108 protein-coding genes, 1 tRNA gene and 2 pseudogenes (1 of these 111 running past the window's edge) are annotated in these 115,343 nt (G+C 48.7%); 83 read left to right on the forward strand and 28 right to left on the reverse strand.

The window, feature by feature from the left end:
- Positions 1–145 precede the first annotated feature (145 nt).
- Both QW71_RS07745 and gyrA read right to left on the reverse strand, forming a co-directional pair.
- Positions 146–1,246: an HD-GYP domain-containing protein gene (locus QW71_RS07745; protein ID WP_039295721.1), complete on the reverse strand. Its 1,101-nt coding sequence runs from the start codon at positions 1,244–1,246 to the stop codon at positions 146–148.
- Positions 1,247–1,395: 149 nt separating this feature from the next.
- Positions 1,396–3,930, reverse strand: a complete 2,535-nt coding sequence (gene gyrA / locus QW71_RS07750) for a DNA gyrase subunit A (RefSeq protein ID WP_039295724.1) — start codon at positions 3,928–3,930, stop codon at positions 1,396–1,398.
- A 343-nt stretch (positions 3,931–4,273) separates the two neighbouring features.
- Between gyrA and QW71_RS07755 the strand changes: the two genes are divergently transcribed.
- The gene (locus QW71_RS07755; RefSeq protein ID WP_039295727.1) at positions 4,274–5,161 is read left to right on the forward strand and encodes a YheC/YheD family protein; all 888 of its coding nucleotides are present in this window, start codon (positions 4,274–4,276) and stop codon (positions 5,159–5,161) included.
- An 86-nt stretch (positions 5,162–5,247) separates the two neighbouring features.
- Here QW71_RS07755 and gyrB read toward each other — a convergent pair whose 3' ends face one another.
- The 6 genes from gyrB to dnaA form a co-directional block, all read right to left on the reverse strand.
- On the reverse strand, positions 5,248–7,158 hold the full coding sequence (gene gyrB, locus QW71_RS07760; RefSeq protein WP_039295729.1) for a DNA topoisomerase (ATP-hydrolyzing) subunit B: 1,911 nt from the start codon (positions 7,156–7,158) through the stop codon (positions 5,248–5,250).
- A gap of 46 nt (positions 7,159–7,204) precedes the next feature.
- Entirely contained in the window at positions 7,205–7,453 is a 249-nt protein-coding gene (remB, locus tag QW71_RS07765; RefSeq protein ID WP_039295738.1) for an extracellular matrix regulator RemB, read from the reverse strand.
- A 16-nt stretch (positions 7,454–7,469) separates the two neighbouring features.
- Entirely contained in the window at positions 7,470–8,588 is a 1,119-nt protein-coding gene (recF, locus tag QW71_RS07770; RefSeq protein WP_039295741.1) for a DNA replication/repair protein RecF, read from the reverse strand.
- 23 nt (positions 8,589–8,611) lie between these two features.
- Complete coding sequence (gene yaaA, locus QW71_RS07775) at positions 8,612–8,839, reverse strand: S4 domain-containing protein YaaA (protein WP_039295744.1); 228 nt, start codon at positions 8,837–8,839, stop codon at positions 8,612–8,614.
- A gap of 46 nt (positions 8,840–8,885) precedes the next feature.
- Positions 8,886–10,028, reverse strand: a complete 1,143-nt coding sequence (gene dnaN / locus QW71_RS07780) for a DNA polymerase III subunit beta (RefSeq protein WP_039295747.1) — start codon at positions 10,026–10,028, stop codon at positions 8,886–8,888.
- 196 nt (positions 10,029–10,224) lie between these two features.
- Positions 10,225–11,571: a chromosomal replication initiator protein DnaA gene (gene dnaA / locus QW71_RS07785; RefSeq protein ID WP_039295750.1), complete on the reverse strand. Its 1,347-nt coding sequence runs from the start codon at positions 11,569–11,571 to the stop codon at positions 10,225–10,227.
- Between the two features lie 484 nt (positions 11,572–12,055).
- Between dnaA and QW71_RS40390 the strand changes: the two genes are divergently transcribed.
- From QW71_RS40390 to QW71_RS07850, 13 genes are all read left to right on the forward strand, one after another.
- Positions 12,056–12,211, forward strand: a complete 156-nt coding sequence (locus QW71_RS40390) for a hypothetical protein (RefSeq protein ID WP_160311785.1) — start codon at positions 12,056–12,058, stop codon at positions 12,209–12,211.
- A gap of 98 nt (positions 12,212–12,309) precedes the next feature.
- Positions 12,310–12,444 carry a 50S ribosomal protein L34 gene (gene rpmH / locus QW71_RS07795; RefSeq protein ID WP_039295761.1) on the forward strand — a complete coding sequence of 45 codons (135 nt, stop codon included), beginning with the start codon at positions 12,310–12,312 and terminating at the stop codon, positions 12,442–12,444.
- Between the two features lie 502 nt (positions 12,445–12,946).
- Positions 12,947–13,297: a ribonuclease P protein component gene (gene rnpA, locus QW71_RS07800; protein WP_039295763.1), complete on the forward strand. Its 351-nt coding sequence runs from the start codon at positions 12,947–12,949 to the stop codon at positions 13,295–13,297.
- A gap of 86 nt (positions 13,298–13,383) precedes the next feature.
- Positions 13,384–14,328 (forward strand): YidC/Oxa1 family membrane protein insertase, encoded by a 945-nt coding sequence (locus tag QW71_RS07805; protein ID WP_047013682.1) that lies wholly within the window; start codon positions 13,384–13,386, stop codon positions 14,326–14,328.
- Positions 14,325–15,059 (forward strand): RNA-binding cell elongation regulator Jag/EloR, encoded by a 735-nt coding sequence (gene jag / locus QW71_RS07810; RefSeq protein ID WP_039295766.1) that lies wholly within the window; start codon positions 14,325–14,327, stop codon positions 15,057–15,059. Before QW71_RS07805 ends, jag begins: the two co-directional genes overlap by 4 nt.
- 195 nt (positions 15,060–15,254) lie before the next feature.
- Positions 15,255–16,631, forward strand: coding sequence for a tRNA uridine-5-carboxymethylaminomethyl(34) synthesis GTPase MnmE (gene mnmE, locus QW71_RS07815; RefSeq protein WP_039295770.1), 1,377 nt, complete (start codon positions 15,255–15,257; stop codon positions 16,629–16,631).
- Between the two features lie 15 nt (positions 16,632–16,646).
- Positions 16,647–18,533, forward strand: a complete 1,887-nt coding sequence (mnmG, locus tag QW71_RS07820) for a tRNA uridine-5-carboxymethylaminomethyl(34) synthesis enzyme MnmG (RefSeq protein ID WP_039295773.1) — start codon at positions 16,647–16,649, stop codon at positions 18,531–18,533.
- 3 nt (positions 18,534–18,536) lie between these two features.
- Positions 18,537–19,259 carry a 16S rRNA (guanine(527)-N(7))-methyltransferase RsmG gene (rsmG, locus tag QW71_RS07825; RefSeq protein ID WP_039295777.1) on the forward strand — a complete coding sequence of 241 codons (723 nt, stop codon included), beginning with the start codon at positions 18,537–18,539 and terminating at the stop codon, positions 19,257–19,259.
- Between the two features lie 507 nt (positions 19,260–19,766).
- Positions 19,767–20,582: a nucleoid occlusion protein gene (gene noc / locus QW71_RS07830; RefSeq protein WP_039295780.1), complete on the forward strand. Its 816-nt coding sequence runs from the start codon at positions 19,767–19,769 to the stop codon at positions 20,580–20,582.
- A gap of 210 nt (positions 20,583–20,792) precedes the next feature.
- Positions 20,793–21,554 (forward strand): ParA family protein, encoded by a 762-nt coding sequence (locus tag QW71_RS07835; RefSeq protein WP_039295784.1) that lies wholly within the window; start codon positions 20,793–20,795, stop codon positions 21,552–21,554.
- A complete protein-coding gene (locus QW71_RS07840; RefSeq protein ID WP_039295787.1) occupies positions 21,547–22,389 on the forward strand; it encodes a ParB/RepB/Spo0J family partition protein in 843 nt (280 codons plus the stop codon). Before QW71_RS07835 ends, QW71_RS07840 begins: the two co-directional genes overlap by 8 nt.
- A 94-nt stretch (positions 22,390–22,483) precedes the next feature.
- The gene (locus QW71_RS07845; protein ID WP_039295790.1) at positions 22,484–23,647 is read left to right on the forward strand and encodes an aminotransferase class V-fold PLP-dependent enzyme; all 1,164 of its coding nucleotides are present in this window, start codon (positions 22,484–22,486) and stop codon (positions 23,645–23,647) included.
- Positions 23,648–23,765: 118 nt separating this feature from the next.
- The gene (locus QW71_RS07850; protein WP_039295792.1) at positions 23,766–24,266 is read left to right on the forward strand and encodes a DUF4446 family protein; all 501 of its coding nucleotides are present in this window, start codon (positions 23,766–23,768) and stop codon (positions 24,264–24,266) included.
- Here the strand turns inward: QW71_RS07850 and yyaC are convergent.
- Complete coding sequence (yyaC, locus tag QW71_RS07855; RefSeq protein WP_039295795.1) at positions 24,238–24,846, reverse strand: spore protease YyaC; 609 nt, start codon at positions 24,844–24,846, stop codon at positions 24,238–24,240. The two genes, QW71_RS07850 and yyaC, sit on opposite strands and share 29 nt — an antisense overlap.
- Before the next feature lie 105 nt (positions 24,847–24,951).
- Here yyaC and QW71_RS07860 point away from each other — a divergent pair, with 105 nt between their 5' ends.
- From QW71_RS07860 to QW71_RS07875, 4 genes are all read left to right on the forward strand, one after another.
- The gene (locus QW71_RS07860; protein WP_039295796.1) at positions 24,952–25,227 is read left to right on the forward strand and encodes a DUF3343 domain-containing protein; all 276 of its coding nucleotides are present in this window, start codon (positions 24,952–24,954) and stop codon (positions 25,225–25,227) included.
- The gene (locus QW71_RS07865; RefSeq protein WP_047013683.1) at positions 25,220–26,260 is read left to right on the forward strand and encodes a mechanosensitive ion channel family protein; all 1,041 of its coding nucleotides are present in this window, start codon (positions 25,220–25,222) and stop codon (positions 26,258–26,260) included. Before QW71_RS07860 ends, QW71_RS07865 begins: the two co-directional genes overlap by 8 nt.
- Positions 26,260–26,472 carry a DUF951 domain-containing protein gene (locus tag QW71_RS07870; RefSeq protein WP_039295799.1) on the forward strand — a complete coding sequence of 71 codons (213 nt, stop codon included), beginning with the start codon at positions 26,260–26,262 and terminating at the stop codon, positions 26,470–26,472. The genes QW71_RS07865 and QW71_RS07870 overlap by 1 nt, the downstream gene beginning before the upstream one ends.
- Before the next feature lie 69 nt (positions 26,473–26,541).
- Positions 26,542–26,632 (forward strand) — tRNA-Ser (locus QW71_RS07875).
- Positions 26,633–26,978: 346 nt separating this feature from the next.
- Here the strand turns inward: QW71_RS07875 and QW71_RS07885 are convergent.
- Positions 26,979–27,176, reverse strand: a complete 198-nt coding sequence (locus tag QW71_RS07885; RefSeq protein ID WP_039295806.1) for a YjzC family protein — start codon at positions 27,174–27,176, stop codon at positions 26,979–26,981.
- 291 nt (positions 27,177–27,467) lie between these two features.
- On the opposite strand from QW71_RS07885, the gene rpsF reads away from it, so the two are divergent.
- The 21 genes and pseudogenes from rpsF (at position 27,468) to QW71_RS07990 (ending at position 51,181) form a co-directional block, all read left to right on the forward strand.
- The gene (rpsF, locus tag QW71_RS07890) at positions 27,468–27,752 is read left to right on the forward strand and encodes a 30S ribosomal protein S6 (protein ID WP_038598251.1); all 285 of its coding nucleotides are present in this window, start codon (positions 27,468–27,470) and stop codon (positions 27,750–27,752) included.
- 48 nt (positions 27,753–27,800) lie between these two features.
- Entirely contained in the window at positions 27,801–28,310 is a 510-nt protein-coding gene (ssb, locus tag QW71_RS07895) for a single-stranded DNA-binding protein (RefSeq protein ID WP_039295814.1), read from the forward strand.
- Positions 28,311–28,331: 21 nt separating this feature from the next.
- The gene (gene rpsR / locus QW71_RS07900; RefSeq protein WP_036699837.1) at positions 28,332–28,604 is read left to right on the forward strand and encodes a 30S ribosomal protein S18; all 273 of its coding nucleotides are present in this window, start codon (positions 28,332–28,334) and stop codon (positions 28,602–28,604) included.
- A 348-nt stretch (positions 28,605–28,952) separates the two neighbouring features.
- Positions 28,953–29,327 carry a glyoxalase/bleomycin resistance/extradiol dioxygenase family protein gene (locus tag QW71_RS07905; RefSeq protein WP_039295822.1) on the forward strand — a complete coding sequence of 125 codons (375 nt, stop codon included), beginning with the start codon at positions 28,953–28,955 and terminating at the stop codon, positions 29,325–29,327.
- Positions 29,328–29,801: 474 nt separating this feature from the next.
- Entirely contained in the window at positions 29,802–31,775 is a 1,974-nt protein-coding gene (locus QW71_RS07910; protein WP_039295824.1) for a DNA mismatch repair protein MutS, read from the forward strand.
- 229 nt (positions 31,776–32,004) lie between these two features.
- Positions 32,005–33,726: an oligopeptide ABC transporter substrate-binding protein gene (gene opp4A / locus QW71_RS07915; protein WP_039295826.1), complete on the forward strand. Its 1,722-nt coding sequence runs from the start codon at positions 32,005–32,007 to the stop codon at positions 33,724–33,726.
- A gap of 394 nt (positions 33,727–34,120) precedes the next feature.
- A complete protein-coding gene (locus QW71_RS07920) occupies positions 34,121–35,164 on the forward strand; it encodes an LCP family protein (RefSeq protein WP_039295829.1) in 1,044 nt (347 codons plus the stop codon).
- Between the two features lie 188 nt (positions 35,165–35,352).
- Complete coding sequence (locus QW71_RS07925; protein ID WP_039295831.1) at positions 35,353–35,778, forward strand: CBS domain-containing protein; 426 nt, start codon at positions 35,353–35,355, stop codon at positions 35,776–35,778.
- A 248-nt stretch (positions 35,779–36,026) separates the two neighbouring features.
- Complete coding sequence (locus QW71_RS07930; protein ID WP_171717780.1) at positions 36,027–36,329, forward strand: MazG-like family protein; 303 nt, start codon at positions 36,027–36,029, stop codon at positions 36,327–36,329.
- A gap of 6 nt (positions 36,330–36,335) precedes the next feature.
- On the forward strand, positions 36,336–37,253 hold the full coding sequence (locus QW71_RS07935) for a DUF2232 domain-containing protein (RefSeq protein ID WP_039295837.1): 918 nt from the start codon (positions 36,336–36,338) through the stop codon (positions 37,251–37,253).
- An 11-nt stretch (positions 37,254–37,264) separates the two neighbouring features.
- Positions 37,265–39,272: pseudogene (locus tag QW71_RS36975) on the forward strand (DHH family phosphoesterase).
- The gene (gene rplI, locus QW71_RS07945; protein ID WP_039295840.1) at positions 39,269–39,715 is read left to right on the forward strand and encodes a 50S ribosomal protein L9; all 447 of its coding nucleotides are present in this window, start codon (positions 39,269–39,271) and stop codon (positions 39,713–39,715) included. The pseudogene QW71_RS36975 and the gene rplI overlap by 4 nt, the downstream one beginning before the upstream one ends.
- A gap of 1 nt (position 39,716) precedes the next feature.
- Positions 39,717–41,078 carry a replicative DNA helicase gene (dnaB, locus tag QW71_RS07950; RefSeq protein ID WP_039295843.1) on the forward strand — a complete coding sequence of 454 codons (1,362 nt, stop codon included), beginning with the start codon at positions 39,717–39,719 and terminating at the stop codon, positions 41,076–41,078.
- A gap of 332 nt (positions 41,079–41,410) precedes the next feature.
- Positions 41,411–42,697, forward strand: coding sequence for an adenylosuccinate synthase (locus QW71_RS07955; protein ID WP_039295846.1), 1,287 nt, complete (start codon positions 41,411–41,413; stop codon positions 42,695–42,697).
- Between the two features lie 201 nt (positions 42,698–42,898).
- On the forward strand, positions 42,899–43,561 hold the full coding sequence (locus QW71_RS07960; protein ID WP_039295849.1) for a hypothetical protein: 663 nt from the start codon (positions 42,899–42,901) through the stop codon (positions 43,559–43,561).
- Between the two features lie 296 nt (positions 43,562–43,857).
- Positions 43,858–45,402, forward strand: coding sequence for a M23 family metallopeptidase (locus QW71_RS07965; RefSeq protein ID WP_039295852.1), 1,545 nt, complete (start codon positions 43,858–43,860; stop codon positions 45,400–45,402).
- A gap of 149 nt (positions 45,403–45,551) precedes the next feature.
- The gene (gene yycF / locus QW71_RS07970) at positions 45,552–46,283 is read left to right on the forward strand and encodes a response regulator YycF (RefSeq protein WP_039295853.1); all 732 of its coding nucleotides are present in this window, start codon (positions 45,552–45,554) and stop codon (positions 46,281–46,283) included.
- Positions 46,284–46,357: 74 nt separating this feature from the next.
- Positions 46,358–48,115: a cell wall metabolism sensor histidine kinase WalK gene (gene walK, locus QW71_RS07975; protein ID WP_373604762.1), complete on the forward strand. Its 1,758-nt coding sequence runs from the start codon at positions 46,358–46,360 to the stop codon at positions 48,113–48,115.
- Positions 48,112–49,404 carry a YycH family regulatory protein gene (locus tag QW71_RS07980; RefSeq protein WP_039295859.1) on the forward strand — a complete coding sequence of 431 codons (1,293 nt, stop codon included), beginning with the start codon at positions 48,112–48,114 and terminating at the stop codon, positions 49,402–49,404. The genes walK and QW71_RS07980 overlap by 4 nt, the downstream gene beginning before the upstream one ends.
- Before the next feature lie 213 nt (positions 49,405–49,617).
- Entirely contained in the window at positions 49,618–50,358 is a 741-nt protein-coding gene (gene yycI / locus QW71_RS07985) for a two-component system regulatory protein YycI (protein WP_039295862.1), read from the forward strand.
- Between the two features lie 16 nt (positions 50,359–50,374).
- On the forward strand, positions 50,375–51,181 hold the full coding sequence (locus tag QW71_RS07990) for an MBL fold metallo-hydrolase (RefSeq protein WP_039295865.1): 807 nt from the start codon (positions 50,375–50,377) through the stop codon (positions 51,179–51,181).
- Here QW71_RS07990 and QW71_RS07995 read toward each other — a convergent pair.
- Positions 51,150–51,356, reverse strand: a complete 207-nt coding sequence (locus QW71_RS07995) for a hypothetical protein (protein ID WP_039295868.1) — start codon at positions 51,354–51,356, stop codon at positions 51,150–51,152. The two genes, QW71_RS07990 and QW71_RS07995, sit on opposite strands and share 32 nt — an antisense overlap.
- Before the next feature lie 384 nt (positions 51,357–51,740).
- Between QW71_RS07995 and QW71_RS08000 the strand changes: the two genes are divergently transcribed.
- From QW71_RS08000 to cydC, 7 genes are all read left to right on the forward strand, one after another.
- Complete coding sequence (locus QW71_RS08000; protein WP_039295871.1) at positions 51,741–52,988, forward strand: S1C family serine protease; 1,248 nt, start codon at positions 51,741–51,743, stop codon at positions 52,986–52,988.
- Positions 52,989–53,382: 394 nt separating this feature from the next.
- Complete coding sequence (locus tag QW71_RS08005) at positions 53,383–53,583, forward strand: cold-shock protein (protein ID WP_019914582.1); 201 nt, start codon at positions 53,383–53,385, stop codon at positions 53,581–53,583.
- 92 nt (positions 53,584–53,675) lie between these two features.
- Positions 53,676–53,906: a cold-shock protein gene (locus QW71_RS08010; RefSeq protein WP_039295880.1), complete on the forward strand. Its 231-nt coding sequence runs from the start codon at positions 53,676–53,678 to the stop codon at positions 53,904–53,906.
- 223 nt (positions 53,907–54,129) lie between these two features.
- Positions 54,130–55,518 (forward strand): cytochrome ubiquinol oxidase subunit I, encoded by a 1,389-nt coding sequence (locus QW71_RS08015; RefSeq protein WP_039295883.1) that lies wholly within the window; start codon positions 54,130–54,132, stop codon positions 55,516–55,518.
- A gap of 3 nt (positions 55,519–55,521) precedes the next feature.
- Positions 55,522–56,535 carry a cytochrome d ubiquinol oxidase subunit II gene (gene cydB, locus QW71_RS08020; protein WP_039295886.1) on the forward strand — a complete coding sequence of 338 codons (1,014 nt, stop codon included), beginning with the start codon at positions 55,522–55,524 and terminating at the stop codon, positions 56,533–56,535.
- Entirely contained in the window at positions 56,535–58,298 is a 1,764-nt protein-coding gene (cydD, locus tag QW71_RS08025) for a thiol reductant ABC exporter subunit CydD (RefSeq protein WP_039295889.1), read from the forward strand. The genes cydB and cydD overlap by 1 nt, the downstream gene beginning before the upstream one ends.
- A complete protein-coding gene (gene cydC, locus QW71_RS08030) occupies positions 58,295–60,094 on the forward strand; it encodes a thiol reductant ABC exporter subunit CydC (RefSeq protein WP_039295891.1) in 1,800 nt (599 codons plus the stop codon). Before cydD ends, cydC begins: the two co-directional genes overlap by 4 nt.
- Before the next feature lie 361 nt (positions 60,095–60,455).
- Here cydC and QW71_RS08035 read toward each other — a convergent pair whose 3' ends face one another.
- The gene (locus QW71_RS08035; RefSeq protein WP_039295894.1) at positions 60,456–61,793 is read right to left on the reverse strand and encodes a DUF2252 domain-containing protein; all 1,338 of its coding nucleotides are present in this window, start codon (positions 61,791–61,793) and stop codon (positions 60,456–60,458) included.
- Between the two features lie 187 nt (positions 61,794–61,980).
- Here QW71_RS08035 and QW71_RS08040 point away from each other — a divergent pair, with 187 nt between their 5' ends.
- Positions 61,981–63,765, forward strand: coding sequence for a M3 family oligoendopeptidase (locus tag QW71_RS08040; protein ID WP_039295897.1), 1,785 nt, complete (start codon positions 61,981–61,983; stop codon positions 63,763–63,765).
- Between the two features lie 103 nt (positions 63,766–63,868).
- Positions 63,869–64,036: a CxxH/CxxC protein gene (locus QW71_RS38480; RefSeq protein WP_063776434.1), complete on the forward strand. Its 168-nt coding sequence runs from the start codon at positions 63,869–63,871 to the stop codon at positions 64,034–64,036.
- A 155-nt stretch (positions 64,037–64,191) separates the two neighbouring features.
- Here QW71_RS38480 and QW71_RS08045 read toward each other — a convergent pair whose 3' ends face one another.
- Positions 64,192–65,604 (reverse strand): MFS transporter, encoded by a 1,413-nt coding sequence (locus QW71_RS08045; RefSeq protein WP_039295900.1) that lies wholly within the window; start codon positions 65,602–65,604, stop codon positions 64,192–64,194.
- Positions 65,605–65,822: 218 nt separating this feature from the next.
- Here QW71_RS08045 and QW71_RS08050 point away from each other — a divergent pair, with 218 nt between their 5' ends.
- From QW71_RS08050 to QW71_RS08060, 3 genes are all read left to right on the forward strand, one after another.
- Positions 65,823–66,182, forward strand: coding sequence for a helix-turn-helix transcriptional regulator (locus QW71_RS08050; protein ID WP_039295903.1), 360 nt, complete (start codon positions 65,823–65,825; stop codon positions 66,180–66,182).
- 227 nt (positions 66,183–66,409) lie between these two features.
- Positions 66,410–66,889, forward strand: coding sequence for a 23S rRNA (pseudouridine(1915)-N(3))-methyltransferase RlmH (rlmH, locus tag QW71_RS08055; RefSeq protein WP_039295905.1), 480 nt, complete (start codon positions 66,410–66,412; stop codon positions 66,887–66,889).
- 428 nt (positions 66,890–67,317) lie between these two features.
- Positions 67,318–69,249, forward strand: coding sequence for an AraC family transcriptional regulator (locus tag QW71_RS08060; protein ID WP_039295909.1), 1,932 nt, complete (start codon positions 67,318–67,320; stop codon positions 69,247–69,249).
- 319 nt (positions 69,250–69,568) lie between these two features.
- Here the strand turns inward: QW71_RS08060 and QW71_RS08065 are convergent, their stop codons facing one another.
- Positions 69,569–70,612 (reverse strand): zinc-binding alcohol dehydrogenase family protein, encoded by a 1,044-nt coding sequence (locus QW71_RS08065; RefSeq protein WP_039295912.1) that lies wholly within the window; start codon positions 70,610–70,612, stop codon positions 69,569–69,571.
- A 125-nt stretch (positions 70,613–70,737) separates the two neighbouring features.
- Here QW71_RS08065 and QW71_RS08070 point away from each other — a divergent pair, with 125 nt between their 5' ends.
- From QW71_RS08070 to QW71_RS08085, 4 genes are all read left to right on the forward strand, one after another.
- A complete protein-coding gene (locus QW71_RS08070) occupies positions 70,738–71,115 on the forward strand; it encodes a helix-turn-helix domain-containing protein (RefSeq protein ID WP_039295914.1) in 378 nt (125 codons plus the stop codon).
- Between the two features lie 241 nt (positions 71,116–71,356).
- Positions 71,357–71,803: a hypothetical protein gene (locus QW71_RS08075; RefSeq protein ID WP_039295918.1), complete on the forward strand. Its 447-nt coding sequence runs from the start codon at positions 71,357–71,359 to the stop codon at positions 71,801–71,803.
- Position 71,804: 1 nt separating this feature from the next.
- Positions 71,805–72,041: a helix-turn-helix transcriptional regulator gene (locus QW71_RS08080; protein ID WP_039295921.1), complete on the forward strand. Its 237-nt coding sequence runs from the start codon at positions 71,805–71,807 to the stop codon at positions 72,039–72,041.
- Positions 72,042–72,055: 14 nt separating this feature from the next.
- A complete protein-coding gene (locus QW71_RS08085; protein ID WP_039295924.1) occupies positions 72,056–72,976 on the forward strand; it encodes an NAD(P)-dependent alcohol dehydrogenase in 921 nt (306 codons plus the stop codon).
- Here QW71_RS08085 and QW71_RS08090 read toward each other — a convergent pair.
- The 4 genes from QW71_RS08090 to QW71_RS08105 form a co-directional block, all read right to left on the reverse strand.
- Positions 72,960–74,456 (reverse strand): glycoside hydrolase family 32 protein, encoded by a 1,497-nt coding sequence (locus QW71_RS08090; RefSeq protein WP_083442472.1) that lies wholly within the window; start codon positions 74,454–74,456, stop codon positions 72,960–72,962. The two genes, QW71_RS08085 and QW71_RS08090, sit on opposite strands and share 17 nt — an antisense overlap.
- Positions 74,457–74,600: 144 nt before the next feature.
- Positions 74,601–76,058, reverse strand: a complete 1,458-nt coding sequence (locus QW71_RS08095; RefSeq protein ID WP_039295927.1) for a glycoside hydrolase family 68 protein — start codon at positions 76,056–76,058, stop codon at positions 74,601–74,603.
- Positions 76,059–76,343: 285 nt separating this feature from the next.
- Entirely contained in the window at positions 76,344–77,195 is an 852-nt protein-coding gene (locus QW71_RS08100) for a PRD domain-containing protein (RefSeq protein WP_039295930.1), read from the reverse strand.
- Position 77,196: 1 nt separating this feature from the next.
- Complete coding sequence (locus tag QW71_RS08105; RefSeq protein WP_052769928.1) at positions 77,197–78,801, reverse strand: PTS transporter subunit EIIC; 1,605 nt, start codon at positions 78,799–78,801, stop codon at positions 77,197–77,199.
- A gap of 495 nt (positions 78,802–79,296) precedes the next feature.
- On the opposite strand from QW71_RS08105, the gene QW71_RS08110 reads away from it, so the two are divergent.
- The 6 genes from QW71_RS08110 to QW71_RS08140 all read left to right on the forward strand — a co-directional run bounded on the left by QW71_RS08110 (position 79,297) and on the right by QW71_RS08140 (position 85,836).
- The gene (locus tag QW71_RS08110) at positions 79,297–80,337 is read left to right on the forward strand and encodes a sugar phosphate nucleotidyltransferase (RefSeq protein ID WP_039295933.1); all 1,041 of its coding nucleotides are present in this window, start codon (positions 79,297–79,299) and stop codon (positions 80,335–80,337) included.
- A gap of 121 nt (positions 80,338–80,458) precedes the next feature.
- The gene (locus tag QW71_RS08115; RefSeq protein ID WP_039295935.1) at positions 80,459–81,655 is read left to right on the forward strand and encodes a glycosyltransferase family 8 protein; all 1,197 of its coding nucleotides are present in this window, start codon (positions 80,459–80,461) and stop codon (positions 81,653–81,655) included.
- A gap of 125 nt (positions 81,656–81,780) precedes the next feature.
- Entirely contained in the window at positions 81,781–82,605 is an 825-nt protein-coding gene (locus QW71_RS08120; RefSeq protein ID WP_039295938.1) for a MerR family transcriptional regulator, read from the forward strand.
- An 88-nt stretch (positions 82,606–82,693) separates the two neighbouring features.
- Positions 82,694–83,458, forward strand: a complete 765-nt coding sequence (locus QW71_RS08125) for an SDR family oxidoreductase (protein ID WP_039296213.1) — start codon at positions 82,694–82,696, stop codon at positions 83,456–83,458.
- A 751-nt stretch (positions 83,459–84,209) separates the two neighbouring features.
- Complete coding sequence (locus QW71_RS36980; protein WP_200905899.1) at positions 84,210–85,100, forward strand: SDR family NAD(P)-dependent oxidoreductase; 891 nt, start codon at positions 84,210–84,212, stop codon at positions 85,098–85,100.
- Between the two features lie 82 nt (positions 85,101–85,182).
- On the forward strand, positions 85,183–85,836 hold the full coding sequence (locus tag QW71_RS08140) for an NADPH-dependent F420 reductase (protein ID WP_039295944.1): 654 nt from the start codon (positions 85,183–85,185) through the stop codon (positions 85,834–85,836).
- A 308-nt stretch (positions 85,837–86,144) separates the two neighbouring features.
- Here the strand turns inward: QW71_RS08140 and QW71_RS08145 are convergent, their stop codons facing one another.
- Positions 86,145–86,756, reverse strand: coding sequence for a TetR/AcrR family transcriptional regulator (locus QW71_RS08145; RefSeq protein ID WP_039295947.1), 612 nt, complete (start codon positions 86,754–86,756; stop codon positions 86,145–86,147).
- A 141-nt stretch (positions 86,757–86,897) separates the two neighbouring features.
- On the opposite strand from QW71_RS08145, the gene QW71_RS08150 reads away from it, so the two are divergent.
- Positions 86,898–87,767 carry an SDR family NAD(P)-dependent oxidoreductase gene (locus QW71_RS08150; RefSeq protein WP_235441417.1) on the forward strand — a complete coding sequence of 290 codons (870 nt, stop codon included), beginning with the start codon at positions 86,898–86,900 and terminating at the stop codon, positions 87,765–87,767.
- Positions 87,768–87,810: 43 nt separating this feature from the next.
- Here QW71_RS08150 and QW71_RS41235 read toward each other — a convergent pair.
- Positions 87,811–87,977: pseudogene (locus tag QW71_RS41235) on the reverse strand (MFS transporter); the annotation flags it as partial.
- A gap of 103 nt (positions 87,978–88,080) precedes the next feature.
- Between QW71_RS41235 and QW71_RS40395 the strand changes: the two are divergent.
- From QW71_RS40395 to QW71_RS08160, 3 genes are all read left to right on the forward strand, one after another.
- The gene (locus tag QW71_RS40395) at positions 88,081–88,257 is read left to right on the forward strand and encodes a hypothetical protein (protein WP_160311786.1); all 177 of its coding nucleotides are present in this window, start codon (positions 88,081–88,083) and stop codon (positions 88,255–88,257) included.
- A gap of 725 nt (positions 88,258–88,982) precedes the next feature.
- Entirely contained in the window at positions 88,983–89,279 is a 297-nt protein-coding gene (locus QW71_RS08155) for a hypothetical protein (protein ID WP_039295952.1), read from the forward strand.
- Between the two features lie 20 nt (positions 89,280–89,299).
- Positions 89,300–89,635, forward strand: a complete 336-nt coding sequence (locus QW71_RS08160) for a hypothetical protein (protein ID WP_039295955.1) — start codon at positions 89,300–89,302, stop codon at positions 89,633–89,635.
- Between the two features lie 17 nt (positions 89,636–89,652).
- Here the strand turns inward: QW71_RS08160 and QW71_RS08165 are convergent, their stop codons facing one another.
- Positions 89,653–90,039 (reverse strand): HEPN domain-containing protein, encoded by a 387-nt coding sequence (locus tag QW71_RS08165; protein ID WP_047013685.1) that lies wholly within the window; start codon positions 90,037–90,039, stop codon positions 89,653–89,655.
- 142 nt (positions 90,040–90,181) lie between these two features.
- Between QW71_RS08165 and QW71_RS08170 the strand changes: the two genes are divergently transcribed.
- The 12 genes from QW71_RS08170 (at position 90,182) to QW71_RS08220 (ending at position 102,575) form a co-directional block, all read left to right on the forward strand.
- On the forward strand, positions 90,182–90,517 hold the full coding sequence (locus QW71_RS08170; protein WP_039295957.1) for a helix-turn-helix domain-containing protein: 336 nt from the start codon (positions 90,182–90,184) through the stop codon (positions 90,515–90,517).
- Positions 90,518–90,716: 199 nt separating this feature from the next.
- Complete coding sequence (locus tag QW71_RS08175) at positions 90,717–93,293, forward strand: U32 family peptidase (RefSeq protein ID WP_235441418.1); 2,577 nt, start codon at positions 90,717–90,719, stop codon at positions 93,291–93,293.
- Positions 93,294–93,343: 50 nt separating this feature from the next.
- Complete coding sequence (locus QW71_RS08180; RefSeq protein ID WP_039296219.1) at positions 93,344–94,027, forward strand: response regulator transcription factor; 684 nt, start codon at positions 93,344–93,346, stop codon at positions 94,025–94,027.
- Positions 94,028–95,029: a sensor histidine kinase KdpD gene (locus QW71_RS08185; protein WP_039295959.1), complete on the forward strand. Its 1,002-nt coding sequence runs from the start codon at positions 94,028–94,030 to the stop codon at positions 95,027–95,029. It begins immediately after the preceding gene.
- Between the two features lie 101 nt (positions 95,030–95,130).
- Positions 95,131–96,069, forward strand: a complete 939-nt coding sequence (locus tag QW71_RS08190; RefSeq protein ID WP_039295962.1) for a VanZ family protein — start codon at positions 95,131–95,133, stop codon at positions 96,067–96,069.
- A 24-nt stretch (positions 96,070–96,093) separates the two neighbouring features.
- Entirely contained in the window at positions 96,094–96,777 is a 684-nt protein-coding gene (locus QW71_RS08195; RefSeq protein WP_039295964.1) for an ABC transporter ATP-binding protein, read from the forward strand.
- Positions 96,774–99,365 carry an FtsX-like permease family protein gene (locus QW71_RS08200; protein WP_039295967.1) on the forward strand — a complete coding sequence of 864 codons (2,592 nt, stop codon included), beginning with the start codon at positions 96,774–96,776 and terminating at the stop codon, positions 99,363–99,365. Before QW71_RS08195 ends, QW71_RS08200 begins: the two co-directional genes overlap by 4 nt.
- A 51-nt stretch (positions 99,366–99,416) precedes the next feature.
- Positions 99,417–99,644, forward strand: a complete 228-nt coding sequence (locus QW71_RS41240) for a YafY family protein (RefSeq protein ID WP_235441419.1) — start codon at positions 99,417–99,419, stop codon at positions 99,642–99,644.
- A gap of 23 nt (positions 99,645–99,667) precedes the next feature.
- Entirely contained in the window at positions 99,668–100,213 is a 546-nt protein-coding gene (locus QW71_RS36985) for a YafY family protein (protein WP_235441420.1), read from the forward strand.
- A 136-nt stretch (positions 100,214–100,349) separates the two neighbouring features.
- The gene (locus QW71_RS08210; RefSeq protein WP_039296222.1) at positions 100,350–101,201 is read left to right on the forward strand and encodes a DUF2785 domain-containing protein; all 852 of its coding nucleotides are present in this window, start codon (positions 100,350–100,352) and stop codon (positions 101,199–101,201) included.
- Positions 101,202–101,240: 39 nt separating this feature from the next.
- Positions 101,241–101,909 (forward strand): Type 1 glutamine amidotransferase-like domain-containing protein, encoded by a 669-nt coding sequence (locus QW71_RS08215; RefSeq protein ID WP_039295970.1) that lies wholly within the window; start codon positions 101,241–101,243, stop codon positions 101,907–101,909.
- 21 nt (positions 101,910–101,930) lie between these two features.
- Positions 101,931–102,575, forward strand: a complete 645-nt coding sequence (locus tag QW71_RS08220; protein ID WP_039295973.1) for a DNA alkylation repair protein — start codon at positions 101,931–101,933, stop codon at positions 102,573–102,575.
- 531 nt (positions 102,576–103,106) lie between these two features.
- On the opposite strand, the gene QW71_RS08225 is transcribed toward QW71_RS08220, so the two are convergent.
- Positions 103,107–103,538 (reverse strand): MarR family winged helix-turn-helix transcriptional regulator, encoded by a 432-nt coding sequence (locus tag QW71_RS08225; protein ID WP_039295976.1) that lies wholly within the window; start codon positions 103,536–103,538, stop codon positions 103,107–103,109.
- Positions 103,539–103,722: 184 nt separating this feature from the next.
- Here QW71_RS08225 and QW71_RS08230 point away from each other — a divergent pair, with 184 nt between their 5' ends.
- Together QW71_RS08230 and QW71_RS08235 are read left to right on the forward strand one after the other, a co-directional pair.
- Positions 103,723–105,003, forward strand: coding sequence for an amidohydrolase family protein (locus QW71_RS08230; RefSeq protein ID WP_039295978.1), 1,281 nt, complete (start codon positions 103,723–103,725; stop codon positions 105,001–105,003).
- Between the two features lie 4 nt (positions 105,004–105,007).
- Positions 105,008–106,456 (forward strand): MDR family MFS transporter, encoded by a 1,449-nt coding sequence (locus QW71_RS08235; RefSeq protein ID WP_039295981.1) that lies wholly within the window; start codon positions 105,008–105,010, stop codon positions 106,454–106,456.
- Positions 106,457–106,679: 223 nt separating this feature from the next.
- On the opposite strand, the gene QW71_RS08240 is transcribed toward QW71_RS08235, so the two are convergent.
- Together QW71_RS08240 and QW71_RS08245 are read right to left on the reverse strand one after the other, a co-directional pair.
- Complete coding sequence (locus QW71_RS08240) at positions 106,680–107,417, reverse strand: SDR family oxidoreductase (RefSeq protein ID WP_039295984.1); 738 nt, start codon at positions 107,415–107,417, stop codon at positions 106,680–106,682.
- A 55-nt stretch (positions 107,418–107,472) separates the two neighbouring features.
- Positions 107,473–107,727: an Atu4866 domain-containing protein gene (locus QW71_RS08245; protein ID WP_039295987.1), complete on the reverse strand. Its 255-nt coding sequence runs from the start codon at positions 107,725–107,727 to the stop codon at positions 107,473–107,475.
- A 218-nt stretch (positions 107,728–107,945) separates the two neighbouring features.
- Here QW71_RS08245 and QW71_RS08250 point away from each other — a divergent pair, with 218 nt between their 5' ends.
- Together QW71_RS08250 and QW71_RS08255 are read left to right on the forward strand one after the other, a co-directional pair.
- Entirely contained in the window at positions 107,946–108,848 is a 903-nt protein-coding gene (locus QW71_RS08250) for an AraC family transcriptional regulator (protein ID WP_152679714.1), read from the forward strand.
- A gap of 69 nt (positions 108,849–108,917) precedes the next feature.
- On the forward strand, positions 108,918–109,370 hold the full coding sequence (locus QW71_RS08255; RefSeq protein ID WP_039295994.1) for a VOC family protein: 453 nt from the start codon (positions 108,918–108,920) through the stop codon (positions 109,368–109,370).
- Positions 109,371–109,477: 107 nt separating this feature from the next.
- Here QW71_RS08255 and QW71_RS08260 read toward each other — a convergent pair whose 3' ends face one another.
- Together QW71_RS08260 and QW71_RS36990 are read right to left on the reverse strand one after the other, a co-directional pair.
- Entirely contained in the window at positions 109,478–111,187 is a 1,710-nt protein-coding gene (locus tag QW71_RS08260; RefSeq protein WP_052769929.1) for an AarF/ABC1/UbiB kinase family protein, read from the reverse strand.
- Complete coding sequence (locus tag QW71_RS36990; protein WP_047013686.1) at positions 111,184–111,534, reverse strand: AbrB/MazE/SpoVT family DNA-binding domain-containing protein; 351 nt, start codon at positions 111,532–111,534, stop codon at positions 111,184–111,186. The genes QW71_RS08260 and QW71_RS36990 overlap by 4 nt, the downstream gene beginning before the upstream one ends.
- Positions 111,535–111,825: 291 nt before the next feature.
- Here QW71_RS36990 and QW71_RS08270 point away from each other — a divergent pair, with 291 nt between their 5' ends.
- The gene (locus tag QW71_RS08270) at positions 111,826–113,001 is read left to right on the forward strand and encodes a discoidin domain-containing protein (protein ID WP_039296020.1); all 1,176 of its coding nucleotides are present in this window, start codon (positions 111,826–111,828) and stop codon (positions 112,999–113,001) included.
- 170 nt (positions 113,002–113,171) lie between these two features.
- Here QW71_RS08270 and QW71_RS08275 read toward each other — a convergent pair whose 3' ends face one another.
- Positions 113,172–113,948 (reverse strand): isocitrate lyase/phosphoenolpyruvate mutase family protein, encoded by a 777-nt coding sequence (locus tag QW71_RS08275; protein WP_039296022.1) that lies wholly within the window; start codon positions 113,946–113,948, stop codon positions 113,172–113,174.
- Positions 113,932–115,002, reverse strand: coding sequence for a bifunctional transcriptional activator/DNA repair enzyme AdaA (locus tag QW71_RS08280; protein WP_200905900.1), 1,071 nt, complete (start codon positions 115,000–115,002; stop codon positions 113,932–113,934). The genes QW71_RS08275 and QW71_RS08280 overlap by 17 nt, the downstream gene beginning before the upstream one ends.
- A 211-nt stretch (positions 115,003–115,213) precedes the next feature.
- On the opposite strand from QW71_RS08280, the gene QW71_RS08285 reads away from it, so the two are divergent.
- A protein-coding gene (locus QW71_RS08285; protein ID WP_063776435.1) for a hypothetical protein crosses the window boundary here: on the forward strand, positions 115,214–115,343 show its beginning. 1,016 nt of this gene lie beyond the right edge of the window; the window shows 130 of its 1,146 coding nt (coding positions 1–130); its start codon is at positions 115,214–115,216; its stop codon lies beyond the right edge, outside the window.

The raw sequence follows: 115,343 nt of genomic DNA on the forward strand, positions 1-115,343 counted from the left end.
CGCGGCCAGAAATAGAATATATCATGAATAGAGATTCATTGCAAGCATTATTTTATAATCAATTATAAAAGCTATGCCCCTAATAACCGCCCGGACTCGGCCAGCCACAAATGACATAGCTTCTGTTAATCATACCCGCTTACCCTTAAGCAATAATCTCCTGAATATGCAGCTCCCGTTCATTGACCAGATTCACAATCTTGCCCTCTACCTGCACCATTGGTCTTGTGGGATTAGTGCGATCCGTGAAGATGATTTCTCCGTGACGCCCGTCGCTGAGCCGTATCCGTGTGCCATTATACAGATCCGTTGTTTTTTGAATGAAGGTTTGTACAATAACCGGGTCGAGCTTCCCGAAACTCTCCTTCTGAATCTGCTCCAGTACCAGATAAGGTGACTGAGCCTTTCTGTAGGCTTTTTCAAGCGTCATGGCATGGAAGATATCGGCTACTGCAACAATCTTGGCATAGAAGTGAATCTGGGTGCCTTCCAGCTTAAGCGGATAACCGGAACCGTCGATCTTCTCATGATGCTGCAGGGCGGCTAGTCTGACGCCTTCGTTGATTGCTGTAACATTACGAAGCAGCTGGTAGCCATAAGTGGTGTGCCTGCGTACTTCTTCTATCTCCGCGCCCGTCAGGGGAGTCGGTTTGTGCAGCAAAGTCTCATCTACCTTAATGTTACCTATATCATGAAGCAAGCCGGCAAAGGCAGCTTGCATCCAATCCTTTTGCGGATATCCGCACCACTGGGCAATCTTATATGAAGTTAAGGCTGATAATACAGCGTTATGATAATTATAATCCTGGTCAAACAGAACACGCGGTGCAAACTTCAGGACATGATAATCCTTCAAATGGCTGATCAGCAGCTCCAATTGGCTCCGTAATTCAAAAATCGGAAGTACTGCTGCGGTTGCTGCACGATAGCTCTGCTTGATAAGCACCAGCATTTTCTCATATTCATCATGAAGCGGAGAATTACTTTTGGCTAGTACGGACTCATTGATCAGCGCACCTGTTTTGGCGGTCTGCTGCTTCGCTGGCGGTTTGGAGACTTCTGGGGCTTTGTCCTCTCCCTGAACTCCCTCAATTTCAACTTGTCCTATCAAAAAAGCTTGGAGAATCTCAATATCCCGCGGAAGTATGATCTTGCCTTTACCGAATAGCACTCCTCCCAAAGGAGTAATTACATCCTTAATAATCTTTGATCCCGCCTTGATCTCTCCAACGGATATGTTTGGCATAAATTCAGCCCCTTTATTTCTCTGACACCTGTAGTTCTCTAATTATAGTATGGAACCCGGCAAGCGGCTAGATAGAGGATTCCCATTATAAAATTAAAAAAAAGCATGAGCTTCTATGAATCAGAAACTCATGCTTTCTTTGCAAAGGATTATTCGAGATTATCCTCTTCATTACCGGTACCCGCTTCAGGCTCGCTGACTTCGCCTTCCACTACTGTACCTTGAATTTCTTCGCCGTCCTCTTGCTCGGACAGGTCATCTTCCTCTTTATCCGCTCTGCAGAGTGTAGCCACTGCATCATCCTCACGGATGTTAATCAGCTTAACGCCCTGTGCGTAACGGCCCATCGTAGAAATTCCATCCATGCTGGTCCGGATCAGGGTACCACTGGTCGTGATAATCATCAGGTCCTCATCAGTCTTAACAACCTTCAGCCCGACTACCGGACCGTTCTTATCGGTAAGGTTAATGGTCTTGATGCCTTTACCTCCGCGCGTCTGGGAACGATAGTCGCCGGCAGGCGTCCGTTTACCATAACCCTTGGTTGTTACGATCAGCACTTCAAGATCCTTATCTACGCAGTCCATACCAATGACATGGTCATTGTCATCCAGCGTGATCCCTTTAACCCCTGTAGCACTGCGTCCCATGGAACGAACATCGCTCTCCGAGAAAGTAATCGACATTCCGCGTGCCGTACCGATAATCAGATTCTGCTCTCCATCTGTCAGCTTCACTTCGATCAGTGAATCTTCCTCACGAAGATTGATCGCTATCAGACCACCCTTGCGGATGTTGTTGTAGTCTTCCAGAGGCGTCTTCTTCACAATTCCCTCGCGGGTAGCGAAGAACAGATATTTGTCGCTGTCCGCTTCCTCCACCTGGATTACCGCACTAATCTTCTCGCCCTGCTCAATTTGAATCAGGTTGATGATCGGCGTTCCCCGGGCGGTACGTCCGAGCTCCGGAATCTCATAAGCCTTAATCCGGTACACTTTACCCTTGTCGGTGAAGAACATCAGGTAATTGTGGGAGTTACTCACGAAGAGATGCTCCACAAAGTCCTGGTCCTTGGTGTCCATCCCGATCACCCCGCGGCCGCCGCGCTTCTGGCTGCGGTAAGTGCTGACCGGAAGACGTTTGATGTAACCGGTATGTGTAATCGTGATTACAACCTCTTCACGCGGAATCAGATCCTCATCGAGAATACTCTCTTCCCCAACCGTAATTTCCGTACGGCGGTCATCAGAGTACTTATCACGAATCTCCTGCAGCTCATTGCTGATAATCTCCAGTACGAGATGCTCGTTAGCCAGAATCTCCTTGTATTCGGTGATTTTGGCGAGCAATTCGTTATATTCATTCTCGATCTTCTCACGTTCCAGACCGGTCAGGCGCTGCATCCGCATATCGAGGATCGCTTGAGCCTGCTCCAGGCTTAGACTGAAGGTCTCCATCAAGCCTTCACGGGCAATATCTGTTGTCCGTGAAGCACGGATAAGAGCAATAACCTCATCCAGATGATCGAGGGCAACACGCAGCCCTTCCAGAATATGCGCCCGGGCTTCCGCCTTCTTCAGGTCAAACACGGTCCGGCGGCGGATAACTTCGATTTGATGCTGCAAATAATGATACAGCACATCACGCAGGTTCAGAATCTTCGGTTCATTATTGACAATAGCCAGCATGTTGATCCCGAAGGTAGACTGCATGGAGGTATGTTTGTAGAGGTTGTTGAGCACGACGCTAGGATTCACATCACGTCTCATTTCAACGACTACACGCATTCCGTTACGGTCAGATTCATCACGCAGATCCGTAATGCCTTCGATACGTTTCTCACGCACCAATTCAGCAATCTTCTCAACCAGTCTGGCTTTGTTGACCTGGTAAGGAAGCTCGTGCACAATAATCCGCGCTTTACCGTTATTCTCTTCAATCGTCGCTTTGGCACGCATAGTAACCGATCCGCGTCCTGTGCGGTAAGCCTGACGGATGCCTTCGCGGCCCAAAATATAACCGGCCGTCGGGAAATCCGGGCCCTGAATATATTCCATAAGCTCCATAGGCGTAATCTCAGGATTCTTGATCATTGCCTGTACACCATCAATGACCTCGCCCAGATTGTGCGGAGGAATATTGGTAGCCATACCGACCGCAATCCCCGAAACCCCGTTCACAAGCAGGTTAGGGTAACGCGCCGGCAATACTACAGGCTCATTCTCTTCACCGTCATAGTTGGGAGCGAAATCAACTGTTTCTTTGTTCAGATCGCGGAGCATTTCTCCCGCAATTTTGGACAGCCTCGCTTCGGTATAACGCATCGCAGCTGCCATATCTCCGTCGATAGAGCCGAAGTTTCCGTGGCCGTCTACGAGCATATAGCGCATGGAGAAATCCTGTGCCATACGTACCATTGTTTCATAAACCGCCGAGTCACCGTGAGGGTGATACTTACCGATAACCTCACCGACGATTCTCGCTGATTTCTTGTGAGGTTTATCCGAGGACATTCCAAGTTCCGACATCGCAAACAAAATGCGTCGGTGAACAGGCTTAAGTCCGTCCCGCACATCCGGCAAAGCCCGGCTTACAATGATGCTCATTGCGTAATCCATAAAGGATTCGCGCATTTCCACGCCAATGTCCCGATCCCTGATTTGCGGGTTATTTTGTTCAGCCATGAGTTGGTGGACCTCCTTCAGTTAAAAACCGCTACCCTTTATTATATTACTTTCACAAAAGCAGCACAATTAAACATGATAGCCTTTTATCTTCTATATTGATTTTCTTTTAGTACGGATAAGGATATACGCCCTTTCCGCTGGTGTCTTCAGTACATAGACTGTAAAGACAAGAAGAATGGCTCTATGACCCTGATTTCGTCCAAAAAAGCATAACCCCATATCCTTATATTATAACATTGTTTAGTTAGATTGTCCTGAAAATTCGCCACAGATGAACAAACGGATATACGTTCATCTGTGGCGAAACCGGCAACCGCACAACTACCCAAGGAGGCAGAAAATGAGGATTCAGCGCGTGTCCAGCAAGTGGGCAAAAACGAAAGTCATTCTTCAGAACCGCCTGCTCTCGGTCTTCATTCCGGAAACACGTAAATACGCCCTGGAAGATTTGAAAGAGCTGCTGGGTCTGTACGGAACGGTATATATCAAACCGGACCGCGGCACCTACGGCAGCGGAGTCATGAGAGCTGAACAGCGGGTAGTTCATTTAAGCCCAAGCGAGCAGCAGCCGGATTTCAGCCAACCGGAAACAGAACCTTTAACATGTGAAGCAGAAGCACCAGCAGAACCCAAGCTGATGTATATTCTGAGATACGCCAAGGATGCGGAAATCTTCAATACACCGGAAGAGCTTCATGCTGCCCTATTGCCACGGATTAAGGGGCGTTCTTATCTCGTTCAGCAAGGCATTGATTTGCTTCAGCATCAGGACCGGCCGTTTGACCTGCGGGTACTGACCCAGAAGAATCTTCAGGGGTCCTGGGAGACTACAGGCATGCTCGGGCGGGTGGCTGCGCCGCAAAAGGTGGTCACCAACTATCACAACGGAGGCAGCATTTTTTCGGTAGATGCCCTGTTCAAAGAACATATGACGCCTGAAGAAATGACGGCAACCATCCAGCAGCTGAAATCACTGGGAGTCAGAATCGGGTCCCAGCTGGAAACTGCCTATCCGGGCCTCAAAGAAATCGGACTGGATGTGGCGATGGATCAGCATCATGATCTATGGCTGCTTGAAGTTAATACGTTGCCTTCGATCATCGTCTTCAAAATGTTTCCGAACAAAGCCATTTACCGCCGAATCCACCGCTATGCTGTTGCCTATGGACGTTTGAAGCGCACCCGCCCGTCGCCAACCTACCGCCGCAGACGAACACTCAAGCATTAAAGTTACGCCAAAAACTCTCTGCCTGCATTAAAAAACCTCCGGTCCTCCTGTAAGGGAGGACCGGAGGTTCGTTATACAGCTTGCATTTAAATATCGAGATTTTTGACGGATTGAGCATGCTCCTGAATGAATTCACGGCGCGGCTCTACGTTATCACCCATCAGTGTATCGAAAATGCTGTCAGCCAGCATCGCATCCTCAATCGTTACCTGCAGCATCGTGCGGCTCTCAGGATCCATTGTAGTATCCCATAGCTGTGCGGCATTCATCTCACCCAGACCTTTGTAGCGCTGAACGTTTACTTTGACGTTCTCACCAAAGCCGGCAATGATCTCATCGCGTTCCTTCTCGGTCTGCGCATAGCGGATGACTTTGTTGCGTTCAATCTTGAACAGCGGCGGCTGGGCAATATAGATATATCCGGCATCGACCAGCTTCCGCATGTAGCGGTAGAAGAAGGTCAACAGCAAGGTTCTGATGTGGGCACCGTCGACATCCGCATCAGTCATAATTACAACCTTGTGGTAACGTGCCTTGGACAGATCAAAATCATCGCTGATGCTAGTTCCGAGAGCGGTAATAATCGCCCGGATTTCTGCATTGGACAAGATCCGGTCGAGCCGGGCTTTTTCTACGTTCAGAATCTTACCGCGCAGCGGCAGGATCGCCTGGAAATGACGGTCACGGCCTTGCTTGGCCGATCCGCCCGCAGAGTCACCTTCGACGATGTACAGCTCACTGATTGACGCATCCTTGGAGGAGCAGTCAGCCAGCTTGCCCGGGAGGGCACTGACTTCAAGGGCACTCTTACGGCGGGTCAGCTCACGGGCCTTGCGGGCCGCTTCACGGGCACGGGAAGCCTGCAGCGACTTCTCCAGCACCTTGCGGGAGACAGCCGGGTTCTCTTCCAGGAATTCCTGCAGCTTCTCACCGAACAGAGATTCGACGATCCCGCGGACCTCACTGTTCCCCAGCTTGGTCTTAGTCTGGCCTTCGAACTGCGGCTCAGGAATTTTGACGGAAATAATCGCCGTCAGGCCTTCACGGACATCGTCTCCGGTCAGGTTCTGGCTGCTATCCTTGATCACGCCTGCCTTGCGGGCATAGTCATTGATAATCCGCGTTAAGGCACTCTTGAAGCCGGATTCATGCGTTCCGCCCTCATGGGTATTGATATTGTTAGCGAAGGAATAGATGTTCTCTGTATAAGAATCGTTATATTGGAGAGCCACTTCAACGGCGATCATATCCCGTGAGCCTTCCACGTAGATCGGGTCCTCATGCATGGCTTCTTTTTTCTCGTTAAGATATTTCACATACTCTACAATACCACCATCATACTTAAATGTATTACTGACTCCGGTCCGTTCATCCAGCAAAGAAAGCTCAATGCCCTTGTTCAGGAAGGCAAGCTCGCGGACCCGGGTAAGCAGAGTTGCATATTCAAAAGTAGTAGTCTCGGTAAAAATCTCGGGATCCGGATGGAAGGTTGTTGTTGTCCCTGTCTCCTCGGTATCGCCGATTACCTTGATATCATATTGCGGCGCACCGCGTCTGTATTCCTGCTGGTAGACATGTCCGTCACGTTTGACCGTTACAACTACCTTCTCGGACAGTGCGTTAACTACCGAGATCCCCACACCGTGAAGACCGCCGGAAACCTTGTAACCCCCGCCGCCAAATTTACCGCCTGCATGCAGGACAGTCATAACGACTTCAAGCGTGGATTTCTTCAGCTTTACGTTCTCGCCGACAGGTATCCCCCGGCCGTTATCAATAACAGTCACACTGTTATCTTCATGAATTTTCACTTGAATCCGGTCGCAAAAACCTGCCAGCGCCTCATCGATACTATTATCGACAACCTCCCAGACCAAATGATGCAGACCTTTGGCGCTAGTGGAGCCAATGTACATGCCGGGACGTTTCCGAACCGCTTCCAGCCCTTCCAGTACCTGAATCTGGCTCTCATCATATGTCGGTTGATTCATTGACATGCCTTCACCTACTTCTTTCAGATTATCTCCTGTAACTACCGAAACATTATATTTCTAACAAGATTTTGGCTCTTTTTTTGAGAGTGGAGGAGGAGATAGGGGAGTAGTAGACAGTATTCTTGGTGACGACAATAGACTTCGCTTCCTCTTCACCAATGCGCTCCAGCTTCTTATCCTGCTGGGAATGAGTCATAAATTGCTTCGACACCTTGGAGGACTTCTCAATCGATATATCAAATATAGCAATTAACTCTGAGGATCGAATAATTTTCTCTCCGCCCAAATGAATATACATGGTCTTCCTCCGCTCTTTATAGCTCCACTGTGCCGCCGTGCACATGATACAGGCTTGCGCCTTTTAATTTATCGGCATTCAGTCCCTCCACACCGGTGGCGGTAATGAAGGTCTGTACCTTGCTTTGAAATGTTTCGATAAGCTGGGTCTGACGATAAGGATCAAGTTCGGACAAAACATCATCAAGAAGCAGCACAGGATACTCTCCGATCTCCTCATGGATCAGTTCAATTTCCGCCAGCTTGAGCGATAAAGCTGCCGTACGTTGCTGTCCCTGGGAACCGTAGACCTGAGCTTCTCTTCCGTTGATAAAAAAGGACAGGTCATCCCTATGGGGACCCGTCAGCGTCATGCCGCGCCTGATTTCCTGATCTCTTGTTTGTGATAACTTTAACATAAATTTGTCCAATAAGACAGCTTCATCTTCCTCTTCGCGCTCACCGAAAGAGGGGACATAGAGCAGTTTGAGCTCTTCTCCGCCGTTTGTAATGCCGCGATGGATGCTTTCTGCCCATATCTGCAGCTTCTTTATGAATTGTTTCCTTTTTTTGACGATTTTAACACCATGCTCTATAAGTTGCGCATCCCATATCTCCAGAAGCTCCTTGCCGGCAGCTTCTTTTCCCCATAGCTGCTTCAGCAGATTCCCTCTTTGGAGCAGCACCTTCTGGTATTGCTGCAGATGAAACAGGTAGCTGGGCTGGACCTGGCCAATCTCCATGTCAAGGAACCGGCGCCTGATGCCCGGGGTGCCTTTGACAATCTCGAGATCCTCCGGAGCAAACATCACCACATTCAGTGAACCTACGAATTCACTAAGCCGGCGCTGCTCCAGTCCGTTAATTCTGGCTTTTTTGCCTTGGGGTGACAGGGTAAGCTCCAGCTTAAGATCACCGTATTTGCGCTCCACTTCGGCCACAATCTGTGCGGAACCTGCAGGAGCATCGAAGGATATGAGTTCCTTGTCCTTGGAGGTACGGTGGCTTTTGGTCATCGCCAGGACGAACAAAGCCTCCATGAGATTTGTTTTGCCTTGGGCGTTCTGACCGAGAATGAGGTTCACATCACCCAGGCTCTCCAGACGCAGCAGCCCATAGTTGCGGTAATACTGCAGACCGATATTTTTGACAAACAAGACCCTGTGCCTCCTTGGGTGTACTACTCTTTGACTCCGCCGCCTTCAACCTCGAATACGCCGTTATCCTGTACCTCTATCTTATCACCCGGGTAGAGCTTTCTGCCACGCCGTTCTTCTTTCTCCCCGTTCACTTGTACGTGCCCTTCCTGCAGCAGCGCTTTGGCCATACCACCTGTGGATACACAATCCGCCAGCTTCAAAAACTGGTCCAGCTTGATATATCCACTGTGGATAACTATTTTTTTCATCTTTTTTGTCCTTTCCACCACTTATCCACAGGCCATGGACAGGGCATTAATTGGTTGTGCGGTAAGGCAGAATGACGTACAGGCTGCGGCTCTCGTCGAGCGGTCTGAGAATAATCGGACTCATCATGCCGGTGAAGGCAATCACGAGCTGCTCACTCTCCACAACCTTCAGCACATCGAGCATATATTTGGAGTTGAAGGAGATCCGCAAAGGCTCACCTTTGAAATCAATTACTTCAAGTTCTTCCCGGACCTTACCCAGCTCTGATGAGCTGGAAGAAATCTCTACGTCGCCATTCTCAAGAGTCTGCATCCGGACGATGTTCGTTTTTTCTTCACGGGATAGCAAATAAGCGCGGTCAATCGATTCGCTGAGTTTTTTTGTATCAAGAGTTAGTTCTGTTTTGTAGGTGGTTGGAATAATTCTAGAAGTATCCGGATAAATTCCGTCCAGGATCCGCGAATAGAACAGCACTTTGTCGATTTTGAAGAGGACCTGGTTATCCGCAACGACAATATCCACCAGCATATTCTGATCGGGAATAATTTTGCTGAGCTCGTTCAGCGTTTTGCCGGCAATAACAATATTCGCAAACTGAACATTCTCTGTACCTTCCAGATGTGCTGCTCTTGTTGCCAGACGGTGGCGGTCGGTAGCCGTGAACTTGAACTCGTTATCGGCAAGATTCCAGAGAATACCCGTCAGAATTGGTGTTGTCTCTTGGGTAGAGATGGAGAACGCGGTTTGTTTAATCATATTCTTCAGCAAATCGCCTGGCATTGAGATGGTTTCATTCTCCTCAATGCTTGGCAGAACAGGGAATTCTTCAGGGTCCAGGCCAACAATCTGAATCTCCGTAGATCCGGAAGAGATATAGGTTTGAAAGCCCTCTTTGACTTCCATGTGAATTTCTTTGGAGGGAAGCTTCTTGATGATCTCGACAAAGAACTTGGCTGGAAGCACTACGCTGCCGGGCTGTTCCACTTTTACGATCGTATGGCTGTCATTCTCGGCAGGGATGAAGGATTGGATCGAGATATCCGTGTCGCTTGCCGTCAATGTTACTCCCTGGTGGCTAACCTCAAGCTTTATTCCGGTCAAAATAGGGATGGTTGTTCTGCTCGAGATCGCCTTGGAGACATGGCCTATAGATTCGTTGAGTTCATTTTTGAGAATGCTGATTTTCATGATTTCACTCCTAGCTGAAAAATTGGGAAATGGGTGTACGTTTGACCTCTTTGAAACCTGCTCTTAGAAGATGAATTATTATAGTTATTTAATAGTATTAGTAGTAGGGGCTCCGTTTATGTGGATAAGTCGCTAAACAGCATAAAATTAAGCCTACCCACATGTGTATAGATTGTGTATAGGCTCTTTGTTCCTCTTAGGAAGGATTTTTAATTTTCTCCGCAAGATTATTTACCACTTTATAGAGCTCCTGGTCCACCTTTAATTGCTGCGTAATCTTCTCATGGGCATGGATAACTGTCGTATGATCGCGCCCTCCGAAGGCTTCACCGATCTTGGGAAGCGAATAATCCGTTAATTCACGGGAGAGATACATGGCAATCTGCCTTGGAAAAGCAACAGCCTTCGTGCGTTTCCGCGCTTTGAAATCCTCCATGCGCAAATTGTAGTATTCGCCGACTTTTTGCTGAATATCATTCATGGTGATCATCTTCGGCCGGCTGGAGGGAATGATATCCTTCAGCGCTTCAGCTGCCAGATGCGTAGTCACATCCTGATTAGTCAGTGATGAATAGGCTACAACGCGGATCAGTGCACCTTCCAGCTCGCGGATATTCGTGTCGATCTGATTAGCGATGTACATCATCGCTTCGTTCGGGATATCCAGGTTCTCCGCCTTGGCCTTCTTACGGAGAATCGCAATCCGTGTCTCCAGATCCGGAGGCTGAATATCGGTGATAAGTCCCCATTCAAACCGGGATCGCAGCCGTTCTTCCAGCGTGGGAATCTCCTTGGGAGGCCGGTCGCTTGAGATGATAATTTGCTTGCGTTCTTCATGAAGAGCATTGAACGTATGGAAAAATTCCTCCTGCGTTGACTCTTTGCCGGCCAGGAATTGAATATCGTCAATCAGCAAAATGTCAACACTGCGGTATTTGTTACGGAAGCTTTCGCCGCGGTTGTCACGGATGGAGTTGATGAATTCATTCGTAAACTTCTCGGACGAGATGTAGATAACCTTATTGTTGGGGTTATGCTCCAGCACATAGTGCCCGATGGCATGCATCAAGTGAGTCTTCCCGAGACCCACGCCTCCGTACAAAAACAAAGGATTGTAAGCTTTGGCGGGCGCTTCGGCTACAGCCAGTGAGGCTGCATGCGCAAAACGGTTGCCCGAACCGATCACGAACGTATCAAAAGTGTATTTGGGATTGAGCAAATGCGTCTGTGCTTCTTCGCGTGAAACTGCGGGAGTGGTCGCCATTTGTTGAACTATTGGCTCAGAGGGTTTGTTCTCTTCAATTACAAATTTGACGTCAACCTGTTGTCCGGTGACCTCATAAACCGTTGCTCCTACCAGTTTGGTGTAGCGACTTTCCAGCCATTCTACGGCAAAAGTTGTAGGCGCCGAGATAATAAGAGCCTGGTGGCTAAACGTTAAGGCCTTGGTAGCCTTAAACCAGGTGTCAAAGCTCGGCTTGCTTAGTTTGGTTTGAATAATCGATAAAATTTGCTGCCATAATTCGGAAGTATGGCTGTCCACAGACTGTCACTCCTTTAAATCTTCCAAATGTGGCATCAGCCATGAAGTGGAAATGTCGAAGAAAATGGGTTGTTGCTGAATCTTATCCCCAATATGCAATATCAAGAGACAAAAAAATATGGATAAATTTGATTTGTTCACAACTTTATCCACAGCTTGTTGATAATATAGAGAACAAACAAATCTATTCACATTCAAAAGTAATACCATCATAGCAAAACCCCCCTTGTTTTTCAATGAGCCACGCTATTTTATCCACAAATTCAATCACTTGTGTATAATTTTTAGGAACACCACTACATATTGTTGATAAATTGTTTACCGTTCGACAGTTTCCGTCATGGCTTCGATATTTTTATACACAGGTTGTGCTCAGTTGTGAGCAGTCGACTATTTTTTTTGATCACAGGTGGATAACTATAATGTCCTGTGGATTACTTTTTCGAATAAAAGAACTGTGGATAAGACGCAGAAGCGAAACTTCATGGGGATTAAGCAGGCTGGGGATAGCGGCGGAGCTGCTGAAGAGACCTGTGGAGAAATAAAAAAGAGGGAGGAAGGGGACAAGGTTGACTTTTGCCTTGATTATGTGTTTAAATATATAAAGGTGTTTTCTGTGAGGATATGTCTCCAAATTTAATTGATAATACTTGTAGATACTGTCCCTACTCTAAGGACGGCTTAGTCCGTTTCTGCTTATATGACAGTAATTAAGTTCCTGTAAGGGAGGTGCAATACATGAGACCGACGTTCAGACCGAATGTGAGCAAACGCAAAAAGGTGCATGGTTTCCGCAAAAGAATGAGCACGAAAAACGGCCGCAAAGTGCTGGCAGCCCGCCGCTTGAAAGGCAGAAAAGTTTTGAGTGCGTAAGTTAGGCCACTTAGGGACCACTGCGGTGGTCCTTTTTTACAAGATGAGAATTCAATGCGGTCCCCATAAAGTATTTGAGTAATCATCGAAGCAAAGCCCCACTTTGTGGGGTTATTTTACATGGGGTCCCCGCAAAAGTTACGGATCAGGCTTCACTACAGAGCCGCACTTTGCGGGGCTTTTTTTTGATATATAAGGAAGGAAGAGGATGCCGAGCATTTTTTCCTTCTATATATAGCGCAGAATTGGATGCATCTCCTCAGAGCGGGAGGACCACAGTTATTCTGCAGCTGCAACAATAAAAGTTTGGCTCTGCAGAGGATGATAGCGCTACTGCGGGGCTTTTTTTGAAAGATAAAAATGTATACGCTTTGCATCATGAAGGAGCCTCATCCTTCCGCTGAAACGGATGCCGTTTATGGCATCACCTGAATGACTATACTAATTAGAAGATGAAATTCCGGAGCTTACGCGAAATCCGGTATTTGAATAGGAGAGTCCCGTGCACAAAAGTCTACGATTACGAAACCGTGCCGACTTCAGCCGCGTATACCGCCATGGGAAGTCATTTGCGAATCATCAATATGTGGTGTACTGGTTTCCCAGAAAAGAGGTGGAGCGTTTCCGCGTAGGTATATCTGTCAGCAAGAAGGTTGGAAACGCCGTGGTACGCAACCGGATGAGGCGGCTGGTAAAGGAAATTGTCCGCCACCATGAGCCGGAAATTATCGGAGGTCTGGACATCGTGTTCATCGTAAGAAAAGGAGCGCTTTCCAAGGATTACGGCGAGCTCGAGAAAAGCGTGCTGCATGTGCTTCGCAAAGCCAAGCTGCTCAAGGCTTTGCGCAATTAAGCAGGCCAGCAGGGGCTTGTTTATTTGTATCCATAATTATGTTATGATTTACGGTGCAATGGAATGTTTATGAGAGGGGTTTTGAAGTGTCTCTAATGAAGACTAAGCGAGGAAAAATGTTTCTTCTCCTCGGGTTAATGGTTCTAATGATCGCTGTTCTGTCGGGATGCTCTCCGTCTGCGGCAACAGTGACGCACACTACGGAGGATTTGAAAAATGGAGGCTTCTGGCAAAGTAATGTCGTTTATTATTTCGCCATTGCACTGGATACTTTCGCGAAGTGGTTTAATGGCCAGTACGGATTAGCCGTACTTGTAATGGTTATCATTGTGCGTACGTTAATTTTGCCGCTTACCATGAAACAGGTTAAGAGTTCACGTGCGATGCAGGCCATCCAACCGGAACTTGAGAAGATTAAGAAAAAATATAAAGATGAGCCCGAAAAGGTACAGCAGGAAACGATGCGCCTGTTCCAGGAGAACAAGGTAAATCCGATGGCAGGCTGTCTGCCGCTGATCGTGCAGATGCCGATCTTCATCGCCCTGTACAACTCGATCTATTACAACCCGGATCTTAGATTGCATGACTTCCTGTGGCTGCAGCTCGGCAAGCCCGATCATCTGTTCATTCTGCCGCTTCTTGCCGCTGCTACAACATTCATTCAGACCCGTATGATGACCAAAATGAACCCGGTACAACAGCAGGGTCCAATGCAGTTCATGATGATGGTATACCCGGTTCTGATTTTCATCATGTCCTACAACTTCCCGTCCGCGCTTCCGCTGTACTGGTTCTATAGTAATCTGTACACCATTATTCAGAACTACTTCTTGTACCGCAACAATGATAAACATAAAGCGGCTATTGCAGCTGCCAGTGCCACCGCTACCGCTACTGCAGGTAACGGCAAAGCCAAAGAAGTGAATTTGACGAAGAGCAAGAACAGCAACAATAACGCCCACAAAGATGTTACTCCTGCTGCAAGAGGCAATAGCAGCAAAGGTAAGAAGGGGGTCAAAAAGTCAAAATGAGCAAAGTCGTCGCGACAGGGAAAACCATTGAAGAAGCTGTAGAACGGGGACTTAACCAGCTTGGAGTTCAGAAGGACCGGGTAACGGTCAACGTACTTGAACAGCCGTCAAAAGGATTCCTTGGATTGATCGGTGCGAAGGGAGCCAAGGTAGAATTGACCTTGATCTCTGAAGCCGCACCGGCATCAGCGGCGAGTGCTCCGCTACTGTCTCAGCAGTCAACAAGAGAGAGCAAACCAGAGGCGATCAGCGGCGTACCGCGCCAGGATTCCGGACAACCGGTGGAGGAAGCTTACCAACAGGCCGTTCATTTCATTGTGGATGTCGCCAAGAGCATGGGGCTCGAGGTGGAAGTTGAAATCGTTCATACCAAGGAATCAACTGTTCTGCAAATATCCGGCCCGGATCTCGGGCTGCTGATCGGCAGAAGAGGACAAACTCTCGATGCTCTGCAGTATTTGGCTAATATTGTTGCCAACCGCTATTCCGACAGCTTCATCCGCCTTGTGCTGGATGCGGAGAACTTCCGTGAACGCCGCAAGAAGACGCTTGAGGAATTGGCGGATCGGCTCGCGGGACGTGTAGTCCGGACCCGTAAAGAGGTCGTACTGGAACCCATGTCCCCGCAGGAACGCAAGATTATTCATTCCAGATTACAAGATCACCGGCAGGTAAACACGCTTAGCAAGGGTGAAGAACCGAACCGCCGCGTCGTTATAACATTGAAGTAGATCTATATGCCGCAATGACTCCTTGACCTATGCGAGGAGTCATTGTTTTTTTGAAATATAAGAATTTATATGGTTCGCGCAATATATTACCCTTATATTTCGCGCTGAAACGGATGCCGTCCTTTGAAGGACGGCTTAACCGTTTCCACTTGAAGAGACAAATAAGAAAAGATCAATGCAGAGGTGAATAACAACATGCTTAGTGACACTATTGCTGCTGTATCGACGGCTCTGGGCGAGGGCGGAATTGCCATCATCCGGGTTAGCGGACCGCAGGCTATCAGCCAGGTTGCTCCATTGTTCCAAAGCCGCATCCCCCTTACGGAAGCTGAATCCCATACTGTGCATTATGGACATATTGTAAGTCCGCTGGATGGGGAGCGGATGGAAGAAGTGCTGGTGACGGTCATGAAGGGACCGCGTTCTTTTACAACAGAAGATGTAGTGGAGATCAGTGCCCATGGCGGCGTAATCTCTGTAAGAAGAGTGATGGACCTGCTGCTGCAGCAGGATATCCGGCTGGCTGAGCCGGGGGAATTCACCAAACGTGCTTTTCTGGGCGGGCGGATTGATCTTTCCCAGGCGGAAGCTGTAATCGATCTGATTCGTTCCAAGTCAGACCGGGCATTCTCGGTTGCGCTCAAGCAGGTTAGCGGTTCATTATCCGCACGGATTCATGAGCTTCGGCACACCCTAATCGAGATGCTGGCCCATATTGAAGTTAATATTGATTATCCGGAACATGATGTGGAATCCTTAACTGCCGATTTCATCAAGGACAAGAGCCAAGAGGTTATGGAGGGCATTAATAAGCTGCTCCGAACAGCTAATGAAGGAAAGATTCTGCGCGAAGGGATCACAACAGCAATTGTGGGCCGGCCCAATGTTGGCAAGTCCTCCCTGCTTAACGCGCTTGCCCGCGACAACAAAGCGATTGTAACCGATATTCCGGGGACAACGCGTGATGTAATAGAAGAGTATGTAACGATTAATAATATCCCGCTGAAGCTGCTGGACACTGCCGGTATCCGTGAAACGATGGATGTGGTAGAGAAAATAGGGGTGGAACGTTCGAAGGCGGCTTTTAGCGATGCGGACCTGATTCTGCTGGTGCTGAATGCCAATGATGAGCTGCATGAGGATGAACTGGCACTTATGGAACAAATCCACGGTAGACAAGCCTTGGTCATCATGAATAAAATGGACTTACCGTCCCGTCTGGACACGGATAAGCTGCGCTCCTTTTTCGACGAATCGAGCATTGTACCGATGTCGGTTCTGGAAGAGGAAGGACTTGATAAACTGGAAGAGGCGATCTCGGCACTCTTTTTCGGCGGCAAGCTGGAGTCGGGTGACTTGACTTACGTAAGTAATGTAAGACATATTGCCCTGCTGAAGAAGGCGCATAAATCACTTCAGGATGCCTACGAAGCTGCGGAGATGCTTATTCCTATAGATATGATACAGATTGATGTGCGTCTGGCCTGGGAGCAGCTTGGTGAGATCGTTGGTGATACGGCTGCGGATTCTCTGCTGGATCAGATTTTCTCGCAGTTCTGCTTAGGTAAATAAAAGGAGGGAATAGTTATGAATTATGATGGAGGCAGCTATGATGTTGTCGTCATTGGCGCCGGACATGCCGGCTGTGAAGCAGCTCTGGCTGCTGCACGGATGGGCTGCCGCACACTGATGATCACGATTAACCTGGATATGGTGGCCTTCATGCCATGTAATCCATCCATTGGCGGACCCGCCAAGGGCCATGTAGTGCGTGAAATTGATGCGCTGGGCGGGGAAATGGGCCGCAATATAGATAAGACTTTCATTCAGCTGCGGATGCTTAATACCGGGAAAGGACCTGCTGTCCATGCACTTCGTGCACAGGCGGACAAGTTCCTCTATCAGCATGCGATGAAGGAAACGATGGAAAAGACGCCTAACCTGACCCTGCGCCAGGGTATGGTGGAAGAACTGGTTGTTGAGGACGGCCGCTGCGCCGGGGTAATTACGAAGACCGGAACCGTATATCACAGCAAAACTGTTATTCTGACGACAGGAACCTATCTGCGCGGCAAAGTGATTATGGGTGAACTGACTTATGAGAGCGGACCAAACAATCAGCAGCCGTCCGTACGGTTGTCGGAGAATTTGCGTGAGCTTGGGTTTGATCTTGTCCGCTTTAAGACAGGAACACCGCCGCGTGTGCATAAGGATACGATTGATTTCTCCAAGACAGAAATTCAGCCGGGCGACGATAAGCCGAAATTCTTCTCTTTTGAAACCAAGTCATCAGATAATGAACAGCTGCCTTGCTGGCTGACTTACACTTCACCGGTCACACATCAGATTATTAATGACAACCTGCACCGGGCACCAATGTTTACCGGAATTATTGAAGGAACAGGTCCTCGCTATTGTCCATCGATCGAAGATAAGGTCGTGCGGTTCAGCGATAAATCACAGCATCAAATCTTCCTTGAGCCTGAAGGTAAAAACACATCGGAATACTATGTACAAGGTCTGTCTACAAGCCTCCCTGAGGATGTACAACTGGCAGTGCTGCGTTCCATTCCCGGCATGGAAAAGGTTGAAATGATGCGTAACGGTTATGCCATTGAATATGATGCGATGGTTCCAACACAGCTCTGGCCTTCCCTTGAAACCAAACGGTTGCCGGGACTGTTCACAGCCGGACAAATCAACGGTACCTCCGGTTATGAGGAAGCTGCAGGGCAGGGTGTAATTGCAGGCATTAACGCAGCGCGTAAAGTACAGGAGAAGGAGCCGGTGGTGCTTGACCGGTCCCAAGGTTATATCGGTGTGCTGATTGATGATCTGGTCACCAAGGGAACCAATGAACCTTATCGTCTGCTGACTTCGCGTGCGGAATACCGGCTGCTGCTCCGTCATGATAATGCGGATCTGCGCCTGACTCCAATCGGTTATGAGATCGGACTTATTCCAGAGCAACGTTATGAGGCATTCCTTGATAAAAAAGGACGGGTGGACCGTGAAATCATCCGCCTGCAGGAAACGAAGGTTAAACCTGTTCAAGTAAATGAAGCTCTTGCCGGATATGACTCTGCACCGATTGTTGACGGAAGCAATCTGCTGACCTTAATGCGCCGTCCGGAGCTTACCTACAGCTTCGTAGATATGATATCGCCTGCCCCAGAAGAACTGGACGAAGAGATGAAGGAGCAGGTTGAGATTCAGATAAAGTATGCCGGATATATTGAGAAACAGCTCCAGCATGTTGAGAAGCTGCAGAAGATGGAGAAGAAGAAGATTCCTGAAGATATCAACTACAATGAGATTCATGGACTTGCGATGGAAGCCCGGCAAAAGCTGACCAAAATCGCACCCATCTCCATTGGCCAGGCTTCACGCATCGGAGGAGTAACACCGGCGGATATCTCGATTTTGCTGGTACATTTGGAGCATTATAACCGTGTGACAGCGGCGAAAGGATAATCTATGGATAATACGGCAGCCCAGTTCACCGCTCTGCTCAAGGAGCGCGGACTACAGCTCTCAACGAAGCAATTAGAACAATTCGAACTATACTTCCAGGAATTGATTTCCTGGAATGAGAAGATGAACCTTACTGGTATTACGGAAAGAAGTCAGGTGTATACGAAGCATTTCTACGACTCCCTATCTCTGGCTTTCTATCTGAATATGGATGAAACCAAGAGTCTTGCTGATATCGGATCGGGTGCAGGGTTTCCTGGAATTCCACTGAAGATTTGTTTCCCGCATCTGAAGCTGACGATTGTAGACTCACTCAGCAAACGGATCTCTTTTCTGCAGCATGTATGTGACACCCTGGGCCTGACGGGCGTACAACTGATCCACGGACGTGCCGAGGATGTCGCAAGACAGTTTGTCCACCGTGATGCTTATGATGTGGTGACTGCCCGTGCAGTTGCCCGCCTATCTCTTTTGAATGAATTTTGTCTTCCGTTCACACGTAAGGATGGAATCTTCGCCGCAATGAAGGGAAGCGACCCGGCTGAGGAATTGGCAGAAGCCAGACACAGCTTCAAGGAACTTCGCGCTGAGTTGCAGAAGGTGGAATCCTTCAGCTTGCCTGTTGAAGAATCCGCCCGGCATATTATTCTCGTACGTAAGACTGGGGCAACACCAGCGAAGTATCCGCGTAAGCCAGGCGTGCCTGCGAAGTCGCCCCTTGTATAATTGTTTCACGTGAAACAATCAAAATCATATTTACGAAACCAGATCAAGCTCATGCAGAATGGGCTTGATCTTTTTTAATGAGATTTGCGGTATAAGTCCCAGCATCAACGGCATTTTCACCAGTGTCATAACATATTACCTCAATACTGGCCCATATTGAGTTTATTTGTGAATAAGGGGACCCGGGGGGACCTTTAGGCAGGAAAAATAGGTCTATATGGAGAATAGGATTATGAGCAGAAAAGTGATAGAATACTATAGTAAGACTTTTTATAGAGAAGACTCTTCAGCTACTCTGTTACTACCCTGGTTGCAGAGAACTGCAGGTCAGAAATATGGCCAGGCTGTTCTTGAATTAAAGAGCTGATCAGCGATCTGATTCATTCTTTAATTGTAGGGAAAGCGACTATGAATAGGATAGATGCTTTTCTCACGCTGTACGATAGGCTTTTCGGAAGAAAGGTTAGAAGGATCGTACTATAACGAAATTAGGTGGTTATGAACGGAATGAAAGAACAATTCACCAAGCTTTTTGGATTTACCGAGCGGAGCAGCGGAGAAGAGATCAAACAAATCCCGGTTCATGAGGTCATCAGCAGTCCATATCAACCACGGACGATTTTTGATGATGACAAGATAGATGAGCTATGCCAGACTATCAAAACTCATGGAGTTATCCAGCCGATCGTTGTGCGTATGCGTGATTCCCAGTATGAAATCATTGCCGGTGAAAGACGCTGGCGGGCGGTCAAAAAGCTGGGCATGGAGACTATTCCAGCTCTTGTACGCGAATTCAATGATTCACAAGCAGCTTCAATTGCACTGATAGAGAATTTGCAGCGTGAGGGTCTTACTTCTATCGAAGAGGCAATCGCCTATCAGAAGCTGATTGATCTGCATCAATTGACGCAAGAGAGTCTGGCCCAAAGGCTTGGTAAAAGCCAGTCAACGATTGCCAACAAAATCCGCTTGCTGAATTTACCGGAGGCAGTCAAAGTTGCACTAATGGAAAGAAAGATCACTGAGCGTCATGCGCGTTCGCTTTTGTCTCTGGACAGTGAAGAGATGCAGATGAAGGTGCTGGCTGAGATTATCTCCAAAGAGCTCAATGTGAAGCAAACAGAAGCACGTATTGCATTTTATAAAGCCGTTACACAGACTAAAAAATCAAAACGGGTATCCTATACAAAAGATGTTCGTCTCGCCCTTAATACAATTCGCCAATCCATAGACATGGTGTCCGGTTCGGGGATGGAAATCAAGACCTCTGAGAATGACCGTGGCGATCATTATGAGATTGTTATTCAAATCCCAAAAAGATAAATGGTTTCAAAAGCTGAAGGCGGCCCTGAGGTGATTGGCCGCCTTTTCTATGACTAGCTCCAGACGTTATCACACATACACTTTATGGATAAGTTAATATATATTTGTCTACACTTCCCGCACATGTGATGCCGTAGTATACAAATCATTATGCCAATACAACTCATGACCTTACAAGATGATTCTTTCTAACAATTCGAGGTGAAATAAGTGTCCAAGATTATTGCCATAGCAAATCAAAAAGGCGGGGTCGGTAAAACAACAACCTCTGTAAACCTGGGTGCCGGCATGGCTACTTTAGGGAAAAGAGTTCTGCTTGTTGATATTGATCCGCAAGGCAACACTACGAGCGGCGTTGGCGTCAACAAAGCGGATGTAGCAAATTGCATTTATGATATTCTTATTAATGAAGTAAACCCGCAGGAAACGATATTGGAGACCCAAATCGAAGGCCTTCATATCATACCGGCGACTATTCAATTAGCGGGTGCAGAAATTGAATTGGTCTCTACCATATCCAGAGAACTAAAGCTGAAGAAGGCTCTAAATGCGGTCAAGGCGAATTATGATTACATCATCATCGATTGTCCTCCGTCATTGGGTATTCTTACCATTAATTCTCTGACGGCAGCGGATTCAGTCATTATTCCGATTCAATGTGAATACTACGCGCTTGAAGGGCTAAGCCAACTGCTTAACACTGTAAGACTGGTACAGAAGAATCTTAACCCTCACCTTAAGATAGAGGGGGTACTGCTCACTATGCTTGATGCCCGGACCAATCTGGGGATTCAGGTGATTGAAGAAGTGAAAAAGTACTTCCAGGAGAAGGTATATAGAACCATTATTCCGCGTAATGTCCGTCTGAGTGAAGCTCCTTCACACGGACAATCCATTATTACTTATGATTCCCGTTCCAAAGGAGCGGAAGTGTATTTAGAGTTGGCAAAGGAAGTGATTTCTTATGAGTAAGCGCCTAGGCAAAGGCTTGGATGCTTTGATACCTTCTTTATCCATTAACGAGGATGACAAGGTTGTAGAAATACCCTTGTCTCAGTTAAGAGCCAATCCGTATCAGCCGCGTAAAGATTTCAACGAAGAGGCTATTCAGGAGCTGGCTGAATCTATCAGACAGCACGGGGTCATTCAGCCAATCATTGTCCGCAGTGTATTGAAGGGGTATGAGATCATTGCCGGTGAACGCCGGTTCCGTGCATCCCAATATTGCGGCAAAGCAACGATCCCTGCGGTGGTCCGCAGCTTGAGCGATCAGCAGGTTATGGAGATTGCCCTGATCGAAAACCTGCAGCGTGAGAATCTAAATGCAATGGAAATTGCGGTTGCATATCAAGGGCTAATGGATCAATTCGCTCTTACCCAAGAAGAGCTATCACTCAAGGTGGGGAAGTCCAGATCCCATATAGCTAACTTCCTGCGGCTGCTTAGTCTGCCGGAGGAAGTGAAGGATTATGTTTCACGTGGAACAATTTCTATGGGCCATGCCCGGGCAATTGTAGCGCTAAAAGATCCGGAGACGATAAAGCAATTAGCCGGGCAGTGTGTGGAACAGCAGTGGAGTGTAAGAGAATTGGAAGAGGTAGTGAAAAATCTCGACCGCAAACCTACTAATGGAATCAAAGCTAAGGTGGTCAAACGCGATCCTTATATTGATAACGTTGAGGAAGTATTGCGGGAACGGTTCAAAACAACCGTTAAGATTAAGCAAGGTAAGGAAAAAGGAAAAATAGAATTAAATTATTACAGTGCCCAAGACCTGGAAAGACTGCTGGAGTTGCTCGGGAACTGATTTGGATATTTGTGCCGAAAACATATCCTGAGATATCCCTAAAACGGATATGGAGGGATATGTTTTTTAAACGGAAAATAGTGAGGGTGAAGAGATGGAGAGACTGGTTTATCTGGATCATGCAGCAACCTCGTGGCCTAAGCCGCCTGCTGTGGCTGCTGCAATGATGGATGCTCTGGAACATTCAGGGGCAAATGCCGGACGTGGTAACCACTCGCTGGCGATAGGTACAGGGCGCGTGCTGGTGCGGGCACGGGCTTTGCTGGCTCAACTGTTCGCTGTCTCCAATGCTCAGAATATTGCCTTTACCCATAACACAACCATGGGGCTAAATATGGCTATTAAGGGTACACTTCAACCAGGGGATCATGTGATTTCAACGATGACAGAACATAACTCTGTACGCAGACCCTTAGAGTATTTGCGCCGGACAATAGGTATTGAAGTAGATTATTTACAGGTGGATGGTGCGGGGCAGGTTGATCTGCTAGAACTTCAAAAATCATTCCGCCACAATACCAGAATGGTGGTTTGTAATCACAGTTCCAATCTGCTCGGGAGCATACTTCCTCTTGGGATTATCGGCGATATGGCCAAATCACACGGAGCTGTGTTTCTGGTGGATGCTGCTCAGAGTGCGGGCTCACTGGATATAAATGTGCCGGAAATGAATATCGATCTGCTGGCTTTTCCGGGGCATAAAGGGTTGTTAGGACCTCAAGGGACCGGTGGGCTGTATATATCGCCACACTTAGATCTGGAGCCTCTGATGCACGGCGGAACAGGCAGCCAGTCGGAAAATAGTGATCAGCCCATGGTGCGGCCTGACCGCTATGAAGCGGGCACTCAGAACGCTGTTGGTGTAGCCGGGCTGCTGGCGGGTGTGAAGGAAATACTGGCCATGGGAACGGAACGGATTCATATGCAGGAATGGGAGCTGACACAGAGGCTGATGGAAGGCTTGGCCTTCATTCCGGGGATTCGGATTCTCGGCCCTGGCCTGGGCATTCAGCGCAGCGGAATTGTCGCGTTTGTAGTGGAGGGACAAGAGTCAGCGCATATTGCCCATCGCCTGGACCGTGAATATAACATTGCAGTGCGTGCAGGCATGCATTGTACGCCGCTCGCTCATAAAGCCGCAGACACTTTGGAGAGTGGAGCGGTGAGGGCGAGTGTTGGTGTAAGCTCGACAGAAGAGGATGTTAACAGATTGCTGGATGCCATGGCCGAAATGTACGGTGCCTCACGAACAAGATAACAAGTGGACATGGCTTTGGCGTCCTTTTAAAGGACGGTACCGTTCGGCGGGAAATAGAAGGATAAGCTATCATGTGAAACCTATAAATTTTTATATTTAGACAAAGGATGGTCCATATATGTCGGAATTAAATGAAGTGATAAATGAACAGCTGTCGGTGTTCATTATGGGTTTTGCAGTGGTAATTATTCTGCTGGCAATTGTTCTGATCATTCAAGGTGCCAAGATTCGCAAGATGCGGAGCAGATATGAAGCGATGATGACCGGGAACGGCATTGAGGATCTGGAGAGCCTGCTGGTAAACCTGAAGAACCAGGGAGATATGCTGGAGGATGGTCAGCGTGAGCATAAGGAAATGATTGAAGCCGCACAAGCCAAAATGCGGGGGATGAAGTCAAAGGTTGCCATGAAACGCTACAATGCCTTTGGAGAGCGCGGCAATGATCTGAGCTTCTCGCTTGCCATTCTGGATGACAACCATAGCGGAATTGTGCTGAGCAGCCTGCACAACCGCGAGAACTCATATATATACTCCAAGCCGCTTGAAAAGGGAGAGTCGCAGTATCCTCTGTCTCCAGAGGAGAAGGAAGTTATTGCTCTCGCGCTGCAGCAGATCTAGCATGAAGGTTCCATTGCTTAAGTGCGGAGTATAGGCTGGAAGCAATGATATCGGATAATCTCATTACAAGGCTTAATCTCGTATTCTGCAGTACAAAATACTCCATGAAGCCGCCGACATTCACAATGCCCGTCAAATGGATATCGCCTACTGGCGGGAGCTGCTTGTTGACCCCTGCTCCCGGCCGGAGGGGGCCGTCTACGACCTGGATGCAGCCAACGCTTGTTGACTGGCCCAGACAGGCATCGATTCCGATGATGAACGGGTTAGGGTGCTTCTGATAAATGAGGGAGAGAGTCTCCTCCAGGTTAACAGCATGAACTGGCTCGTCCAGCGTTCCGTAGAGATGGAATAAGGGGCTATGGAAGCGGGCAAGCGCAGTGCCGACCAGCGGTCCAAGTGAATCGCCGGTAGAGCGGTCTGTGCCTACACAGACAATAACAATTGGTGTGTCTGTACGTGTGCGTGAAAAGTGGAAAAGAAGCCGGTGGGTAATCGCAGAATAGATATCGGGATCAGCATGTGATATTTTTAAACAGGATGGTTCTTGCAGGGATGAAGCTTTAGAAGAGAAATTCATATGATCTTCCTTTCTGTTCTGATGATCCTAGTATATGGATGAAAGTGGCTTTTTATACTATGGCGGCAATAGATAGGACGAATAGCCCAGAGGGAGGCGTGGAGTGTGGAGGATGAACTGCTGATAGCCTTTGATTCGACCCAGCAGGCGCTGCGCGCTGAGATGCTGCTGGAATATGCGGAGATTGAAATTGATATATTTCCTACACCCAAGGAGATTACAGCCGGTTGCGCCATGTCGATCCAATTCTACCGGAATGCATTGGAAGAGGTGCGGGTCATTGTGGCGGAGCAGAATGTAGAGATACGCGGGATCTTTGCCAAATCAAGTGATGGTATAGGATATGTGGAGGTTGTGGAGAAGGAGGAGCAGGATGAATAACTGGATGCTGGAAGTGACAACGCCGGGCCAGGCAGTCGACGAAGTGGTCCGCTTTAAGGATAGAATATGGGAATGGGTAACCAATGCAGATATGTGGGCAACCGTGCTGTTTTCCGGGGTACAGATTCTGCTGCTTTTTCTTGTGACCCGGGTGATTATTAAAGTAGTCTCGGGTGTTATCGACCGTTCCCTGGAGAGGGAGACGCGGGGGAGACGCTTAGCGAATAACCGCCGATTCTCAACAGTAGGCGGACTTATGAAAAATGTGGTTGCCTTCATTTGTAACTTTGTCATGATTATGATGATTCTGTCTGTATTCCAATTCGATCTGAAACCGCTGCTGGCCGGGGCCGGAGTTGTCGGGCTGGCGATAGGGTTCGGCGCACAAAGTTTGGTCAAAGATGTAATTACCGGTTTCTTCATCATCTTCGAGGATCAATTTGCAGTAGGGGATGTCATCCAGAGCGGAACCTACAAAGGTACGGTAGAAATGATTGGCCTGAGAACGACCCGGCTGCTGAGTGCCACTGGGGAAGTGCATATCATACCGAATGGCACAATTGTAAATGTTACGAATTATTCGCTGGCTAATGCCCTGGCGGTGGTGGATGTGCCTGTCAAAATAGAGCGGGGTTTAGAAGCAACACTTGCACTGATTGGAGAAGCGCTTAAGGGGATAGAGGAACGGAACCCAAGTGTAATTGACTACCCCAATGTGCTGGGCATTCAGTCGATGAGTACTTCCGAGTATGTGATCCGGGTGGCGGCTAATTGCATGCCTAACGCCAGAGATTCTGCAGAGCGGCAGATTCAGAGTGATATTAAGCAGGCCCTGGAGCAGCAGAGCGCTTTGGAAGCAGCCAAGGCAGAGCAGGAGGCGCGTGAGCAGGCAGACAGGGAGGCAAGGGAGGCTGAAGCGGCTCAAGAGGAGGGACTGTCTGGAAGCGCCCGTAGAGCCCGTGAGGAGCAGCAGGCAAGTCCGAGAAGACAGATAGCTGCTGCGCAAGAGGGAGAGGAAGGGGAAGAAGAATAATGGAACGCAAAGTATTCGGGCTGGGTGATATCGTACAGATGAAGAAGCCGCATCCCTGCGGAACGAACGAGATGGAGATTATCCGTATGGGGATGGATATCCGGATTAAATGTACCGGCTGTCAGCATAGCGTCCTGATCCCCCGCGCTAAATTCGAAAAAAACATGAAGAAGGTTCTTCATTCTGCTGAAAGCGGAGCCGAAAACAATTAAGCTTGCAGCAGGAGGCAAAGCGAAAAGCTTGCAATTGTAATGCTGGCATGATACAATAACTCTTGCTGCGGAGAGGTACCCAAGAGGCCCAAGGGGGCTGACTCGAAATCAGTTAGGCGTGTCACAGCGTGCGTGGGTTCGAATCCCACCCTCTCCGCCACTTCAGCATTATATACATTAACTACTATCCCTTCGTTCAGGTGACGAAGGTTTTTTTATTTCTGCATGAAGACATACAAAAAGAGAGACCTTTGCAGGTCTCTCTCCAGAGGCAGTACATCAATGATGTTTGGAAATCTCTGTTTGTAGCCGCTAAAGTGAAACAGGTTGTGCCAGGCTGCTTTTTTTAGGAGCGGCCTTTACTCTCCCCGGGTTACAATAGTTGCTGATTCAGAATCCCTGTGATTGTGTTCGTCTACGACGTTCAACGGAACCACACCTCTCTTTTGTACTGCCTGAGTATAGTATGGTGCAGCCTGACAGGTTTTATACATGTGATTGATTAATTAATGCACGCGTGCTTTCTCGACTTTTTTCCACTTGCGGTTCTGATTGGAGGTCTCAGGAAACGTGTCGCCCTTCTCCATTTCAATCCGCTTAGGATTCTGGATCTCGGTATGGAAGCTGCGCGCTTCGCCTACTTCTGTATAAACCCCCGGATTGGGGGCTTTATCGCCCTTTTCGTACTCTGTTTTCTCGCCCATAGTATGATAAGCCTCCTTCTGTAAAGTGGTGGAGCGGTTATATTGTGGCCTTGCAGAGACGTCTTCATGTACATAAATTAACCCCACAAAGTGGGGCTTAGCTTCGGGGAGTAGTCAGGTGCTTTGCGGGGACCCCGAAAGATGAAAACAGGTCCCATGATCTGGTGCGTATGAATAAAGCTTGCATTCATCAGTGGGATTTGGTATATTGATTTGGTGCGAGTCTATGTTTGTGCTCGTTCCTTGCTCCTGACGTGATCAGGGGCCTCAGACCATAAGGAGGTGAAAATTATGCGCAAATATGAAGTCATGTACATTATTCGTCCTGACATTGAACAAGAAGCCGTTCAAGCAGCAGTCGAAAAATTCCAAGGCATCATCTCCAACGGCGGAGAAATTACAAAGCACGATGTGCAAGGTAAACGCCGTCTTGCGTATGAGATCAAGAAATTCCGTGATGGCGTTTATGTTTTGGTTAACTTCAATGCAGAACCTGCAGTAGTTACCGAATTAGAACGTCTCATGAAGATTTCCGACGAAGTAATTCGTTATCTCATTACGAACGACGTTGCCTAAGATATTGACAAGCTTTGTAACGAATCGCGCTATAAGGAGGGGATTGAATTGTTGAACCGTATCATTCTGATCGGTCGGTTGACCCGTGACCCGGAACTTCGTTATACTCCCGCTGGTGTTGCCGTAACGCAGTTTACGCTTGCCGTAGACCGCAACTTTACGGGCCAGAACGGTGAACGCGAAGCGGACTTTATCCCGGTAGTAACCTGGAGACAGCTGGCTGAGACCTGTGCCAATTACTTGCGCAAAGGACGACTGGCAGCCGTAGAAGGACGCATCCAAGTACGGAATTACGAGAATAATGAAGGTAAACGTGTATACGTCACTGAAGTTATTGCTGATAATGTCCGATTCCTGGAATCCTCGCAGAACCGTGAAGGCGGAAATGCACCAAGTGGTGGAAGTACTCCCGAAGAGCCTGCCTTTGGTGGCGGCGGTAACGGCGGTAACAGTGCACGCGGAAATAACAATAATTTCTCGCGTAACAACAATACTCAAGATCCTTTTTCAGGCGATGGAAAACCGATCGATATATCGGACGATGATTTGCCATTTTAATAAGGAAGGACTGAACTGAACATGGCTTTTAAACCAAGAGAAGGCGCGGACAACGACAAAAGACCGGCACGTCGTGGTGGACGCAACAAGCGTAAAAAAGTGTGCTACTTCACTGTGAACAAGATTACTCACATTGACTATAAAGACACTGAGCTTCTTAAGAAGTTCATCAGCGAACGCGGAAAGATTTTGCCGCGTCGTGTAACTGGTACAAGTGCAAAATACCAACGCGCTCTGACCATTGCTGTAAAACGCTCGCGTCAAATCGCGCTGCTGCCTTACACAACGGAATAGGACGTTTCATGAAGCAGCCGGCTTAGCCGGCTGCTTTTTTGCATGCATACAAAAGAATTACCACGGGCAAAAACTGTATAATAGGGGCAGAATACTAGCTATATAGATTGAACTTGAAAATATACTAAAAAGGGAAAAGTGGCGGAGGAGAATTTTGGAACTATAGGAGCGCCAGCGTCCGCCTTTGTCTGCGGATTTCCACCGCGAACAGCGGGTTAAATTCAAGAAATCTGCAGACAACAGCGGCCGGAGGGCCAAACATTCTCTGGAGTCACGGCAATCCCATAATAGAAAAAATACAAGTTCAATCTATATAGGCTATTTAAATAAAACTTGGAGGAATGAACAATGATCAGTGCAAGTCCTTACATCATTATTGAGCACGTGCAGGAGTCTGTGGAGTACTACAAGAGCGTTTTTGGCGGAGAGATCAAGGTTCTGAATGAACATAATGGCAAGCTGCTGCATGCTGAGCTGCATTTGGGGCAGACACTGATTCATTTCTCCGATGATTACGGCAAAGGTGCCAAGACAGAGAATGTAAGTGTTATTCTGGGACTGGACAACGAAGATGAGATGCGGGCGATTTATGAGAAACTGAGCTCAGAGGGCGGGCAGGTCAAGGTGGAGCTGCAAAAAACCTTCTTCGGCGCACTTCATGGACAGGTTGCCGACGGTAAAAACGGAATTACATGGGTAATGAATTGCTTTACCGGCAATTGACAACCGGATTCCAGATGTAGTAAATTACAGGTATCCTATAACTAAAGGGGAAATTTTGATGTTGGTGAGCGTTCTTAACTAAGCAACTTCATATCATTCCGGCAGTAAGCCGCAGCATGTTCCGATCATTGCCAGGGGCATGTCTTGTTAGACTATGTCCAGGTGACATGTCTGATTAGCCGCGGGCTGTAAGAATGAATGATTTAGTTAAGAACACACGCGAAGCGTCATGATGGCCTCTTTACGGCTATTATTCTCTTTGTGATTAACCGTGCTCTTTGCAGCACGGTTTTTTCTGTTTTCAGAAGCGTTCATCCGGCGGGTGGGGCCTGTTTCTGAAGCCAAAGAGGAGAATAGCATTCAAAGGAGGGCGAAGACTGCCGCAGTGGCGGGTCTTCGCGGGGGGGGTTCTCCCCCCTTTTTGCGTTAGGGAGCAAGCCTGTAATACGGGCATCTATACAAGGAGGATTTAGAGTGAATCTACAAAGTATGAACACCTTGGAATACGAGATGATCAAACAGGAATTAATGCGCCATGCCGTATCCTATGAAGGAAGAAGATATGTGAGCGAGCTTGCGCCGATGACCTATCTGCCGGCCATACACCGCGCACTGGATGAAGCAGACGAAGCCAAAGAGCTGCTGGAGCGGGGGGCGAGTGTGCCCATTCCGTCATTAGAAGGCATTGAGTGGGTTCTGTCACTGCTTGGAACCGGTTATCTGTACAATGAGCAGGATTTCACCGCAGTATCCGTATTCCTGCACAGCTGTGGACAGCTTCGTAAGTATATGGCTTCCAAAGAGCAGAGTGCACCGCGTATTGCTGCTTACGGAGCTTCTCTGCAGGAGCTGAGTTCTGTCAGGGATGAGATTGAACGTTGTATCCGGCTGGGTGTTATTGACGATCAGGCCAGTAAAGGACTGGAGCGGGTACGCAAACGGCTGGCTGTGGCCAAGGATCGACTGCACCGAAAGCTGGAGAGTATTATGGCGCGCCATAAGTCCATCCTTCAGGAGAGTCTGATCAGCATGCGAGGTGGCCGGTATGTGATTCCGGTGAAACGGGAGTATCACAAGCAAATCAAGGGTTCCGTGCTGGATCAGTCGACCAGCGGGCAGACCGTCTTCGTGGAGCCAGACGAGGTGGCCTCCCTTCAGGGGGAGATTGAGCTATTGTCAGCTGATGAAGCCCGGGAGGAAGGAATCATCCTAAGTATGCTGACAGGGCTGCTAGAGCAGGAACAGGCTGCTCTGCGGCTGAATATTGAAGTAACCGGTACCTATGATTTCATCTTCGCCAAGGGAAAGTATGCCAGGGTTCTTAATGCCCGGACTGTCTCACTGAATGAACGCGGCTTCCTGCGGATGAATGGAGGCAGGCATCCTCTGCTCAAGGATATGGTGCCGGTCAGTCTGGAGTTTGGTCAGGGCTACAAATCTCTGATCGTAACCGGCCCCAATACAGGCGGCAAAACAGTAGTACTCAAAACGCTGGGCCTGCTGTCTTTGATGGCGCAATCCGGTCTGCTGGTGCCGGTTGCGCCGGGCAGTGATTTTACTGTGTTCAGCAATGTAATTAGCGTAATTGGCGATGGTCAGAGTCTGACGCAGTCGCTCAGTACCTTCTCTGCACAAATGAAGAGTATAGAAGGAATGCTTAGTGATGCCGGCAGAGGCGTACTGCTGCTGATTGATGAGCTGGCGGCAGGTACGGACCCCGGGGAAGGGTTCGCACTGTCGATTGCTATTCTGGAGGAGCTGAACCGCAAAGGCGCTAATATTGTGGTAACCACCCACTTCAACGAACTTAAGGTATTTGCTGCAGCTACACCGGGATTTCAGAATGCACGGATGGAGTTCGATAAAGAGACTCTCCAGCCGCTGTACCAGCTGACGATTGGCGAAGCGGGCGAGAGCTATGCCTTGCAGATAGCCGAGCAGCTCGGCATAAACAAACCGGTAATTGAGCGCGCCAAACAGCTTGTAGCCGAGCAGCAGGAGCATAGAGGCAGCCAGAAGCCGTGGAATAGCCCTTACAGACAGGAACAGAGTTCAAGAGCTGCTGATGCTGAGAAGAGGAATGCTGCGTCTCAGAGCGGCAATCCGGATCAAAACCGGGATGATGCAGCTGATGCGGGGCACAGCGTTCCGGCGGCGAAGCCCGATTTTGAAGTGGGAGATGCTGTTTACGTCACTACCCTGGGGCGCACTGGAATTGTATATATGAAGAAGGACAGCCGGGGGATGGTCGGAGTGATGATCCAGAAACAGAAAATAACCGTAAACCATAAGCGTTTGAAGCCATATCTGTCCAAAGAGGAGCTATACCCGGAGGATTATGATTTTGATATTATTTTCGAGAGCAAGGATACCCGCAAGAAGCGCAAACTGATGCAGAAGAGGCATGTTGAGGGCCTTAGCATCATACATCCCGATGAGGAAAAATAAGTGTGATTACTCCAGAAGTCTGCCCGTCAGGGCAGGCTTTTTTTACATTTCACGGGGGCTTCTGCAGACCGAATAGAAATTAAAGGCTTCACTTTAGAGCCAATATTGGTTATCCTCTATTATGTGGCGTATTCAAATGTCCATGAGCTGAACAATCAGAGTTATAGTAAAATTCAGAGTAGAAACCGCTTACATCAAAGCGTGATGGAACCCGGGAGGGAAGGAATATATGTCAAAACATATCATCGGCCGGCTAATGCTTCCGCTTATGCTTGCGGTGGCGTTGTCTGCATGCAGCGGGCCAAGCCCGGGCGCCCAGTCTTATATGACGCGCTTAAGCAAAACAGCCGATGAACCTATAGCAGGCGGGACAGTAACATATGGATATTCATCTGCGTTTCAAGGCAATTTCGAACCGGCCTTTATTGAAGGGGAAGACGATGCGAATGTGCTTGAATTCACTACGGAAGCCATGTTCAAAGTCAACGATGACCTGTCTACGGCTCCTAACATTGCCACTTGGCAGGAATCTGAGGATCATACGGTATTTACGTTCACCATCAAACCCGGTGTCCGCTGGCATAACGGCGATGAGCTGACCGTGGAGGACTGGAAGTTTGCCCTGGAGACCATCGCCAGCCCGGATTATCCGGGCTCCAGGTATTATAGCGTGGAAATGATTAAGGGAGCTGAAGCTTACCACCTGGGGGAGGCCAAGGAAATCACCGGACTCAAAGTGATGGACCCGTATACGCTGCGCATTACGATGAATTCAGCGCGGGCGAACATGATCGATAATCTGTGGGCCTATCCGATGAACAAGAGGTATTTCGAGGGCGTCGCAGTGAAGGATATGTTGGACAGTGATCAGGTGCGTAAGCAGCCTATTGGCACCGGTCCTTTCATGATTAAGGCTATTGTACCGGGTGAGAGTGTCGAGATGGTACGGTTCGATGATTATTATAAAGGGGAAGCTCTGCTGGACGGTGTAACCTACAAGGTCATTGACAGCAAGGACATGACGGCACTACTTGAAGCCGGAAGCATCGATATCGGGACCCTTCCGCGGGATGCTTACCAGGCTGCAGGCCAGTTGAACAATGTGGAGATCAAAGTGACACCGGGGCTGTCTTATGAATATATAGGGTTCAAGTTTGGACACTGGGATGATGAGAGCGGCCAGGTGGTGATGGATAATCCCAAATTCCAGGACAAGCGGCTCCGCAAAGCGATGTATTATGCGCTTGACCGGCAAGGTATTATTGATAAATATTCCTATGGCCTGGGAACACTGATCGAGACCCCTATTCCCAGCTCAAGCTGGGCTAAGATCGATGACCAGGAAATAGATACCTATGCCTATCTTCCGGAGAAGGCAGAGACCCTGCTGGATGAGGCAGGATATCTCGATACGGACGGAGACGGGCTCCGCGAGGATCCAAGCGGTAAGAAATTCACGATTCATTACGACGCTATGTCCGGCAGCAAAACAGCAGAGGCGCGTACTGCAGCGATTCTGCAGAACTGGCATGATGTCGGGCTGAATGTTCAGTTAAACGGCGGCAGCCTGAAGGAGCTGAACAGCTTTTATGAAGCGGTAGAGTCCGATGATCCGTCCGTAGAGCTGTTTAACGGTGTATGGGGGCTGGCGAGCGATCCCGATCCTTCGGGCTTATGGCGGGCAACCGATTCGTGGAATTATCCGCGGTGGACGTCCAAGCGCAGCGAGGAACTCATCCGTGACGGGGTAAGCCTGAAAGCCTACGACAAGGATTTCCGCAAAGAGGTTTATTATGAATGGCAGAAGCTGATTAATGACGAGGTTCCGATGATCTTTTTCTCCGAACGCTCTAATATTACCGCGGTTAATAAACGCCTCCAGGGTGTATCTACGAACGCGCTCAGCAATATACGTGATCCGCAGAACTGGTGGATCAAGGAAATCGATTAGATAAATAATGACGGTCCGATCTGTTGCCTAGGCAGGCAGTGCGGGCCGTCATTTTTAATTATTTTTTGGAAATTAGCATCAAAACGGACTTTCCTGCGTCATATACTTTAAGGAATACAGGCGACTATCGCGCTAATGCTGTCGTTATTTGTTGTTTCTTTTTAGGTGTGAAGTGATTACAATAGAAATATTGTTTATGTGTCAACGCAGTTTTCCAGGTTTATTCTACAATTAGAACGACCCGAATCCCGGAAAGGGGGAACCATATCCTTAAGCAGGGCAGTGCATAGCAGCAAGAAGAGCCCAGTCATGACTGTCTGAAAGTCCAGGCAGGCATTGTAAATAGAGCACGGCAATCATATGTACAATCCACCATAAAGAAGGAATTATAATTATGAAAAAAATAAAAAAACTGAAGAAAAGATACATTGCACTCATTGTAGCCCTGGTCATTGTAGCCGGAGGATTTTTGTTCCAGAAGCCGCTCGCGGTGCTGGCCTTTGACCTCTTTTTGTCGGATCAGGTGGAAACCAAGCTGGCGGAAGAATCCTACCAGCCCTTGGAGAATAACGGTACAACCACAGCGGTTAAACCTGCCCCGGTTGCATTCAAAAGCGACCCGTTCTCTTTAATGCTCCTGGGTACAGATCAGCGGGGCAATGAAGTGGCCCGGTCCGATACAATGATCTATGCCGTTATCCGTCCGGAGGATTATAAGATTCTGCTGATCTCTATCCCCCGTGACACCTACACGGAAATTATCGGGCATGACGACAATAAGAAGGACAAAATCACGCATGCTTATGCGTTTGGCGGCCAGCAAATGGCTAAAGATACCCTGGAAGCATTGCTTGGTCATGATATTCAATATTATGCCACAATTAATTTTCAGGGCCTGAAGGATGCAGTTGACGCTATTGGCGGTGTTCCGCTACCGATCAAGAAGGATATTGTCAACAAAGGTGCGGATCATGAGAAATTCACCATTAAGGCCAATAAGTCGAATTATAGTGGTGAAGAGGCGCTTAACTACACCCGTTACCGCGAGGATAGCGATTTCAACCGGACCAAACGCCAGCAGGTATTTATCGATGTGGTAGCGAATAAAATGTTATCAATCAGCCAAATCGGCAACATCCCGGAGCTGCTGGATATTATGGGTGATAATTTCAAAACAGACATACAGCCTTCCACGATCATCAGTCTGGCCAAGAAATTCATGGGCGGCAAGGACATGGATATCTCCAGCTTCACGGTGATGGGCGAAGGCGAACGTATCAATGGTTTGTATTACGATATTGTTGATGAAGAGGATCTGAGTGAAGCTAAGGCCATGATCGATAACTGGATGAATGCCAGCACACCGGTGGACCAGCTAATTGAACCAGGCAAAGCAGAGAATGCCCTGGAGCCTGCGGCTACAGCTACAGCCCAGTAAGGGCGGACGCGTACATTCTGTCCCCCATAAAAACAGCAGCCATTCGCAAGGTTAATGGCTGCTGTTTATTGTCTTCATGGTATAATGAAGTGGAACGAATTGCTGTCTCAGGCGTATAACTACGGTGGGCCTTGCAGCACGGAAGGTAGAGCATCATTCCTTCGGAACTCTTTGAGGAGGATCAAGAGATGAATATTGCGTTTTTTTTACTTCCGAAACAGGAGGTAGCTTGCGTTACACTGGATTCGACGCTGCGCCAGACCTTGGAACGGATGGAGTTTCACCGCTATACCGCAGTGCCGATTCTGAACCGGAACGGGGAATATGCCGGAACAGTCACAGAAGGTGATTTGCTCTGGTACATGAAGGAGTCGGGCGGCGCCGTTACTTTTGAGAATGCTTCCAAATATCTGCTTAAGGATGTACCGCTGCGGATGAATAATCTGCCGGTATCCATTGATGCGGATATGGAGGACTTGATTAACCTGGCCAAAGTACAGAACTTTGTACCTGTAGTTGACGACATGAAACGGTTCATTGGTATTGTGCGCCGGAGTCAGATCATCGAATATTGCGAAAAGGTTGTCTCGCGGCAATCCCAGGAATCGTTATAACCTCATCCATATGGCGACAAATGCTTAAGGAACCAAGGCCTGTATTTCCGGCGTAACGGAATGCGGGCCTTTTTTGAAAGGCAGGCTGTGGATACCTTCCGGTGTGCCTGTAAAGTCCATGAATTACCCCCGGATTTAAGGCTCCGCTATGCGGATGATCCGGGTGGCTGGCGTCCGTGTGGCTCGGAAATATTTATGCTATAATGGAGAATAATGCTTTTTGCCGGAGGTAGAGAGACGTGCCCAATGTGCCGAAGGACCTGGACGTGGCCAAACGCGCCAAGGTGATTGAGTGGTTAAAGACCGAAGTAATCGATCAAGTCTCACGGTTATTCAAAGCGTTGTGGGAAGGCAGTACCGCCCGTGTAGGCGACAGCCTGGCCAGCCTGATTATGAGCTCATATATATTGGGGCGCAGACTTGGTATCCCTTATCGTGAACTGGATGACTTGCTGATGGAGAAGCTGAGAAAGCACAGGCAGGAAGGCCATCAGCTGGAAGAATGGTACCAGGATATATCTGCACTAGAAGAACATATGCGTAAGAGGTGAATACTGTTGAAATTTCGCTGGACATCTGTGGCTTGGAGCATAGCTTATCTGCTGCTGCTGTTATCCCTGTCCACCCCATTGCTGCTTATCACGACGCTGTTTATGATTATCCCGGCCATTGTGCTCTTTACGACTCTTAGCACGAAGCAGTTCATTCTGCATATAGTGCCGGTCCTGCTGATTGTGGGCCTGATTACACCGTTTTACGTATTGATAGCAATTTATTTCCTGATACCGGCCCTTGTAATGGGACGCCGGTATAAGAAACGCGCATCAGCGATGTCTACGCTAATTGCCGGTATGGTCGCAGTATTAGGTGAATTCCTGCTGATTCTGTTAATCAGTACTACATTCCTGCAGTTTAACTTGTACGATTATGTATACGATGTTCTGCAGACTTATACGGACTGGCTGGCCACTATGGGGGCAAGCAATCCTCTGCTCTCCGAGATCACCATCTCATCGGATCAGATTGGCATGATGAGCTGGATGACCATCCAGGCTATTCCGATGACGCTCATCCTCAGTGCATTCATCATAGCTGTCATTACGCATTCCATTGTCCGTCCGATTCTGAACAGCATGGAATACGCGGTGCCAAGACTGAAGCCTGCACGGGAGTGGAGACTGTCCAGAGCCTTCATCTGGTATTATCTGCTTGGCGTAGTGCTCAGCCTGCTCTTCGGCGGTGCGGACAGCGGCTTTATGCTGATGGTCTCGGCCAATCTGCTGCCGCTGCTGCAAATCGCATTCAAGATTCAAACCATCGGTTTCCTCTTCTTCCTCATACATGAACGGAAGTGGAGCAAGATAGTAGCGCTGCTGCTGGCGATACCTGTTATCGTCCTGCCCGGATTCTGGATTATCGGTGTTGTCGATCTGGCGTTTCCGCTGCGGGAGCTTGTGAAGAAATCGAAACGATAGGGTGAGAGCTCATGCCAAAATTTCTGCAAAGACGCTGGCACGGGTATCATACCGTGTGGGCGTTCTTGCTGCTGCTGGTCCTGATTATAGTGGTCAGTATCTATAACTGGGTCCTCGGTGTTGCCAGCCTCTTTCTGGCCGGCACATTGTGTTTCACCATGCTGCAGGCCGAGCTGTCGTTCCGCCGCAACCTTGTAGATTATATTAACGGCCTCTCCTTCCGCATTAAACGGGTGGAAGGTGAGGCTGTAAGTATGCTTCCCTTAGGGATTATCCTGTACAGTGAAGACCGTACAGTGGAGTGGAATAACCGCAATGCCAGCCAAATCTTCTCCCGCAAGACTCTTGTGGGTGAAGATTTGCAGGAGCTGATGCCTGATGTCATTGCTTCTCTGAAGAATATACCGCAGAAGCGCGAACCCGCCAAAGACGGTGCACTTAAGGATCACCGCCAGGAGATCACGGTCGATGACCGTTATTATCAGGTGGTGGTGATTCCAAGTGAACGTCTGCTCTATCTCTACGATATCACTGAGCTGGTGGTCCTTCGTGAGCGGTATGAGGAAGAAAAGCTGGCGATCGGTATTGTAATGATGGACAATCTGGATGAAGCAGCCCAGGGAATGGACGATCAGCAGCGCACGTCGCTGATCGCGAAGGTAGCCAGCGAGATTACGGAGTGGAGCAAGCAGTTTGAAGTATATCTGCGCCGCCTGTCTTCAGAGCGGTATCTGATGCTGCTGAATCACCGCAGTCTCCAGGCGCTGGAGGAGAGCCGGTTCGTTGTACTCGATGAGGTCCGCGAGATGACGGCTGATCTCAAGGTGCCGATGACGCTCAGCATAGGCCTTGCCTATGGCTCGGAATCGGCCAGTGAGCTCGGAGCTCTTGCCCAGTCGAGTCTGGATATGGCACTGGGCCGAGGCGGAGACCAGGCGGCTGTGAAGGCGGGCCAGCGGCTCTCCTTCTACGGCGGCAAGAGCAATGCCGCAGAGAAACGGACGAGGGTACGGGCACGGGTGATCGCCCATGCCCTGCGCGATTTAATGCAGGAGAGCGACCGGGTGCTGATTATGGGACACAGGGTGCCTGATATCGACGCTGTAGGTGCGGCAATCGGCCTGCTCAAGGCTGCGCAGATGTACAACGTGGAAGCCAGTATTGTAATGGAGACGCCGAATCCGTCCATTACCCGCATGATGGAGCAGATCCGTAAGGATGAAGCGTTATACAAGACCTTCATCACGACAGAGCAGGCGCTGCAGGTTATGACGGAGCATACGCTGCTGATTGTTGTAGATACACATAAGGCTTCCATGACAATGGAGCCGCCCGCGGCTGGTGCAATACGCCAGCCGGATCGTAGTAGTAGATCATCACCGCCGGGGAGAAGAGTTCATCAATGATGCAGTGCTCGTGTATCTGGAGCCTTATGCATCTTCAACCTGTGAGCTGGTGACCGAGCTGCTGCAGTATATTCACGACAAGATCAAGCTCAGTCCGCTGGAGGCTACCATGCTGCTGGCGGGCATCACGGTGGATACGAAGCATTTCGCGCTGCATACCGGGTCGCGGACCTTCGAGGCAGCCGGATTCCTGAGGCGTGTCGGGGCAGATACGATTCTGATTCAGCGCATGCTGAAGGAGGATCTGCAGGAGTACATCTCCAAGGCGGAGATTATCAAGCATGCGCGGATGGTATATGATCATATCGCGCTGGTGGTTACTGCGCCGGGAATGAAAATTCCACAGCTGCTGATTGCCCAGACGGCGGATACGCTGCTGGGGATGACCAATGTGGTTGCCTCATTCGTGATCAGTGAGCGGCCTGACGGCCTGATCGGCATCAGTGCCCGGTCACTGGGGCGGATGAATGTGCAAGTGGTTATGGAGAAGCTGGGGGGCGGCGGACATTTGTCCAATGCGGCTGTACAGCTTGAAGGAACCAGCAAGGAAGCAGAAGCCAGACTGCTTGCAGTACTGGCCGAAATTGAAGCGAAAGAGGGGCTATTCGAATGAAGGTCATTTTCATCAAGGATGTTAAGGGTCAAGGCAAGAAGGGGCAGGTTAAAGAGGTATCGGAAGGTTATGCAGCCAACTTCCTGCTGCCGCGGGGACTGGTTCGTCCGGCTACCGACGGCAATGTGAAGACGCTGGAGAACCAGGCGGCAGCGGAACAGCGCCGTAAGGACCAGGAGAAAGAGGAAGCTGTTCAGCTCGGCAAGAAGATTGATGAGCTGACCTTGACTCTGAAGGCCAAAGCGGGCGAAGGCGGCCGTCTGTTCGGGGCAATCACCAGCAAACAGATCGGCGAAACGCTGGCGGCTACGCAGGGAATCGTGATCGACAAGCGCAAGATTGAGCTGAGCGATCCGATCCGCCATGTGGGCACGTTCCAGGTAACAGTGAAGCTGCACACTGAAGTAAAGGCTAACCTCACGGTGCAGGTAACGGAGGAGTAGAATGGGTGGAGATCTCTTTTTCGATCGGATTCCCCCGCAGAATCTAGAGGCAGAACAGGCCGTACTAGGTGCGGTTCTGCTGTCGGATGAAGCGCTTATTACCGCGATGGAGCGGGTGAATACCGAAGACTTCTACGACAAACCGCATCAGATGATATTTGAGGCGATGGTGCAGCTCGGAGAAGAGAGCCAGCCGATTGACCTGATTACATTGACATCCCGGCTCCAGGACAAGGGGGAGCTTGAGGATGTCGGCGGTGTCAGCTATTTGGCTAAGCTGGCGCATGCAGTACCGACTGCGGCCAACGTCGACTATTATGCACAGATTATAGAAGAGAAGGCGATGCTGCGGCGGCTGATCCGTACAGCAACGCAGATTGTCAGCGAAGGTTATACGGGCGGCGAAGATGTAGGCATCATGCTGAGTGATGCCGAGCGGCGGATCCTGGAGATCTCTAACCGCCGCAGCGGCAGCGGGTTCATTGCCATCCGTGATGTGCTGATGCAGGTATTCGACCGGGTGGAGCTGCTCCATCAGAACAAGGGCGGCACCTCGGGGATTCCCTCCGGTTTTGCCGATCTTGACCATATGACGAACGGTTTCCAGCGTAACGATTTAATCATTGTGGCAGCCCGTCCATCCGTAGGGAAGACGGCATTCGCCCTGAATATCGCCCAGAATGTTGCGGTCCGTGCCAAAGAGACCGTAGCGATCTTCAGTCTGGAAATGTCGGCGCCCCAGCTGGTACAGCGTATGATCTGCGCAGAAGCCAATCTGGATGCCAATATTATGCGTACGGGTGATTTCAAAAGCGATGATGACTGGTCCAAGCTGACCATGGGTATCCAGTCGTTGTCTGAGGCTGAAATTTATATCGATGATACACCCGGGGTTACCGTTACAGATATCCGCGCGAAATGCCGCCGGCTGAAGAAGGAAAAAGGCCTCGGCATGATCGTCATCGACTACCTGCAGCTGATCCAGGGCCGCGGCAAGGCCGGAGAGAACCGCCAGCAGGAAGTATCCGAAATCTCCCGTACCCTGAAGCAGATTGCCCGTGAGCTCGATGTTCCGGTTATTGCCCTGTCCCAGCTCAGCCGTGGTGTGGAGCAGCGTCAGGACAAACGGCCGATGATGAGTGACCTTCGTGAATCGGGTTCGATCGAGCAGGATGCCGATATCGTAGCGTTCCTGTACCGTGACGATTACTACAATCAGGATACCGAGAAGAAGAATATTATTGAAATCATCATCGCCAAACAGCGTAACGGTCCGGTAGGCACGGTAGAGCTGGTATTCCTCAAGAACTTTAACAAGTTCGTCAACTACGAGCGGGCACATGCGGAACCGTTCGCAGGTTAGGCGAATTTCGCACAATACACGAACGATCGCACATCTTCAACTGTGATCGTTCGTTTTTATTTGACTTTAAAAAGTGCCGCTGTTACACTGATTATTGTGCTTTGGCGGGCTAGCCCGCCCTGGTGTCCGGAGGGCTGCGTACATAAGAAGTCCGTACAGAGCCCATATTACAAGTGGAAACAGCTTCGCTGTCCTTATAAAGGGATGGCGGGTTTCAGCGTGGAAATAGAAGGATAATTTATAGCTTAATCATGATAATTTATAGCGTAAGCATATAAATTCTTCTATTTTGAAAAATAATGGTGCTTGCTAGCACCTACGGAGGAATGAACATGTCAACGGTAGTCGTCGTGGGAACACAATGGGGAGACGAAGGCAAAGGAAAGATCACGGATTTTCTGGCAGAGAGTGCAGATGTGGTCGCTCGGTATCAAGGGGGTAACAATGCCGGTCACACGATTCTGATTGACGGGAAGAAGTTCAAGCTCAGCTTGATTCCATCAGGTGTATTTTATAAAGAAAAAACTTGTGTTATCGGCAACGGAATGGTTATCAATCCAGAGGCCCTGATTCAAGAAATTAATTATATTCATGAGAATGGCTTTGATACGAAGAACCTGGTGATCAGCGACCGCGCCCATGTCATTATGCCTTATCATATGCTGCTGGATGCGCTTGAAGAAGACCGCAAGGGTCCGAACAAAATCGGAACAACACGCAAGGGGATTGGCCCGTGCTACATGGATAAAGCTGCCCGCAACGGTATCCGGATTGCCGATCTGATGGACGCCGAGGAATTCGAACTGAGACTTCGTCCGTTGATGGAAGAGAAGAATCAGGTTATCACTCAGGTATACGGTGCTCAGCCGCTGGATGTGGAAGAAATTCTGACCAAATATCTGGAGTATGCAGAAGTGCTGCGCGGTTACGTGACGGATACTTCGGTTGTGCTGAATGATGCTATTGATGCAGATTCCAGAGTATTGTTCGAGGGTGCACAGGGTGTAATGCTTGATATTGACCAGGGTACTTATCCGTTCGTCACTTCATCCAATCCTTCCGCAGGCGGTGTCTGCATCGGTTCGGGCGTAGGCCCGTCCAAGATCAAACAGGTTATTGGTGTGGCTAAAGCCTACACTACCCGTGTTGGCGACGGTCCGTTCCCTACAGAACTGAACGATGCCACCGGTGATTATATCCGTGAAACAGGCCACGAGTACGGTACTGTAACCGGCCGCGCACGCCGTGTGGGCTGGTTCGACAGTGTAGTTGTGCGTCATGCCCGCCGCGTCAGCGGAATCACAGGTCTGTCCCTGAACTCGCTGGACGTGCTGAGCGGCCTCGAAACCGTCAAGATCTGCACAGGCTACAAGTTCCGCGGAGAGATCATTACACATTACCCGGCCAGCCTCAAGATGCTCGCGGAATGCGAAGCTGTCTATGAAGAGCTTCCAGGCTGGAGCGAAGATATTACAAGTGCGAAGACCCTGGACGATCTGCCGGCTAACACTCGCAAATATGTAGAACGCGTATCAGAGCTGACAGGTATTCCAATCTCTATCTTCTCCGTAGGCCGTAACCGGGAACAGACGAATCAGGTACTGCCAATCTATATCTAGATTGAAGCAGAATGAATATGAATTACAGGAGCAGGGGCCTCGGAGGAGGCTCCTGTTTTTGTGTTTTAGCAGCTGTTAGGCTGCTTTTCTAGGGATAACAGAGGTTTCCCGGGCCGGGTTCTAGTCAATACTGGGAGAATAGGATCACCAAGGACTGATTCTCCGGAGTTGAATAGAGCAGGGCATAAGGGAGCGATGACGATGAAACTAATGAAACGGACGCTTGGCATATGTCTGATTGTTGTACTGGCCAGCGGGTTGTCCATGCTGACGACTGCGTATGTGGTCAATACGTATATCCAGTCGGTGCTGGCAGGCTTTGATATTAAGGTAGACGGGCCTGAGCCGGGTATGCTTGGCTTCGTGAAGAGTCTGACGGGGATGGGAGGCAGCAGCGGTTCCTCGTCTACGGATACTAAGGATACTAAGGATACAATTAAAGAGGCAGACTCAAGCAAGGTGGACGGAGAAAAAGGAACTGGCGGAGATTCCCCCGCGAGTGACACCGGGGATACGGTGGACGAAACGGTGCCTGAGGATGCGCTGCCTGTAATGGGACAAGCGGCAGCCGGAGAAGAACAGAGTGACCGTGCACTGGATCAGGAGCTGGTGATGACGCCAGGCGCACTAAACGACTTGAAGGAGAATCTTCCCGCTGATGAGAAATCCAATATCTTCAATATTCTGATGAATAAGCTCCCGCAGGAGGAAATGCTAAAGATTTCCTCTGCTATGGAAGGCGGGTTGACAGAGAGTGAGGTAAAGGAATTGCAGGAGATCATTGCGAGGTATGTGGATGAGGATGAATATGAGTCCTTAATGAAAATGCTTACACCTGATTCTGCACCCTCCACGCAAAATTAAAAATGTCACTTTTTGGACACGGTATATCTGTTTAAAACGCATATTTTTGGATTAAACCCGCGATTTTCGCGGGTTTTGCTGTGTGAAGAAAGTTGAAATTTTTCTTCAGGCTATGGTACAGTAAAAAAGGACTATGAGGGGTTAATATTTTGTAACCTTTTCCGGGCCCAAAAAAGCAGCAATATTCATACTCATGCAAACAGATAAATAGATTACGTACAACATATAAAAGGGGCTCTAAAAATAAGTTTATCCGCTAAGGCGGACCGTATGGGCGGACTGAAAGGGAGAGTTTCATGAAAGGTTTTAAGTTTATGCGCCGGATGGGGAAACTGCGGAACAGTGAAGAAACATCCGCAGGGTACGGTGCAGCAGGTCAACAGGGCAATAGCACTGCCAGCGAAACCCGGATCTTTCATCCGGAAACCAAACCACGCAGACTCCGGCGTTCATGGATTGTTGCTACTGCCGGTCTGGTTCTTCTGACTACCTTCCTAGTCGGAGCGGAGAAGAAACATGTTGCGGCGAATACAGTAACCTACTACAAGGTGCTGGTGAAAGGCGAAGAGATCGGAACTTTAAGTCAGGATTCGGACCTTAACAAGCTGTTTGAAGCGAAGAGACGGGAATATCAGCTTAAGTATCCGGATTCCGTCATGGTGCTGCAAACCAGCGGCATCACGACAGAGGCCGCCAAGGCGTACAAACCTGAGATCGACAGCGAAGCTACACTGGACAAGCTGGACGGCATGCTCAAAGCCTATGCGGTAGGCGTGGAATTGACGGTTGATGGCAAACCGCTCGGGATCGTGAAGGATCAGGAGACGGCAGCCGCGGTACTCGAGGCCGTGAAGGCGCATTACACTCCGCAGGCTGCAGCCACTGGCGCGAAGCTGATGAAGACGGCGGCCAAGACGACAGCAGCAGCTTCAGCTAAGGCAGACCAAGTGGAATCGGCGGCCATCCGCGAGGAAGTCAGCATTGTTCCGGTCAAGGCAGACCCCAACAAGGTGCTTAGTGTAGAGGAAGCCGTGAGGGTGCTGACCGAAGGCAAGGAAGAGCCGCTGGTCTACTCGGTTCAGGAAGGAGACACAGTCTCTGCGATCGCTTCCAGATTCCAGATTACCCAGGCCGATATCTTCCGCAACAATCCCGCAGTCAAGGAGCTTACCCTGCAGATCGGGGATCAGTTGCAACTGACGGTTCCCCAGCCTGATCTTACGGTCGTGACTGTGGAGCAGGTAACCGAACAAGTGGTTACAGAGCCCGAAGTTATTGTACGCAAAAGCGATCAGCTGGCGGCAGGCAAGAGAAAGGTGGTTCGTGCCGGCCAGACGGGACTTAAGACGATGCAATACAGGCTGACCAAAGAAAATGGACTGGTTGTCAAAGAAGAGTGGCTGGGACAGTCGGTTGTAAAGGCTTCGCTGCCTGAAGTAGTCTATTCCGGCACCAAGGTTGTCGGTGAAGGAACAGGGATGTTCGCCTGGCCGGTTGCCGGAGCTACGATATCCAGCAGTTACGGCGAGCGTTGGGGACGTGCACATAAGGGAGTCGATCTTGTATCCGGCAACCGTACGATCAAAGCGGCTGATGCCGGTACGGTAAGCTTTGCCGGTGTACAGAGCGGATACGGTAATGTGGTTATCGTCAATCACAACAACGGATACGTTACTTACTACGGGCACTTAAGCAGGATTTCCGTCTCCGTCGGCCAGAAGATTGGTCAGGGCAGCCAAATAGGCATTATGGGCAACACCGGCCGCTCGACCGGAACACATCTGCACTTCGAAATCCGCAAGAATGGAACAGCGGTCAACCCTATGAAATATCTGAATTAATATATATTTTTTAAGCTCCGCTTATAGATTGGCCAGCCGTCCGGATAATTTCGGGCGGTTTTTATTTAGTTAGATGTGACGCCCGGACAGGTATGTTAAAATAAAGGAATCAAGGACCTGAGTATCGTTAGAAAGGTGAAGCTGAGCATATGCAAATGGGCACGATTCTGGTAGTGGATGATGAACAACCTATTGCTGATATATTGAAATTCAATCTGGAAAAAGAGGGCTATGAGGTGATCTGTGCGTTTGACGGCAACAGTGCGGTTGAGCTGGCCCTGTCCAGACGCCCCGACCTGATGCTGCTAGACCTGATGCTGCCCGGCAAGGACGGGATGGACGTGTGCCGTGAGGTGCGCTCTGCACATCTGGATATTCCGATCATCATGCTGACCGCCAAGGACGGAGAAATTGATAAAGTGCTGGGCCTGGAGCTGGGCGCCGATGACTATGTAACTAAGCCGTTCAGTACGCGTGAGCTGCTGGCCAGAGTCAAAGCCCAGATGCGCCGCCAGCATAAGCCGGCCTTATCCGAAACGCCGAACGAAAGCGTGGAGAGCAAGCAGGGGGTATATCATTTCGGCTTATTCATCGATACGGATATGTATTTGGTCTACAAAGACGGCGAGCCGCTGGATCTGACGCACCGAGAATACGAGCTGCTGTATTATATGATTCGCCATGCCGGCAAAGTAATGACCCGGGAGCATCTGCTGCAGGCCGTTTGGGGCTTCGAATATTTCGGTGATGTGCGGACTGTGGATGTAACGATCCGCCGGCTCAGAGAAAAAATTGAGGAGAATCCCAGCAAGCCGGAATATATATTCACACGGCGCGGACTCGGTTATTTGATGCATAGCCCCAAAAGCGGAGGGCTGTGATGAAAGCACTGTCCTTTTTCCGGACGATTCAGGCCAGGCTTATCGTAATTTATGTGCTGCTGATTCTGATTGCGATGCAGCTGATCGGCGTATACTTTGTCAGCTCCATGAAGAATTCTCTGACCGATAATTTCACCAAGGACCTGAAGGCGCGTGCAGAGATGCTCTCGATCCTTACCGCCGACAAGTTCGGGAGTGAGACGGGCACGGCAGATGAAGAATCTGCTGTGGAAAGCCTGCGGGGCATGGTGAACAATCTGTATATTAACGGCGCAGAAATCCAGGTGCTGGATGCGAGCGGCAAGATTATTACCACCTCTGTTCCTTCACAGAATGATTATGTGGGCCGGCGCAATACGCAGACGGTTGTCAGCCGTGCGTTGCAGGGTATCAGTGACAACGAGGAATATATCATCGCGGATGACAACGTGCGCAAGAAGGTTGTGGCCAAGCCGGTGATTTCCGGTGATAAGGTCGTAGGGGCGATCTATATCGCCGCAGATATGAAGGATCTATATGCCACCATGAGCCGGATTAACAGCGTATTCCTCTCGGGGCTGCTGCTGGCGCTCGCGCTGACAGCGGTGCTGGGGGTTATACTCGCGCATACGATTACCCATCCGATAAAAGAAATGACCAAGCATGCCACTGCGGTGGCAGAAGGCCGCTTCAACCGGAAGGTTCCTGTATTCGGCAACGATGAGATTGGCCAGCTGAGCCAGGCATTCAACTATATGACGGACAGACTGCGCGAAGCGCTGTCGCAGAATGAAGAGGAGAAGGAGAAGCTGTCCTCCATCCTCGCGAATATGAGTGATGGCGTGGTAGCGACAGATGAGAGCGGCGCAGTCATTCTGATGAACACCCGCGCCGCCCTGATGCTTGGAGCGGAAGGGCCGCTTCCGGAGGGAGCGCCGCTCGATGAGCTGCTCGGCCTTGACCATGAGCAGTCCGGATCGCTGGCCCAGGGCAATGCGCATTCGTCAATGCTGCATCTGTCTCCGATGGGCGGAGAGGACCCGAATATCGTGCGGGTCACCTTCACCCCGATCCACCGGCGCGAAGGCGGCCGGATTGCCGGGACGATTGCGGTGCTGCAGGATGTCACCGAGCAAGAGAATCTCGAGGAGTCCCGCCGTGAGTTCGTGGCGAATGTATCGCATGAGCTGCGGACGCCGCTCACGACCATTAAGAGCTATGCGGAGGCGCTGGATGACGGTGCGCTGGATGATCCGCAGCTTGCCGTGCGGTTTGTCGGGGTTATCCGCAACGAAACGGAGCGGATGATCCGTCTGGTCACCGATCTGCTGCATCTGTCACGCCTGGATTCGAAGGAGTCCAGTCTGCGTATTCAGCAGACGGACATCGCCGAGATGCTGGAGGATGTGGCGGACCGCTTCTCCTTCCAGATCCGCCAGAAGCGGATTCATATCAGCACGAGAGTGCATAAGGAGGTAGCCGCTGCCTGGCTGGACCGGGATCAGATTGATCAGGTGCTGGGCAACCTGGTCTCCAATGCCTTGAAATATACGCCTGAAGGCGGGACGATCCGGCTTGAAGCCAGTAAGACTGAGGACGGAATGCTGGCCGTTTCTGTACGCGATTCCGGGATCGGGATTCCGAAGAAAGATATTGAACGCATCTTCGAACGCTTTTACCGGGTCGATAAAGCCCGCTCCCGGAACATGGGCGGAACGGGTCTCGGGCTGTCCATTGCCCGGGAAATTGTCAAGGCGCACGGCGGCTCCATTTCCCTGCAGTCTGAGCTGAATGAAGGCTCTCTGGTAACGTTCACGCTGCCTTTGATGAAGCATAGGGGGAGTGAGGCGTGAAGGAGAAAATCAAGTCATGGATGCTGTTCCTGCTTATACTCGGAAGCCTTGTGGAGAGCTATTACTTAATTTACAGGCTGCCGGGCAGTGATTCGGCGGTATTGTCGGAGAGCCAGTATGTGAAGACCGATATTATGGGACCTAAAGAGAAGGTAGAGAACCTGCTCTACCCGGACAAAATGATCATTCATATGGGAGAGGACAAGCACACGCTTTTCTATCCGAGCTCAACCTTCTATAATCTGATTCTGAACCGGCTGAAGGGGCGCAGCTTCGAGAGCTTCCAGCGCCGCTCCGTGCAGGATTTCGACTGGAATAAGATCCGCAGCGAGAATCCGGGCATTGAGCTGTCCTTCGGGGCAGGCATTCCGGTAACGCTGCTGCAGCGGGTGATGCAGATCTCGCCGGATTCGCTGTTTGAAGGAGAGAGCATCGACCGGATCTGGATTTACAATATCAAGAATGATTCCAAAGCGCATGCCATCTTCTTCAGCACACGCGGTGATATTGTGTATGAGGCGGCCAAAGCCGACCTGACGGTTCAGGACGTGCAGCAGCATGTGGACTTCGGCAAGAATCTGACGCCTTATACCGCTGTGAACGGCGAGTATTATGTCCCGGAAGCAGCAATTCCGCTGGTTGAGGTAGTGATGCCTGCGGGTATGTATACCATTGAGCAAATGCAGAGCACTCTGTTCTTCGATGCAGGCAGCACAAGATATATTCCTGAGAAGGACGGCTCCAAAATCTACACCGACAGCAAACGCAGCCTGCAGGTGGACCAGGAGCAGAACTGGATGAGCTATAGTGATCCTGCAGCACTTCCGGACGGGGACAGCACACCGGCGAAGGATGCGCTGGAGGCGGTGGAATTCGTCAATAACCATGGCGGCTGGAACGGAACCTATAGGCTGGCTGCGACTGAAGAAGGCCGGCAGGACCGCAAGGTGTCCTTTCAGCAATATTACGGTGCCTATCCATCTGGTTCCTATCCGATTATGAGTAATCCTCAGCTCCAGTACGGTGTGATCCATCTGGAGCTGCAGCAGGGGACTGTATCCTCTTATGAGCGCTCCCTGATGTATATGGATGAAGAGAAGTCCGAGAAAACCATTGTTGAGTTGTCCGGGGGTGAAGTGCTGAAGCAGCGGCTGACCCAGATCGGCAGCTCCTTGCGGGTTACCGATCTGACGCCCGCCTATATGCCTACGCTGACTGAGGAGAAGCTGCAGCTTCGTCCGGTCTGGCGCGTGACGCTCAGCGACGGCAGTGTACTGACGTTGAATTAGATTAGAGGAAAGCAAAGCTGATTTAACAAAAGGCGTGGAGGATCGAAGGGGGATTTTGGAACTGTAGGAGCGGTAGCGACCGCCTTTGTCTGCGGATTTCCACCGCGAAAAGCGGTTGAATTAAAGAAATCTGTAGACGGGCAGCGGCCGGAAGTCCAAATATTCACCGTAGTGACGTCTTAGCCTTACGTTGTTATCTGAGGAGGAAACGGTATGGACTGGGGAAGAGCCAAAAGTGTATTAATCTACGCCTTTCTGGTGCTGAATCTGCTGCTATGCTATCAGCTATGGATAGACGTGCGCGATCAGGTCAGCGCGGGGCTTGATTTCACTTCCCTGTCCGCAGAAACGCAGGCGGTGATGGAGGAGAAGGGCATCCGGCTGCTGTGTCCGATTCCGGCTGCCACTCCGCAGCTGCCGGATATCACGTACCGCTACTCCGGAGAAGAGCAGAATGAAGTGCCGGTGAAGCTTAATGAGCCGATCGACAGCAAGCTGATGTATTCCTCATTCTCCGAGCTGAGCAGTCTGCTGGAGAGCCAGATTACAGATATCGCGAATTACCGCTTTGATTCACAGGAGAGCGAGGTGGGCAAGTTCGTGCTTCATCCGCTGGTGGACAATAAGTGGTCGCTGTTCAGGGTAAGGCTGGAGCTGATCAACAGCGATCAGAAGATTGTGGCGTACCGCTGGCCGCAGATTGAGATCGGTGCAAGCCGGAGTGATAATCTGCAAAAGGTGCTTCCGGCCTCACAGGCGCTCAGCAGCCTGATCGAGAAGTATTTTCCGGCCGATTCTGCGGTGAAGGAGATTGAGCTTGGCTATTACGGCGAATTGTTCAATTCCGAGAGTCAGGTGGCTTCGCCGATGTGGCGGTTTATGCTGGAGAACGGCAGTGCCTATTACGTGGATGCGATAAGTGCGGACATTATCAGTCCCAAGACAACAGAGTAGAAGGAGCAGGAGAGATATGGGGATTTCATTTACAGTACTGTCCAGCGGTTCTACCGGGAATGTGACGGTGGTGCGTAACGGCGAGACCACGCTTATGATCGATGCGGGCCTTAGCGCCAAACGGATAGATGAGCTGCTGGCGATGCGTGAGCTGACAGGAGCAGAGTTAGACGGGATTCTTGTGACCCATGAGCATTCCGATCATATTAAAGGGCTTGGGGCGATGGCGCGCAAATATGATCTTCCGATCTATGCGAATACCAATACCTGGGGAGCGATAGAGAAGGGGATCGGCAAGATTCCCGAGCATAACCGGGTCATTATGGAAACCGGGCAGCACCGGGATTTCGGCAGTATGCGGGTAGAGTCGTTCGCGATTTCCCATGATGCGGCGGAACCGGTAGCCTACAATTTCTATGACGGAAAAGAGAAGCTATGCGTAGCCACAGACCTCGGGTATGTCAGCGACAAGGTAAGGACGGCAATATCGGATGCCGATGTGCTCGTGCTGGAATCGAATCATGATATTGAGATGCTGCGGATGGGACGTTACCCGTGGAATACGAAGCGGCGGATTCTTGGCGATCTGGGGCATCTGTCCAATGAGGCAGCGGGAGCAGCGCTCAGCGAGATTCTGACGGGGCGGACCAAACGTACCTATCTGGCTCATTTGAGCAGGGACCACAACATGATGGATCTGGCAAAAATGTCCGTACGCGGGGCAATGGAGGACCGGGGCTGCTTCTTCAAAGACAACGAGTTCAGGCTCTGTGACACCTATTATGACCGGCCTACGCCATGGGATAAGGTGAGCCAGTCATAAGGCGGTCCACTTCAGTGATTTTGTGCTCCAGCTCCTGGCGGGAGAACAGCCCTTTGTCAATCAGCAGCTCGATCATCGCACTTTGGACAAGAATCAGGTGGTAGTGTTCATCCTTAAGATCACCCAGCTTGCCGATAAACTGTACCAGATCCATACTTGTTGAGAATGACTCCATAGTCCGGCCCTCCTTTTGAAATGGATTGTAGCGGGAATGTAAAAAATTCGCATCTTTTTAACACAGAAAAAATGTGGGCGGTGCTGCTGCCTGTGATACAATCATATAGAACGTTCCTTTAAGTTATGAGCTGTTGCCGCTTCTAATTCTAGTGTAGTCTTTTAGGTTGCAAAATATTCCGGATACAAGCTTATATACTTTTTAGTAGGTTGCAAGAATAGGAGAGCCCCCATTGCGCTTAGAACCCACAGGAATGTGGTGAATGAATCAAGTGAAACCTTTTAGCACTTTGTGAAGTCTAAGAGATATAGCGGTTAAGCTCGGGCGTGGTTGCTTGGCGTTCAGGTCTTGAATGCGGTGGCAATAGAGGGGAGAGGATTTAACGTGGGATTGTTTGATGATGATTTCTATTCAACCAAGGTGTCGCGGCGCAGAGCCGGCAAACAGGGTACCTCCAAAGGATACGCCGAAGGGAAATGGTCTGTCCGCAGGTCACGGCGTTCGCTGGCAACATGGCAGGTATCGCTGATCAGCTCCGTATGCAGTGCGGTTGTGGCTGTATTGCTGTTCAGTCTGGTTACGGGACAGCTCACCGAGGAGAAAGCACAGGCCCCGGCAGTCATTGACAAGGTGGCTGTGAGCAGTGCGGATCCGTTTGACCGGATTATTCAGGCTGCTGCGCTTGTCCGCCCGGCGGCAGTAAGCATCATTAACCATAAGGAAGACAACAAGGAACTTAATATTCTCGATGAGTCTGCATTAGGATCGGGAGTTATCTATAAAAAAGATGAAGATAAGGCATATATCATTACCAATAATCATGTGATTGAAGGCTCCAGCAAGCTGGAGGTGGTTACCGTGGATGGTGTGACCCGCAAGGCAGAGCTGGTCGGTGCCGACAAGGTGAGTGATATCGCAGTGCTCTCTATTGATTCCAAAGGTATCAACACGGTTGCGCAGATCGGGGATTCCTCCAAACTGCGTCTGGGTGAGACGGTCATTGCGATCGGCAACCCGCTGGGCCTCGGCGATACGCTGACCTCTGGCATTGTGAGCAATACAGAGCGGACGATCCCGGTATCTCTGAACCAGGATGGGGTATACGACTGGGAGCAGGAGGTTATCCAGACCGATGCTGCCATTAATGAAGGCAACAGCGGGGGTGCACTGGTTGACCTGGACGGCAAAGTGATCGGCATCAACACGATGAAGATTTCGGATACGGGTGTGGAGGGGCTGGGATTCGCGATTCCTGCTAACCATGTAATGGAGACAGCGGATGAGCTTGCGGCTAACGGGAAAATTGCCCGTTCCTACCTGGGCGTGTACTCTGTGGATTTGAATAATCCGTATGTACCGCTTGCTGAAGACCAGCGCAAAGAGCTTAACCTTCCAACTACGGTAACCGACGGGGTTGTAGTATTGGATGCAGTGGGTCCGGCAAAGGATGCAGGCCTGCAATTCAATGATGTAATTACCAAGTTCGATGATAAGTCAATTACATCCACCTTGTCCCTGCGCAAGTATCTGTACGACCATACCAAGATCGGCGATGATCTGCAAATTACATTTTACCGCAATGGTGAAGTGAAGCAGGTGACGGTACAGCTTCTTGAGAAACCCGAGGAATAAAACCGGAAGCGGCCGTATATAATAATAAGGCAGTCAGGATAACGGAAACGGTTCATGCCGTCCTTTTATGCAAAATTTAAGAGGACGGAGCCCGTTTCAAGTCCAAATTAATGGGGTAAACAATGATATCGGCTATAAATATTACTATTTAGACCAACTGGTAACCCTTACATTGGGAAGAAGACCTTATAAGGGAAAAAACGGAGAAATTCGGATAGGACAGCTTGCCTTTGTTAATAAGGTGTGGTAACATGAAATTATTCATACAATTGATACCTAATTCTCGCATTGAAAAGGGCTGTCAAATGAATCACAACCTTTCTCAATGTGTGAATTTTTTCTTTGTCTGAAGATAAAAAGAACATATTAATTTAAATTTGTGGAGGTAACACACATGCAAACAGGTACAGTTAAATGGTTCAACGCAGAAAAAGGATTCGGTTTCATCGAAGTTGAAGGCGGAAGCGACGTATTCGTTCACTTCAGCGCAATCACTGGCGACGGCTTCAAAACTTTGGACGAAGGCCAACGCGTTGAATTCAACGTTGTTCAAGGCAACCGCGGACCACAAGCCGAAAACGTTGTAAAACTGTAATTAATAGAAGGTACCGTCCCCGCTTGTGAAAGTTGGGACGGTCTTTTTTTATCGTTACTCAGCTTGTAACATAAAGGAAGGGAGGAACGGCAATGAACTACCGGAAGAAGCCTTTGGAGGAAGTACCGGAAGAAAATACCGCAATATGGGCCTGTACCAACGATGGATGTAACGGATGGATGAGGGATAATTTCGCATTTGAGCATGCGCCTTCTTGCCGTCTCTGTCATTCCCCGATGGTTCGTAGCATGAAGATGCTGCCGCAATTGCTTAATTCGAATGGCGATCTCAAATCGCTTAAGAAAGGTATTTCCATTACCTAAACCAATGCCTTTATGAACCAAGACAACTATAAATGATGGACAAATCCAAGACGGTGAAACCGTCTTATTTTTTTTGCTTTCTAACCGTAATATTGTGATATTTGTCACAAATTTATTGAATTTCATGCTCGAACAGGGTGTATAATGTGATAATTATCACACTTTAGGCCCTGAAAATTTGACAGAATAGACATATCGAATGGGGAGAAGGAAGGGGAGAAATATGGATACAGTAATACTGTCGCGTATACAATTTGCGTCGACGACGATTTTTCATTATTTCTTTGTGCCGGTATCGATCGGACTAGCGCTCTTAATTGCTATTATGGAGACCATGTACGTTAGAAAAGGCAATGAAGAGTACAAAAGAATGGCGCAGTTCTGGGGGAAGCTGTTCCTCATTAACTTCGCAGTAGGCGTAGTGACAGGGATATTGCAGGAGTTCCAGTTCGGAATGAACTGGTCTGACTATTCGCGCTTCGTCGGTGATGTTTTTGGAGCCCCGCTTGCTATTGAAGCCTTATTGGCCTTCTTCCTGGAGTCCACGTTCATCGGAATCTGGATCTTCGGCTGGGATAAGGTATCCAAGCGTATTCATCTATTATCGATTTGGCTGGTAGCCTTCGGAACGATGCTGTCTGCATTCTGGATTCTGGCCGCCAACTCGTTCATGCAGCATCCGGTAGGTTTCCAGATCAACAACGGACGGGCTGAAATGAATGATATCTTCGCACTGATTACAAACGGTCAGCTGCTGGTGGAGTTCCCGCATACAGTGCTTGCCGCATACGCTACAGGAGCCTTCCTGGTAACGGGGATCAGTGCTTATAAATTGCTCAAGAAGCAGGATGTTGCCTTTTTCCGTAAATCGTTCGAGATCGCGGCAATTGTCGGTATCATCTCTTCATTTGGCGTAGCTGTAGCCGGACATGCCCAAGCACAGTATCTGGTTGAAACACAGCCGATGAAGATGGCCGCATCCGAAGGGCTATGGGGCGAGAGCGGTGACCCGGCACCTTGGACGATTTTTGCTAATATCGATACAGAGAATCAGACCAGCAGCGGAGAGGTGCAGATTCCGTATCTGCTCAGCTTCCTGTCTTACAGTAAATTCTCCGGTGAAGTTAAGGGTATGCTGGAGCTCCAGAAGGAGTACGAATTAGCGTATGGACCTGGAGATTATATCCCGCCTGTCAAAACAACCTTCTGGAGCTTCCGGATCATGGTTGCGGCAGGCTCGCTAATGATTGCGCTTGGCGTGTATGCCATCTACCTCATGTGGCGCAAGAAGATGGACAAACCGAATACCTGGTTCATGCGGTTCATGTTCTGGGGACTACTGCTTCCGCCGATTGCCAACACGTCAGGCTGGATTATGACGGAGATCGGGCGGCAGCCATGGACAGTATTCGGACTTATGACTACGGAAGACAGTGTATCACCTAATATTACAAGCGGACAGGTGCTGTTCTCGGTGATTTCGTTTACCGCAATCTATGCCATATTGGGTGCGGTAATGATCGGCCTGTTCATCAAGGTTATCAAAAAAGGCCCTTATGCTATGGATAACGAACACGGTGAATCCCACGATCCGTATAACAAGGAGGATTAACCCATGTCACTTAATGAATTATGGTTTCTGCTGATTGCGGTGCTGTTTGTCGGGTTCTTCTTCCTTGAAGGCTTTGACTTCGGTGTAGGGATGGAGACGCAGATTCTGGCCAAGAATGATACAGAGCGCCGGGTACTGATTAATTCCATCGGGCCGTTCTGGGATGCGAATGAGGTATGGCTGATTACGGGAGCAGGCGCGATGTTTGCCGCCTTCCCGCATTGGTATGCGACGCTGTTCAGCGGATTCTACATCCCATTCGTGTTCGCTCTGCTGGCACTGATTGCCCGCGGTGTTGCCTTTGAATTCAGAGGTAAACGCGATTCGAAGACGTGGCAGAAAACCTGGGATGTCTGCATCTTCTTCGGCAGCTTCCTGCCGCCGTTCCTGCTGGCTGTGGTGTTTGCCAGCTTCATCAAAGGCTTGCCGATTGACGGGGATATGCAGATGTATGCCGGTTTCTTCGATATCGTAAATGCCTATACAGTTGTAGCGGGAATTACAGTAGTTCTGCTGTGTCTGGTACATGGACTGATGTTCACTACGCTCCGCACTCTGGGAGACTTGCAGGAGCGGGCCCGTAAGCTGGCCCAGAAACTGCTGATTCCTCTGGCAGTGCTGCTGGTGGCCTTCGTTATAATGACGTACAATATGACAGATATCTTCGATAAACGCGGAACCCTGCTATGGATTGTAGTTGCTCTGGGCGTAGTCGCTTATCTGCTCTCCGGATACTTTATGACCAAGAAGAAGGATGGTTATGCCTTCGGAATGACCGGGGCGGTAATGGCGCTGTCGGTAGCTTCGATCTTCATCGGACTGTTCCCGCGGGTCATGATCAGCTCGCTGGATCAGGCGTTCAACCTGACGATTACGAATGCGGCTTCCGGCCACTATTCACTGAAGGTAATGACGATCGTGGCGCTGACCTTGCTGCCATTCGTGCTTGGTTATCAGATCTGGAGTTATTTCATCTTCCACAAACGGGTTCACGAGAAGGAGCATCTTGAATACTAATGGATAAAAATTTGCTTGGGTACAAAGGAGTAAAGCCTGTCTTTCTGATTGTCGGCTTCCTTACCCTGGTGCAAAGCCTGTCCATTCTTCTGCTGGCTAAATCGCTGGCTGAAGTTGTCTCTGCGCTGTTTGCGGGAGAACCGCTGAAGGAACAAGGGGCTAAATCGCTCTTGTTCCTTCTTGCGTTTCTCGTGCGCCATGCCTGTGCCATGCTGATGAGCCGCACATCTTACCGCTTCGCGGAAGCTACCGGCAGCAGCATGCGGAGACAAATGATGGACAAGCTGTTCCAGCTGGGACCGAGGCTGGCAGGTGACCGGGGAACCGGGAATGTGGTCACACTTGTGCTTGAAGGAGTAACCAAGTTCCGCACCTACCTGGAACTGATTATTCCGCGGATGGTCGGTATGGCGGTAACACCGGCTCTGCTGCTTGTCTATGTATATACCCAGGATACGTCCAGCGGTGTCATTCTTACCTTAACGATGCCGATCATCATTGTCTTCATGATTCTGATCGGTATGACGGCCCGCAAGCAGATGGACCGTCAGTTGAAGTCCTATCGTACGCTTTCCAATCATTTCGTGGATTCGCTGCGTGGGCTGGAAACCCTGAAATTCCTTGGACGCAGCCGCAGCCATAGCGAGAGTATTGCAACGGTCAGCGACCGCTACCGCTCGGCCACGATGCGTACGCTGCGCGTGGCTTTCCTGTCTTCATTCGCAATGGACTTCTTCACCATGCTGTCGGTGGCATCGGTAGCGGTTAGCCTCGGACTGCGTCTGGTCAATGAGCAGATGACACTGGTTACGGGGTTAACGATCCTGATTCTGGCCCCGGAATATTTCCTGCCGGTGCGGCTGGTGGGCGCGGACTTCCATGCCACACTCGACGGCAAGGAGGCCGGAGAGGCGATGAAGAGTATTATTGACCGTGAGGCCGTGCAGGCGAAGCTGCTGGAGCCGGGGGAACAGGAAGCTATACAGGGTGGCAAGGCTCCGGGAGCGTTTTTCACGTGGAACAATAACAGCTCTTTACGGCTTAACGAAGTTAGTGTCAAATATGAAGAAGAAGGTGCATCCTCGCTCGAAGAGGTAAAGCTTGAATTCAAAGGATATGCGAAGATCGGCATTATCGGGGAGAGCGGAGCGGGCAAGTCTACACTCGTGGATATCCTGGGCGGCTTCCTTCATCCGACCTCCGGCAATATCACGATTAACGGAAATGGGGTCAGTGCACTTACGGATGAGGAGTGGCGTAAGCAGACTGCTTATATCCCGCAGCGTCCTTACATCTTCAGCGGCACACTGGCTGACAATGTGCGGTTCTATTATCCGGAGGCTACACAGGAAGCTGTTGCGGCTGCACTGGAGTCTGCCGGATTATCGAAGCTGATATCCTCGCTGCCTGGCGGCTTGGATGAAATGATCGGCGGCGGCGGACGTTCGCTCAGCGGCGGACAAGAGCAGCGTGTGGCACTGGCCCGTGCTCTCTTGAGCAGCCGCCCGGTTATGCTGCTGGATGAGCCGACGGCTCACTTGGATATTGAGACAGAATATGAGCTGAAAGAAACGATGCTGCCGCTGTTCGAAGGCAAGCTGGTATTCCTGGCTACGCACCGCCTGCACTGGATGACCGACATGGATCTGATTGTCGTCATGCAGCAGGGACGGGTAGCCGAAGTCGGCACACACAGTGAGCTGACAGCCCGTAAGGGTGCTTACTATGAGCTTATTCAAAGTCAATTGGAGGGAATCCATTGAAACGTGAAGGATGGTTTGCTCCCTATTACTCTGCCTACTTCTGGCGGTTCGTGCTGATCATTGCCTTAGGCGCACTGACGATCTTCTCGGCGTCTTCCCTGATGTATACCTCAGGTTTCCTGATCTCGAAGGCATCGATTCCGCCGGAAAATATACTGATGATCTATGTGCCAATTGTCGGCGTGCGCACCTTCGGAACCAGCCGGGCCGTCATCCACTATGTGGAGCGGCTTGTGGGGCATGATACCATTCTGCGCATTCTCTCGAAGATGCGTATCCGGCTCTACAATATTCTGGAGCCGCAGGCCTTGTTCCTGTCCTCGCGCTTCCGGACCGGGGATATTCTCGGCATGCTGGCCGACGATATCGAATATCTGCAGAATGTGTATCTCCGCACGGTCTTCCCGAGCATCATTGCGCTTCTGATCTATGCAGTAGCCGTTATTTCGCTCGGCACGTTTGATCTGGCGTTCGCCCTGCTTATGGGCCTGTACATGCTGATCCTGGTGGCCGTATTGCCGCTGATCTCCCTGCTGTTCACCCAGAAGCGTCAGCGTCAGGTGAAGCAGGAGCGCAACCGGCTGTATCAGAAGCTGACCGATGCCGTGCTGGGTCTGGGCGACTGGGTAATCAGCGGACGGCAGAGCCAGTTCGTCGACACTTATGAGGCCGACGAACAGACCGTCGCCCGGACGGACGGTGCGCTGCGGCGCTGGGCGCGGCTGCGGATGTTCATCGGCCAAGCCGTTGTCGGGCTTGGCGTGCTGTCCCTGCTCTACTGGGCAGGCGGACAGTATGCCGATGGAGCGATTGCCGGAACGCTGATTGCCGCGTTCGTGCTGGTCGTCTTCCCGGTAGCGGATGCCTTCCTGCCCGTATCGGAGGCCGTGGAGAAAATTCCGCAATACCGGAATTCACTGGAGCGTCTGAATGGGGTAGAAGCAGCGGAGGGAGCTGTGCCGCCCGCGGCCGAAGCAGCCAAGAATGCAGAAGCCAAAGCGAAGGCGGCTGCCGCTGTGCAGGCGATTCAGGCCAGCGGGCAGGCCCATATTGAACTGAAGTCGGCGGGCTACCGCTATGCGGCGGGAGACGACTGGTCAGTGCAGAATATGGCGCTGGACCTGCCGCAGGGCCGGAAGGTTGCCGTGATCGGCCGCAGCGGAGCCGGTAAATCGACGCTGCTCAAGATGGTGCAAGGCGTAATCACGCCAACCATCGGCTCCGCGACGATTAACGGAATTGACGCTGCGGCTTACGGTGAGCAGATTCCGCAGCTCATCGCCGTGTTGAACCAGAGCCCGCATCTGTTCGACACCACGGTGGCGAACAATATCCGGCTCGGGGACCCGGGGGCTTCGGAGGCAGCGGTTAAGCAGGCGGCAGCCCTGGCGAAGCTGGATCCATTGATCTCTTCGCTGCCGGAGGGCTATAACACTCCGGTACGCGAAGCAGGGCAGCGCTTCTCCGGCGGAGAGCGCCAGCGGATGGCACTGGCCCGTATTCTGCTGCAGAATACGCCGGTCGTTGTGCTCGATGAGCCGACGGTAGGCCTTGACCCGCGCACGGAGCGCGAGCTGCTGGCCACCATGTTCGAGGCGATGGCGGGCAAGACGCTGATCTGGGTTACCCATCATCTGGTGGGTGCGGAGCAGATGGACGAGGTGATTTTCATGGAGAATGGCCTGGTGGAGATGCGCGGCACCCATGCGGAGCTGATGGAGCGGGAACCGCGTTACCGCAAGCTGTATGAGCTGGACCGGCCGAGCCAATTCATGAATGCGGCGGCTGATAAATAAATATGGATAGATCAAGAAGCTCTCTCCGCCCGGTTGCCGGGTAGAGAGAGCTTCTTTGATGTAGGGATTACTGTATAATGTGCAATTAAAAACAGCGATGAGGTGTACTTGCAGACTATAACTGTAGTTCATACAACTAAATCAGCCCGAATTCGTTAATGCGGTCATTATAAGGCCGCTTAAGTGTACAGATTACAATTAAACGGATGCCGGGGGCGGAAAACAGACCTTTTAGTTGTACGAAGTGCAGTTAAGCGCAACAGATGTACCGAAAATGGGATATCTGTATATCAGTTGCGCTTCAGCAAGCGATTGTACAAAGTAGAATTCACTGCGATTAATCTGAGGTAGTACCCGCCCGTTATATACCGTACTGCTCCGACACCCAATCCGCGAACATGGCATAGTCTTTCTCTACCTGCCCGGCATAGCCGTAAGCCCACTCTGCGATATAACGGGCAAAGGCATCAGAATCGGGACCCATGGCCTTGGCGATCTCCTGCTCACTGTGATAGTCGAGAATACCCTTGTCGACATCGGCATCGGCGCGGGCATGCATTTTGGCGGTCAGGCTGCCCATCTGCTGGATAACTACGGTCAGCTCGTCCATGTCTGCGATATTCTCCAGCTTCAGACTTTTTTTGTACGGGGAACGCTCTCTGACATAGAACTCCCGGCCGTCCATCGTTAAGAAGCCGAGGTAGGGATCAGCCTTGTGGTGCATCGCCTGCTGGGTCGCGGATACACGTTTGCCCTGATGGGCAAAGGATTGCCAGAACGAGTCCGAGTAGGGAAGGAAATAGGCGGGAACGGGAACACGGACTTCTTTTACCTCGAGTACAGTATCGTCGGTTCCGGCCTGCTCCATGCCGCCTTCAATGAGAATATAATAGCGGTCCAGTCCGATGGAAGCCGTTCCCGAGCCGCGCTTGACCGCGATGTCCTTGATCCGGAAATGCTCCTCGTTCAGGCTGCGTGTAACCACTGTCTGTGTATAGAAGCTCCAGGCCAGCTCCAGCTGTGCCTGCTCGGCAGCTCCGGGAATCAGCAGCTCCGAGGTCTCGAGGAATACCCGGCTGGTCTGCATCTGGGCAGTGACCTTCTCCAGGAAATGACTCTGCCGGCGTTTCTCCAGCTTGCGGAGCAGCTTCTTGACGGGGCCTTTGGCCGTATCCTCATCCAGGACGAAATTTCCGGGGTTGTCTTTACCATCACAAAAGCGGTGAATTTGACGGTAATACGCCTCCGCATAACTTCGGCTCAGCTTAAGCTGTTCTGTCTGACCCATCCCGAGCTGCCTGCCGGCAAGCGCAATACTGACCGCCATCCGCAGCAGATCGTACAGATAAGAGCCGACATACCCCTCGTCAAAATCATTCACATCATACACAATCTCCCCGTCTTCACTACGGAAAGCGCCGAAGTTCTCGAAATGTAGATCCCCTTGAATCCATGTAGGGCGGCTGGGTGAGCTGTGGTAAGGAAAGTACTGCCTTGTCGTGTCAAAATAAAACAGATAGGCGCTGCCCCGGTAGAAGGAAAAGGCATTTTGCGCCATTTTGCTGTATTTCTCCGTTCTCCGGTCAGGAGATAGGGCCATGATGCTGCCGTCGAACTCGTCAAAAATAGAGATCAGCAAATCTTTGCGGAGCTTCGAACGTGTACGTATGACTCCTTCGGTAATAGACTGGTTAACCATGCGGTGCTCCTTTCCGGAAATCGGTTATGGCTTGGTATAGTTGATTATATCTAATATTTCCATGGACTTCTAATTTGGCAGGCGTGATATACTGAAATGGATTTTGCAGCAAGGATTATGGCGGGACGGGGTGGAAGCATGTGAGGATGAATTGTTCCTGCGACTATAGATAAGGGGATGTTAGAAGATGCAATTAACATGGGATCTGGACCGAATCTATCCATCCTTCCAGTCGGAGCAATTTCAGCAGGACCGCAGGCTGGTGGAGACACTTGCCGGGGAGCTGAATACATGGTCAGCCTCGCAGATGAATAACGGGCAGGAAGCTGCCGTTGTAATGGGAGAGTTCCTGAGACAATATAATGCTTATCAACATATATATCTTCGCTTGTTCAGCTACGCGGAATTAAGGTTCAGTGCAGACAGCAGTAATATGGAAGCCGTTAATCTGATGGATGAGCTGGAGGAGGTTACTTACGGTGCGGGTGAAGCTTTAGTCAGCTTCAGCAAATGGCTGGCGAAGGTAAGCGCAGATGAACTGGAGCAGAGTATCGGGTCGAGCGCATATCTGGAGCAGCACGGCTTCTACTTGCGCGAGCTTAAGAGTAAATCAGAGCATTTGCTCAGCGAGGAAGGCGAAGCGGTGATTGCCCGGATGCAGGCGACAGGCTCCAAGGCGTGGGAGCGGCTGTACATGCAGACGCTGTCTACGCTGCGGATCGATGCAGAGCTGGACGGGATGAACCGGAGCTATACGCTTGCGGAGCTGCGCAATCTCGTCTATGATCCCGATCCTGCGGTACGCCGGGCAGCGGCGGAAGCAGAGCACGAAGCCTGCCGCAGGGTAGCGGAGCAGAGTGCAGCCTGCATTAATGCCGTAACAGGGGAGGCTGCGGCCGTCTATGAGCTGAGAGGATATGCTTCACCACTGCATAAAGTGCTGGAAGCATCGCGGATGGATCAGGAGACACTTCAGGTGATGCTTCAGGCCATCGAAGAGAGCCTGCCGGACTTTCGGCGTTATTATGCCAAAAAGGCTGCATTGCTGGGGTATACGGGAGGGCTGCCGTTTTGTGATGTTTTTGCGCCTGTCGGGATGGCGGAAGCTGCTGCGGAGCGCATCACTTATGCTGAGGCCCAGGCGATGATTATTGCCGGCTTCAGCAGGTTCAGCCCGGAGCTTGGCGCGTTCGCCCGTAAGGTGTTTGAGCAGCGCTGGATCGATGCCGAGCCGCGGAGCGGTAAAGGCAACTTCGGGATGTGCGTTGATATTTTCCCGGTTGGGGAGAGCCGGATCATTACCAGCTTCAACGGCAATTATATAGATGTGAGCGTGCTGGCCCACGAGATCGGTCATGCGTACCACAGCAGCCGCCTCAGCGGGGAAACGATGGTTAACACGGAATATCCGGTTCCGATTGCCGAGACGGCTTCGATTTTTTGCGAGAGTCTGATTCATGTGGAGTTGCTTCAGTCTCTGCCTGCGGGTGAAGCGGCTGCCATACTGGAGCGGAGTCTCTCGGATGCCGGGTATTATATCGTTGATTTCTATGCCCGGTATTGCTTCGAGAGCCGGTTATATGCCCGCAGGAAATCCGGTGCTCTGTCTGTGGAGGAGCTGAACGCGCTGATGCTGGAATCCATGCATGCGGCTTACGGTGAAAGTGTGCTGCCGGACTCGATTCATCCTTACCAGTGGATCAGCAAAGCCGGGTATTATATGGCGGGTAATGAGTTCTTGAACTTCCCGTATTCCTTCGGATTATTGTTCTCCAAAGGGCTGTATGCGCAGTACAAGAAGCGGGGCGGGGCCTTCGTAGAACGCTATGAGCAGTTCCTCTCAGCGACCAGTACCCGGAGTATTGCGGATGCCGCAAAGCTGATGGATATCGATGTACATTCACTGTCATTCTGGCAGGATGCGCTCGGGCTGATTGCCGGGGATATTGATAAGTTTACGGGGCGGGAATAAGGCGGGGATTTTGCGCTGCGGAAGGTTCCTTTTTGCCGGGAAATGTGGTAGAACAGTAGTAGAAGTATACACCGAAGCGGCACAGAAAGGGATGCTTGATTGAATGTATGTAGTGTGTAAGGAACACGTAGAGCTGGCCATCGACAAATTTGTGGACGAATACGAGGATGCACCCGATGTAGTGGATCTGAAGGAGACGGAGTTCTCGGACTGGGACCCGCCGGCGAAATGTGCAGAATGCGAGCAGAATGCGGAATATCTGGTGGTCTGAAGGACTGCTGTAATTAAAAACACCCTGCAGCCGTGAAGGCTGCGGGGTGTTTTGGCGTCCCGGGTTCTGTGGGCAGAGATGAGGAACCATACGAAAGAATGCGGGCTAAGAGAGTAAAGGCAGAGTGCCTGCGGTAAAGAAATTGCGTAAGCTTTTTAGGCGTCTGCTGCTTCCGCCATTTCGGCCAGCGTGCTGCTCTGGCTGCTGCGCCCATATATAAAGGCTGATACAATCGCCACGATTGCCGCAATGGATAATCCCCAGTAGATGTTGGAGTAAGCTGTCTGGAGCGGTAGACCACGTTGCCATTCCAGAGCACTTGCGGCCATCGCCACGCTGAAGGCTCCGCTGAAGAACTGCAGCAGCTGGAACAGCCCCATTCCGGAGCCAATCTGCGAAGAAGGCAGAATGCGCGAGATTTCGTTCGATACGCTGCTGGACAGTACGGTGAACGAGAGACTCATAATCATATAGACGAGCATGACAGCAACCCACGACCGCCCGGCGAACAAGGCGAACAGTACGGTCGCGGCCAGTACCAGGAACGGTGCCAGGCGCAGAATTCCGGCATTGCCGTAGCGGTCAATGATCCGCCCCACGGTGCGGGAGACGAAGATCGCCAGCAGCGAGCCGGGGAAGATTACAAGTCCGGCATGGCTGGCGCTGAAGCCGAAGCGGTGAACCAGAATCTGCGGCAGCAGGAACAAGGTGGCGAAGCTGCACAGGTAGGAGGCGACACCCACCAGGGCGAGCACGAGATAGGACCGGTTACGGAACAGCGCCGGCATCACGAATGGATCAGGAGTGGTGCGGATGCGGCCGACAAACAAGATAATTGCTACAATTCCGGCGATCAGGGCAACCCACAGTCCGCTGGTCAGAAACAGCAGCAGACCGGTGGTGCCGACACCGAGGAAAACACCGCCCAGGATGTCGAAGGAGCCCCGGGTGGGAACTTCCTTAGGCAGCAGGTTCAGGAACAGCGGCACCAGGAGCAGAATAGCTGCGGTGACCGCGAACAGCCAGGTCCAGCCGAGATACTCGACAATGGAACCTCCGGCTACCGGCCCGAGTCCCAGACCCAGCGAGACGGCGGACATGATCGTTGCCATTGCTTTGCCGCGGCGGGCCTGCGGGACATAACGGGTGAACAGGACGAGCGATAAGGACATGACTGCGCCTGCCCCCGATGCCTGTAGAATGCGCACAATAAGCAGAAAAATAAAGTTAGTGCTGAAGAAACCGGCCACAGCAGCAAGCCCTAGCGTAAGCAGCCCGATAACCAGCAGCCGCCGGATCGGCAGGAAGTCAGAGAGCCGGCTGTATGTGATTGAGGCAATAGAGAACATGATGGAATATCCGGTAACAATCCAGGAGGCGGATGCTGCTGTGATGCCGAAGGTCTCGGTCACGTCAGGCAGCGCCAGATTGAACATCGCTGTATTCATAATGACGAGAACGACAGCAACGCTGAATAGCAGAGTCAGCAGTCCTTCGCGTGGAAGAGCCGCTTGCGGAGCAGCGGGTGAATCGTTTGTACTGTCCTCAGATGTATGTAATGAGGTCATTTAAGGGCCACTCCTTTGTTATTGGACTTGAATATGCAGCGCCAATTTATTTTATAGTTCGATTACTTACGAACAATTGAAATATAGCATGCACTGATGTAAAATGCAATTAGGAAATGAAATTTAACAGGATGCAGATCAGAAGATATAAATAGGAAGATATTATTTTAGAAGAAAAAAATTCAAGTACAATTCTGTACTCCGAAGGAGTCTTACTAATGAAGCAGCTCCATCATCCGGACCGTAACGATATTCAGCTTGCCTCTGTGCTGTATGCACTTAGCGATCCGGTCCGTTTATATGTAGTGTCAGAAATTCGCAAGCATGGCGCACAGGCCTGCAACTGCTTCAAGGTGCCGATTGCCAAGTCCACGCTGACCCATCATTCCCGGACACTGCGTGAAGCGGGCGTGGTGTATACGCAGGTGCAGGGCACGCAGCGTATTCTGTCTCTGCGGACAGAGGACCTGGACGAGCGGTTCCCCGGCCTGCTGGATTCGATACTTATGGCTTATGAAATGTCTGAGCCGGGTGAGGGATTTGGAGAGCAGGAGCAAGTGACGGAAGAGCAGGGGTAGAGGGAGCAGTAAGATAGCTGAAAGAGCTAGGAGACAGGAATAGTAAAGGCGGATTCCGGTTTATTTTTGCCCGGAAATGTGGTAGAACATAGAGGCTAACCTTAAGCAGAAAGGACGTAGCGGATACGTCCTTTTGCTGTTTATATAATGGAATAACGTTGATTGAGCGGCGGAATTTCAGCGAATGGTACAGGTGTATATAGAAGCGTAACCCACAGGAGGAAGACATGTTCATTCAGATTATCGGCGTAGGCAAATTGAAGGAAAAGTATTTGGTCAGCGGCATCGCAGAATATGCCAAGCGGCTGACGCCATACCTCAAGTTCCAGATGATTGAGGTGGCGGATGAGAAGGCACCTGACAACCTCAGCGATGCAGAGGTTGTTCAGGTGAAGGTGCGCGAGGGCGAGCGTATCCTCGCGCATATCAAGAGCGAGGCGCATGTTATTGCGCTCGCGATCGACGGCAAGCTCTGGAGCTCGGAAGAGCTTGCCGCCGAGATTGACCGGCTCGGCACCTACGGGACGAGCCATGTCGTCTTCGTCATCGGAGGCAGCCACGGGCTCTCCGATGAGGTGATGCGCCGCGCCCAGCAGCGCATGAGCTTCGGCCGCATGACGCTGCCCCATCAGCTCATGCGGCTGGTGCTGGTGGAGCAGGTTTACCGGGCGGTGAAGATCAATCGCGGTGAACCGTATCATAAATAAGGGCAAGTTTTCTGGAGAAAAGCTCGCAGGAGCCCGTATTTACAATATGCGGACCGTAGGAGTGGGGTAACTCACTCTCTTTGAAAACAATATGTAAACAGACTTATGCGAGCTTTTTTAATGTCTACACAATAATTGGATTTGAGTGTGGATGACTATTCCTATAATCGTTAGAGATCAAAGAAAGGGCCCTCACGATTCATTGATAGACGCTTGGACACTTCCGCACGTATGTTTGCGGGACAAGCGTCTTTTGCTTTTGGGACAGACTCCGGTAAAACAGCCGTATGCCTCGCTATTCGCATCCTTGTCTCATTCGGCAACACCTTGTTGACAGCGCTAGCCGTATTCGTTATTGTGTTTAGAAACATGATTCAATTGAGAATGATTATCTATTAGATAATTTAAAGGGAGCTTGCGAATCAGCTATGGACGTTCTGAGACTTATACAAATGTGGAACCAGGTGATTATGCGCGTGCTGGATGTGCGGCTAATGCAGACCGGAATCGACAACGATTTGAATCAATACCAATTGCCGGCAAGCGCGTTTTTATTCGCTTTCCAAGGACAAGGCGAGTTGTGGGTTGACGATGAGGTGTGGCTGTGCGATCGTTTTTATGTACTGCACGCCGGCAAAGGCTCTCAGGTGACGGTTCGGAGCCGAGAAGCGCTGAACGTATATATCGTACTCTACAAAGCGTCTCTCCCTGCTTCGGCCTCGCGCGAATTTCATATGATGGTGGAGGAATCTGACCCGTTTCTGGAAAGCTGGGGGTTCCCGCCTGGCGAGCCGCTGGCCATGCTCGAGCTGCTTCAAACGATACGAGACGGTTGGCTTAAATCTAACGATGGATTGACCCGGCTGTCGGCCAAGGGAGACTTTATCCGCTTCGTCCACGCTGTTCTGAGGGAGCGCCTGTTCGGAGCCGGCGAACCATCCTTATCGGAGCAAGTTATTCGGCATTTATCCCGGAATTACCGCCAGCCGATCTCGTTTGAGGAGCTTGCTCGGCAATTGAATTACAGCCAACAATACATTTCGCGAAAATGTAAAGAACAGACGGGGCTCAGTCCGCTGGACTACGTCATTCGTTTCCGAATGGAAGATGCGAAGGCTCTGCTGTCCGGCACGATAGCAACGCAACAGGAAATAGCATCACATGTCGGTTATCCCGACCTTATTTACTTCAGCCGCATGTTCAAAAAGTATGCTGGCATAACGCCGGGTCAATATCGTAAACGATACAGCCAGTTCGTTTCAGATTATGCAAGGAATATGTCACAATCGTCCGTTGTTCCAAGCCGGTCATTACGCTATCCTTTTCATGTGAGTGATATTGATTATCAATTTCAACAGGAAAGGGCGAATAAAATGACTAGATCAACCAGAAGTTTTTATGCAGTGATGCTGTTATGCTTGACCGTGATGTTAACGGCTTGCGGTGGGTCGGTGAACAACGGAGGCGCAACGAACAGCCAGGTTGCCGGCAGCCCTTCTCCAACCGTGATCGCGCAAGAGTCCGAGGCATTGACATCTTCGGAGACCAAGATCGTCAAGACTGCTTTCGGCGATGTCGAGGTTCCTGCACACCCTCAGCGCGTAGCGGCAATTTCTTATCTCGGAACCGTACTTGCGCTGGAAGTCCAGCCGATCGCAGCCGAATCGTTCTTGATGTCGAGTCCTTATCTCGAGGGAATGCTGGACGTCGTGACGGATGTAGGCGACTCGTCAGAGAAGCTGCTGGAGCTCAATCCGGATTTAATCATAACGCATAATCCACAGCCCGAGGTAGTCGAGAAATATCAGATGATCGCACCTACGGTATCTGTTCCTTACAATCAGTTTACATCCATTCAGGAAGAAATGATGTATTTCGGCGACTTGCTGGATAGACGCGAGGAAGCGGAGAAATGGAACGAACAATTCGAGAAGGAAATTGCAGACATTCGGGAGAAAGTCCAACAAGCCGTTCCCGAAGGAGAGACGCTTTCGATTATGCAAGAGTACGATGGAAACGTGAGCCTTTTTGGTCCGAAGTCGGGACGGGGCGGCCGGCTGATGTATGAAATAATGGGGCTGAAGCCGCCGACGACGGTTCCAGGATTTATGCTGAAGGAATCCTACTATGAATTTTCGCTGGAGAAACTTTCGGAGTACATGGGTGATTATTTGATTCTTACGACGGAAGCCAGTTTGGAATCGCTACAGGCTGATCCGATCTGGGGGTCGCTAGAGCCGGTTCGCAACAATCGGGTATTTATATGGACGGAGAACCAATCCTGGTACCGCGACCCGATCGCCGTGAAAAGACAAATCAACGAATTGACCGACTGGATCATCGAGGCAGCGAGTCGGTAACTGTCCAAAGTATGGATTGATCGAACAACGGTAATATAAAATCAGAACTTGTCGGTTGGAAAATTGTGATCGGTGTACAAGATGAAAGCTGAGGACTCAATAAGAGCCATCCCAATTTGGGATGGCTCTTAAAAATTGCCGTTACAGACAGCGCGGTGAACCGTATCACAAGTAAGGGCAATTTTTTTTGAAAGTCTTGGAATATTTTGTCTCGCCTGTATCATACCTTTGTACACAAAAAGGCCCCCTATTGGCAAGGGGCCTTATTCTTGTCTATGCCATTACCGCTTTTTGGGACCAAACGAGCCTTCTTCGTGTATTAGAAGTTTTCTAATACAATTTTTCCAATGGATCGTCCAGTTTCCAACTTCTCATGTGCCAAACGTAGGTTTGCTGCATTAATGGGTTCTAGTCGTTCATTTAGTGTAGTTTTTAATTTACCATCATCGATTAAGTCCGCCAGGCGATTCAGCAATTCGTGTTGTTTAATCATATCTCTGGTGTGAAACAAGGACCGTGTAAACATGAACTCCCATACAAACGTTACACTTTTAGAAAACAGCAAGTCCATTTTCAAGTTTCCTGCCCAGGTAGCCTTGTCTGTAGGAACGATACAGCAAATTTTACCTTGGGGGGTAATGGCGTCCGCCATATTCGATAGATGTTGTACAGTTTCATTCAAGCAGAAGATATAATCTACGGTATCTATACCGAATTCCTTGAGCTGAGGTAGAAAAGGGTTATTGTGGTTTATTATAAAATCCGCACCTAGACGTTTGACCCACTGAGTTGACTCTGGGCGCGAAGCAGTAGCGATGACAGTCAAACCTGCTAATTTGGCAAGCTGAATGGCAATCGATCCCACTCCTCCAGCTGCACCGATAATAAGTATACTTTTGTTTACATGTGCGTTTATGCTAATTCCTAAACGATCAAAAAGGCCCTCCCATGCAGTTATCGAGGTAAGCGGTAATGCGGCTGCGGCTGCGAAATCCAAACTTCTGGGCATATTTCCTGCAATTCGTTCATCCACCAAGTGAAATTCACTATTACTGCCTGGTCGAGACACACTTCCCGCATAATAGATTTTATCCCCAGGTTTAAACAATTGACAGTCAGGACCGACTTGTTCTACGATTCCGGCAGCATCCCAACCAAGAATCTTCGGTGATTCGGCTTCGTAGTTATGATTTTCGCGAACGCCTACGTCTGCAGGGTTGACAGAGATTGCTTTTACATTTACCAGCAAATCGCGGCCTGTAGGTTCCGGTTTATCCAAATGCAGATCAATAAGGCTTTCCGGATTGGATATTGGGAGGTATCGGTATGCGCCGACTGCTTTTATCTTTTGGTGAGTATTCATGATATCCATCCTCTCAAATAGGAAATGTTGTACAGTTGCATTGTAAATCAATTCGATTGCTTTAAGTAAGTACGCATATTTTTATGATATAGTATTAAAAATCAAACCGTTGGGGGGATAAGCTGATGGGAGACCGAAGAAACAAATATGGAGTGAATCCCGATATGCAAGCATGTCCGGTTGAAACAACACTGGATGTTATTGGTGGAAAATGGAAGGGGATCATTCTCTATCAGCTCATGGAAGGAACGAAAAGATTCAATGAATTTAGGCGCCTCAATCCGGGAATTACACAGTTTATGCTTACACTGCAGTTAAGAGAGCTTGAACGGGATGGCATTATTCATCGAGAAATATACAAAGAGGTTCCGCCAAAAGTAGAATACTCCCTTACTGATTTCGGAAGGACTTTGGAACCGGTCATTGTGTCTATGAAAGCATGGGGGGAGTCTTATAAAGTGCGGATTAATGAAAATCGAACGATACAAGGGGCGGAGAGTTAAAGGGACTAAATATACAATGCATGTTTTATAATTCAAAGGCCATCCCCATAGGGTGGCCTTAAAACTCGCCTCATCTATTAGCGCGGTGAACCGTATCATAAGTAGGGGCGAGTTTTAGTGGAAACTTCGTTTCCTTCGATTCCTTAGTCTCTTTTCATTTATTTTTGTATAATAAAGTTGACTTTATGTATAGTTTGGTATACATTGTGTTTAGTACACTTTACTAAAGGCGGTGTCATACATGACTTATCAAGAAAAGAAGAGCATCGTATCGCTAATCAGCACCATACTCATTTTTACAGTGTATTTGCTGTACAGGTACCCACAGTATCCCAATGAAGTGTTGGATTCAAAAGTAACCTTCCATTACTGGGGATCCTTCATTCTTGTATTGACCTTGGTTTCCATCGCGGCACATATCGTGATCAGCATTATTTTTAACATCATCTTCCGTATGACGACGGGTGAAAAGGAACCTGCATTCGCGGACGAACTGGATAAGCGCATCGACTTGTTGGCCTTCCGAAATTCATTTGCTATGTTTGTCAGTGGCTTTCTTCTGGCTATGGGCTCATTGGTTATAGACCAGCCTTTGAAGGTGATGTTCATCGTCCTAATCGTCGCTGGATTTCTTTCAGACGTAACCGGTTCAATATCGAGACTGTATTACTACAGGAGAGGAGTCTAAGATGGGCAAAGTTCTTGTTGGTAATTACATCAGAAAATTACGATTCAATCTTAATGAAATGACCCAGCAGCAGCTGGCCGACAAGGTAGGTGTAACCAGACAAACGATCGTAGCTCTTGAAAAAGGAAATTACTCCCCTTCACTGGAGTTGGCCTTTCGTATTGCTCGCGCCTTTAACTTGCCGCTCGAAGAGGTATTCTTTTACGGGGAAAATTCAGAGGAACCAAGAGGGAAATAGATAGGGGGTAAAGGATGAGAGCAATTGTATATGCCAAATACGGATCGCCTGATGTGCTTCATCTGAAGGAGCTAGAGAAACCTACACCGAAGGATAATGAAGTCCTTGTCAGAATCTATGCGGCAACGGTAACAGCGGGGGACTGGCGTATGCGAAAGGCCGACCCATTCCTTGCAAGATTGTACAATGGTCTCTTAAGGCCCAAAAAGGTAACGATATTGGGGTTTGAGTTAGCTGGGGAAGTTGAAGCCGCAGGCAAAGATGTAACACGCTTTAAGATCGGTGATCAAATATTTGCGTCTTGTGGTTTTGGCTTCGGTGCATATGCCGAGTATAAATGCCTGCCTGAAGATGGATTGGTGGTCATGAAACCGGTCAATGTGAGCTATGAGGAGGCTGCCGCTGTTCCCGTCGGGGGGATCACTGCGTTGAACTTTCTCAGGAAGGGGAATATCGCGAGTGGAATGAAGGTCCTTATTTATGGAGCCTCTGGAAGTGTGGGGACTTATGCGGTGCAGCTTGCCAAATATTACGGGGCAGATGTAACAGGGGTATGCAGTACTGCTAATCTTGAGATGGTAAGATCTATAGGAGCCGATCGGGTCATAGATTATACGAAACAGGATTTCATGGCGCTTGAAGAAAGCTATGATTTAATCTTTGATGCCGTTGGGAAAACAATATCTAAAATCAAAAAATCGGCATTCAAAAAAGCATTACGTACGAACGGGAAATATATGAGTGTGCATATGTCACAAAAGCCTCGCGTTGAAGATCTTATCTTCCTACAAGAGCAACTTGAAGCCGGTAACATTAAGCCAGTTATCGATAGACGCTATTCGCTGGAACAAATTCCTGATGCCCATCGTTATGTTGAACAAAAACATAAAAAGGGGAATGTCGTCATTACTATTCTTCTTAGTGGAAGTGCTTAATTACAATATTTCTAAAAATCGCTGTGCCGCCTTCGGAGAATAGGGTGATTCCTTGATCGTTTAATTCAGGGAAAATGAGACTGGAATACACGAGGGTTCCATCATCAATAAAGACTTCGATGCTCGTTTTATCGACAAAAATCTTCAGATGAACCTTCTTCTTGCTTACATCGAAGGGGGATGTGCTTTCCAGATATTTACCGCTCTTGTCGGGGTTCCCTGTATAAGTCCGATTGACGTAAGTGTACCCGCCTTCTACAAAAACTCCGACATCCGCATGACGGCTTTTATCGGCTGATTCCCGAAGTTTAAATCCCGCATTCTTGATCTCGGACCAAGTGATATCGGCGTCAAGCACGTACGAGCTTCCTGTGAAAGGAAGAGTTTCAGAGCCATTTACCTCGATTTGTTTATATGAATTTGTTGAATCTGCCGCTTGACTTAAGGCTGCAAGGGGTTGTGAAACAAGATGATAAGTACCATCGCCTGCCTGTTTCAGTTCAATTTGACGGACAATCGAGTCCAATCCGTTAAAGCCTTCCTGCAGTGTCGGCGTATTATGGGGATACTCCCAATTGTTCATCCAAGCTAAAGCGTAACGATGATTGGCGGTATCGCTGCGAGTCCCATCTTCAAAGGTTACGGCACCATACCAATCAAAGCCGTAATCCAGCCACTGTGGCTCCTGGACATCGGGGAGAAATGCCTTTCCGTTAAAGTCTCCGGTCCAGTAGGCGTAGGTGTTTGGCTTTCCCGATGATTTCCCGTTGGCGCTGATGCCAAGCACCCATTTATAGGTCCCATCGTCGGCACGCATCCGGTACAGATCGGGACATTCCACAATTCCGATATTCTCCGTTGCAAAACCGCTTGTATAGTGCCAATCTTTTAAGTTGGGAGATTCATAAAACCCTATTTTTGTGCCTTCCGCCAAGGTCATGATCCATTTGCGGGAGAAGTCATCCCAGATGATTTTGGCGTCTCTAAAATCGGTTGTTCCCGGATTCGGCAGAACGGGATCGTTGCTATAAGCTTTAAATGTTTGTCCCCGGTCGGTACTATACCATAGATATTGCTCCTGCCCGTCTTTGGCGGAGGGCTCAGTCACAATCGCGACAAGGGCACCTTTTCCAAAACCTGCGGTACCTGTCTCGTCCACAATGACCGACCCTGACCAGGGATCGCCATTTGGATTCGTATATTTAGGGATGGCGATCCCTTCATCTTTCCAATGTACCAGATCCGCAGATGTCGCATGCCGCCATTCGGTGCCATTCCCAGTGGGATAATCACGGTTATAAAGATAATAGTAATGGTATGCGCCATCGAAATATATCGGCCTTTGAGGATCGTTTTTCCACTTGTCGGGCACTGTGAAATGATAGTTGGCCCGATAGGTCGGATTTTGATGGGAAACGGAGACTTCCTTCGGGTTTTGGTCCCTTCCGGAATAATAAGCCGCTAATCCTATAGTGATCATAAAGCTTAAACAAATGGTGCATAAAAGGAATTGCCGCTTTAATGCGCTCTTATTTGTGTTCAAGAGAATACCTCACTTTGAATAAGAAAGAAATGCCAATGTAAAATTGACATTTTCTTTCATGAATATGGGAGAGTCTACCGGTTAGTTAACTGTCAATTGTCCTTGTTCAAGGACGCTGTCTTTGACAACCGAAGTTTTCGAGCCTTTAATGTTCACGACGAAACTTGGAGCAAAAGTGGAATGCTGGTCAGCATATAACCCTCTGTTCGTCATATAGCTGGTGATAACCACATTATTTCCTTCCGCCTGCGGGATCGCGAAGTGAGAGTAAGTCCAGGTAAGCTCATTAGGATTAAGGTCCATGTGCAGTACAAGTCCACTGCCGTTCAATGGTTTGTAAGGCCCGGTCAATGAATCCGCCACATATCCCAGCATGTATACATCTTTATCGCCGATTCCATCAATGGTCATTTTGGAGCCTCTGGAATCCGTGAACAAATACCATTTGCCATTCAGTTCAAATACGTTCGCGCGTTCGATTTCATCCGTTATGGTATTGGAGGCAATGAGCGGCTTCATCACTGTTTTCAGCGTGTAGTCATCATTTAACTCAATAATACCCAGTGAGCCGTTCGCTAATGTTGCGAGAGATTTCTTAGGGCCGAACAACAATTTATTATTTTCAGCTTCGAAGAAGGGTTTATTTCCTTCATAGTAGGATCTGTTGTATAGCGATTCTTCTCCTTGGTAACCCGTTTCCGTTCCGGTATTTGATTCGAAAACAAGGTATTTATGACCGTTTTCTTCAACATAGTGAGGGTCTCTTAGCGTGTGGTTATCCGCATAGTCGCCTGCACCGAATGCCTGCTCCACATTTTGGTAGATTTTGCCGTCTCCGTCAAAGATCGATTTAAAATCTTCCACGCCATCCACTTTCAGCGTATCCCCGTCCGGCTTGGACAAATTAACTTGAGCTGTCGTCAAGGTTTGCTTGCCAAAAAATCCGTGTGCCGGATCCCAGCCTTGGCGGTTGGTGTAGAACAAGCGGACATCGCCATCCTTCGTCAAGGTTGCGGAACCGGACCATTCTTCGGCTTGATTGTTCAGAATCGGGTCGTTTGGAACGTATTTATCGCTATCCTTAAATACTCTGCCGGCATTTTTCCAGCTATCAATCGAGGTGTCGCCCACTTTTTGATAGAACATGTATATGAATGTGTCCCATCCTTTTTTAGGATCTCCCGCCAAAGCAAACACGATATGGTAGCCATTATATTCGGCGACTGTTCCGTCCGCGTTTTGCAGCGGCCAGCTGTCCCAAACATCAAGATCAATTGCGTTACCCCACTGGTCAACACCTTTTGCAGAAGGGATGTTTTTGATGGTGGAAGCATTGAACGGAGTGACTTGAAACTGCTCGCTCTTTTGTTGCTCCGGTATTTTCAGCATGTCAGAGCGGGTAATGTGGGAGAAGCCATAGCTCTCTTTGTAATCCTTACTGTCATTTCCTTTTGCAAAAGCTGAAGCCCCGCCACCTGCAAGCAATGCTGTTGTAAAGGTTACTGCTACTGCTTTTCTAACAATCTTGTTGATAGTCATACTCCCTGTCTCCTTTTCTGGTTCAAATGTAATTGTTCCGCTTTAACAGAAAAAAGACCTAAAAATTCCAGTGGGGACACATAATCGTATCCATCCCCAAAAGGATTTTTAGGTCTTGCCTGCTTAACAGTAACAATCCCGACATATTTTGTTGTCGCGTTAATTCTATAATTTTATAACGGATAAAGGCTATAGACTAAAACTCCTGTTTTGAAGGGTTAAAAAAGACCCATTTTTTGTTGTTTTTAACTAATATCAAGGGGCTAAAGACCCGCAAAACCAAAATTACAATATATTACCATCCTTAGACCGGGTGTTTATCCGGTCGATTTCCAGGGTGATAAATACCAGCTGACTGTCGATGAGCGTATATCCATAATCTTCTTCCACCTGATCGCCAACCACTTTGGCCTGCGAGTAAGTCCGGGCATAGCGCTCCTTGGCAATTCGTACAATTTCCGGATTTAACTCGTTGAGAAGCTTGCCAGTTTCATCGGATTGCAGGATATTTTCGAGCTGGGTCACCAGACGCTCGTAGTTGGCAGAGCCCCGTTCGAGCGGGATGCCGGCGGCCTGTTCCATACCTTCGGCAATATCCCGGATCATGGCCGCCATTTCGGCATCCGTTCCGCGGGCCCCTGTGTTTTTCCAGGCAGTATGGATATGCATGGCGATATATCCTACCTCGTCATCGGGAATATCGACCTGCAATTTGTCACTAATGATACTCTTGGCATGAAGTCCAATCTGGAACTCTCTCGGATATAAAATGCGGATTTCAGCCAGCAGCGTGTTCTGGATCACCGTTCCCTTACCGATCCGCTCCAAAGCGAATGAGAGATGATCCGTAAGCGCAATATGAATATGCTCCTTAAACGTCACTTCCAGTTCACGTTCTGCATACGAAATAATTTGCTCGGACACCGCAATCTCCTCTTCGGGCAATGTCCGCAGCATTTCCTGCAAATGGCCGTATTGATCCGGGTCGTCCATGATGAACACTTTCTCGATTAGGGACGGATCAATAATATCGTTTTTCCTTTTCTGAAAAGCAATACCGGATCCCATGACAATCTTTTCCACTCCGAGGTCGTTTACCACAACCGCGTTATTGTTCAGAATTTTTTTGATTTTCATGTTATTCTCCTATGCTTTTTTGTTCCTTAAGAAACGGTTTGTCTACACCAAGGATCCAGGTAACCATAAAGGCTGTTGCGGCTGCCAGTAGAAAACCGATCATATAATGGATAAGATTCATCTGCCCGAGCTGGACGATAAAGGCGATCATCGGAATCCCGGTTAAGCCAAACGAGTCAGCCACCACCTGATGATAGGCTACATAAGCCCCTCCTGCGGCGCCTCCCGCCGCCGCTCCTAGGAAGGGATGGCCAAGCTTCAGGTTGACGCCGAAGGTGACCGGTTCGGTGATGCCGAAAAAGGCGATGATCGAGGCGGGCAGCGCTATTTTTTTCAAAGCCTTGTCCCGGGTTCTGGCATACACGGCCAGTCCGGCCGCACCCTGCGCGATATTCGCCATGGACCAAATGGGGAGCAGAAAATTAACACCGATGTCCGGATTGGTAATAAGTCCGACTTCAATAGCCTGAATGCCGTGATGCAGCCCACTCACGACGATAAAGCTGTAGATTCCCCCAAGCAGCAGCCCGAAAACCGTACTGCCGTATCTGAACACCGCTTCTAGCAAGCTGCTAAGAGAGCTGCTCAGTTCAGAGGCGAGCGGTCCGATGACCAGAATGGCAATACTGCCCCCAACGACAAGGCTTAGAAAGGGAATCAGCATAACAGCAGCCGGCGTCGAAATAATTCGGCGCAGCCCCTTCTCAATTAGAGACAAAAGAAGTACCGCAAGAATCGTTGGAATCACGGTTCCCTGATACCCGAACTGCGGCGCGATCATTAAATCTGTAGAACTTATTGGTGCTCCGCCGAAGCCGGCGACCCGTAGAAGATCAGGACGGGTCATGACAATGCCAATTGCGGCGCCGAGCGGCGGAGTGCCCCCAAACCGCTTGGCCGTGTGATAACCGAACATCACGGCAATTATCTGAAACGCCGATCCAGTCAACAAGGACATGGTTCGGAACCAGACACTGTCCTGCGGTGCCCAGTCGAAGGCCTCCATCATGCTGAGCAGGCCCAGCAGCAGGCCGACCCCGACAAAAAGCGGAATCATGGGCACGACAATATCGGAAAAAAAGCTGGCCGCATCGACAAACGGTCTTAACACGCCCTGCTTTGCCAGGCCTTTCGTCTTGGACGACGAACAATCGGTGCCGGCCACCGGCATCGATTGTCTCCGTTTCCGTACTTCCGGCAAGAAAGGAAATAGAGTCCGCACGGACCCGGCAGTACTGTCCGGGCTTATCGGTTCAAACGGCCGGGTTGGCTGTTCCTCTTCCTGCTGATTTGGCCCGCCGTCTTGAAGGATGCGGACAACCTGCCGGTGTACCTTGAAGACGTTGGCCGATCCCAGTATAATTTGCAGTTGTTCGGTTCGAAAGAATACGCCCTGAACCTCCTGCATGCCGGAAATGCCGGCTTCATCCACTCGGGAACTGTCCCGCAGTCTAAGGCGAAGCCGGGTTGTGCAGTGAATGGCTTCCGACACATTGTCGGCTCCTCCGGACAGCCCAATCAGACGTACAGCCAATTCCCTTGCCGAGCTGCGGATCTCCTTCGCGATCTTTTCATCCTGTTCCGGGCGGATACTCTCTTGCGGCATTCCAGCTCCTCCCAACCATTTTGCTCAGCGGCTATAATTCAACCTGCGGGGGCATCTCTTATACATATAAAAAAGACCTTAAATAGGATCAAGTACCATACCCCCGGTTTAAGATCGGTCGAACATGACTCTTCTCAGGCCTTTGTCTGCCTCAAAAAGTAACAACTCCGTAATATCTGGCTGTAATCCTATTGTGACAATGATCGATTCTAAAATCAATGGTCAGGAATTACCACCTTATCTGAGAAAAAGCAGGTATTCCGCCTTAGTTAGGAACGATTCAGCCTGGGATGGCTTGCCTGGATCAGAGAAGTCAACGAACTTATATCTTCCAAATCATAGTTTAATAGGTTATTGCTGCTTAATATATACCCAAGCTCTCTCATAGCTTGTGCATAAAATATATAATAGCTCATTTGCAACTATATAAGCTGAACTTAAGAATGATGGCGATAGTCTCGCAGTTTGCAAATTTAATGAGTAGGGGGAACGTTTATGAAAGGACTAATCTTGTGCGCTGGCCGGGGGACGAGACTGCAGCCTTCGACTTATACCAAACCAAAGTGCATGCTGCCTGTTAACGGGGAGTATATTCTTGTCTCAATCATTAACAAACTCGTTGCGGCCGGAATTACCGATATTGGAATCGTAGTGAACCCTTCGCAAGGAGAGATCCAAGAAATGATTGGGGATGGGGAGCGGTGGAACGCCTCCTTAACCTTTCTGCTGCAAAAAGAAGCTAAGGGACTGGCGGATGCGGTCAAAAGCGCGCAGCCTTTTGTGGAGGATTCCTCTTTTTTATTGATGCTTGGCGATAATTTGTATGAAGGTGATCTAGAGCCATTGATCCGATCACTGGCTGCAGATCAATCTGCAGCTTCGATACTGCTTCAGCGGGTCAAGGAGCCCCGTCAATTCGGTATTGCCGTGATTGAAGAGGGGAAGATCGTCCATTTGGAAGAGAAACCCCGTGACCCGAAATCGAATTTGGCTATTGTCGGCGTTTATGCTTTGACTGCAGCCATCTGGCCGGCCATTGAGAAGCTTACACCTTCACCACGGGGGGAATACGAGCTAACGGATGCCATTCAAGGGGTGATTTCAGAAGGCGGGCATATTGCGTACAGCATAGCGACCGCCCCCTTTTTTGATATCGGAACCCATGAACGCTGGCTTGAGGCGAATCGGTACAAGATGGACCATGATCCTAAGAACGTCTTGATGCCGTCCTGTAATAACACCTCGGTTCAGTGGATCCCTCCGGTTAGGGTCGATCCGACCGCCCGTATAATGAACAGTATCATTGGACCTCATGTGTATATTGGTCCGAATAGCGTCGTCGAACATTGCATTCTAACCAATAGCATTTTGACGGATCAGGTGTGGTTGTCTCATGTTCATGCGGAGGGGAGTGTTTTTGGATCAAATGTTCATCTGATTGAACAAGAAATTCAGGAGCAGCCTGCCCGTCATATTCTGGGAGATCGTGCAACGGTTACAAGAATCCATCCTGACTTGCAGAATGATTCACAATAAAATCGGATCCGTACTGGGGATTAGTCCAATCCATTCACTGGGGTCATCACATACACTTGGAGTAGTCTAATGCATAAGGCGGCTACACAAAAATACTTTTAAGGGTAGGTGATCCTTGAAAATGATTGAGTTGGTTTTGACGATCAACGATAAAGACGGGAGCTACACGGAGCATGCGGGTGTTGTTCTGGCATCCATTTTTTCCAATACCCAGCAAACGATTAATGTGCACATTGTGCATGATGATTCCTTAAGTGAAGAAAACAAGGGTAAACTCAGCCAGTTGGTGGATCTATTTCACCACAACATCTTTTTTTATCATATTACAATTCCTGAGGATATGTATGAAATTGCTTCCGGCGTGCACAAGATCGACTATTGGACAATAGCTAGTATGTACCGTTTGTTGCTTCCGTTATTTATTCAGACCGACAGGGTTATTTATATGGACTGCGACATTTTGGTCAATATGGATATTAACGAATTGTGGAGCATCGACCTGGGAGAACGGTATTTGGGCGCAGTGCTGGATCAAGGCCAAAATTTGCTGGAGTACTTTACTTCACTTGGCCTTAGTGCGGAGCTGTATTTTAACTCAGGGGTAATTCTGTTTCATCTGGACAATATCCGCAATAAACAGACCTGGTATGAAGAAATGCTCCATTTCTTGCGCTGCTATCCAACGATGACCATGCCTGATCAGGATGTTCTGAATTCTGTTTATAGCTCCAACTATTTGCAAATGGATCAGCGCTTTAATACGTTCGCGCATGCTGAACTCGAGTTAGAGAACAAAATTATTCACTTCGCCGGGGACAACAAATGGTGGGATATTAATTCACCCGCAGCACCGCTATACGCTAAATTCCTTGCCATGACCCCGTGGGCTAGAGAACTTGCATCAGAGCCGGTTTACGAGCCGAAGCAGGCCAATATCCCGCCTGAGCCACCCGCAGAAATTCAGCCTGTAGCAATACAGCTACCGGAAAACCCGGTCGCTGAAGGGGTAGCCCCGGCCCCGCAGAACATTCGCGTAAAGCCGCACAGATGGAAACGCCGCAGATCGTTACGGTTACGGATAAGACGTGGATTGAGACTGAGACGTAGACTGAGATTGAGACTGAGAAAGAAAAGAATGATCCGCGCCAAATACCGTTCTATAAAGCGGTTAGAACTGATCAAGCGTCTACATGTAAAGAAGAAAAAAGCATTGCAAATGAGAAAGAAGAAACTGCAGCTGGTCAAAAAAAAGAGTAAACATGTGATGAAAAAGGTACCTCTGAAAAAAAGCAGATACCATTTGAAGCGTACCTCATAAGGGTCTAGGAGAGCGATCCGCCCGGTGATCCGGATGGATTGGTAGGCAAAGCAGCGGCAAATTGATATAATACCGAATAAATAAGGGTACAGTGCCACGAAAAATTTCCGAAAAGGGGTATCTGTATGTTCAAGATTGGGGCGTTCGCCAAACAGAGCGGCTTGACGGTGAAGACGCTGCGTCACTATGATGAACTCGGCTTGTTAAAGCCTGCGCGAGTAGACGAAGAATCGGGATATCGTTTTTATTCAGCGGAGCAGCTATTGACCACCCGTCGAATTGCGGGATTCAAAGAGCAGGGCTTGACACTCGAGATGATGCGGCCGCTGCTGACCGGACCGACCTCTCTCACTCAAGCTGAGCGTTCGTTGCTTGAGAAGCGGAAGGAGCTGGAACGCCAGATACAAGAGGCTCAGCAGCAACTTGCGGAGGTCGATGAGCGACTCTTGCGGATCGGACGGCAAGCAGATGCTGCAGAGGAAGGGGAATTCTCCCTTCGAAGCGTGGAGTCGGTTCTCGTCGCTTCCGTCCGCGAGACTTTGCCGAAAGACCAATTATGTCTGCTGCTCGACGAACTGAAGCAGTATGTCAGCTCACATGGCGAAGAGTCGGATCGTGAGATGACAATCGTGTGGCACAGGAGAGCTGCTTGCAACGAAGAGCCTTCGGACATTGAGGTTGCTATTCCTGTCTCGAAACCGATCCCTGACAGCCAAAGGGTGAAGATTCATCAATTACCCGGTGTGAAGGAAGCGGCCTCTTATATCCATCGATGCGACCCGTATAAAGACAATTGCAAGGCGAGTGAGACGCTGCGGGCATGGATCGCTGACGAGGGCTACCGGCCACTTGAGACGATTCCGGTCCGTGAGATTTATTTGACGTCGGACAAAGATATCTACGGCCAATTGCGAATGGCGGAAGCGATCGTACCGGTTGAAAGGATCTGAAAAATTTCGAAACCACTCTTGACTCTCCCCTCGTGGGGAGGGTTTATCATGGCATCAACTAAATGATAAGGAGTGGATCTACATGAGTATAAAACGTTTAGAAGGCCGAATCGCAGTCGTAACAGGAGCCAGCCGAGGGATCGGGAGAGGGATTGCGCTTCGTCTCGCCGCTGAAGGTGCGCTCGTCGCCGTACATTACGGAACACGGCGGGATTCGGCTGAGGAGACGGTCTCCGCGATTGAAGCTGCGGGCGGCATAGCTTTCGCCGTTGGCGCCGAGTTGAATTCCCTGGACGGAGTCAATCGACTCCTTCAGATCTTGGATGAGGAACTCATCCGCAGGACAGGCGTCAACCAATTCGATATTTTGGTCAACAATGCCGGAATCGGGACATCCTCTTCATTTGAAGAGACGAGCGAAGAGGACTTCGATCGGCTGTTCGCGATCAACGTTAAGGCGCCGTTTTTTCTTGTCCAACAATCGCTCGGACGCGTGCGGAACGGCGGTCGCATTATCAATATCTCATCCGGAGTGACAAGAATTGCCTATCCGCATATTATGGCCTACAACCTGACCAAAGGCGCCCTCAATACATTTACCTTGCACCTAGCCCAGCTTCTGGGTCCGCGGGGTATCACCGTGAATGCTGTCATGCCTGGCATCGTCGATACAGACGTTAACGCGTCGTGGCTGCATACGCCCGAAGGTCGAAAATATGCCGAAGGAATGTCCGCGCTTGGACGTGTGGGCGAGCCAACGGATATCGCAGATATCGTCGCGTTTGCGGCATCGCCAGACGGTCGATGGGTAACGGGACAGATGCTCGATGCGACGGGTGGGTCGCATTTATAACTTGCCGTTACAGACAGCGCGGAGAACCGTATCATAAGTAGGGCGAAATTTTCAAAGAGATAAAGAGAGAACGAATAGTGATCACTCACACGAATTCTTTTAATAGCAACCAGATGAAAATGGGATATGGTGTTTCGCAAATATGTAATATGAAAAAGTTTGTAGCTGTAATCGCCAGTAATGGCCGCATAATATTATTTTTTCAGAAAAATAACATCTTCTGCTTGCCAGAGGCCGCTGCATTTCCTGCAGCGGCCTCATTAACTTTTCAGCAAATACGGCTGTTCGTGCGAACCTAGCAGCGCTGATTTACGAAAGCATGGCTTATGAACATGCCATAGTACCTGCCCTTGTTTTTAGCTACCGCAGCCTGCGGCCTGTTCCAGAAAGATCATCTTGCCCTGGAATATCCCTCTGTCCCTCCAAGCCCAACCAGAAAAAGCGTACGGATTTTGGGGATGCTCTACGAATCTGTGCAGCAATGGCATTCAGCTTTCCGTCTTAGCTGGCTATGACGTCATTACTACCGCATCGTCAATTAATAACGTAATGATTGTTATGATATTGACATTTAGTACGCAATTGTATAGTATAAAATTACGTAATGATCATTATGATATTAATTAAACACCAGTGAGACTATCAGGCTGTGCCTTATTCTGTGCAGCGAAGCGCTCGGGCATCGGTACGTTAATGCTAGGCCGCTGAAGAGCAAAACATATAACAAATACGAAAGTAAAGGAGCAAATATATGACTAGTAAATTTAATGCAAAGTCAACTGCCGATCAGGTGCTTTCCGGCGTAGATCTCAAGGGGAAACGATTTCTCATTACGGGTGTTTCATCAGGCATTGGCCTCGAAACTACCCGATCACTGGTCGCTCACGGCGCCAGCGTCGTTGGCACGGTTAGAGACCTTGTCAAAGCGGAGTCGTCCACGGCATCGGCCCTTAACGCTGCGGTTCAAGGAGGCGGCAGCCTGGAATTGATCGAACTTGATCTCGCATCCCTGCAAAACGTTCGCTCCTGCGCGGATAAGCTGTTGGCGATCGGCCAGCGGTTCGACGTCATTATCGCCAACGCCGGCGTCATGGCAACCCCGTTCGGCCGGACGGCCGACGGCTTCGAAGTCCAGTTTGGGACGAATTATCTTGGCCATTTCGCTTTGATCAATCGGATCGAGTCACTGCTCGCCGATAACGGACGATTGATTGTGCTGTCTTCCCAAGCTCATCGTGCCGCTGATATTGATCTGGATGACCCGAATTTTGAGCATCAGGAATACGACCCGTTTGTTGCCTATGGCCGATCGAAAACGGCTACTTCTCTCTTTGCAGTGGAATTTGATAAACGGCATCGTAACCGTGGTATCCGGGCAGCCTCGGTGATGCCCGGGAATAGTCCTACCGATCTCCCGCGCCATTTCTCGCAGGAAGACATGGAGGGTCTGTTCGAGAACGTTGCCCAAGCCCGCGCTGAGGCGGCCTTCCGGCAGCGGAGCTCAAAGAAATTCCACAGGCAGCGGCTACGTCGGTTTGGGCTGCAGTCGTGGCTGACAAAGACGAAATCAGCGGACGTTACCTTGAAGATTGCGCAGTCGCACCGGTTGATGACACCCCAAACCCGTTTGCCGATGGCGTAAGATCGTATGCGCTTGACGTTAACAAAGCCGAGCAGCTTTGGGCAAAAAGCGAGGAATTGATAAGCGCCAAAGGTGCGAATTTATGACCGTGATCGGCATCATTGGCGCGGGCGAAGTCGGCAGCCAGATCGCGCGTGCGGCGATCACGAACGGGTATGAGGTCGTCATTGCCAATTCGCGGGGACCCGAGACGTTGAAGGGCCTCATTGATGAGCTTGGCCCGTCAGCACGTGCTGCAACAGCGGCCGGCGCTGCCGAGGCTGGAGACTTCGTCGTCGTAGCCGTCCCCCTCAAGCTGGTCAACGACATGCCTGTGGAGCAGCTCGCGGGCAAGATCGTGCTTGACACGAACAACTACATGCCTTGGCGTGACGGACATTTTCCCATGATCGACTCGGGTGAGATGACCGTTCATGAGCTTCGTCAGAAGCAGCTTCCTGCCTCGAAGGTGGCGAAGGCCTTTACCCACATCCAGGCCCCCCGCCTCTTCATTTCGAGTAGACCCGCTGGCGACCCTAACCGCCACGCGTTGTCGGTCTCGAGCAACTTTCCTGAAGCCATCGAACTCGTAACGCGGCTGTACGACCAGTTCGGTTTCGATACGGTCGACAACAGTCCGCTGAGCGAGTCATGGCGCAGCGGACCCGGCCAGCCCGCTTGGATAGCGCACGCGCACCAGACCCGTGCTGAGCTGGCCGCCAATCTCGCAAGGGCGAAACGGATCATCTTGAAGTGAGTTTGCTAATAGGGGATAGATTATTGAAGACCATTGCTATAATTGACTTTTGGCAGGTATGGATTCCGTATTGCTATGGTTTCAAGAACACAAGAGAAGCTGGATCAATATGCTTTAGAGTTAAGTGAGCTGGGTATTGAAGCTAGAGGGTTTGCTGCTGATATTACAAGCGAAATGGAGCTTGCAAGGGCTTATCATGTGGTGAGAAGCGGCAGAAGACACCTATCCTGAAGGTATTATGCAATTTATAAATTAAAGTAGCTGCAAACAAAAAGGCTCCCATTTATCGGGAGCCTTTTTGAATTTGCTTAGGAAGACTTTCCAGACAGTGCAGAACTGCCGGCAGGCCAGGTGGAGAGCGCTTGCTCGGCAACAGCTTCCAGCATGTTGCGGCTGAAGCCGGCCTTGGCTTGAACAGCCATACCGTGGAGCACAGCCATCACGAATGCAGCTAACGCAGCACAGTTCGCATTCTCCGGCAGATCTCCCTCTTGCTTCGCCCGTTCGAAACGATCACGCAGGGAAGTCTCCCCGTCCGCACGTGCATCGACCAGTGCTCGTCGAATCGGTTCGGATTCATCCGAGCCGGCCAAGTCACCGTGGACATATAGACACCCCTTGTGATCCGGGTAACGCGTTTGCAATTCGGCCGCCCCGCGAAAGATACGTGCGACCACCTCCCGCGAGGTCGGCAGCTCCAGCGCCGCCGGAAAGAAATCGTGGTAGTGCTCGTAATAGCGTTCAAGAACCTGGAGGAACAACGCCTCCTTGTTGCCAAACGCGGAATAGAGCGCTGGGCGTTCGACACCCGTAGCCTGCGTCAGGTCCGTGTACGACGTGCCTGCGTACCCTTTTTTCCAAAACACGTAAAGTGCTGCGTCCAGTGCCTGATCTATATCGAATTCGCGGTTACGTCCCATTTTTTTAATCACCTAGCCTTTTTCGTGAAGGTCAAATTTCATACAGCTGCAAGTTCATTTTTATATTCTTTATCATAACACACGTTACAGAATGCTGCCAATCCATTGCGCAGGTAAACACCATATAAAATAATGATCGTTATGTTATTGACAATCTGCACCAAATCAGATAATATCATTTATCATAACGATCGTTATGATATTTTGCGGATAAAAGGAGCAGATCATATGTCGACGAATGAAGGAAGATTCAGTGGTAAGGTTGCTTTGATTACAGGAGCTAGCCGCGGGATGGGGGCTGAAATAGCTAAAAAATTAGCTGCAGGCGGAGCGGAATTTATAGGCGTTCATTACGCAACGAATAGAGATGTGGCTTTGAAGGTTGTTGAAGAACTTAAGGCGCTGGGCGCAAAGTCGGCAGCTCTGGAAGCAGAATTAAACACGGGTATTGCCGGTGTTAACATGCTTTGGTCCGCTTTTGAAGAGGCTGTCCGTTCAGAGATGGGTTCTGTGCAATTGGACATCCTGATCAATAACGCAGGGATTGCACCGGACATTCCTTTCGAAGAAACGTCGGTAGAAACGTTTGAAGATGTCATTAATGTTAACCTTAAAGCTCCTTACTTTCTTATTCAAGCAGCCAGCCCGTTTATACGGAATGATGGGCGGATCATTAACCTTTCAACGGGCTTTACTCGAGTGGCCGGTCCAGCGCGTTCTATTTATGCGGCTTCCAAAGGAGCTATTGAGACACTTACCTTGGCCTTGGCTCCCCTTTTTGCAGCAAAAGGTATTACGGTTAATGCAGTAAGGCCGGGAGTTACGGCTACGGATATGAACAAGGATTGGCTCGCAGACCCGGCAGTTTACGCTGAGGCAGCTTCAATGTCTGCTTTTGGAAGAATTGGTGCCACTGAGGACGTTGCAGATATCGTTGTATTTCTATCCTCTGAGGAAGCGCGATGGATTACGGGGCAGTTCATTGATGCTACCGGAGGAACCAGACTTTAAGAACAGCAAGAGGATCAGGAGCAGGACGAAGGGGTCCTGCTCACAAGCAGGTGCCGACTAAAAATAACGCCATCGCAGACATAAACATCTGGCGAGTCGTGAACCACTGCTGCAGCAATGCGGTCACCGGCACCAGTACGCCGATCACGAGCATATACCCGTCGATAAATATTATATGGTAGAAGCAGAAATGTTGAATCCCCGCATCAAACCAAGAAACGCCATGTACTTGCCTAACTCTGGCTACAGAGATATATTCAATGCAGATGATACAGGTTCAGATCTTATACTTATTAACTAAGGAGAAGCAGCCTTGCGTAAGAAGAAGTATGTTGGTATATCCTCAATTACATTGATTGTGATTATGGTCGTTCTATTCTTCAGCATGAAAAATGTTCTTTTCGACGGCTCTTATAACAAATCAGAGGAACAGGCCACCACAACAACCAGTGAGATGATTAACGAGACAGAGAAACCAGCTGCCACATAGCAGATGACTGGATCAAGGGATATCATTTTACTATCAGCGGGTATAATACTGATCCTAACTCCTCCAAAACACGTCTGCTGCTAAGAGTTATGGGTATCTCGCCGAATTCTCCTAATCGTGAGAATGACAGTTTGAGAATGAGCGCTTTCTTTGATGTCAAAACAGGTGCATTGATGAGCGCTACTGAGATGACAGGCTTCGACAAGGATGGGAATACCATGTGGAAGAATATTGAGCTTAAATACTGATTCATAAAAATACAACATATTACCAAATAAAGAGTTATTATTGATGGAACTTACCGTGCGTTTATTGATACTGGAAATATCCATTCTTCAGGTGAAGTATACGCTGAGTATATTCTTTACTCCCCTGAACGGCGGTTACGGCAATTGGAACTACTTAAGGCATCATAATATACCTCACAAACTGAATAAGATGTACATTCTTCGTTACATTTCTTCTTTAGAGCTCTATAATTCCAATAACCCATTATTTTTTCTCCGATCAATCCAAGTTGCTTGTAATATTCTGCACTCCGTCTAGGAATGTCACTGGCCCTCATCTTGGATATGGGATAAGCATCAAATATTAACATTCAGAAAGCATTCGAGAAACCTGTCCTCGAGATAGTAGGGGATGAGAGTTCTTAGTGGAAATTAAAAACCTGAAAGCGAAGTAAGTGATCAAGCACTCTTACCTTTCTCTAAACATGGAGGATTGTCGTGGACAACAGAAGGTTCATTAAAGCCTATATAAGTTGGAAAAAAGACCCCAGCAGGTTTCCAGTAAACGAATGGATGCGTGACATCGTTGTAAATTATGGTGAAATCAAGGATAAGACAATTTATGGTGATACGTGGACGGTGCTGGTTAGGGTAACAAGACATATTGAGGGTACGTGGGATACTTATGCTGACGTAGCTTTTATAGTTGACGAAGCACCATGGCAATTACTCAAAACAGGTTATAGCTTTAATCTCTGGGCAGGAAAGGATATTGCAATAGTCACTATAGTTTGATTCATTAAGGGGCTAAGATAATGGACGATAATAGGAAATATGCTTTGGTAACACTTTGTATGTTAAAACTTCGTTTCCAGAATGAACTACAAGTAGATTTAATGAACATTCAAAAGAAAACAAAAGAGTTAGTAAATATGGGACTGGATGAGCAATCCATTATAACTTCTATTCAACGCTTACAAGACAGGGGACATGTTAAAAACAATAGTGAGAATTTACTGTTAGCTTCAGGAATTGTGCATCATTATATAGAGATTCTTCAGTATGACGATGAAGATAATATCGAAGAAACCTTAGGCATATTAGAGAATCGTATTCGGAACCATACAGAGCACCGGAGATACGACTTGTAAAATGTATTCGAAATTTCCTAAATCCCCATCCTCCAGCACAACTCCTTAAAAACCTCAGTCGCCCGTCTCATCACTCTCTTCATATCTTCATCCCTTATCACCTCTAACTCATGCTCCTCCCCATTAACGATAAAATTCAACTCGCCAACAAACACTACAATCTCAAGACCAGGATTATAATCTGTATGTATTAGCAGTAATAGATCACTTAATGATATCTCAGTGCCAAACTCTGTCTTATGCTCATAGATGTATAACGCACGAATCATAGAGTTAAGTGCTGAATGACAAAGAAAGAACGCAGTTTTATACTGCTTATGATTTCTCATAATATAAGCTAGCTTCATGTGATATTGAGCAAGCTCTGTATAGTCGTTAATTTTCTCTTGCATGCTTCTTCCCATAGTAAAGGCCTCCTACACCGCTTTTGGAAAAGTATTACACAATTATAATACCTATAGATATTAAAATAAATAATAATATTTATTGTTTGGTGTTTACCTTTAGGAAACTTGTCTACACTTTTGACATAGAGAGGTGAATACCGTGATGGATAAGCAAATACTGAAACTCGTAGGAACCCGGATTCGTGCTCTTCGGAAAGAGCGGGGCTTGTCGCAGGAGGCGCTTGGGGAGAAAGGCGGATTTCATTTTTCATACATAGGACAGATTGAGCGTGGTGAGAAGAACGTTTCTTTATTGAATTTATATAAGATAGCAGAATCGCTTGAAGTTAATTTAATTCAGTTGTTTGCGTATCAGAATGAAGAGTTTATGGTTACCTCGGCGGAGAGCGATATTCAAGATATTGTAGGTATGCTTCGTGACGCTAATGATGAGAAGATACGCGTGGCGAAAAATGTACTTAAAGAATTATTATGAGATCCGTCCCTCAGAGCAAATGAGGTCATTTAAAACAAACGCACAAGCCAGTGGCTTGTGCGTTTTGCTGTAGCTTAAGTATAGTTCTTATTTTATGATTAATGGCAATAGTCTGAAGTTTGAGGCGTAACAAAAAATATCTTTAATAAAGAAATGTCGCTTTAACTAGCGTACAATTTATGGGTCATAGGAGGAAAAAATGACTGAATTATTAGCTCCAGCAGGAAATATGGAAGCTTTAAAAGCTGCAATTTCTAATGGTTGTGATGCAATATACTTAGGAATGCAAAAATTTGGTGCACGTGCATATTGCGGGAGCGAATCCAACAGTGGCAGCGGTCAGATTATGGCGTACATAAATGCCCGGACGGCAGACTCTGCGATTGGGGTATTCCGCGTACAAAGTTTTGCATGTTGGTTAATCATGAAAATGATTTTCGTATTGCTGACCAGTATATCGCTGTCTTCCTTGCTAATCGTTCAGCTTAACATAAAAGAACAAGAAAGAGCCGCCCAGTACTGGGCGGAAAAAATGACTGAATTATTAGCTCCAGCAGGAAATATGGAAGCTTTAAAAGCTGCAATTTCTAATGGTTGTGATGCAATATACTTAGGAATGCAAAAGTTTGGTGCACGTGCATACTCATCTAATTTTGATTTAGAAACGTTAAAAGAGGCTGTTTCGTATGCGCACCTGAGGAACGTTAAAATCTATGTTGCAATGAATACCATCGTTTTTGAAAACGAAGTTGAAGAGATGAAAGAGCAGATACACGAATTAAATAAAATCGGTGTTGATGGCATTATCGTCCAGGACCTGACTGCTTTCGATTATATCGTTAAAAACTTTCTTGATATGGAAGCACATTGTTCAACTCAAATGGGAATAGACGATTTAGACGGAACCTTATTATTTAAAGAACTTGGTGCTAAAAGAGTTGTTCTGTCCCGTGAGGTCAAGGTTGAAAAAGTAAAAGAGATCAAAAGAATAGCTGAAATTCCTTTAGAAATTTTCGTTCACGGTGCTTTATGTGTATCTTATTCGGGAAACTGTCTAATGTCAGGATTACTCGGCAATCGATGCGCAAATCGCGGAAGATGTGTGGGTTCATGCCGTAAGGAGTATGAACTAATCGATAAGACAACAGATACATCTTTAGGGAAAAGCTATATTCTATCTACTAAGGACTTAAACACCATCGATTATATCCATGATTTAAAAGAAATCGATTCTTTAAAAATAGAAGGCCGAATGAAGGCGCCTACGTATGTTGCTAATGTTGTATCCAAATATCGCAAGGCCTTAGATCATAAAATAACCGAAGAAGACAAAGAAAATCTGAAAAAAACATTCAATAGAACATTTACTAAAGGGTATTTGTTTCACGAAGACAGGAGAAATATTACAAACATCTTAAGACCTAATAACTTTGGTTATGAAATTGGAACAATCAGCGGGATTGTTAAAGACATGTATGAAATAACACTTACACGTCCTTTAAATCAGAACGATACCATTCGAATCAGTCACAACAATGAAGATGTTAATTTAACGGTTGCAAAACTGTACGATAAAGATGGCGAATTAATCAACAAAGCAGAGGATGTCTGCTATATCAAAATCAAAGAAAAGATGTCTAAGGGAGATTTAGTATATAAAACGAAGGATTATTTCTATAACAAAGAATTAGAAGCATCACTGGAAAAAGAATTTAAGCGGTTTAACCTCGATATTAGAGTATATGCATGTCCAGATTCAAAGCTTGTCATAGATGCGGAAGGCTTAGGCTTTAATTATTCCTATGAAAGCGAGGAAATACTGGGCGAAGCCATTAATAATCCAACAACGAAAGACCAGGTAATCAAGCAATTCTCAAGATTAAATGATACGATATTCGAACTTAGTCATGTCGAGTATGAGGAATGCAATGCATTTATTCCAGCTAAACTGTTAAATGCAGCAAGAAGAGACATTGTACTGGGCTTGTATGACTTAAAGCTTAACAGCCAGCAGAAAAGAACCAAGGCTTTGGAAGCAAAAGAAAAAATAAGTTTTGCCCATGGAAAACCATACCTTACGGCCTCTGTAACGACTAAGGAACAGTACGATGCTTGCGTGAGCTGTGGAATTAAGGAAATCTATTACGAAAATGTGGTTAGAAGAAATCAGAATGATTATAAGGAACAAGAAGGACAGCTACTAATTGGAGGATATGGGGGGATTAATCACTATAGAGAAACAAACCCGTTTGTTACGGACTATTCTCTAAATGTTATTAATGCCACTAGTTGCTATGAATTATATAAATTAGGTGCTAAACGAGTCACTTTATCTTATGAATTGAATAAGAGCCAAATTGAAGATTTAATGAATGCCTATTATAAAGAAAATGACGGCTATCCTGCACTGGAAATGATTGTATATGGCAGGGCTCCTTTGATGTTTACGAAATATTGTCCGATGAAAAAAATGAATCAATGCAGAATTTGCAAAACGAAGAGCTATGAGTTAAAAGATGAGCACGGAACGTTCCCTATCGTTTCCCATAATGATTGTACAACGACTCTCCTTAATGGGAAGACGCTTAATCTGTTGGATGAGCTACCAAACATCAAAGGAATCGAGGCGCTCAGATTAAACTTCACAGTTGAATCCAAAGAGCAGGTTGTGAAGGTCATTAATATGGCGTCAGGCAAATTAAATGGCTCAATGAATAATGCTGTCTTTAATCAGGAAACAGACACAAGAGGACATTTTAATAAAGAGATTGTGTAGTCGTGGAATTCATTAAATGTTCTAAAATCAATCCTAAGGATGAACTTCAGATGAAAATATTATTAGTTGAAGATGATAAGACGATCGCGTCGGGACTGGAATATTCGCTGCAGCAAGAGGGTTATTGGACCGTTCTCTGCCATGATGTCGCTTCAGCCCGAAAGGTGCTCGCCGAAGACATCGATCAGTTCACTTTGTGCCTGTTCGATTTACAGCTTCCAGACGGAACGGGCTATGAATTATGCAAGATGGTGAAGGAACGACGGGATATTCCGGTCATTTTCTTAACGGTGATTGATGATGAGGTCAATGTTGTGATGGGACTCGATATGGGAGCCGATGATTACATTACCAAACCTTTTCGGGTTCGCGAGCTTCTCTCCAGGATCAAATCCGTCTTGCGGAGATACCAGAAGCTGTCCCACGCCGGAGCGGTCATCGACATTGACAATGTGCGCATCCATACGCTGGAAGGCAAAGTATATAAAAACGGTGCCGAAATTTCGCTAACCGCCTTGGAATACCGCTTATTGCTGATCTTTGGCAACCACGTTGGACAGGTCCTCACCAGGAATCAGCTCTTGGAGCAAATCTGGGACGTGGCCGGCGACTTCGTGAATGACAACACGTTAACGGTCTATATCAAAAGGCTAAGGGAAAAGCTGGAGGATAATCCAGAGCAGCCGGCTCTGATCAAAACGGTACGCGGTTTAGGCTATAAGGTTGGTGATTAGATGCTGCGCAATCGGGAAAATCAAATATTATTACTCGTCATGGGTTCGATCAGCTTATCGGCGATCGTCATTGCTGCTTTCATTTCGTCTGTCACCGCAGCCCTGGTTATTATTGTATCCGTGCTGCTTACCGGCACAGCTTTATTATTCACAAAACGGAGATATTACGAGCTAGAGAAGCTGTCCGTCTATTTGCGGGAGATTAGCAGCGGCCAGGCCTCCCTTGACCCTCGCGATAATCAAGAAGGTGAGCTTAGCATCTTAAAGAATGATATTTACAAGGTGACACGCATGCTCTCCGAGCATCGTTCGCTATTGCAGCGGGATAAGCTTCAACTGACCGATGCCATCTCCGATATTTCACATCAGCTCAAAACACCGATCACCTCTATGACAGTCATGGCAGATCTGTTAAGCGCCCCTGATCTGCCTCCACTCAAAAGAACGGAGTTCACCCATCATATTCGCATTCAGCTTGAACGGATCGATTGGCTTGTTTCATCCTTATTAAAGCTAGCGAAAATGGAAGCGGGAACTATCCCGTTCAAAAAAGATCGAATACACATGGAAACCCTAATCCAAAAGGCACTGGAGCCGGTTATGATTCCGATGGATATTAAGGGACAGACCGTTTCCATCACAGGGGATGACAACGTCTCTTTTGCCGGCGATTTCCATTGGACTGCTGAAGCGGTTATCAATATTTTGAAAAATGGAGTGGAGCATACACCTGAGGGCGGTGCGATTACCATCACATTTTCCGACAACGTGCTATTTACGGAAATCGTTATTGCTGACAACGGAGAGGGCATTCCGAAAGAGGATTTGCCTTATATTTTCAAACGTTTTTATAAAGGAAAAAATGCTAATGAAGGAAGCATCGGTATAGGGCTTGCGATGGCTCACAGCATCATTGCAAGCCAGAACGGCGTGATTGATGTAACGAGCGACAGTGGGACTGGTACAGAGTTTCGGATCAAATTTTATAAGCATGTGATTTAACAGCACTCCGTAAGTGACTGAACTGTCACCTCCAACGTCACTGTAAAGTCATTTTGGACAGATAAAATGATATTTATCAGATGAACGATGGAGGTACAACTATGCAAGTGAAGCAGCAGCGCAAGATTACTTATATTATCACGATAGGCTACGCCCTGATTATTCTTTATTTTATGTTTTTTGCTTTCGGCAGAGCGGATACTGTAGATCAAACCAGTCAGTACACCTTTATTTTTTTGCCGGACGATTTTTTTAGGGTGCCGGGTCTTTCCGATCTTCTACATCCTACACTGATGGACTTGGTGGGTATTGGAAATATCGCAGCCTTCATACCTTTTGGCATACTGTTTCCGTTGTTATACCGCACCAGCTTTGTTCGCTTCATGACAGGGTTTATCCTGTCCATTCTTGTGGTGGAGACCATCCAGGCACTAACATTCCTCGGCAGCTTTGACACGAACGACGTCATAAAGAACTCATTGGGCGCTGCTATTGGATTCGGGGCGTACCAGATTGGCTTCCGTACAAAAAACTACTGGAGAAATATCACTGCTACGGGAATTGCCAGTGCTGTCATAATGCTCGGCGTGTGGGGGGTCTTCGGAGTAGTTGATCAAGTGTTCACCAAAGAGTTGGCCCCTTTTGTAGCGATAAACGAATGGGAAGATAGTACCGGAAATCGATTAACGGGAACCAAACAGGACAGTCTTAAGATTGGCGGTCAAGACGTGACACCCCAATATAATGTGTATGGCATCGAAGGTAAAAAGAAGGAAACATATACGTATTCGCTAGGCAATAAGGGAGAGCTGTATCTTAGCTTGAATTATGGAATTCCTGATCATAAGGATTTTCAGGGCAGCCTTAAGGTTACCGTTGACGGGCATGAGCTCCTGTCTGTATCTGCAGAAGATCAGCTCCATGAGCCGGACAATAGGATCCTTCATCTCACCGGGGCTAATGAGCTTAAGATAACCATTGAGGGGAATGAAATCCTTTGGGATGTTGGATATAGAGAGATGGTATATAACTGGAATTGAGCATCTAGGGAAGGAGGGATGGCAATGGAGATTTTAACAATTGAAAATTTGTCCAAAATATACGGCACAGGCGAATCGGCGGTGAAGGCGCTTGATGATGTTTCCTTTTCGGTCCAAAAAGGTGAATTCGTCGTAATTATCGGACCTTCCGGATCGGGGAAATCGACACTCCTTCATATGCTGGGCGGTGTGGATCGACCGACTGGCGGGAAAGTGTATGTTCAGGATACGGATATGTATACCTTGGACGAAACGCAGCTGGCCATCTTCAGACGCAGGCAAATCGGGCTGATCTACCAGTTTTTCAATCTGATTCCCGTCCTGACGGTGGAAGAGAATATTACGCTGCCGCTCTTGCTGGATCAACAAAAGGTAGATCAAAAGCAATTGGCTGATCTTGTGAATACGTTGAATTTGCAGCATCGATTAAACCATCTGCCGAATCAGCTATCCGGCGGACAGCAGCAGCGTGTCTCGATTGGCAGGGCGATCATCGGCAATCCTGCGATCATGCTGGCCGACGAACCCACCGGGAATCTGGACAGCAGGAATAGCAGCGAGATCGTCGATTTATTGAAAATGCTGAATAAGACCTATCATCAGACACTGATCGTAATCACGCATGACGAACGGATCGCCCTGCAAGCCGACAGAATCATTTCAATTGAAGATGGGAGGATTGCCAAAGACGAGGTGATAAGGCGATGAATATTGTCAATACATTAACCATCCGGCATCTGAAGCAGAACAAGAGACGAACACTTGTGACTATTCTTGGCGTAATTATTTCGGTATCCATGATGACCGCTGTCATTACGCTTATTTTTTCCTTTGCGGATTTAATGATCAGACAAACTATCACAGATACAGGGGAGTGGCATATTCAGTATCAAGATATAACCAAGGAACAGCTTGCGGCGATAAAGGGCGATGATGCAACCAAAACGGTTGCAATCACAAGAGACCTTGGGTATGCCCCATTAGAAGGGGGACAAAATTCCAATAAGTCGTACTTGTTCATTAAGGAATATGATGTGCAAGGGTTCACACAATTTCAGATTGAAATAAGCAAGGGGCGTCTTCCGCACACGGACAAGGAGGTTGTGATCTCCGAGTCTGTTGCAACAAATGGCAAAGTGAAGTACGAAATCGGCGACCGTCTAACGCTTCGCGTCGGCGACCGATTCGAACAAGGGGGCGATCATCCCCTGGATCAGACGGAACCGCTGCGCAGGGAAGACGGCACATTGACCGAGACATTACAGCATAGCAGAATTAAGGATTATACGGTGGTAGGCTTCATTAAACCTCCGGTGTCGGAACCGGCTCGGGCCTCGGGTTATACGATCATTAGCTATGTCGATGATCATATCATCGGAGGGGACGATCGGGTCGATGCGTCGGTGGTCTTGCAGCAGGTCAATCCGTTCTTGTTCGCACATGCGGAGAAGCTGGCTGAGAAAAACCAAATGGACACTGTCCAATATAATAACGATTTGCTTCGTTATTATGGCTTGTCCAGCAGCGGAGCCTCATCCAGCATGATGTTCTCATTATCGGCAATCATTATGGGGGCCATTATAATTGGCTCGGTTGGGCTCATCTATAACGCTTTTGCGATATCCGTCTCGGAACGCTCCCGCCATTTAGGGATGCTCGCGAGCGTGGGGGCGACGAAAAGGCAGAAGCGAAATTCCGTATTTTTTGAAGGTATCGTCATTGGTTTGATCAGCATTCCCATTGGCATCTTATGCGGTCTTGCCGGAATCGGAATCACCTTTTCGTTCATGAACACAATGATTGAAGGGGCATTATGGACTAGTGAAAAGCTGAGGCTTATCGTCACGCCGTTATTGCTCTTGATTACTTGTCTTGTTTCGATGCTGACGATTTTCGTTTCGGCGTATCTCCCGGCGATTAAAGCATCCAGGGTATCTCCCATGGACGCGATTCGCCAAACCACCGACGTAAAGCTTACGGCCAAAGCAGTGAAGACGTCGAAGATCATTCGTAAGCTCTTCGGAATCGAAGCAGAAATCGGGCTGAAAAACTTAAAAAGGAACAAACGAAGATATCATGTTATTCTTTTTTCGCTGGTCATCAGCATCGTTTTGTTTTTGACGATATCGTTTTTCACGACTGGCCTGACACAATCTCTGGCATTGTCGCTGGAAGGCATCAATTACGATATTGAAGTGTCGTCCAGTAATGGCGAAAGACTAGATGACCGGTTGATGCAATCGCTTGTATCTCTGGATGGCGTCACGGAATACAACGTGAGTCATGAGTTAGTCAGGAACGCTTGGGTCGATGCAGCAAGCATCGCCGACGAGTTGCAAGAGAAGGTTAAGCAGGATAAAAGTATGCTGCAAGACGGGAAATACCCTTACGAAATTAAGCTCTATGCACTGAATGATTCGAGCCTGCAAGCCTATGCTAGAGCGGCTCACGCAGATTACGAACAGCTTACGGATCTGGATCATCCCGCCGCAATCGTGATGGATACGATTCATTACAAAGATATAGATACGGGTAAATATATTCAGACGAAGTCCATATATGCGAATATCGGTCAACATATCGAGCTAACGAGTTTTTTTAATGAGAGCGGGGAAGAAACGAAGGCAAATAAAGTGATAGTTGCCGCATTGACGGATAAGGCACCGATGGGGATGAGCCCGGTAGGCGTAGGCGGGTTAAATATGATCGTGTCGGAACGCGTCATGAATCGGCTGGCAGACGGCGAGGAGCTGGCTAACGCTTCGATGTATCTCCATTTGAAAAGCACGGAACCGGTGAAAACGCAGCAGGAAATTGAAGCGATGAATGAGACCAATCTGAATGTCTACAATGTATATCAATCCAGAATAAGAGAAGAACAACAGATTCTGCTGATGAACGTCTTTTCTTACGGTTTTATCGTATTAATCTCTGCGATTTCCGTTGCGAACATCTTTAATACGATCTCAACAGGGCTGGCTCTTCGCAAACGGGAATTTGCGATGCTGAAATCGGTAGGCGCGACGCCAAAGGGGTTTGCAAAAATGCTGAACTATGAGAGTGTTTTTTATGGGGTCAAGTCGCTCTTGTATGGGCTTCCTGTCAGTTTCGCCGTGATGGTTCTGATCTATAAAGCATTTGCGAACAAATTCAGCTATGGGTTCACCCTGCCCTGGATGAGCATTCTGTCTGTCATTGTGTGTGTATTTGTCATTGTCAGCTCTGCGGTTGTTTATTCCGGAGCTAAAGTAAAAAAGGAGAATATTATTGATGCATTAAAGCAAGAGAATATATGATTCACTTACTTCACCCAGAGGAGGAGACGTTACCCGACGTCACACACAATCATGCGAGTCGACCGATTGCTCTCCATGCTGCTGATCATCTCCGGTAAAGGTACGGTAACGGGCAAGGAGCTTGCCGAGCATTTCGAGGTATCCTTGCGGACGATCTACCGGGATATCGAAAAAATAAGCGAAGCCGGCATACCGGTTGCATCGTCCAGCGGCAAGGGCGGAGGATACTATATTATGGACAGCTATAATATAAGCGGGAGTCCGATAAGCACAAACTGACTCTGGATATGTCCCATTTCAGCATGGAGCAGGAAATTAAAGAATACATTGGGATCATAAGCAAGGCCATCACGGATAACAGGCTGCTGGTGTTCGACTATATCAACAGGGATATGGAATACCTGGAACGAACGGTAGAGCCAAGCTGGATTGACTTTCGCCATGGAGATTGGTATGTGATAGGCTTTTGCCGGGTCAGAGAGGATTACCGCAGATTCAAGCTCGTGCGGATCAAGCAACTGAAGCAGGGGCCGCCTTTTGCAAAAAGAGAGCTGCCGGAAGACCAAATCGCCGAGGTTATTAAGCAAAGCTATTCGCAGCGGGACATACAGGTTGTACTCAGATTCACTTCGCGAATTGGTGCGCAGCTTCCCGAGTATTTTGAGAAAGAGAAGATTAGCCGGCGTGAAGACGGCTTCTATCTCGTGACGGATACTTATCCTTATGAGGAGGGTCTGCTGAAATTCATTCTAAGCTTCGGCAAGGAGTGCGAGCTGCTGGAGCCTCGTGAATTACGGACGGAGCTGCAGCAATATATGCAGAATATGCTTCTATCTTACAATGACTGACGCCCTGGTGTCAGTCATTGTGTTCTATAGTAGGGATATCGGCGGAAAGAATACATAACGCCCGCTATAACTAGGCTAGGAGTGAAACGATTAAATGAAAGCCGGCATTGTGTACAATGATTGCAATGAATGGGATATGGAGAACACACGAATAGAACTGATACGGAAGCTGCAAAGATTGGAGGAGGAAGGCTATATCCTGCGTGAGGGAGAAAGGTTACACGACTTTACCTCTCTGATGCTGCGGCATATTGGCGATCCGGAGTCAGAGCTCCGCGAGCATATCTATTCCACTTTTCACATATGGCTGAAGCGCGATAATAAGTTCTCCTGTGAGGAAATGCGGCAACTTTTGGCTGTCCTGATGGATGACCGGCATTTGTTCTATCGGATTGGAACCGAAGATGACAATAGCGTACTCACCAGGGCGTTTGCGGTTCTGCCTGTCGTTCTTATTGTACAGCGGCACAGGAATAATTCATTCTTGACTCCAAATGAGTTCCGGCATCTAAAGTATTCGCTGCTTCGCTACTACCAGGAGGAGAAGGACCTGCGCGGTTATCTGGCAGTTGAAGGCTGGGCTCATGCCGCGGCCCACGGGGCGGATGCCCTGGAGGAGCTGATCCGCTGTCCGGAAAGCGATAGTACGGTGCAGCGCGAGGTGCTGGGGGCGATTACAGGGATGCTGCATAACGGTGTCCGGATTTTTGACGAGGAGGAAGACGAGCGCATGGCCAGCATTGTGGACACGATGATTAGCGAAGCGCTGCTTCCGCAGCAGGAGATTGCCGACTGGATTCATAGCTTGTCGCTGTGTACGGAATGGCCGGATACGCGCGCACAGAGAGTCGCCAGAGTAAACGGGAAAAATTTTGTGCGCAGCCTGTATTTTAGAACGAGGGCCCACAATGACGGAAATAATCTTATTCTTACCGGTGCCATGCTGACGGCTGAAGCTAAATTAAACTGCTTTAAAGAGGCTAATTAAGAAGTGCGCTAGAAATGATACATATGGAGGTAATTAAGTTTGAGTACTCACTACTATTTCAGTTGGTTTAATCATTTTTTTCCAGAGAAGCTGGTCCATTGTTTGCAGGAGGATATACAAGACAGACAATCGCTTGTTATGATTAGCGCTGACCCGTCTGGTTACACAGATGAGCCAATTAACTTTGATGAACTTTCTGAATGGACATGGCTGAATCAGGCTAACATTATTTTTGATGAATATCATTTCATTGATTACCGTATGCAGAAGGAGGATGCCCAGAGGTTAATTCACAACGCTTCTGTCATTTTTTTATGCGGTGGGTATCCTGTTTTGCAGAGCGGTTTTTTGGCGGATTATGAATTATCGGATATTATTAAGAACAGCAATGCCGTTATACTGGGTGCCAGCGCCGGTGCGCTGAACATGGCTGCCAAATGGTTAAGCATGAATAACACTGGCGATGAAGTTGAAACAAGTACGATTTATGAGGGGATTGGCTTTGATCATTTTGCCTATGAATCCCATTCTAAGCGTGGCTACGCCACGTTTGTTCAAGGCTATCTGTTCCCCTTGTCTGAAGAGATTGATGTTTATGCGGCAGAACAGGAGAGCGCTATACGTGTAAAGGACGGCAAAATAGAAACAATGGGTCCTTTATATTTGATTTCCCGCTCAAAGATTCAGAAATTGGTTGAGACGCTCTAATTAGGGAGAGGGGCTACCGAAATGAAACACTCTTCAAAAGCAGAAAACATTCTTCTACAGATCAATAGTAAAACGAAGCTAGGCGACTTACGAAAAATCGCGAAGGACATTAAAAAAGATCACGAACTAGCTATGGAACTTTGGTCAACCGAAGAGTTTTTGCCCAGACTATTAGCAATCTTAATTATGGATAAAAAATTCCTTTCACAAGAAGTGCTAAATAAGCTTGATAAGGATATGCAGACGCATAATTTTGATGAGCGAAATAACTTAATGGATTGGTTAATGGCTAATCAGCTCACCAAAGACAAAAAGACAATTGCATTAATGGAGTCATGGGAAAATAGTCCTTCTGCTCTTCAACGGCGAGCTTTCTGGTATTATCAAGCGCGATTGAGATGGACTGGACAAACACCGCCTGATAACACCACAGACTTACTATCTACATTAGAAGCTAAAATTACGCAGGAAGAACCGGAAGTGCAATGGGCTATGAATTTCACCACAGGCTGGATAGGCGTTTATGATGAAAAGAATCGTGCGCGTTGTATTCAACTTGGTAAGGAAACGGGTCTTTATAAAGATGAAATGGTATCAAAGGGCTGTACTCCCAATTATTTACCGGAGTTCATTGCGATTGAAGTTAACAAACGAAATAATAATTAGTCACCTCTCAATATGGACCTGTATCCAGAGTATCCCGGTAAGCGGCGGAAGAGATAAACTCTCTTCGGCCGCTATTTTTTTTAGATGAACATCATTTCGCTCCATTTCTACTTCCCATTATTAAGTTTTCTTTAAGTTTCATATGAGGGTTAAGTTGCTATGCTAACATAATTGAAGATAACAAATGGATGCACAAGAGGCTGGACACTGTATAGGGTGTCAGTCGTTTTTTTTCATGTAATACATTTATTGGGGGGAATAGTCTTTGCTGCATTTCAACCTGCTACGGATACGCCGTATCTAGTAGAAACCTATGCTAAGAATTTACATGATAAGGGCTACACATTAGTCGATACCGAAAAATTAAGAGGAAAAACGAACATTGTACCTTCAGTAGATCCGAAAGACATCACAGCATTATCAAATTCATAATCATGAAATAACTGGCCGCATCAACTGCACGAAGTTAGAGGGAATATTCCACCGCATCTTTGTGCGGGCTCAACTTGATCTTACCATCCATGACCGCTACTACATGGTGACCTTTACTTTAATTAGTAATTTCTTGAGGGACTCACTTTCTGCTTCGGTAAGGCCTTGGATAATGCTCTTTTCGACTTCCATGAATATTGTATTGAATTCTTCAACGAGGTCGTTCCCTTTTTTCAATAAATATATTTTTTTCTGGCGCTCATTATCTTCCGGAATCACCCGCTTGATGTATCCCTTCTTCTCCAGCCCTTGAAGCATACTGGTGATGGTGGCACCCTTCCGGTTGAAATATTCAGCCAAATCCTTCTGGATCACCCCTTTGTCTTGATGTTCAAAAATATAGCCCATCATTTGCCCCTGCTGAGCGTTCAGGCCCAGCTCCGACAATCGGGCGTTCGCCATGCTTCTAATCTTCATTCCAATGGATCGGATTAAATCCGAATAGGGGGTAAGCGAAACATGTTCTGTCATAATGCACACGGTTCCCTTTCTATACTTAGAATTCTAACTTTAAGAAAATCATAATGTCCTTTCATCTAACTGTCAATTACACAATGTTTGCATTCTAACAGATAATATATTGACAATTAGAGTTCTAACTATTATAGTTCTATCTATAAAAATTACATTCATATCATAACTGGAGGGAAACGCAATGATTACTGCAATTACCAATGCAAGAATTTTTGACGGCGAGAAAGTGATTGGAGCTGAAACGGTCCTGATCGAAGGTGGGAAGATTATATCGGTGGGCGGTGAAATTCCCGAAGATGCGATCATTATCGATGCTGAAGGAGGGACTTTGCTTCCCGGTCTGATCGATGCGCATGTTCACACTTCCGTGGAAGGTCTGCGGGACGCTCTGCAATTCGGAGTTACGACAGAACTGGAAATGATGGGCGGATTCACGAAAAATGGCCGCGAGACACAATTGAAAGGGATCGAGGATATTGCCGATGTACGATCTGCAGGGATGGGGGTCACACCTCCCGGTGGTCATCCGGATGAACTCATGCCTGGAGACGGAGAAATTCCGGATTTTGTACTGAAGGAATTGGAGAAGATGAGTGAAGAAGATCGGAATGCCCTGCTGGCTGCTCATGCACATGATCATGGAGAGGCTCCTTCGTTATCAACCCCGGACGAGGCTATAACATTCGTGGGTGATCAAGTTAGAGATGGAGCTGACTATATCAAGATTATGATCGAAGAAGGAACCGTATTAGCAGCGCCTGGACTGCCGGTCTTAAGCCAGGACATTCTGAGAGCGGCTGTAGAGGAAGCGCATCGGCATCACAAGATTGCGATTGCCCATGTATTGACTGCGGAATCCTCCCGGCAAGCGATAGAGGTTGGTGTCGAGGGACTCGCTCACTTATTCATCGACCGCCCTGAAACGACTCCGGAACTGGTGAGAATGATTGCGGAGGCGGGTGCTTTTGTTACGCCATGTCTCGTCTTGAACTCCTCAATTATCGGTAAACCCGCTTCGGAAATGGCAGAAGATCCGCGTGTGAGTTCCAAGCTTAGTCCGGAATGGATCGATACTCTGAATGCCAGCTTCAATACCTACCCGCAAGGCAGTATGGAAGACAACTATCGGAACGTAATGGACCTTCACCACGCAGGTGTAGACATTCTGGTGGGTACAGATGTCTCTGTACCGGTACCAACGCTTGGCGGACTTGCCCATGGAGTAAGCGTACACCATGAAATGCAGCTATTGGTGGAAGCGGGATTCACACCTGTAGAAGCCCTTCAGTCAGCAACTTCGAAGACGGCCCGCCGCTTCGGCTTGGATGACCGCGGTCGTATTGTGGAAGGGGCAAGAGCTGACTTGGTGTGGGTTGACGGCGATCCGACGACCCATATTTCAGATACGTTATCGATCCGCGAAGTATGGCAGCGCGGTATTCAAAAATTGGCGAAGGCCTGAAATCATGATGGCGCAATCTCAGAATGCACAAGCAGATTTTTCATTGCGAAAGATATTACCCATATTATTGACTGTCGCCGCCGGCATGTTCCTGGTTATCCTGGATAGTACGGTCATGAACGTGGCTGTACCCAAGCTGGTTCAGTCGTTCGACACCAACCTTGGCACTGTTCAATGGGTGATCACCGCGTATACGTTAGCCATGTCGGCTGTCATCCCGCTGGCGGGCTGGTTCTCGGATCGTTTCTCAGCCAAGCGGGTGTTTATTCTAAGTATTGTTCTGTTTATACTGGCTTCCGTACTTTGTTCGTTCGCCCAGACGCCGGAGCAGTTGATTATATTCCGGATCATTCAAGGGCTGGGAGGCGGCATGGTTGCTCCAATCGGAATTGCTACGGTCTTCCGGATTTCACCGCCCGACAAACGAGGCTCCATCATGGGGATTCTCGGCATCCCGATGTTGTTGGCCCCGATTCTAGGTCCTGTGCTGTCGGGCTCGTTGATCGAATACATCAATTGGCATTGGATTTTTCTCATTAATATTCCGGTTGGAATGATTGCATTGTTGATGGCCCTAAAATACCTTCCGTCCTCCAATCCGGTGCATGAGATGAAATTGGATGTTCTGGGCGCGTTTCTTGCCCCGATCGCCTTTGCCTCACTTGTATTCGGTGTTCATCAGGCAGGAGATGAGGGGATGTCAAACGTGTGGGCGCTCGGCTCCCTGGTTGTTGGGGCTGTTGTTTTACTGATCTTCATTTGGCATGAACTCCGGCAGAAGCAGCCACTGCTAGAACTGCGGACATTTCGTTCCCCGGCGTTTACGCATGGCATTATCTTAGGCTGGACCAACCAGATTGCCCTCTTCGGAAGCATGCTGCTGTTCACGCTCTATCTGCAACAAGCCAAGGGACTTTCTCCACTGGAGGCTGGATTGTACGTTATTCCCCAAGCAATCTTATCGACCATCGGAATTAACGTCGGTGGCAGGTTGTTTGACAAATATGGTATACGTCCCGTTGCTATTACCGGGATAACGTCACTAGCCTGCGCCTTGTTCGCATTGACTCGAATTACCGCAGACACTAGCTCACTCTATATCATGTGTAGCTTTGCATTTGTAGGACTGGGCCAAGGATTGACAATGATGCAGATTAACACCCATGTTCTCAAGTCGGCGCCCAAGGAGCTTGTCAGTCGTGTAACGCCGATTACAGCCTCCGCGCAGCAAATCATGTCATCATTCGGAATCACGATAACGACCGCTTACCTCACGAGGCAGATCCGGAATTTACCTGTACAGCACACCATAGAGGATGTGGGGCGGGCATTTGGTCATTCCTTCTGGATTACGTTCTCCTTCGCGCTAGTCGCCTTGGTTTTGAGTTTGTTTCTGAAGACGTCCCCGGCGACGAATTCGGATAAACAGACAGGCATGTCCAGAACGTCATGAGCGAACTACCGTTAGTCCTTGAGGAATAAAATCATAAATCATGTTAAAAACTAAGAGCGCATACCTGATAGGTTGCGCTCTTAGTTTTGTCTTTTGGATAAAGGAATCCAACCTATTTTTGAACAACGTTCCGATCATCTCCACTTAGTCGGCTTTCGAATGAATCGTCAATAGAAGAATCCCCGTCAACTGCTTTGGAGCGGTTGACGGGGCAATGATAGCGTCAGGCAAGCTGGGCTGTTGGCCGGACAATCAGCTCGTTCACGTCGACATCTGCCGGCTGTTCTATCGCATAAGCGATGGCACGGGCTATGGCGGTAGCCGGGAGGGCATCACGTCGGTACGTTTTCATCATTTCCTTGGCTTCGTCGTCTGAAATGCTCTCAGCGAGCTCGGATTCCGTCACACCGGGAGAAACGAGCGTTACCCGTATGCTATTACCAACCTCCTGTCGTAAACCTTCCGTGATGGCGCGAACGGCGTATTTGGTCGCACAATATACCGCTGCCGTCGGTGTGACCGCGTAGGCCCCGATGGAAGCCACGTTAATTATGTGACCGAATTGTTGCTCTTTCATAACGGGGAGACCCGCAGCAATGCCGTGGAGAACCCCACGGATATTGACGTCGATCATTCGGTTCCATTCCTCAACCTTCAAAGCTTCCAAAGGAGAGAGAGGCATCACACCGGCGTTGTTCACTACCACATCAACACGACCAAACCGGCTCTGTGCCAAGTGGATGATTGCCTGCATCTGACCGATATTTGTAACGTCCAATTGTTGATAAGCGACGGAACCTCCTTCGGCCTCAATGAGGGATGCCAGAGCTTCCAATCTTTCCACGCGTCTGGCCCCAATGACGACATGGGCTCCCCGGCTGGCGAGAAGCTTCGCCGTTGCTTCGCCAATCCCACTACTTGCTCCTGTAATCACAACTACTTTTCCATTGATTTCGGACATTGCACATTTCTCCTTTTGATTTAAATTAACGCCATAATGAAAATGACTACTTCTGCTATTTTTCATAGTAGAGAACCATGCCTGCGTGGTAGAGCACCGAATCGCGGAAATCGCCGTCCGCTGTAAACCCTGTGTCATCCATATATTCGATATGGTCGCCTACGATGGTATATCTGCCTTGATAAGCGCTCTTCCGTTTTCCACGTGCCTCGTCATACCGCCCGTTCGGCAGCAACTCATGCCGGATGTAACCGTCTTTTGTCACCCACATGCCGACATAGGGATGGGATTGTTCGTTTTGAGTATTCATTGAATATTCTCCTTCCATTGTGAAGGCTGGACTGAATTCTGCCCTGTCACTCGTTTCCTGGGGTTAGCACTTCCGTACCTTGTATCGCATTGTTAACATGATTCATTATCTCTCTTTTGGGAAGCAAGGCGGTAGCCGGATCATACATAATGATTGCCTAATCCTCCAGATGAGGATAAGGTTAAGTTAATCTTATGGATAAAAAGGGGGAGAAGAGGATGGATGAATGGTTCGAGAAACAAAGGAGAGAAATGCTGCAGATCATCGAGAAGTTCACACCGGGGGACGGGATATATGATACGGAAATTCACGGTTTGCGCTTGATTCGTTCTTCCCGGTTATCCGAGCCGGTATACTCTGTCTATGAGCCTTCCCTTTGCGTCGTGGCGCAGGGTTCCAAGGTGGTCATGCTGGGAAAAGAGGTGTATCAGTATGACCCGAGCAGCTATTTAACCGCTTCGGTACATTTACCGATTACAGGACAAGTGGTGGAGGCTTCGGATGAAACACCGTATTTAAGCCTGCAGATCCTTTTTGATATGAATCAGATTCTTGGTGTCATACAGGCTTCCGCCGATGCTATCCAAGCAGGAAATGAGACCAGCCGGGGGTTGAAGGTAAGCCGGGTGAACGATACGCTTCTGGATGCGGTGCTGCGGCTTCTGAAACTAGTCGAAACACCGCGGGATATCCCGGTGCTTGCGCCTTATACCATGCGGGAGATCATTTACAGGGTGCTTCAGAACGACAACAGCGCATCTTTGACACAATTTGCAGTTATCGGAAGCCATGCACAACGAATCGCGGGAGTCGTTGAGAAGCTTAATCGCGAATTTGCCCAGCCCCTGCGCGTAGAGGAGTTGGCGGCGGAGGCCCGTATGAGCACTTCGTCTTTGTACGATTATTTTAAGGAAGTCACAGGGATGAGTCCGATCCAGTTTCAAAAGCAAATCCGATTACAAGAGGCGCGCCGGCTACTCTTCTCTGGATCGACCGATGCGGCGGAGGCTGCGTTTCAGGTCGGGTACGAGAGCCCGTCCCATTTTAGCAGGGAATATGCACGGATGTTTGGGATGCCGCCGGTCCGGGACGTACGCCGATTGCGGAGCTCTATTGTTTGAAGATATGACGGTTTCGGCGAGGATCAAGATAATCGGCTAATAAATTTGTACACATAAGGAGATGAAACTATGGCAGAAAATAAATTACTAAGAATGGACAACGTCGGTATCGTTGTAGAGTCTTTGGACGACGCAATTTCTTTTTTCGAGGAGATTGGCCTGAAGCTCGAAGGGCGAGCCACCGTCGAAGGTGAATGGGCTGGTCGCGTAACCGGACTGGGCTCTCAATACGTAGAGATTGCTATGATGGTTACCCCGGATGGTCACAGCCGAATTGAACTTTCGCGATTTATCAACCCGCCTACTATATCAGATCACCGGACTGCTCCTGTAAACGCCCTCGGTTATCTACGTGTCATGTTCACCGTTGAAGACATTGACGAAATGGTATCCAGACTCACTAAGAATGGTGCTCAGCTCGTTGGCGAGGTGGTTCAGTACGAGGACTCTTATAAGCTCTGCTACATTCGAGGAATCGAAGGAATTCTGATCGGTTTGGCGGAACAACTAAGTAATAAATAAAGATAAGAGCGGAACATAAGCTAACAGCTTTATGCCCCGCTCTTATTTACGTTCACTCGTTTTCATGCGCCAGATCTTCTTCGCTCAAGGAAAATAACCCCGTTTTGCTAGTGCTTAGACTTCGGCGTTTCCAATCTGCTACGCTCACGCATGGCGTTCATCTGCTTTGCATGTCTTACCTCACGGCGGCGTCCTCTCGTTTTGAGTTGGCTAAGCATAATGAGTAGCCCCAAAACCCCCAACCCATAAGAAACCATATGATTCACTTCATTCCACAGGTTTGCCGCAGTCAGAAGGGATACCGCCCCAATGATTGTTGCAATAATCCGCTGTGTATTTTTATTTTGCGTATCGATCAATTTTTGCTCGAAGGAGCTCGATAGCTTTACCCGTAAATTTCCGCTATCCATTTTATCTACTGCAGATATGAACTTCTTGGTCGTAGGAAGGATCCCTTTGAGAATGCTCTTGCCTTCATCCACAACGTTAGAGAAGACATTTCCCCGCAGATCCCTACGCACAACCTCTTCGACATAAGGCTTAACGGTCCCAATCAAATCAAGCTCGGGGTCCAGTCCGGTACAAAGCCCATACACCGTGCCTATGGCTTTTCCCAAAAATGTTGTATTTGCCGGTAACTGAAAAGGCTGAGAATAGAGGAAATCACGTAACTCTTCAGCATTGTCACCTGATGTCACGAAGCTAAGGTCAAACGTATCCCCGTTGATTTGTTCAAATAATAACGTAAGGTTCCTTGCGAATACCTCTAAATCTACATTCCGTCTTAAAAATCTCAAACGGGTGAGGGCATCGATTGCGCCGTGAGCATCTTTTAAATACACCGCCATTAGCAGTGCTACCATTTGCGTCTTCATATCATCGGCAATCCGTCCGACCATTCCATAATCAATTAAGGCTATGGTGCCGTCAGGCTGGACGAGAACATTACCCGGGTGCGGATCTGCGTGAAAGAAGCCTTCTAATAGAATCTGCTCTACGAAAATTTCTATCAGCGATTTCGCTAATTTAGTCCGGTCCACACCCCAGGCATCCAGCTGGGCAAAATCATTGATTTTTACACCCTCCAAAAACTCCATGGTAAGAACTTTCGAAGTGGTATAGGACCAATGAATGCCTGGAACAACGATATCATCCCGATGGATAAACTGCATCTGAAATTCTTCTGCATTTCGCCCCTCTTGTTGATAATCAAGCTCGTCCATAACGGTATCGTGAAACTCATCATACACCGCATCCAGGTCCATGAAGTCTGCAATCTTCGTCAGGCGTTTCAATAAGGAAATAGCAACCTGTATGGATTTCCAATCAATGGCGATAATGTCCTCGACCCCGGGACGCATAACTTTCACTGCGACTTCTTCACCTGTTCGTAAGGTCGCCCGATGTACCTGTCCTAAGGAAGCCGCTGCGATAGGAATTGTATTAAATTCAGCAAAAATCTCGCTAATAGATACTCCGAGTTCGGTCTCTACCTTGTGCTTAATCTCGGAATAATCTACGAATTCTACGGAATCCTGCAGCTTGGACAATTCATCAATAATTTCTTTCGGCAAAATATCCACCTGCGCACTAACATGCTGCCCAAGCTTGATAATTAACCCACCCATGTCCATGGCGGTCTTTGTAAAATACGCTGCCTGTTTTCGATATAAGGCTTTTGTTTTCGCCTCTAAGCGCCGTCCCGGAATAAAATACTTTTGCTTGCCCAGCCACCAGAAATCCCAGGCGAACTTAAAAATCATCCGCATGGTTCTTCTGAACCGGACATCCTTCATCAATTTAAAGAATTCGCTCATTCTTTTTCATCTACCTCAGGTCCTTCTTCAGCGGCTGCCGGCTCCTGATCATCATCTTCATCTTCTGGAATAGTAGTGCTTTTATCAAAAATCGCTTGGGCCATGCTTTCAAACTTTTTCGAAGCGCTCATGAAGAAATCGGCAAATTTGTTGAACATTTCGGCTTTGACCAGAATGACAGCGCCCTTGCGCTTATTTCCGAAAACGATGAATTTCTCACCTGGCTTGATATCAAGTTCTTCCCTTGCTTCTCTAGGAATAACAACTTGTCCCCGCTCGCCCATTGATGTTGTTCCCAGTACTTTGCCATGCCCGAATCCATGACTATTTTCTTTTTTTTGCTGCATCCTAATCTCTCCTTTGATAAACAATCTATACCAGTATGATATTTCATACTAATCATATCATCAATGAGTTGTATTTGCTAAAGTCTACAATCCGTTATTTGTCTGAAATTCGTCTAAAAATACTGTTCTAGCTCCGCGATAAACAAGCATTCTTCCGCGGTACTGTGAATACCCTTATGAATGGTGCAAAAATCCGTAATCATTAAGGTAGGAGAAAGGGGCAGGAAGATGGAAGGGTCAGGACTTAGTCAGGGAAAGAAAAGGATTACGGCAAAGATAAGAGGATACTTGATGGTGATAGCTATCATCGTTTCGTTAATGACGTTAGGGGCGCCTGCAATTGCCGGAGGCGACCAAGGGGGCAACCCCACCCAGCTGGTCGTGACTTATGAGACGAACGGAGGCTCCACGATTGCCCCGCAACTTGTGTCGGCGTCCGGAGGTAAATTGGTGTTTCAGTATACTCCGGTGAAAGAGTGCTACAGCTTCGCAGGCTGGTACTACGACAGTGCGCTGACGCAAGCCTATAATGGGTCAGATCTAATCACCAGAAATCTAACGCTGTATGCAAAATGGGCGGCTACGGGAGAAAATATGCTGTGCGGTGCGGCTACATTGATTCCGAATTTAGCATTGAACAGACCCGCGACGGTTGACAGTACATGCAACGCTTCGCAGACTGCGGCCAAAGCCGTGGAAGGCAGCGTCATCAATGATAGCAAATGGTGCTCCAAGTCCGGCAACCGCTGGCTGCAGATCGATCTTGGCTCCGTGAAGCAAGTGAACCAATTCATCATCAAGCATGCAGCAGAAGGCGGGGAGACCCCTTCCTATAACACGAAAGCTTACAATATTCAGGTCAGCACCGATGGTACGAACTGGAGTACAGTAGTCAAAGTAACCAATAATATGAAAAGCGTGACGGTAGATAATATCGCTTCAGTATCAGCAAGATATATCAAGTTGAACGTTACAACGCCTACGCAAACCACAAACCCTGCGGCAAGAATCTATGAGTTTGAGGTATACGGACCTCCAAATTTAGCATTAAATAAACCAGCGACGGTTGACAGTACGTGCAACGCCTCGCAGACTGCGGCCAAAGCTGTGGAAGGCAGCGTCATCAATGACAGCAAATGGTGCTCCAAGTCCAGCAACCGCTGGCTGCAGATCGATCTCGGCTCCGTGAAGCAAGTCAATCAATTTGTCATCAAGCATGCATCGGAAGGGGGAGAGGCCGCCTCTTATAATACGAAGGCCTACAATATTCAGGTCAGCACCGATGGTACGAACTGGAGCACGGTGGTCAACGTAACCAATAATACGCTTGGTATTACGGTAGACAATATAACAGTAGTATCGGCCCGGTATATTAAGCTGAACGTAACGGCGCCTACACAAACCACGAACCCTGCGGCAAGAATCTTTGAGTTTGAGGTATACGGACCAGGTTCTATTTCACCGTAAGGGATTTTTTCGAGAAGTCGTGCGAAGGATAGTAATATAGTTCGCTTGTTGATCTGTAGAATGTTTATTAAAATAATCAAAAAACGGCTGGATCAGGGAAACCTGACCAGCCCTGGATCAGGGAAACCTGACCAGCCGTTTTTTTGGAATCTCCTAGGTTAGGATGATGACTATTCCTGTAAATCCAGGGCTCTCACAGTAGCTTGTTTTAATGCATCCATCAAAATCAAATAGGGACGCGGACCGTAGCTGATGCGGGCAACGCCTAACGATGCCAGTTTCTGGAGAGGGGGTGAATCCGGGGAGATCATAACGTTAACAGGTAGTGAAGACTCCTGGCATAATTTCTCGATCAGCATTTCATTACACAAGCCCGGCACGAAGATTCCGTGAGCGCCGGCTTCGGCATAGGCGTGTGCCCTTTGAAGGGCAGCTTCCAGGTGAGCCCCATCATGCTCGTGGGCGGCGGTCTGTAAGAAGATATCGGTTCGAGCATTAATGAAAAGGGGAATCGATGCCTCCTCAGCGGCTTCCCGCACAGCTGCGATACGCAAGACTTGCTCCTCTATGGAGTGTAGTCCCGGTTCATGGATCCTCTGATCTTCAAGATTGACGCCTACGGCTCCGCACCCGATGACTTTCAGCACATTGTTCTTGATAATCTCCGGAGAAGGTCCATAACCGCCTTCTATATCAATGGTAATGGGCAGATCTACACTATTGCTAATCCGCTTAAGATTGGATAGAACGAGATCGAAAGGAAGCTTCTCCCCATCATCGTATCCATGCGCTGCAGCTACAGACCAACTGCCGGTAGCAATAACCTGGCCCCCCGCTCCTTGAATGATTTGTGCGCTTCCGGCATCCCAGGCATTGACGAGGACTAGCGGGCTGCCGCTTCTGTGCAATTCGTGAAGCTTCCGTGCCTGTTCAAGTTGATTTTTCATTGTATTGACCTCCGATTTTCTCATGATTTAGCAGCCATTCTTTGCGTGCGACTCTGCCGCCATACCCGCCGAGTTCGCCGCTGGTGTTAATTACGCGATGACAGGGAATGACGATGGCTATTGGATTGGCTCCATTCGCTTGTGCTACCGCACGATAGGCGGCGGGCTTGCCAAGCGCCAGTGCGATATCTGCGTAAGAACGGGTTTCGCCCGGTGGAATTTTCTTTAGCTGTTCCCACACGCTCTTCTGAAAAGGCGACCCCACCAGATGGAGAGGTGTCTTAAATTCGGTTAACGTTCCCTCAAAAAATTGACTCAGTTCTCTCTCCATCGACTGAATGGGGGGTGTCTGTCCGGGTATAATCGCCGCCTTCAATCTTGTCCTTAACCGTTCAACCTCGCGTTCTAGACCCCGGCGGTCTACGAACTCCAGGAGATACAGCCCACTGTCGTCCGCTACTGCCATCATGGGGCCGAGCGGCGTGTCCAGCCACGATGCTCTAAGAATAAGGCTATCCTCTAACCGCGTAGGCGCTGCGCCCATAATGCGGGAGAAGGCATCCCGGAATCCGCTGCTGGAATCATAGCCGGAGGCTAATTGTGTATCGATAATCTTCCCTCCCAACCGGATGCTCTTCAAAGCGAGTCCCATTCGACGGGACCTGGCGTACTCAACGAAAGTCATACCAAAGCGCTTTTTAAATTGACGGCGGGCAGTGGATTCATCAATGGATAGCTCTTTGAAGTCTTGTCCTTTCCAGCGCTTCTCCGGATTCTGCTCAACGGCCTCGACAAGCAGCCGGACGATATCAGAGACATGATTCGGATGCGACAAGGGACGGCAGCGCTGACAGGGGCGGAAGGAGGCCAGCAGTGCCTGCTGCGCGGTCTCGTAGAACTCACAGTTATCGTACTTTGGTTTCCTGGCTGGACAAGTCGGCCGGCAAAATACCCCGGTGGAGGTGACGCCCACATAGAAGACACCTTCGTAGTCAGATTTTTTCTCGAGCAGAGCTTGATAATATTCGGCTTTACGTTCCTCATTATGAATCATGATCACACCTACATATTTAAGGATGAGATTAGTATACCCCTTGCTAACGATGGCCGTAGCCGAAAATCAGGCACTTATTTTGTATTCGAATGGGGAAACACTGGCTTGTGCGTTTTGCTGCAGCCTTAATGTCTCTCTTATTTTATGATTAATGGTAATGATTTGAAATTGGTATTTATGAATTCTTAAACATGAAAGGTTGATCCTACTTATGAATGACAACAAAATCACCTGCTTAGCCAAAACGACAATAAGGCTTGTACGCTCTTTGCTGCTTGTCCTGATCGTTGCAATGGTGGCCAGCAGCCTTGCAGCCTGCAGCAATTCCTCCGCAGGCAGGG

The sequence above is a fragment of the Paenibacillus sp. IHB B 3415 genome (genome assembly GCF_000802655.2).
In the GTDB taxonomy this organism is placed as follows: domain Bacteria; phylum Bacillota; class Bacilli; order Paenibacillales; family Paenibacillaceae; genus Paenibacillus_AQ; species Paenibacillus_AQ phytohabitans.

Bases quoted from the DNA above. Each gene is read 5' to 3' on its own strand.
- gyrB (WP_039295729.1), bottom strand. From the start codon at position 7,158: ATGTCAATGAATCAACCGACATATGATGAGAGCCAGATTCAGGTACTG.
- QW71_RS08095 (WP_039295927.1), bottom strand. From the start codon at position 76,058: ATGACTATCAACAAGATTGTTAGAAAAGCAGTAGCAGTAACCTTTACA.
- QW71_RS08175 (WP_235441418.1), top strand. From the start codon at position 90,717: ATGACTGAATTATTAGCTCCAGCAGGAAATATGGAAGCTTTAAAAGCT.
- opp4A (WP_039295826.1), top strand. From the start codon at position 32,005: ATGTCAAAACATATCATCGGCCGGCTAATGCTTCCGCTTATGCTTGCG.
- QW71_RS38480 (WP_063776434.1), top strand. From the start codon at position 63,869: ATGTATGTAGTGTGTAAGGAACACGTAGAGCTGGCCATCGACAAATTT.
- QW71_RS07885 (WP_039295806.1), bottom strand. From the start codon at position 27,176: ATGGGCGAGAAAACAGAGTACGAAAAGGGCGATAAAGCCCCCAATCCG.
- QW71_RS07905 (WP_039295822.1), top strand. From the start codon at position 28,953: ATGATCAGTGCAAGTCCTTACATCATTATTGAGCACGTGCAGGAGTCT.
- QW71_RS07870 (WP_039295799.1), top strand. From the start codon at position 26,260: ATGGAACGCAAAGTATTCGGGCTGGGTGATATCGTACAGATGAAGAAG.
- QW71_RS08140 (WP_039295944.1), top strand. From the start codon at position 85,183: ATGACCGTGATCGGCATCATTGGCGCGGGCGAAGTCGGCAGCCAGATC.
- QW71_RS08255 (WP_039295994.1), top strand. From the start codon at position 108,918: ATGGCAGAAAATAAATTACTAAGAATGGACAACGTCGGTATCGTTGTA.
- QW71_RS07990 (WP_039295865.1), top strand. From the start codon at position 50,375: ATGGGGATTTCATTTACAGTACTGTCCAGCGGTTCTACCGGGAATGTG.
- QW71_RS36985 (WP_235441420.1), top strand. From the start codon at position 99,668: ATGGAGCAGGAAATTAAAGAATACATTGGGATCATAAGCAAGGCCATC.
- QW71_RS07920 (WP_039295829.1), top strand. From the start codon at position 34,121: ATGAAAAAAATAAAAAAACTGAAGAAAAGATACATTGCACTCATTGTA.
- QW71_RS08080 (WP_039295921.1), top strand. From the start codon at position 71,805: ATGGGCAAAGTTCTTGTTGGTAATTACATCAGAAAATTACGATTCAAT.
- QW71_RS07955 (WP_039295846.1), top strand. From the start codon at position 41,411: ATGTCAACGGTAGTCGTCGTGGGAACACAATGGGGAGACGAAGGCAAA.
- QW71_RS07845 (WP_039295790.1), top strand. From the start codon at position 22,484: ATGGAGAGACTGGTTTATCTGGATCATGCAGCAACCTCGTGGCCTAAG.
- QW71_RS08010 (WP_039295880.1), top strand. From the start codon at position 53,676: ATGAACTACCGGAAGAAGCCTTTGGAGGAAGTACCGGAAGAAAATACC.
- cydD (WP_039295889.1), top strand. From the start codon at position 56,535: ATGGATAAAAATTTGCTTGGGTACAAAGGAGTAAAGCCTGTCTTTCTG.
- rpmH (WP_039295761.1), top strand. From the start codon at position 12,310: ATGAGACCGACGTTCAGACCGAATGTGAGCAAACGCAAAAAGGTGCAT.
- rpsF (WP_038598251.1), top strand. From the start codon at position 27,468: ATGCGCAAATATGAAGTCATGTACATTATTCGTCCTGACATTGAACAA.
- QW71_RS41240 (WP_235441419.1), top strand. From the start codon at position 99,417: ATGCGAGTCGACCGATTGCTCTCCATGCTGCTGATCATCTCCGGTAAA.
- remB (WP_039295738.1), bottom strand. From the start codon at position 7,453: ATGTATATTCATTTGGGCGGAGAGAAAATTATTCGATCCTCAGAGTTA.
- rpsR (WP_036699837.1), top strand. From the start codon at position 28,332: ATGGCTTTTAAACCAAGAGAAGGCGCGGACAACGACAAAAGACCGGCA.
- rlmH (WP_039295905.1), top strand. From the start codon at position 66,410: ATGTTCATTCAGATTATCGGCGTAGGCAAATTGAAGGAAAAGTATTTG.
- QW71_RS08235 (WP_039295981.1), top strand. From the start codon at position 105,008: ATGATGGCGCAATCTCAGAATGCACAAGCAGATTTTTCATTGCGAAAG.
- QW71_RS08085 (WP_039295924.1), top strand. From the start codon at position 72,056: ATGAGAGCAATTGTATATGCCAAATACGGATCGCCTGATGTGCTTCAT.
- yycF (WP_039295853.1), top strand. From the start codon at position 45,552: ATGCAAATGGGCACGATTCTGGTAGTGGATGATGAACAACCTATTGCT.
- QW71_RS08110 (WP_039295933.1), top strand. From the start codon at position 79,297: ATGAAAGGACTAATCTTGTGCGCTGGCCGGGGGACGAGACTGCAGCCT.
- QW71_RS08165 (WP_047013685.1), bottom strand. From the start codon at position 90,039: ATGGGAAGAAGCATGCAAGAGAAAATTAACGACTATACAGAGCTTGCT.
- rplI (WP_039295840.1), top strand. From the start codon at position 39,269: ATGAAGGTCATTTTCATCAAGGATGTTAAGGGTCAAGGCAAGAAGGGG.
- QW71_RS07965 (WP_039295852.1), top strand. From the start codon at position 43,858: ATGAAAGGTTTTAAGTTTATGCGCCGGATGGGGAAACTGCGGAACAGT.
- QW71_RS08245 (WP_039295987.1), bottom strand. From the start codon at position 107,727: ATGAATACTCAAAACGAACAATCCCATCCCTATGTCGGCATGTGGGTG.
- QW71_RS08090 (WP_083442472.1), bottom strand. From the start codon at position 74,456: ATGATCACTATAGGATTAGCGGCTTATTATTCCGGAAGGGACCAAAAC.
- QW71_RS08190 (WP_039295962.1), top strand. From the start codon at position 95,131: ATGCAAGTGAAGCAGCAGCGCAAGATTACTTATATTATCACGATAGGC.
- walK (WP_373604762.1), top strand. From the start codon at position 46,358: ATGCAGCTGATCGGCGTATACTTTGTCAGCTCCATGAAGAATTCTCTG.
- QW71_RS08240 (WP_039295984.1), bottom strand. From the start codon at position 107,417: ATGTCCGAAATCAATGGAAAAGTAGTTGTGATTACAGGAGCAAGTAGT.
- yyaC (WP_039295795.1), bottom strand. From the start codon at position 24,846: ATGAATTTCTCTTCTAAAGCTTCATCCCTGCAAGAACCATCCTGTTTA.
- QW71_RS36980 (WP_200905899.1), top strand. From the start codon at position 84,210: ATGACTAGTAAATTTAATGCAAAGTCAACTGCCGATCAGGTGCTTTCC.
- QW71_RS08275 (WP_039296022.1), bottom strand. From the start codon at position 113,948: ATGAAAAATCAACTTGAACAGGCACGGAAGCTTCACGAATTGCACAGA.
- QW71_RS08195 (WP_039295964.1), top strand. From the start codon at position 96,094: ATGGAGATTTTAACAATTGAAAATTTGTCCAAAATATACGGCACAGGC.
- QW71_RS08035 (WP_039295894.1), bottom strand. From the start codon at position 61,793: ATGGTTAACCAGTCTATTACCGAAGGAGTCATACGTACACGTTCGAAG.
- QW71_RS08115 (WP_039295935.1), top strand. From the start codon at position 80,459: ATGATTGAGTTGGTTTTGACGATCAACGATAAAGACGGGAGCTACACG.
- QW71_RS08270 (WP_039296020.1), top strand. From the start codon at position 111,826: ATGGTGATAGCTATCATCGTTTCGTTAATGACGTTAGGGGCGCCTGCA.
- QW71_RS08040 (WP_039295897.1), top strand. From the start codon at position 61,981: ATGCAATTAACATGGGATCTGGACCGAATCTATCCATCCTTCCAGTCG.
- jag (WP_039295766.1), top strand. From the start codon at position 14,325: ATGAGCAAAGTCGTCGCGACAGGGAAAACCATTGAAGAAGCTGTAGAA.
- QW71_RS07925 (WP_039295831.1), top strand. From the start codon at position 35,353: ATGAATATTGCGTTTTTTTTACTTCCGAAACAGGAGGTAGCTTGCGTT.
- cydB (WP_039295886.1), top strand. From the start codon at position 55,522: ATGTCACTTAATGAATTATGGTTTCTGCTGATTGCGGTGCTGTTTGTC.
- mnmG (WP_039295773.1), top strand. From the start codon at position 16,647: ATGAATTATGATGGAGGCAGCTATGATGTTGTCGTCATTGGCGCCGGA.
- QW71_RS07865 (WP_047013683.1), top strand. From the start codon at position 25,220: ATGAATAACTGGATGCTGGAAGTGACAACGCCGGGCCAGGCAGTCGAC.
- QW71_RS08015 (WP_039295883.1), top strand. From the start codon at position 54,130: ATGGATACAGTAATACTGTCGCGTATACAATTTGCGTCGACGACGATT.
- QW71_RS08005 (WP_019914582.1), top strand. From the start codon at position 53,383: ATGCAAACAGGTACAGTTAAATGGTTCAACGCAGAAAAAGGATTCGGT.
- QW71_RS08060 (WP_039295909.1), top strand. From the start codon at position 67,318: ATGGACGTTCTGAGACTTATACAAATGTGGAACCAGGTGATTATGCGC.
- QW71_RS08105 (WP_052769928.1), bottom strand. From the start codon at position 78,801: ATGCCGCAAGAGAGTATCCGCCCGGAACAGGATGAAAAGATCGCGAAG.
- QW71_RS08220 (WP_039295973.1), top strand. From the start codon at position 101,931: ATGAAACACTCTTCAAAAGCAGAAAACATTCTTCTACAGATCAATAGT.
- QW71_RS08260 (WP_052769929.1), bottom strand. From the start codon at position 111,187: ATGAGCGAATTCTTTAAATTGATGAAGGATGTCCGGTTCAGAAGAACC.
- QW71_RS08100 (WP_039295930.1), bottom strand. From the start codon at position 77,195: ATGAAAATCAAAAAAATTCTGAACAATAACGCGGTTGTGGTAAACGAC.
- QW71_RS08280 (WP_200905900.1), bottom strand. From the start codon at position 115,002: ATGATTCATAATGAGGAACGTAAAGCCGAATATTATCAAGCTCTGCTC.
- yaaA (WP_039295744.1), bottom strand. From the start codon at position 8,839: ATGAAAAAAATAGTTATCCACAGTGGATATATCAAGCTGGACCAGTTT.
- QW71_RS08050 (WP_039295903.1), top strand. From the start codon at position 65,823: ATGAAGCAGCTCCATCATCCGGACCGTAACGATATTCAGCTTGCCTCT.
- QW71_RS07850 (WP_039295792.1), top strand. From the start codon at position 23,766: ATGTCGGAATTAAATGAAGTGATAAATGAACAGCTGTCGGTGTTCATT.
- gyrA (WP_039295724.1), bottom strand. From the start codon at position 3,930: ATGGCTGAACAAAATAACCCGCAAATCAGGGATCGGGACATTGGCGTG.
- QW71_RS08160 (WP_039295955.1), top strand. From the start codon at position 89,300: ATGGACGATAATAGGAAATATGCTTTGGTAACACTTTGTATGTTAAAA.
- QW71_RS07745 (WP_039295721.1), bottom strand. From the start codon at position 1,246: ATGCCAAACATATCCGTTGGAGAGATCAAGGCGGGATCAAAGATTATT.
- QW71_RS08150 (WP_235441417.1), top strand. From the start codon at position 86,898: ATGTTATTGACAATCTGCACCAAATCAGATAATATCATTTATCATAAC.
- QW71_RS08070 (WP_039295914.1), top strand. From the start codon at position 70,738: ATGGGAGACCGAAGAAACAAATATGGAGTGAATCCCGATATGCAAGCA.
- QW71_RS07960 (WP_039295849.1), top strand. From the start codon at position 42,899: ATGAAACTAATGAAACGGACGCTTGGCATATGTCTGATTGTTGTACTG.
- QW71_RS07840 (WP_039295787.1), top strand. From the start codon at position 21,547: ATGAGTAAGCGCCTAGGCAAAGGCTTGGATGCTTTGATACCTTCTTTA.
- QW71_RS36990 (WP_047013686.1), bottom strand. From the start codon at position 111,534: ATGCAGCAAAAAAAAGAAAATAGTCATGGATTCGGGCATGGCAAAGTA.
- dnaB (WP_039295843.1), top strand. From the start codon at position 39,717: ATGGGTGGAGATCTCTTTTTCGATCGGATTCCCCCGCAGAATCTAGAG.
- QW71_RS07755 (WP_039295727.1), top strand. From the start codon at position 4,274: ATGAGGATTCAGCGCGTGTCCAGCAAGTGGGCAAAAACGAAAGTCATT.
- QW71_RS08230 (WP_039295978.1), top strand. From the start codon at position 103,723: ATGATTACTGCAATTACCAATGCAAGAATTTTTGACGGCGAGAAAGTG.
- QW71_RS08065 (WP_039295912.1), bottom strand. From the start codon at position 70,612: ATGAATACTCACCAAAAGATAAAAGCAGTCGGCGCATACCGATACCTC.
- QW71_RS08045 (WP_039295900.1), bottom strand. From the start codon at position 65,604: ATGACCTCATTACATACATCTGAGGACAGTACAAACGATTCACCCGCT.
- QW71_RS40390 (WP_160311785.1), top strand. From the start codon at position 12,056: ATGGGGATTAAGCAGGCTGGGGATAGCGGCGGAGCTGCTGAAGAGACC.
- QW71_RS08250 (WP_152679714.1), top strand. From the start codon at position 107,946: ATGGATGAATGGTTCGAGAAACAAAGGAGAGAAATGCTGCAGATCATC.
- rsmG (WP_039295777.1), top strand. From the start codon at position 18,537: ATGGATAATACGGCAGCCCAGTTCACCGCTCTGCTCAAGGAGCGCGGA.
- QW71_RS08210 (WP_039296222.1), top strand. From the start codon at position 100,350: ATGGAGAACACACGAATAGAACTGATACGGAAGCTGCAAAGATTGGAG.
- QW71_RS08120 (WP_039295938.1), top strand. From the start codon at position 81,781: ATGTTCAAGATTGGGGCGTTCGCCAAACAGAGCGGCTTGACGGTGAAG.
- yycI (WP_039295862.1), top strand. From the start codon at position 49,618: ATGGACTGGGGAAGAGCCAAAAGTGTATTAATCTACGCCTTTCTGGTG.
- QW71_RS08185 (WP_039295959.1), top strand. From the start codon at position 94,028: ATGCTGCGCAATCGGGAAAATCAAATATTATTACTCGTCATGGGTTCG.
- dnaN (WP_039295747.1), bottom strand. From the start codon at position 10,028: ATGAAAATCAGCATTCTCAAAAATGAACTCAACGAATCTATAGGCCAT.
- QW71_RS07995 (WP_039295868.1), bottom strand. From the start codon at position 51,356: ATGGAGTCATTCTCAACAAGTATGGATCTGGTACAGTTTATCGGCAAG.
- QW71_RS08225 (WP_039295976.1), bottom strand. From the start codon at position 103,538: ATGACAGAACATGTTTCGCTTACCCCCTATTCGGATTTAATCCGATCC.
- noc (WP_039295780.1), top strand. From the start codon at position 19,767: ATGAAAGAACAATTCACCAAGCTTTTTGGATTTACCGAGCGGAGCAGC.
- QW71_RS08180 (WP_039296219.1), top strand. From the start codon at position 93,344: ATGAAAATATTATTAGTTGAAGATGATAAGACGATCGCGTCGGGACTG.
- QW71_RS08075 (WP_039295918.1), top strand. From the start codon at position 71,357: ATGACTTATCAAGAAAAGAAGAGCATCGTATCGCTAATCAGCACCATA.
- QW71_RS08145 (WP_039295947.1), bottom strand. From the start codon at position 86,756: ATGGGACGTAACCGCGAATTCGATATAGATCAGGCACTGGACGCAGCA.
- QW71_RS08200 (WP_039295967.1), top strand. From the start codon at position 96,774: ATGAATATTGTCAATACATTAACCATCCGGCATCTGAAGCAGAACAAG.
- mnmE (WP_039295770.1), top strand. From the start codon at position 15,255: ATGCTTAGTGACACTATTGCTGCTGTATCGACGGCTCTGGGCGAGGGC.